Here is an 88348-nt window from a genome sequence, read left to right on the forward strand (position 1 = left end):
AGGGCGACCGCAATGGCCTCCTGCCAAGGCGGTCTGTCCGGACGTGGATCAAACGCGTGCGTCAGGCGCGGATATAGGCCCAGCCCTTGCGCTGGCCCTCGGCCAGGGTGAGTACCGCTGCCTCGACGATGGCCAGTCCCCGGGTGTCGACGATGCCCTGGGCGTCGAGACTGTTGCGACACAGTCTTAACCACACGTCGGTGTCGTCCGGGGTGGCGACGGCGGCGGCCACACCGCCGGCGTTGGTGATGATCAGCACCTCGGCGTCGGGGCTGGCGGCCTTGAGGTTGCGGGCATTGCGCCTGGCGCGGGCAAGGCTCTCGGCGCAGGGAGCGTGAAGCATCACCTTCAAGCGTGAATCACCCGCTTCGCGGGGGGGCAGGTCGGTATCGCTCATGACGCCTCCGGGGCGGCGCCGATCAATGTTTCCAGATGATGGACCTGGGCGCCGAAGTCGGCATGCTCACGGCGATTGTCGGCGGGCAGCGTGATCTCGAGGGTATCGATGACCCGCGCCGGGGCCCCGCCCTGATGTCCACCGAGCACCATCACCCGGTCGGCCAGCAGTACAGCCTCTTCGATGTCGTGGGTAACGAAGACGATGGCGGCCTCGGTGCGCTGGCGCAGGTCGATCAACTCGTTCTGCAGGCGACGGCGAGTGATCGCATCCAGCGCCGAGAAGGGCTCGTCCATGAACAGCACCCGGGGCTTTACCGCCAGCGCCCGGGCAATGCCGACACGCTGTTGCTGGCCGCCGGACAGGGTGGAAGGAAAGCGCTCGGCCATGTCGCCCAGGCCGACCAGCTCCAGCGGCGCAAGGGCGCGGCGCTGGCGCTCCTCCCGGGACAACCCCAGTCCCTCGAGCCCGAGCGCCACATTGGCGCGGATGCGTCGCCAGGGAAACAGCCGTGGCGCCTGGAAGACCATCGACCAGGGCCGCGCTCCATCACGTGGGCTCTCGTCCAGCCAGCGCTCGCCTGCCACCGCCGGCAGCAGGCCGCAGAGTGCCCGCAGCAGTGTCGACTTGCCGACCCCGGAGGCACCGACGATGGCGATGAACTCCCGTGGAGCCAGGCTCAGGTCGACATGTTCGAGCACACGCTGGCCGCCGAAGCCCAGGGCCAGGTCATGGGCCTTGAGCACGCAGGCGTCGGCGTTGCGTTCGGCTGTCAGGGTGTCCATATCAGCAGCCTTTTTTGCAGATGCAGGAAGCCCAGGTCGAACAGGGCGTAGAGCGCCGCAATGGTCAGCATGTAGACCACCACGATATCGGTGGCCAGCAGGCCCGAGGCCTCCATCATGCGCTGGCCGATGCCGGGAATGCCGAACAGTTCGGCCGCGACCACGGTCATCCAGCCCTGGCCGAGGCCGGCGCGCAGGCCACCGAGGATGCCGGGGGCCGCCGCTGGCAGGCTGACCTTGGTCAGGCGGGCCAGCAGCGAACCCTGGCCGAAGGCCCTGGCTACCTCGTCATAGCCGGGGTCCACCGCACGCACCGAGCTGTAGCTGGCGAAGTAGTTGATCCAGAACACCCCGATACTGATGATGAAGGCCGCCGCCGATGGCGTGATCCCGAACCAGATGATGGCGAAAGGGATCCAGGCCAGTGGCGGGATCGGGCGCAGCAGGCGCGCCAGCCAGGCGTGCAGGGCGTCGAACACCGGCAGCAGGGCCGCCGCTACGCCCATGGCGATGCCTGCCAGCGAGCCGATAGCCACCCCTACGCTGTAGTGAGACAGGCTCGAGCTGACGACTTCCCACCAGATGCCGTCGACCACCTCGCCCCAGAAGACCGTCGGGATCGCAGAGGGCAGCGGAACCAGATTGCCGGGCAGCAGCCCCAGGCGCAGTGAGATCTCCCAGAGTGCCACAAAGGCGACGAGCCCCAGCGCACCGAGGCCGGTGCGCCGGCTACGAGATACCGACTTCATGGGCTCGTGTCGCCTTCTTCGGCGTCTGCGTCAGCGCTTGCGGTCAGGTCGTCGTACCAGCGGGTGTCGAACAGAGTGTCGATGTCGAGGCCCTGCTTGAGGGTGCCGTTGGCCAGCTGGAAGTCATGCATGGTGCGGGTGCCCTCGACGATCGCGTGGGGATCGGCGCCGTAGTTGGCGAAGGGCGAGGACAGTGCAGCCTCTACGGTTTCCAGCGGCACCAGACGCTTGCCGACGAACTCGCGCACCGAGGGGGCGACCTGCTGTGGCGTATCGACCAGGGCGTGGGTCGCTCGCAGGTGAAGTTCGAGCAAGGTGCTGACGGCATCGGGGCGCTGTTCGAGCAGGCTTTCGCGTGCTGCCAGCACCGCGCCGGGTTGACCCGGCAACATGTCCGAGGCGTGGGCCACGATCTGGGCGTCGTCGAGGCGTTCGGTCACGGTGGAGAGTATCGGCTCCAGGGTCGAGGCGGCGTCCACTGCACCGGCCAGCAGCGCCTGCTGGACACGATCGGCGCCCATGGCGACGATCTCGACGGCGTCACTGCCGATGCCCAGGCGTTCGTCCAGCCAGTAGCGCAATACCGTGTCGGGTACCGAGCCCTTGGGGAAGGTGGCGATCTTGGGCCGACGGCCTTCGCGCTCGGTAAAGTCGGCGATGGCCTGGGCCGGGTCGGCGTCGGCCATCAGGCTGGCCAGTTCGCCGCGGGCGACCAGGCCGATCTGCTCCTGGATGGCGGCCGCCAGTACCTTGATCGGTACCCCGTTGGCGCGAGCCACCATGGCCGGGCCGATACCGAAGTACATGACGTCGAGATCACCCGAGGCCAGCGCCTGGACCATCGCCGGCCCGCTGGAAAAGCGTGTCAGCTCAAGTTCCAGGCCGGCCTCTTCGGTCCAGCCTTCGCCCTCCATCACGAATAGCTGAGCCACCGGCAGGATCGGCATATAACCAACCTCCAGCGGACCTTCGTCGGCGGCGATGGCGGTACCAGGCAGAAGCAGGGCGGCGGCGGTCAGCCAGCGGTAAAGGAGCTGGGGCATGGAGCCCTCCCGGAGCAATGAAGTTAATGATCAGCATGATAACGATCGGGGGACGAGGGCGACACGCAGGCGTGCGATCAATCCGTTATATGCTTATTAGGCGCAGGAAGACGCCGACACGACGATGGCCGCCCGGGGGCGGCCATCGCTGAGGGGACAGGCTGTCTGACGTAGCGGTAGATAGAGAGGGGGCGCTGCTCGTCCCTCCCTCGGACACTTCTGTCCTTACGTCTTGCCTGCTCCGTCCTTACTTCTTGCCGGGCTGTTTGACAAAACGCAGGTACGGACGCTGTTCGTCCCAGCCCTCAGGGAACAGGGTCTTGGCCTCGTCGTTGGAGACGGCGGGCACGATGATGCAACGGTCGCCATGGTTCCAGTTCACCGGGGTCGCCACCTTGTAGCCGTCGGTCAGCTGCAGGCTGTCCAGCACCCTCAGGATCTCGTCGAAGTTGCGTCCGGTGCTGGCCGGGTAGGTCAGCGTCAGGCGCACCTTCTTGGCCGGATCGATGATGAATACGCTTCGCACCGTCAGGGTGTCGTTGGCGTTGGGGTGGATCATGTCGTAGAGGTCACTGACCTTGCGATCGGCGTCGGCGAGCAGCGGGAAGTTGAGCCCGTGGCCCTGGGTGTCCTCGATATCGCCGGCCCAGGCGTGGTGATCCTCGATGGGATCCACCGACAGGCCGATGGCCTTGGCGTTGCGTTTGTCGAACTCACCCTTGAGGCGCGACACTTCCCCGAGTTCGGTGGTGCACACCGGGGTGAAGTCCTTGGGGTGAGAGAACAGGATGACCCAGCTGTCACCGGCCCACTCATGAAAGTGAATGGTGCCGGCGGTGCTTTCCTGTGTGAAGTCCGGTGCGGTATCACCCAGTCGTAGCGTCATGGTCGTCTCCTTGGCGGTTGATGGCGACGGGCCCAGGCGGACCCGTCGGGTCGATCGGTGAGACCGGGGCGCGGCCTCGTGACAGCGAGCGTCAGGGCGCTGGCGCGGCCGCCCCGACGAAGCGATCCTGCCAATAGTCTATGGACAGCGAGGTGGTGGTGACCGTTCGCCCGCGTCCGGGCGCGTGGATCATCACATCGTCGCCGGCGTAGATGCCGACATGGCTGACCCCGGGACCCTTGCCGGTAGCGAAGAACAGAAGATCACCCGGCCGTGCCTCGTCGATGGGCGGCAGGCGCCGGTATTGCTCCCGGGATGAGCGCGGCAAGGGGATACCCGCCCGGGAATACGTCATCTGGGCCAGGCCGGAACAGTCCAGCCCGCGCGGATCGTTGCCGCCGAACCGGTAGGGGGTGCCGACGGCGCTGCGCGCCTCGGACAGGATCAGGGCACGTTCCATGGACAGTCCCTGGCCGCCGTCATCGGTGCTCAGCGGGGCCGAGGCACAGCCCCCCAGAAGTACCAGCAGCAGTGCCATCAGGGCTGTCCAAGAGGACCTGGTGTACCACGGCATCGAAGTGGTCATTGCGGCTTTCCCTGCACAGACGAGGCGCCCTCTACGGTACTCTGCCCTACCAGGCAGGCCAAGGGGGCCGAGGCGTAATGTGTCGCTGGCGCCGCAGGCGTAGCGACAACGACAAGGCGACCAGGCGACCAGGCGCGGACGCGACCGACAGGCCGATGCCCCCTGACGACAGGAGATACGTGCCCCCTAACGAAAGGAGATGCGTGTGCCGTTGGCCAGCATCTCGTCGGGGGTCATGGCCTTGCCCTCCACGCCGATCATCTCGTCACCGCACTGGTCGGTCCAGGTCAGGACGCCATGGGTCAGGCCGACGCCGCCGAGTAACTCGCGGATCTCGCCGGTGCCGAGAAAGGTGCGGGTTCGCCCCTTGTCGTCGGCAAGCTCCGTGGTGCCGTTGGCGTGATGAAAGCGCACCGTGTAGATGCCATCCATCGACTCCACCTCGACGATGGGCGAAAACCCGCGGGACAAGGCCTTGGCGAGTGCCTTGAGGGTAATCTGGCGCTCCAGGGTGTAGTCGATGTCAGCCATCTTGGTGTTTCCTCCGGCGAAACGGGCCTCTTAAGACTGGTCCAGCAAAGGACTTCTGGCAAACAGGTAAGTGCGGTGCCGTGACCCTGTCGTTGAAGGCGCGTTCTTGAGGCGGTGTGCCGAGCCGGTATGGTTGAAGGCTTCTACAGCTATCGACAGGTGAACCATGCGACACCATTCCATGCCCTTGGCCCTGGCGGCCTCGATCGCGCTCGCGGCTTCCTTCGGCGCCCACGCTCAGGACCAGGAAGATGCCCAGGTTCGTTTTTCCGTGCCCGCCTGGCCCGGTGTAACGGTCAAGACGGCCCTGGCATCCACCCTGCTCGAGACCCTGGGCTATGAGCCGGTTCAGGAAGAGCTGGGCTCCACCATCACCTATCAGGCCCTGCGCCAGGGAGAGCTCGACGCCTTTCTGGCGGCCTGGCTGCCGGCCCAGCAGGGCATGTACGACGCCAGCTTCGAGGATGGCGAGTCCAAGCTCGAGGACCTTGGCAACAACGTCGACGGTGCGCGCCTCGGCTTTGCCGTACCCACCTACGTCTACGAAGCCGGCGTGAAAACGGCGGAGGATCTGGACAAGGAAGAGTTTGCCGACAAGCTGGACCGCACCATCTATTCCATCGAGGTGGGCTCCGGCATGAGCGACTCGCTCAACAGCGCGGTGGATGAGGACACCTACGGTCTGGGCGACTGGAACCTGTCCGAGACCTCGACGCCAGGCATGCTGAGCGCCGTGGACGCGGCGATCGATCGTGAAGAGTGGATCGTGTTCGCCGCCTGGACCCCGCACTGGATGAACATCGAGTTCGACGTGCGTTATCTGGATGACCCCGAGGACATGTGGGGACCGGAAGGCGGCCGCAGCGACGTGCGCACCCTGGTGCGCAGCGAGTTCGCCGAGAGCCACCCCAATGCCACCCGTCTGCTCGATCAGCTGGTGTTTACCGCCGATGACCAGAGCGCCATGATCCGTGGCTTCAGCTATGAAGAGCGCGAGCCGGAGGCGGTCGCCGTCGATTGGCTGCGTGAACACCCCGAGGAGACCAAGGGCTTCCTCGAGGGGGTCACCACGCGCGACGGCGAGGAGGCCTGGCCCGTGGTGCGCGATGCACTGGAGATCCCCGAAGCCTGATGTCGGTTGCCTCAAGCGTCGACTGAAGACCGCCGTTTGGAGCGAAAGACGAAAGGACCGCCCCAGGGCGGTCCTTTGTTTTCTGCAGGTCGACAGGACGACGTGTGGCGTCCACTCGAGCTGTCGAGCGAGTGGGTCGTGATGGCAGGATCAGTGGTCGTGGTCGTGGTCGTGGTCGTGGCCATCGTGGCTATCGTCATGACCCTCGGCATCGACCAACCCCTGATGCAGCACCTCGGCATTGTGCAGGATCATTCCCAGGTAGTGAGACGTCATCCCTTCTTCGGACAGGGCGCCGTTGTAGAGTGAGCCGGCGATGGGCACGCCGGTCTCCTCGGACAGTTGTTCCATCAGCGCCGGGCTGGACATGTTCTCGACAAACAGCGCCGGAATCTGGCGTTCACGGATGACGTCCACCATGCGCGCGATATCTGCCGCTGACGGTTCCGCTTCGGTGGACAGACCGACCGGCGACAGGAAGTCGATGCCGTAGGCCCGAGAGAAGTGGCCGAAAGCGTCGTGGCCGACGATGACCTGGGCGTGTTCCGGCAGGTCGTCGAGCAGCGCGAGCACCTGATCGTGGGCCGCCTGGATATCCTCCATGTAGCTGTCGGCCCTGGACGCGTAGTGCTCGCTGTTGTCAGGGTCGACGGCGATCAGTCCGTCGCGGATATTGGCGACATAGATCAGTCCTGCCGACAGGTCGAGCCAGGCATGGGGGTCGTACTCGCCATGGTCGTGGCTGTCGTGATCATCGTGGCCGTCGTGACCATCGTGGCTGTCGTGCTCTTCATGGCCGTCATGGCCGTCGTGCTCTTCATGGCTGCCATGATCGTGGCCGTCGTGCTCTTCATGGCTGTCATGGTCGTGGCCGTCGTGCTCTTCATGGTCGTGTTCGGCCCCTTCCTCTTTCTGGCGATGCAGCGATTGGCCGCCATAGGCCAGCAGCGGCACTCCGTCCGTGGCGACAACGGTCTTGCCCTGATAGCCGCTGGCGTCGAGCAGGCGCGTCATCCAGCCCTCGAACTGCAGGCCGTTGAGCACCACCAGGTCTGCCTCGGCCAGGGCCCTGGCGTCGGTCGGGCGAGGGGAGTAGACGTGGGGGTCGCTGTCGGGGCCGACCAGTGAGGTGACCTCGACCCTGTCGCCGCCGACGTTGCGTACCATGTCGGCCAATACACTGAAGCTGGCGACCACCTGGGTGGGCTCGTCTGCCACGGCCTGGGGGCCAAGGGCGAGTCCCGTCAGGGCAATCCAGGCGTGGCGTTTGACGAAGGCATGAGGCAGTGACAGTGGCATGGACGTTGATCTCCGGTTGGTCAGGGGAAGGCGGGGCGCGTCAGGCGTGGTCGTCGGCGCGCAGCGGTGTGGCGCGACGACGAAGGCGAGCAGAAAGACTGTGCTGGCGGCCAAACAGCGCCGACAGCAGATAGGCCACACCGGCCAGCAGGATGATGGCCGGTCCAGAGGGGAGGCTCAGGTGGTAGGAAATCAGCAGGCCACCGAGGCTGGCGCCCAGCGCGATCATCACCGACAGCACTATCAGGCCCTCGAGGCGCGTGCTCCAGAAGCGAGCGGTGGTGGCCGGCAGCATCATCAGACCGACCGCCATCAGCGTGCCCAGGGTCTGAAACCCGGCGGTAAGGTTGAGCACGACGAGTCCCAGGAAGACACCGTGGACCAGACCGCTTCTGGTGCCTTGGCTGCGCAGAAACAGCGGGTCGAGGCATTCCACCACCAGGGCGCGGAAGATCACCGCCAGGGTGATGACGATCAGGCTACTGATGCCGGTGATCAGCACCAGGGCGGTGGTGTCCACCGCCAGGATGGAGCCGAACAGTACATGGGTCAGATCGACACTGCTGCCGCCCAGGGCGACCAGCATTACCCCGGCCGCCAGCGAGATCAGGAAGAAGCTCGCCATGGCCGAGTCTTCCCGGTGGCCGGTGAGCTGGGACACGCTGCCGGCCAACAGCGCGATCAATAGCCCTGACAGCATGCCGCCAAGGCTCATGATGGGCAGCGAGAAACCGGCCATCAGAAAACCCAGCGCAACACCGGGCAGGATGGCGTGGGACATGGCGTCGCCGATCAGGCTCATGCCGCGCAGCATCAGGAAGACCCCCAGCGGCGGCGCCGCCAGCGACAGCGCCAGGCTGGCCAGCAGGGCGCGGCTCATGAAGGCATAGTCGAAAGGGGCGATCAGCCACAGGTACAGGGTGGAAAGCAGCGAGTCGAGCATTCAGACAGATCCAGGAAAGGTCAGCGGCAGTCGAGGTGGGCGGGTCAATTGACCGGTGTGACGCTCCACCAGCGCATCCGGCGTGGCCCAGCGGCCGTGGCCCTGGGACAGGATCAGGACGTCATCGGCCAGGCGTGCCAGTTGCTCCATGTCGTGCAGCACGATGATCAGGGTCGCCCCCTGTTCGGCCATCTCGCGCAGCACGTCCATCAGCATCTCGACGGTATCGACGTCGACGTTGGCAAAGGGTTCATCGAGCAGCAGCAGTTCGGCTTCCTGCATCAGCGTCCGGCCGATCAGGGCTCGCTGGCGCTGGCCTCCGGACAGCTCGCCCAGCGGGCGGTGGGCCAGCCGCGAGATGCCCAGACGTTCCATGATCTCGCGCCCACGGCGATAGTGAGCGGCGCAGTAACCCTTGAAGGCACCGTGGCTCGGCCAGGTGCCGGTCATGATCAGTTCCTCGACGCTCATCGGGAAGCTCAGGTCCAGCGCCAACTGCTGCGGCAGCCAGGCGCGGCGCGCCGCCGGAACGGCACATTCGACGCGGCCCGCGACCGGCGTCAAGTTGCCCATGATGGCCTGGATCAGGGTGCTCTTGCCGGCGCCGTTGGCGCCGATGAGCGCGGTGATGGCGCCATCCTGAAAGCGCCCCTCGAGATGTTCGAGCACGGTGCGCCCGCCGCGTGCCAACTGCAGATCATGCAAGACGAGGCGTGACATCAGTGCCACCATCCGGCGGACCAGGACACCGCCAGCCACAGTGGCAGCAGGGGAATCAGCACCAGTATCAGTCGGCGCCGCACGGACAGGGACATCAGCGAGAAGTGGCAAGGCCCTTCGGGGCGGTGACGATGGGTCATGCAGGATAGCTCCGGGGCGAATCGGTCGAGCAAAATGGTTGAAGGTTATAACATAACAATAGCTGGGATTCCACGACTTCCCTCCCTCGGGCCATCCACTTGAGGTAGCCGCCAGAGCGTTCGAGGCAGGCGTGGAACTTTCCTACAATCGGTACTGCAAAGAATGTCTTCCCACGATAGACTGAAATAAAGTGTCAGGTGTGCCTGGTCTCGCACAACAGGACAACGTTTCTACGGAGTTTTCAGGATGTCACGGATATTGCGGCGGATGGCGCTGGTCGGGGCCGCCCTTGGGCTGGCCCTGTTGACGTCGACCCACTGCGTGGCGGGCGGCAGTACCGGCTTGTACGTCGGTGTCGGCGCCGGCCAGATGCAGGGCGATGACGACTTTGACGACGAGGCGTCGGCGGCCAAGGTCTTTGCCGGCTACAACTTCGGCTGGCTGCCCTTCCTCGACCTGGGGGCGGAGCTGTCCTACCTCAACGGCGGTGAGCTCGACGGTGAGGTCGACGGCACCTCGGCACGGCTCGAGGTGGAGAGCCTGCAGGCCATGGGCATCGCCGGCTTCAGCTTTGGCCCCTTCGGCGTCTACGGCAAGGCCGGCATGGCGGACTGGGACGCCGACCGCAGCGGCAATGGCCTGAACAAGGACTATTCCGGCACCGACCCGGTATTCGGGCTGGGCGCCCGGGTGCAGCTGTTCGATGTGACCGGGCGTCTGGAGGTCGAGCGCATCGATGCCGACGAGATCGGGCACGTCGATAGCCTGACCGGCAGCGTGGTCTATACCTTCTAGCCTGGCTGATGCGACTCAGGTACCGGTTTCCATCTGGTGCGTTCTACTCCGCAGGGCCGACGCAAAAGCGTCGGCCCTGCGCTGTTTTGGCGTCACGTATCGGCCGTTGGTACTAGTCGATTGACGATTTTTCGTCGGTTCAGAGGACGGATTGCGCAAAACGTGATGTAGGTCATGCTGATTGTGTTGTAAGTGATTACGCACACAAAGGTCAGTCAAAGGGGGTAGGGGAGGAGCAGTATAGAGTATGAATATCTTCCTGCTCGGTGCTCCCCATGCTCACGCTGCCCCACCGGTTCCCACCGATGCCCGCCCTGTCGACGGAACCTCGCCGCATTTGTCGATGGATGGCGCTTCTCGTGCTGGCCCTGCTGGCGCTGGTCAGCTTGGTGCCCCATGGCGTGCCCGGCGACCTGGCGATCTGGGCCGGGGTACTCAATGCCATGCTGTTGCCGAGCATGGATCTGGTGCTGGGCGTATTGCTCGAGGGGCTTCGCCCGCTGCTGACCTCCCTTGAGCGTCCGTGGACGCGCCTCCTGCTTGTCGTCTTGGTTGCCGCCGCGATGTGGTGCTTCGCCATCTTTCTGCTGCCGCTGGCGCTGGCCTGCCGTCATCTGCGCGGCCATGGAGCAGCGCAAGACTACTGAGATGGCCGTCAGACCGTTACCATGATGGCAACGCATCGACGCCATCGAGGAATCCCATGACGACAACGCCCTTCGACCAGGCCCAGGCAAGGCTCGACGCCCTGCATGCCGAGGACCCTCGCCGCGTGGAGGTGGGCGGGGCGTCACAGCCCCAGGAGCTGTGGCACGCCGGGCGCATGAGCGCCTGGCTCGAGCGTCTCGATCCCGACGCAGCGGAGCTGGTGCAGCTTGCCGTGCACAACCAGCACCTGAAGCGCTGGGAGGTGCCGCGCAGTGACTATGAAGAGGGCCGCATCGGATATTTAACCTGGCGACGTGACCAGGGAAAGCGCGCCGGCCAACTGGCGGCGGAGGTGATGCGCGCCTGCGGCTACAGCGACGCCGACGCCGACGAGGTGGCGCGGATGATCCGCAAGCAGGGACTGGGACGCGACCCCGGCACCCAGGCGGTGGAAGACTGCGCTTGCCTGGTGTTCCTCGAGAACTACTTCGCCGACTTCTCGCGTCAGGTCGATCACGACCACCTGATCCGCATCGTCCAGATGACCTGGAAGAAGATGTCCCCTGCCGCCCACCAGCTCGCATTGGGCCTGCCCATGAGCGACGAGGCCCGCGCCATCGTCGAGGAAGCGCTGGGGTAGGCAGGGTTGCAAGTGGGCTGCTCAAGCAGCCGGGGGGCGCGAAAGCCTGGGAAGGGCGCCAGTACCAGGGGCTTACCGATTGAATGGGCGCCTGGCTGTCTGGAGGCCGCGACTCTGTTGATATGGCTGATGTATTGTCGCCAGAATCCACGAGGCGAGAGGTGGCCGAGGGCTCTGTGAGCGTGAAGGAAGGTCGGGGGCTAGCGGTATCGCCAGCGAATCAGTAGCAGGCTCACGCCGAAAACGACGGCGGGCATGAGCCCCAGGACAACGATGGCGGCATTGCGACTCATGAGCTGCCTCCTTTGACGGCATCTTCGGCCGCGCGTAGATGGCCGAGGTAAGTAGCAATCCCAGCCAGGGTCACTGTGGCCAGGCCTATAGCCAATAGTAACAGGCCCACCGGGGCGTGCCTGTTGATATCACCAGAATCAAGGGGTGTCGGTCGAGTTACGGATGCCTGCGCAGGTCCTGAAGGCGCATGATCAGCATGCCGACCAGATAGACCAGTGCAGGCGACAGGCCGATGGCGGCGCCAAGCAGGAGTTCGTTGAGTGTCATGCCTTACCCTCCTCTGTCGCGTCCTCATTGGCTCGAAGGGAGCCTAGCCGGTACGCGATCAGTGCCATCAGCAGCATGCCAAGCCCAATGGCGACCAGGGAAGTGGCCATCTGGGCCCTGGGGTTGATCAGGGCGCCAATGGTAGAGCCAATGATGACCCCTGTGGTGACTTTTTCAGATGCCTCCAGCAGCGCCTTCTCCCGATGATGTCTGACATTCACTGTAGCTCCATGGGGGCCTGGTCTCCACGAGGGGCCGTCGGCCCGCAGGAGTCGCCTGAGGACGCAAGCGCCGAACACAATATGGTTGAGCGTAGCAGCCATGGTGCCAGTCCTCAGGTTCTCTGCTGGATGTTGCCTAGACACCATCTCTCCTAATCGGCCACAAACATCACATCAGGCGGTTTGTAGCCGATTCTTGCCTTGTCTAACCATCGATCGTCGATTTTTTGTATGAAGCCTAGAACCCCTTGGCCTGCCCTCTGGGCCTCGCCGGGGTGGGCTTGTCGCAGCGCAGGAACTGGCCGTCACCGGCTTGGCCGCAGGGCTTGCCATCGCGGGCGACGACCTGGCCTCGGCACAGCGCCATGACCACCCGCCCGGTCAGCTCCAGGCCCTCGTAGGGGGTGTAGTCCACCGCGTGGTGCAGATCGTCGTTGCGCACCGTGACCCGGGCCTCCGGGTCCCATAGGGTCAGGTCGGCGTCGCTGCCCACGGCGATGGTGCCCTTGCGCGGGTATAGCCCGTAGATCTTGGCCGGGTTGGTGGCGGTCAGCGCGACGAAGCGGGTGGCGTCGATGCGCTGCTTGACCACGCCCTCCGAGAACAGGATCGCCAGGCGCGTCTCGAGCCCCGGAATACCGTTGGGGATGCAGGAAAAACTCGCCTCCTCGCCATGCAGCTTCTTGCCCTTGTCGTCCTCGTAGCGGAAGGGCGCATGGTCCGACGAGAACACCTGGAAAACACCGCTTTCCAGCGCCTCCCACACCGCCTGCTGGGCTGCTGGGTCCCGGGGCGGTGGGCTGCACACGCACTTGGCGCCTTCGAAGCCGTCCTGATCCAGGTCATCGGCGGTCAGCATCAGGTACTGGGGGCAGGTTTCGCCGTAGACCCGCAGGCCACGGCTCTGGGCCCAGCGGATCTGCTCGATCGCCTGGGGGCCGGAAACGTGGACGATCAGCAGCGGTACGTCGATCAGCTCGGCCAGCGAGATCGCGCGGTGGGTGGCCTCGCGTTCGGCGATGGAGGAGTGGGCCTCGGCGTGGTAGCGCGGGGCGGTGTGGCCCTGGGCTTCCAGCAGTTCGGTCAGGTAGGCGATGCAGTCGGCGTTTTCGGCGTGGACCATGACCATGGCGCCCTCGCGGCGGGCCAGCGCCAGGACCTCGAGCACCTCGCGGTCGTTGAGCTTCAGGTCGTCGTAGGTCAGGTAGATCTTGAACGAGCTGTAACCCTCCTCGATCAGCGCCGGCAGCTCCTCGCGCAGCACCGTCTGGTTGGGGTCGGTGACGATCATGTGAAAGGCGTAGTCGATCATCGCCTTGCCGTCGCTCTCGCGGTGGTAGTCCTCCACCGCCGCGCGCAGCGACTGTCCCTTGAACTGGGCGGCGAAGGGAATCACCGTGGTGGTGCCACCGGCCGCCGCCGAGCGGGTACCGCTGGCGAAGTCATCGGCCATCACCGCGCCGTCACCCAGCGGCTGGGCCAGGTGGCAGTGGGCGTCGATGCCGCCGGGCATCACCCACAGGCCGCTGGCGTCGATGGTCTCGCCGACTGGGCCTGCACCCTCGGCGAGTCCTTCACCGAGGGCGACGATACGCCCGTCGCGAATGCCGATATCGGCGACAAAGCGGTCGGCGGCGGTGATCACGGTGGCGTTGGTGATCAGAGTATCGAGGCGTTGCATCTTGCTCTCCAGAGACCGGCTCGCGCCGGAGTTATTCATTGTTGTTCAGGTGCTTGGTGCCAAGGCGTGGCGGATATCGCCGATCATCCCATCACCCCCGGCAGCCACAGCACGATGGCCGGCCATGCGGTGATCAGGGCGACGAAGGCGAGCATCACCGCGAGGAAGGGCAGGCTGCCGATCATCACGTCGACGATCGAGCCGCGTCCGCGCACCCCCTGCACCACGTAGAGGTTCATGCCGATGGGCGGGGTGATCAACGAGATCTCCATCATGATCACCAGAAATACGCCGAACCACACCGGATCGAAGCCGAACTGCACCACCATGGGCACCACGATGGGTACGGTGGCGATCATCATCGACAGGGTCTCGAGAAAGCAGCCCAGCACCAGGTAGAACACCACCAGTGCCAAGATCAGCCCCAGCGGCGACAGTCCCAGTTCCGAGACCCACTGGGTCAGGGCGAAGGGGATGCCGAGGATGCCGACGATATAGTTGAGAAAGAACGCCGCAGAGATGATCAGCATGATCATGGCGGTGGTGCGTGCCATGGACAGAAAGCACTCGTGAAGCATGGCGATGGTCAGCTTGCGGTTGAGCGCCGCGAGCAGTAGTGCTGCCACCACCCCCAGGGCGGCGGCCTCGGTGGGGGTCGCCCAGCCGCTGTAGATGCTGCCGATGACGATGGCGAAGACGAACGCCGGTGGCAGCAGATCGACCAGCGAGCGCAGACGTTGGGCCAGCGGCACCCGCGGCTCGCGCTCGCCGGCGACCCCGGGGCGCAGCAGGCTCATGCCCATGATGACCAGCATGAAGGTGGCCGCCAGGGCAAGCCCGGGTACGATACCGGCGATAAACAGGGCGCCGATGGAGGTGTTGGTGATCGCCCCGTAGATGATCATGTTGATGCTGGGCGGAATCAGGATGCCGAGCGTCGCCCCGGCGGCCAGGGTGCCCAGCGCCAGGCGCTCGCTGTAGCCGCGCTCGGCGAAGGCCGGCAGGGCCACGGTGCCGATGGTGGCGGCGGTGGCCACCGACGAGCCGGACATGGCGGCGAACACCGATGAGGCGCCGATGTTGGTGTGCAGCAGACCGCCCGGCAGGCGGTTGAGCCACACCGACAGCGCCGAGTACATGCGCTCGGTGATGCCGGCCCGCAGCAGCAGCTCGCCGAGCAGGATAAACAGCGGAATGGCGGTCAGGATGAAGTCGTTGAGGGTGCCCCACAACAGGTCGCCGAAGGAGAACAGCAGCGGGGTACCCAGGTAGAGCATGGCGCCGAGGGCGGCGGTGGTGAAGATGGCCACCGCCACATGGATGCCCAGCGCCATCATGGAAATCATCAGGCCAAAGCCCAGCAGTACCTCGGTGACGGAGATCATGGTGTCTTCTCCCGGCCGGCTATCTGGCCATCCGCCGAATGGCCAGGCGAGCCACTCTTCGCGCCAACATAGTGGCGACGCGCTTCGTCGAGCTCGTCATCGGCGCTGAGCGGGTCGCAGCCGGCGTTGAGCGCGCCGATCTGGCCGCGCGTTAGCTGGACTCCGGCCCGGACGGCGGCTCGCAGGGTGACGATGGCGAACACCGAAAGCCCGATCAGCCACAGCGACTGGGGGATCCACAGCGGGGTCTGCAGTGGGGTGCTGGCCAGGCTGGAGAACTCCAGGGTCTCGCCCAGGGTCGCGCCCGCCCGCCACAGCATAAACAGCGAAAACACGCACAACAGCACCAGCGCCACCAGGTTGAGCAGGGCGCGCAGCCGGGGCGGCAGTCGCGTCAGCAGGACGTCAACCCGGGTATGGGCGCGCTGGGTCAGGGCGAAGGCGAAGCTGAAGGCGACACCGATGGCCAGCACATAGCCACCGATTTCGTCGACCCCCTGTAGCGAGAAGGCGAAGAACTTGCGCGCCAGCACCTCGAAGGTGATCAGCGCAGACAGCAACAGCGCGCCGTAGCCGGCGGCCAGAGCGGCACCGCGGGACAGACGGGTAAGTCCCCGGTCGAGCCGGGAGTCCGGTGATACAGCCATCGAGGCGGCACCGGATGCAGCGCCGGGCGATCTGGCGTCGGGTGGCGGATGCGCACCGGAGGGACGGGAATCGGACATCGGGATGCTCCTGGGGGCGGGGCCGCCGCATGGGCGGCCCCTGGTCGTGGGCGACAGGTCGATCAGCCGCCGCTCAGGGCGCGCTGGCGCTCAGGCCGGTGACCTCGCCGACGCTTGCGTTCCACAGCGCCGTACACTCGGGGTAGCGGGCGTCGCAGGTCTCCGCCCACACCGGCAGCACCGCCTCGGAGGTGATCTGCTCGATGCGCGCGCGGGAGTCCTCGTCGATGTCCACCAGGGTCATGTCGTAGGCGGTGTGGTTCTCGCAGCTCGGCTGACCGGTATTGCAGGCGATGGCGTCGTCGTTGACGGTGTAGGCCAGGTCCCACATCTGGTCCTCGAGGCGGGCGAAGGCTTCGCTCAGCGACGCCTGCTGCTCGGCGTCGAAGCCGTTCCAGGTGTCCAGGTTCATGAAGTGGCCCTGCACCGAGTAGGACAGCGGCAGCGGTACGAAGTGATCGGTCACTTCCGGCCACTTGCCGTTGCTGCCGGCCGACGGTGCGGTCACTCCGCAGTCGGCGACGCCGCGCTGCAGCGCCAGGTAGACCTCGCTGAACTGCAGCGTCACCGGCACCGCGCCGAGTCCTTCCACCAGCCGTGACATCGACGGCGTGAACACCCGCACCTTCTTGCCAGCCAGGTCGTCGGCACCGTTGATGTCACCGTTGCAGAACATCATCTGCGGGCCGAATGGCCACAGCGTCATCAGCTTGGCGTTGAAGCGTTCCTGCAGGCGGGCGTCGAAGTCGGCACGGAAGGCGTCCACCGCCTCGCGCTGCTGGTCCAGGTCGGCGGTGACCCCGGCCAGGTCGATGCCCTCGAAGAACGGCTCATCGCGGGAGGCCATACCGATCTGCACCGACATCACGTCGAAGGCACCGGAGCGTATGTTGCGCAGGGCGTCCGCGGCTTCCACGCCGATGGCGTCCATCGGGTTGTAGCTCACCGCCAGGTCGTCACGGGCATCGAGCTCGGCGAAGAAGGGCCGCTCCACGTTGTCCACGTGCAGCTTGTTGCCGGAGAAATTGCCGGCTACTCGCAGCAGGGTTTCGGCCTGGGCCTGGCTGGTGGCCACCAGCAGGGGGGCGGCGATCAGGGCGCCGAGGGTAAGCCGGCGGGTCGCCGTCACGAGGGTGGGAGTTTGCATGGGAGAACCTCATCTTGTTGTTGGTGGTTGTTGCAGGTGCTGATGTTGCTATTGCTGTTGCTGTCGAGAGGGGCAGGGGGTGTCAGCCGAGCCGAGGGTCGTGAAACAGCTGGCCCCAGCCGTTGATGGCGCTGGGGTCCTTGCCTGCCAGCAGCAGGCTCTTCCACACGGTGACGCTGACCGAGTCGTAGATGGGGATGCCGAGCTCTCGCTCCAGCTCCTCGACGATGCCGGCCCCGCGCAGGTTGGTGCACAGGATGGTGATCGCCTCCGGCTCTGCTCGGGCGACCTCGCGGACCATCTCGGCCAGGGTCTGCTCATCGTATTCGGAGAACGAGAAATTGCCGCGGTCGTTGAGGTGGCGCTCGGCCACCACCTCGACTCCTTCACGCCGGTAGTTGTCGACGATGGCGGCCTGGATGTCGTCAAGGTATGGGGTGACCAGCCCTAGACGCTTGACCCCGGTGCGCTCGAGCACCTCGTTGAGCGCCAGTACGCTGCTGGTCGCCGGTATGCCGGTGGCTTCGGTGATGGCGGCGCACAGGCGGCGGTCGGCGTCGAACCCGAGCCAGCTCGAGGAGGTGCCATTCCAGGCGATCACGTCCATGTGGGCATCGCTGAGCAGGCGGGCGGCGTCAAGCTGTGGTGCGGGGTCAAACTGGGCCAGGGCCGACTCGCTCAGCGAGATTTCCTTGACCGTGAAGCGCTGAAAGTGGGCACTGACCGCTGGCATGAGGTCCCGCAGGATGGCGCTGGTGTAGGGCTCCAGCACGGTGTTCGACGAGGGGGTCAGCATTCCGAGAAGGGTGCGTTGCATGGGCGTGGCGATCCTGTGCAAGGTCGTGTTGTTGTTGTGTGTGGCGCGCCCCGGAGGTGGATCGGCGGTGGCCGGTCTTGCCTGTGGCGCGCTACACTGGATCTTGAAAGAAATTCGGAATTCCAAATTTCTACGACCTTTTCAGCATTGCATAACGTCGAGTTTTTGCAAGTACACTGCATCAATCGCCGTGAGATATTGCTGTGAAGGCGGCAGTGAACACCTGGCGACCGTCGTGGAATCCGTGCCTTGGGATCTTCGATGGAGTGTGGAAACAACTTTGATTTCAGCGCTTTGTTGAGTGCTGGTGGTCGATGGTCGGCGTGCTGAGCAGTGGGTGCCCGCTCCAGGGCGCTGTGGGCTGAAGCGACGCCCCAGTCCTCCGCAAGCAGCCAGCATGAGCACCCAGGAGCACCGAGGAGCAAAAGGAGCCGCCATGAACGAGTCCCTGGATCAGGACGTGCTGTCATCGCCTCGCCCGGCGCCGCTCAAGCGCTCGAGCCTTTATGAGGCGGTGGCCGAGCGCCTGCGCGAAATGGTACTGGAAGGAGAGCTGGCCCCCGGCAGCCGGATCGCGGAAAAACCGCTGTGCGAGGCCTTTGGGGTGTCGCCGACGCCACTGCGTCAGGCGCTCAAGGTGCTGGCCAGCGAAGGCCTGGTCGAGATGCTGCCCCATCGTGGGGCCCGGGTGACCAGAGTGGATCGTGACGAGGTACGTGATCTGTTCGAGGTCATGGCGGCACTGGAATCGCTGGCGGGCAACCTGCTGGCGGTGCGCGCCTCTGATGCCGACATCGCCGAGATCCGCCGACTCCATGACGAGATGATGGGCTATTTCGCGGACAATCAGCGCAAGCGCTACTTTGCCCTCAATCAACGCATTCACCAGCGTCTGGCGGACCTGTCAGGCAATCGGGTGCTGAAGGACCTGGAGCAATCGCTGACGTTGCGTATCACCCGGGCGCGTTACATGGCCAACCTGGACGCCAGTCGCTGGGAGGAGTCCGCTCGCGAGCACAGCTACTTCGTCGAGGCGCTTGAGGCGCGGGACGCCCAGGCGCTGTCCGAGGCCCTGAGCCTGCATATGCGCAAGACCGGCCAGGCCGTGCTGCAGGGGCTGCCCGACAACGCTGGCGACGACTGACCGCGAGCGTTGCCTGGCGAGGGGCCGCAGGTGCTGGCCGCGCCGTCCCCCTAACCCTTTCTGCCGAACCTTTTCTCCCGAACGCTTTCTCCCAAACCTTTGCCCTCGAGCCCCTTTTCCCAGGGCTCTTTTCCCTTCGAGCCTCCCCTCAAGCCCTGCATCAAGGGGCTTGGTCTCTCTGCTCCTTGCTACCGGACACTCCCCGCCGTGCACGGCTTGCCACCCATGGTTCGCCACCCACGGCTCGGCGCCCGGTAGATCTCCTGCCGCATGGCCTCCGCATGTCATGAGTCGCTTCTTGCTGGATTTTAAAACAACAACTATCTGATAAATAAAGTGTTTAAAAAAAATAGTATTCAGGATTTGGAATTCTTGAGTGTGTTCGACTAAGGTCAAAGCAGGTGGGCTCGCTTGAGCGTTCCATCACCGATTCCTTACCCAATACCAACAACAAGGATTGCGACATGACGACTCCCTCCCGTCTTTCCCTGCTGGGTGCCGGCGCGCTGGCCCTGGGTCTTTGCACACCGCTGCTGGCCCAGGCAGAAGACCTGCGCTTTGGCGGCAACTTCACCGATGATCACTCCAGCAGTCGCGCCATGGCGCGCTTCGCCGAGACCCTGGCGGAGCAGAGCGATGGCGATCTGACAGCCCAGCTGTTCCCCAACATGCAGCTTGGCGGTGCCGGCGAGAATCTCGATCAGGTCAGTTCCGGCGCCATCATGGGCAGCTGGATCGGCATTTCCTACCTGTCGCGTACCGTGCCGGAACTCGAGGCGCTGAGCCTGCCGTTCGCCTTCGACAGCCGCGAGGACGCCTTTGCGCTGATCGACGGCGAGGTCGGCGAGCTGCTCGACGAGAAACTGGCCGAGGCCGGGTTCGTGGCGCTGGGCTACATGGAACTCGGCTTCCGCCACGTCACCAACGCCGAGCGGCCGCTTGAGTCGATCGAGGACTTTCAGGACCTGAAGATCCGTCTGCAGCCCAACCAGACCCACCTGGACACCTTCCGCGCCATCGGTGCCAATCCGGTGTCGATGGACATCAAGGAGGTCTACGGTGCGTTGCAGCAGGGGGTGCTCGATGGCCAGGAGAACCCCTACAGCATCATCGAGACCAAGCGTCTGGACGAGGTGCAGCCGTACCTGTCCGATACCGGCCACTTCTACGACTACATCGTGGTGGTCGCCAATCGCGACAAGTTCGAGGACCTGAGCGACGACCAGCGTGCCACCCTGATGGCGGCCATGGACGAGGCGGTGGCCTGGCAGCGCGAGACCGCAGCGGCCGAGGATACCCAGGCCCGCGATACCCTGATCGAGCGCGGTATGCAGTTCACCCCGATCAGCGACGAGACCCGCGCGGCCCTGCGTGAGGCCAGCCAGAGCGTAGTGGATGATCTGCGCGAAAAGCTCGGCGCTGAGCTGGTCGACAAGGTGCTCGAGGAGCTGGGGGCATGACACGGGCCTGGCAACGCCTGGAGGCCCACGCGGGCCATCCGGTTCGGCGCCATTTCCTGCATCTGCTGGCGTGGCTGGACCGTGGCTCCTACTACGCCATCCTGCTGGCCATGGGCCTGATGACGGTGCTGGTGTGCGCCCAGGTGGTGGCACGCTACCTGCTCGGCACCAGCATCGACTCCGCCGATGAGCTGTCCCGGTTGTGCTTTGTGTGGGCGATCTTTCTGGCCATTCCCCACGGTATCAAGAGTGGCATCCACGTCGGTATCGATGCCCTGGTCAGCCACCTGCCCGCCGGCGCCCAGCGCCGGCTGGCCCAGCTGATGGCGGCGTTGGGGGTGGTACTGATGGTGATCCTGGGGGTGGTGGGAACCGGTGCGGTGATCGACAAGTGGCCGCAGCTGATGCCAACCATGCCGATCACCGCGGCGGTGTTCTATATCGCGGTGCTGCTCTCGGCGATCCACTGTGCGCTGCATCTGATCGCCCAGTGCCTGGAGCTTGAGCCGCTGCCTTCCGCCCCGGCTGGACCCGACTCAGGCCATGACCGCGGTGAGGAGGTGCGCCCATGACCCTGGCGATTATTCTGAGCTTTGCGGTACTGGCGCTTCTTCGTATGCCGCTGGCCTTTGCCCTGGGCCTTGCCTCGCTGGTGGGGCTGGTCGTTGGCGGCATGGACCTGGCGGTGCTGCCCCAGCGCATGATGCACTCGGTGGACAGCTTTCCACTGATGGCGATTCCGCTGTTCATGCTGGCCGGCGAGTTGATGGTGGCGGCAGGGATCCTTCAGCGCCTGGTCGACTTCGCCAACTCGCTGATCGGCCGCGTCCACGGCGGGCTCGCCCACGTGGCGATCGTCGCCGGGATGGTGCTGGCGGCGGTCAGCGGGGCGGCGGTGGCCAGTGCCAGCGCCCTGGGCAGTTCGCTGGTGCCGTCCATGCGTCAGCAGTACGACACCGGCTACAGCAGCGCGGTGGTTGCCTCGGCGGCCAACCTGGGGGCGATCATCCCGCCCAGCAACGCGATGATCGTCTACGCCTTGATGGCCGGCTCCAGCGTCTCGGTAGGCGGGCTGTTCATGGCGGGTATCGTGCCGGGACTGGTGCTGGCGCTGGGCTTCATGGGCCTGGCCAGCTTCCTGTCGATGCGCCGTGGCTATCCGCTGGCCGGCGGAGTCATCGGGCTGCGCCACGTGCTGGTGCAGACCTGGCGGGCGCTGCCCATTCTGCTGATGCCGATCGTCGTGGTCGGCGGCATCGTCGCTGGTGCCTTCACCCCGACGGAGGGGGCCGGCATTGCCGTGCTCTACGCGCTGGTGATCGGCTTCTTCGTCACCCGCCAGCTACGCCTGTCGCACCTGCCGCGGGCGATGTTCAACGCCGCGGTCACCGCCGCCATGGTGGGGGCGCTGATCGCCTTCGCCTCGACCATGACCTTTGCCTTCACCATCGATCTGGTGCCGATGCGTCTGACCAGCGCCCTGCAGGGGCTGACCAGCGACCCGCTGATGTTCCTGCTGCTGGTGATGGGGCTGTTGATCCTGGTCGGCATGTTCGTCGAGTCCAACGCCGCCTACATCATGCTGGTGCCTCTGCTGGCGCCGATCGCGCTGTCCTACGGCATCGATCCGCTGCTGTTCGGCTTTCTGTTCGTGATGAACCTGGTGGTGGGCATGATGACGCCGCCGGTGGGGGTGCTGCTGTTCGTGATGTGCGGCATCTCCAATATCAGCCTGAACGAGCTGATGAAGAGCGCCTGGCCCTTCATCGTCTTCCAGTATGTGGTGCTGGTGGCGTGTATCGCCTTCCCCTCGCTGGTCACCTGGCTGCCGCGGGCACTGGGGTACTGAATGATCGAGGTACTGACGACTGAAGTACGGCATCGACCGAACGACAAGCTACGAAAAGGCCGAGGTGTCGCATCCGGCGCCTCGGACCGGCCCACTACAAAGAGACTGCCATGAAGCTTCTGGTCATCAATCCCAATATTTCAGACGACGTCAGCGCGCTGATCGAGCGTGAAGCACGGGCAAGCCTGCGCCCCGGCAGCGAACTGAGCGTCGCCACCGCGCCCTTCGGCGTGGCCTATATCGAGACCCGCGCCGAGGCGCTGATCGGCGGCTATGCGACCCTGGGTCTCGCCGCCGAGCGCTACCCCGGCCACGACGCTGTGGTGGTGGCCGCCTTCGGCGATCCCGGTCTGCCCGCGTTGCGCGAGGCCCTGCCGATCCCGGTGGTGGGGCTGACCGAAGCGGCGCTGATGAGCGCCTGTCAGTACGGCGGGCGTTTCTCGATCATCGCCATCTCCCAGCGCATCCAGGCCTGGTACCGCGAAACCGTGGACAGCTACGGCCTGGGCTCGCGGCTGGCCAGTATCCGCGCCCTGGATGAACCTCTGGCGGCCATCGGTAGCGTGCAGCAGGACCAGGGCGGGCGCCTGATCGAGCTGGCCGAACAGGCGGTCAGAGAGGACGGCGCCGATGTGCTGATCCTGGCCGGGGCCCCGTTGGCGGGGTTGGCCCGCCAGGTCGCCGCCGAGCTGCCGGTGCCGGCGCTGGACGGCGTGACCTGCGCCATCACCCAGGCCCAGGCGCTGGTCGATCTCGGTCGCGCCAAGGCCACCGTCGGCAGCTACGCCGCACCCCCCGACAAGCCGCACAAGGGCTTGAGCAGGGAGCTGGCAACGCTGATCGGCCGGCGTTGACCTCTCGTCTCCGGGCCAGCTCCGTCGCTATACTTGGACGCTGGCCCTATCCTTGTTCCTTTCCCTCACCGGTCGCTGGATCCTGCCCATGACGTCGACAACCGACGACGCCACCGTCGCTTCACCCTCCGATAGAGGCGCGCGTCAGCGAGCGCCTCACCGCCGCCGCATCCAGGCGCCGTCTCTGGCCGATGAAGCCTACGACCTGCTCAAGGGGCTGATCGTCCACGGTGAGCTGGCCCCTGGGGAGCGTCTGCTGGAGCCGGCTCTGTGTCGGCGTCTGGGCATCTCGCGCACGCCCCTGCGCGATGCCTTGAACCAGCTGGCGGGCGAAGGCCTGGTGACCCTGCGGCGCAATCGCAACGCCCTGGTCACCCTGCTTGATGGTGACGAGCTGCGTCATCTGTTCGAGGTCGAGGCCGGGCTCGAGGCCATGGCGGTGGAACTGGCGGCCGGGCGCATGACAGAGACCGAGCTCAAGCGGCTGGCCTCACTGCAGACTCGCCTGGAAAAGCAGCACGCCAAGGGCGATCGCGACGGCTACTTCGCCACCAATACCCGTATCCACGCGCTGCTGGTCGAGGCGGCGCGCAATCCGGTGCTGGTGGAAACCCACCAGCGCCTGCTGGGTCGGTTGGAGCGGGCGCGTTATCTGGCGCTGAATCGCCTCGGCCGCTGGCAGGAGTCCACCGATGAGCATCGCGCCATCCTCGATGCCTTGATCGCCAGGGACGCCGACCTTGCCCGCCGCCACATGCACGAACACGTCATGCACACCGGTGTCGCCATCAGCGCCTTGCTGACACGCTGAGTCCTGCGACAGACACGGCGACGGTCGCCTGCTTGTTCTGGTCGCTGAACAGCGATGATCAGGACGAGCCTTGACAGGCCATCCAAACACGACCATATTGCAAACGTTAATGATTCTCATTGTTTTGGGCTATCAGCGTCTGCAGGAGGTCGTCATGTCCTATCGCATCAAGACCGCGCTTCACGGAGCCAACCCGACCCTCGAGATCTTCGACGTCAGCTCGGGCTCCATGCGCATGGCCTGGGAGTACCCGAAGGAGGTGGGCAGCGAAGAGAAGGATCCCGAGCTTGCCTCGCTGCGCCGAGAGGAGGCGATCCACGAGCTGTTTCGGCGGCTGTTTCTGCTGACCACTGAACAGTACCTGAAAGGCGAACTCGGCAGGGACGGAAGCGAGGCGTCAGGGTCACACGGCGGTGGGCACAAGGCGCATTGAATGGGTGGTCTGGCAGGGCTTGCCGTGGCGTAGCCACAGCACCTTGTCGGTCAGGTCCATGACCACGCTGAACAGCGTTTCCATCCGCTCGGCTTCAGCGACGCTCGGGTCGAAGTGACGACACAGGCTGTCCTCGCCGGGGGTATGATCACCGAGCAGATCGAACAACCGCTCGGCGTCGAGGGTGGCGCTCTCGTTGGGGGCTGTGCTCGCTGTACCCCGTTCTGTCCCCCTTTCATCCGCACACGAGCCATCCATGCCCAGGTCGTCGAGCAGTTGCTCGACCAGCGCGTCGAGGCGACTCAAGCGGGACCAGGAGTCCGGCTTGGGGAAGTCCTCGACCCAGTGGGTGGCGGTGTCACTGACCAGGTGATTGGTATGGGTGACGACCCCGCGAGCCGGTGCGATGGTTCCCGGTTGCCCGGGGTGAACCTCGAGCCCTTCCGCCTGGCCGCTGCCGTCGGCCAGCAGGAAGTGGGCGGGCGCGCAGACACCGTCGTGGGCGATTTGTCGGGCGGCGTCGAGGGTCTCGCACTCGAGCATGGCGCGCAGGGCGATATGGATCGGCAGACCCTCGCCGCAGGTCGCCGAGCGGATGGCATTGAGTCCGACTCCGACACCATTGGCGTTGAGTCCGATCTTGCCGACCATGCCGGCCTCGCCCACGCTGATCAACGGCGGCGCGCCGGGAGCCTGGATCTCGAGGATCACCAGATGGTCGAGTTGGTCGGCGCGCCAGTCCCAGTTCTGGGCGAGCCACTGGCGGCCGGCGTGATAGAGCGAAAAGGCCGAGCAGCCACCGCCGGCGCGGGTCAGCGACACCTCGCTGCGACAGTTGAGGGTAAGCACGTCGGCCAGATCACCGCCGATGCCCTGGGCGATGCCGTCGAGCTCCTCGAGAATGGCCGGGTAGCGCCGCTCGATCATCGGCAGGAAGCGTTCGGCGTCGCGTCGCGCCTCGTGCCAGCGCAGGCCCGCCAGGTCATGAAACAGTCGGTCGTAGACGTCGATGCTGGCAAGGATCGCCCCACGGTGCTGGCTGCCGTGGGCACGGCCGATGTCGAGGCGGCTGCCGGAGAGCCTGGTGGGTGTCAACGACGAGCAGGAGGGGGTGGGAGAGGACGTGGAGGGGGTCATGAAGTGCTCCCTGCGATCGAAGCGGCTGGCGCCGGGTCGCTGACATGGGTGGATATCCCCTCAGCGTAGCAGTTCTGCGCTTGGCATGGCGTCGTAGAGGTGGCCGTCGAGGTGTCTTGGATGAATTTTAATATATTGATATCGTTCAGTTTTTACACGATTCGCTACCCTTCTCGACAATTCCTGGCGAGACTCCCACAGAGCGTTTCACTTTATTAGTCTGCGAAGTTGTATGCTGCCAGAGAGCCTTACCGGCCATCTCAGGAGACACAACATGAAGACCAGAAACGCGCTGCTCGTATTGGCCCTCTTGGCCCTGCCGTTGTCCGCTCAGGCAGGTGTTGTCGACGGCAAGATCGCCAAGCTGGCTGAGCCGCTGGCCCCTGCAGAAGGGCCCTGCGCCAATCATCACACCACTTACTGCGCGGCTGAACACGCTGGTGCCACGCAGGATGCCGACTTCGACGCCCGCGAGACGGCAAGCCAGGAGCAACAGGGCCACAGCTGAAAGCGATGATGCTGGCGGAACCCTGAACGACGATGCCCCGGCCAACTGGCCGGGGCATCGTCGTCTGGCAGGGGCTCGGGGGGCTGGTCAGGTCTTGTTGGCGGCGTTGTAGATGTTCTCGTCGAGTTCGCCTTCGCTCTTGCCGACCAGGGTGGTGACCATCAGGTCTCCGGCCACGTTGACGCTGGTACGGGCCATGTCGAGGATGCGATCGACGCCGGCGACCACCGCCAGGGCTTCCAGCGGCAGGCCGATCTGGGCCATGACGATGGACAGCATCACCAGGCCGGCGCCCGGGACACCGGCGGTGCCGATGGAAGCCAGGGTGCCGGTGACGATGATCATGCCGTAGTCGGCCAGGCTCAGGTCGACGCCGATCAACTGGGCGATGAATACCGCCACCACCCCCTGATAGATGGCGGTGCCGTCCATGTTGATGGTGGCGCCCACCGGCAGCACGAAGCCGGCGACCCCCTCGGACACGCCGAGGTTCTTCGTCGCGCAGCGCAGCGAGACCGGCAGGGTGCCGGACGAGGACGCCGACGAATAGGCCACCACCAGGGCATCGAGGATGCCCTGCAGGTAGCGCACCGGATTGAGACGACCGAGCAGCGACAGCAGACCGGAGTAGACCACCAGCACGTGGACGACGCTGGCCAGGTAGGCCACGCCGATCACCTTGACCAGGGGCAGCAGCACCTCGGCGCCGTAGCTGCCTGCGACGTGGGCGATCAGACCGAACACGCCGAAGGGCGCCAGCGCCATCACCAGGCTGGTCAGCTTGACCATGGCCTCGGCGAAGCTCTCGAACACCTTGACCACCGGCTCGCCCTTCTCGCCGATCAGGGTCAGCGAGACACCGAGGCCAATGGCGAACACGATGATCTGCAGGATATTGCCGCTGGCCAGGGCGTCCACCGGGTTCTGGGGCACCAGGCCGACCACGATCTGCACTAGGCTTGGGGCTTCCTTGGCCGCGTCTGGGTTGGCCTCGAAGGTCATGTCGAGGCCAACGCCAGGCTGAAACAGCCAGGAGGCGGCCAGGCCGATGGCGATGGCGAAGGCGGTGGTGACCAGATACAGCGCGATGGTCCGCGCGCCGATGCGGCCCATCTTCTGGGGGTCACGCATGGCGGTGATACCGACCACCAGGGTAGAGAACACCAGCGGCACGATCAGCATCTTGATGGCGCTGATGAAGATGTCACCGATGGGTTTGAACACGCTGGCGCTTTCGCCCATCAGGGTGCCGACGAGGACACCCAGGGCGAGGCCGACCAGGATCTTCTGCCATAGCGGGATACGACGCCACAGGCCGGGGGAACGATCGGGGGTGGACATGGGGAGGCTCCAGAAGGACAGGGTGGATGGCCTGCCGTGCAAGGTGGGAAGACGCGACACCCATCGATAGTCAGCAAAATGTTCTCGTTGACTGCTATCGAATGGGCGATCGGCACGATGGAGGCGGATTCTACCGAATAATCTGCCTCGGTGTTTTCATCCGTTGCACACCTTCTGGTGCTCAGAGGCCACCTGGGAGCGGCTTCCAGGTGGCCGGACTGTTGACGACGCTAGCGGTTCAGCCCTGATCCTGCTGTTCCAGGGTGCGCCGCAGCAGCTGGTGGAAGGCCGCCCAGGAGGCCTGGTCGGCCCGAGCCTGGTAGCGATCGCTGCCGAACACCGTGAAGGCGTGGGGAGCACCGGAGTAGACCTGGATCTCATAGGGGGCGCCAGCCGCCTCCAGCTCCTCGGACAGCGCCGCCACCTGGTCCATGCCGATGGAGGCGTCGGCCCCACCGTGGGCGACCAGGATCGGTGGCGTATCGGCGGAGTAGCCCTGGCCTTCCGGTGTGTCGAGGCCGCCGTGGAAGGTAGCGAAACCACGCACACCTTCGTCGGCGTTGGCGCGGGCCATCTCCAGCACCACGGCGCCACCGAAGCAGTAGCCCATCACCACGGTGTCTTCGCCGGCGCCCTGTTCACGGGCCTGGGTCAGCCCCGCCAGGGTCAGCCGGCGCATGCGTTCACGGTCATCGTAGAGCACCGCCATCTCGGCCTTGCGCGCGTCGATCTCCTCGGGGCGGTTGCCGGCGCCGTAGAGGTCCACGGCGAAGGCGTCGTAGCCCGCCTCGGCGAGCATGTCGGCACGCTTTCTTTCATAGTCGGTGAGGCCATCCCAGTCGTGGATGATCAGCACGCTGCCCTTGGAAGAGGACGTGGCGGGGGCGAAATAGCCCTGGAAGGCTTCACCGTCCACCTGGTAGTCAACGTTTTGTCCGGCCATGGCGCCGGCGCTGGCGAGAACAGAGCCGAGACCGATCAGGGCAGGGGCGAGCAGGGCGCAACGAGACATGGTGTGCTCCTTGGCGAGTGAGGGGCGTTGGCCCCGCCAGATGGCAGGGCCTGTGCTGAGTATAGAAGCCTGGCCACAGACGCCAGTCCTGAACCCCATCTTGTTGCATCCAGCCGGCCTAGCGTTGGCGGCGGGGACTTGAGTTTTCCCCGGCGGCCTTCCAGATTGGGGGTATGAAGATCGAGTGGGCGAGCCGCGGCTGACCGCGCTCGTCTCGGCTTCATCTCAGGACAACCAGAGCGAGACCAACAATCATGAAAAAGCGCGTACTGGCGACCGCCGTGGCTGCAACCACCCTGGCGGTCGGCTCCATGGCCCACGCAGAGGTCAAGATCGGATTTCTCGGCGGCTTCACCGGGGGGATCGAGAGCCTGACGCCGCCGATCTACGACGGCGCCCAGCTGGCGGTTGACCATATCAACAACCAGGGTGGCATCCTCGATGGCCAGGACGTGGTGATGCCGACCGGCGACACGACCTGCGGCGACGCTTCGGCGGCGTCCAACGCGGCTGACCGCATGGTCAACACCGAGCAGGTTACCGCCATCGTTGGCGCGCTGTGTACCGGTGCCACCATCGCCGCGGCCAACAACGCGGCGATTCCGGGTGGCGTGACCATGGTGTCTCCGGCCTCCACGGCGCCGGCGGTCACCGATCTCGACGACAATGACCTGGTGTTCCGCACCGTGCCCTCCGATGCCTTCCAGGGCGAGATGCTGGCCAAGTTGCTGATCGACAAGGGCATCGAGGAAGTCGCCGTCACCTACGTCAACAACGACTACGGACGCGGCCTGTCCGACGCCTTCAGCTCGGCCTTCGAGGACGGCGGCGGCAGCGTGCTGGAAAACCTCGCCCACGAGGACAACCGCGCCGACTACCGCAGCGAACTCGGCACCCTGTCGGCCACCGGCGCCCAGACCCTGGTGGTACTCGCCTACGCCGACACCTCCGGCCAGACGGTGGTGCGCCAGGCCTACGAGAGCGGCATGTTCACCCAGTACGTGGGGGCCGACGGCATGGTCGGCGACAGCCTGGTCGAGGCCATCGGCGCCGACGTGCTCGACGGCATGATCGCCACCCGTCCGGGCAGCCCGGACCTTCCCGGCACCGAGATCTTCACTGAACTTGCCAACAACGCCGACATCGACCCCACCGCCGTATTCGCGGCCCAGGCCTACGATGCGGCCTTCCTGCTGGGGCTGGCCATCCAGCAGAACGGCAGTGCCGAGCGCGAGGGTGTGTCTGAGGCGCTGCGCAGCGTGTCCTCTCCCCCCGGTGAGGTCATCCTGCCCGGTGAGTGGGAGAAGGCGGTGGAGCTGATCGCGGCGGGGACCGAGATCAACTATGAAGGCGCTTCCGGTACCCAGGACTTCGACGACAACGGCGATGTGCCTGGTGTGGTACAGGAAATGGCCGTGGAAAACGGCACTTTTACCGGCAAGGGCTTTGTTGAATAGCCGCCATGACGTAAAGTAAGGCGAGTCGTCGACGGACGACAACGCATCCGGGCGGTCGCCTCCGCCCAATGACCGCGCCAATGCTCGCAACAGAGGCGCTCAAGGAAAGCCCCCGGCCATCTGGCTGGGGGCTTTATCGTTGGTAGGGGCCTGTCATTGGCGTCGAGCTGGCGATGTCGTGCGATATGGCCAGTGATGGGGCAAGAGGCGTGAGAGGCGGGCCCTGGCGACCCTGGGCCGCCAGGATGAGACCATCAGTGACGACGACCGGCGTCAGGCACTGTCCGCAGAAGCGGTGTCGACGGACACGCCTCAGTCATGGTGCTTGACCTTCTCCGGCAGCAGCCCTTTGGGGGCGACGCGCAGCACCACCGTGATCAACAGCCCGATGACGAATACCCTGGCCTGCAGGGCTCGGCTTTCCAGGTTGCTGGGTAGCTCCCAGCCGAAGCTGGCCTGGCCGAAGTGGGCGATCAACTCCATCACGTAGAGCGCCAGCGGCTCTGACATGATCCAGATGATGTACACCGCCACCGCGCCGAACAGGGTACCGAGGTTGTTGCCCGGCCCACCCAGGATGACCATCACCAGAACCAGGAAGGTGTGGTTGAGCGGCAGGTAGCCGTTGGGGTCGAAGATGCTGTTGAAGCTTCCGAGTGCCGCGCCGCCGAGGCCCATCAGCACGCAGCCCAGCACGAAGATCTCGAGCCGGCGGCGATTGATGTCCTTGCCCATGGCGGCAGATGACACCTCGTTGTCGCGAATCGCCCGGATCATGCGGCCCCAGGGGGCGTTGTAGGCTCGGTTGAGCAAAAAGAAGATGCCCAGGATCATCACCGCCGTCACCGACAGATAGAGCGCCCGCGCCAGGGTAAAGCCGACCTCGCCGGGATCGGGTACCGGCCACGGCAGCGGCGACACGGTGGCGGTGCCTCGGGTCAGCCAGTCGGAGTTCTTGAGAAAGGCCTTGATGATCTCGGCGATGCCCAGGGTGGCGATGGCCAGATAGTCGCTGCGAAGCCCCAGGCAGACGTGGCCGATAAAGTAGCCGATACCGCCGGCCAGCGCTCCGCCGACCACCCAGCCGACCCACACCGGCAGGCCGAACCCGCCGATGAAGCCCATCTGGCTTTCGATGGCGTCGGTGACCTCGCGCAGTTCACTGATCACCACCATGTAGACGACGAGGCCGATCACCACGGTGATCAGGGTGCGCAGCCAGGACGGCACGCCCAGGCGAGTCATGCGCGACAGCGCGAATACCAGCGCGATACCGACGGCCAGATACCCCAGTACCTTGGCCAGCTCACCGGGCAGCGGGCTATCCCAGAAGGCCGGATTGACCGGCACGCTGAAGGTCATGGCGCAGAAGCCGCCGAGGGCGACGAAGCCCATGACGCCTGCGTTGAACTGGCCGGCGTAGCCCCACTGGATGGTCAGGCCCAGGGCCAGGATGGCGTAGCAGCTGGCTTCCACCAGCATGCGTGTCGAATAGGCCGAACCCATGGCCATGTAGACCGCGCCGACGGCGACGGCGAGGACCACCAGGAGGCTGAGTTCGCGCACCGGAAAGCGGCTCTGGGGCGTGGTGTTGGCGTCGTCGCGGCGATGGAAGTTGTTGGTCGTCATCAGATCACCTTGCCCTTGAAGATGCCGGTGGGGCGCCACACCAAGATGGCGACGAGGATGAAGAAGGGCACCACGATCTTGTACTCGGTGCCGACGAAGGCCAGGTTACTGGGCAGCTCGAGCCACTCGGGCAGGCTGTCGCTGAAGGGCCGCAGCAGCACCCGCCAGTTGAACACCGCCAGGGTCTCGGCGAAGCCCACCACGAAGCCGCCGGCGATGGCGCCGAAGGGGTGGCCGACACCGCCGACGATGGCGGCGGCGAAGATCGGCAGCAGCAGGTGGAAGCTCAAGTCCGGCTTGAACGTCACGTCCATCGACAGCAGGGTGCCAGCGATGGCGGCTAGGCCACCGACGATCACCCAGGTCACGGCGACGATGGTGTTGGTGTTGATGCCCGATGCCCGGGCCAGGTCCGGGTTGTCGGACATGGCGCGCATGGCCTTGCCGAGCCGGGTACGCGACAGAAACAGCTGCAGCCCGATCACCGCCACCAGGGTCAGCACGAACAGATAGATCTGCGGCTCGGTGATCACCACCGGCACCCGGGCGCCCTCGAAGGGCAGCGCCAGGCGGAAGATCTCCTTGCGGTCATCGACGTACAGGCTCTGGCCGCCGGTGCCCGAGAACAGCCGGATCAGGCCCTGCAGCATCAGGGTCACGCCGAGGGAGCCGATGACCATGACGATCGGCTTGACGCCGTGGGCACGCAGCGGCTTGTAGAAGGCCTTGTCGATGCCCACCGCCAGCGCCGCCGTCAGCACCATGGCCAGCGGCAGCATGACGATGGCGGTGGGCACACCGATGACGTCGCCGGCGTGGGGGAACAGCGTCGCCAGCAGCAGTACCATGAAGGCGCCGAAGGTCATCATGTCGGCGTGGGCGAAGTGGGCAAAGCGCATGATGCTGAAGACCAGCGTCACGCCCACCGCGCCGATGGCGTAGATCGACCCGGTGACGCTGCCGGCGATCAACACGTTGTTGATGAAGAACACGAATTCGTTCAAGGCGATATCTCCGCGCTAGGACTCGGCGTCAGCCGCCGAGGAAGCTCTTGGCCACGTCAGGATCGGCAAGCAGCGCCTGCCCCGTGTCGGTGAAGCGGTTCTGGCCGGCGGCCAGCACGAAGCCCTTGTCGGCGATGGCCAGGGCCTGCTTGGCGTTCTGCTCCACCATCAGGATGCCGACGCCGGCGGCGTTGACCTCCTTGACCCGGTCGAAGATCTCGTACATGTACTTGGGCGACAGCCCTGCAGTCGGCTCGTCGAGCAGCAGTAGTTCGGGCTCGGCCATCAGCGCCCGGCCCATGGCCACCATCTGGCGCTGGCCACCGGACAGCTCGCCGGCGGGCTGATGACGCTTTTCGTGAAGGGGCGGGAAGAATTCGTAGACCTTGGACAGCATGCGTTTCACGTTTCCCGGCTTGAGGAAGGCCCCCATCTCGAGGTTTTCCTTGACCGTCAGGCTGGGAAAGACGTTGTGCTCCTGGGGCACGAAGCCCATGCCCAGTTCTACCAGGCGGTTGGTGGGCAGGTTCTGGATCGGTTCACCGCGCAGCAGGATATCGCCCTGGGTCACGTTCAACTGGCCGAAGATGGCCTTGAGCATGGTCGACTTGCCGGCGCCGTTGGGGCCGACGATGACGCCGATCTGGTCGGCCTCGATGGCCATGTCCACCCCGTTGAGGATGTTCATGCCGCCATAGCCGCCGTGCACCTCGCGTGCATCGAGTAGAGGCATAGTCCTGTTCTCTGCATAAGAGCGCCTGTCGCGCCCTGGTTGTTGTTATCGCCGCGCCTGCAACGGGAGGGTGCCCCGGGTGGCGCGGTGTCTGTTGCCGGGCCGCTGTCAGGCCGCGCCGGCGCCGAAATAGGCTTCGATGACCTCGGGGTTGTTCTGGATCTCCTCGATGGAGCCCTCGACCATCACCGAGCCCTGGGCCAGCACGATCACCGGATCGCACAGTCTGGCGATCATGTCCATGTCGTGCTCGATGACCAGGAAGGTGTAGCCGAACTCGCGGTTCATCCGTTCGATATTGCCGATCAGGTCCCCCAGCAGGGTGCGGTTGACCCCGGCGGCGATCTCGTCGAGCAGCACCACCCGAGCGTCGGTCATCATGGTGCGGCCGAGCTCCAGAAGCTTCTTCTGGCCACCGGAGAGGTTGCCTGCCAGCTCGTTGCGCACATGATTGAGGCCGATGAACTCGATCACCTCCTGGGCCCGGCGCTTGACCTCGGCCTCCTGTGCTCGCACCGCCTTCGGCGCGAACCAGGCCTTGGCCAGGGACTCGCCGGGCTGGTCCGGCGGCACCATCATCAGGTTTTCCAGGGCGGTGAGCTGGGAGAACTCGTGGGCGATCTGGAAGGTGCGCAACAGGCCCTTGTGAAACAGCTCGTTGGCCGGACGATTGGTGATGTCCTCGCCGTCCAGCAGGATCTGCCCGGAATCCAGCGGCAGGGCGCCTGCGATGATGTTGAACAGGGTCGACTTGCCCGCACCGTTGGGGCCGATCAGACCGGTGACGGAGCCTTCCTCGACCTGAATCGAACAGTCGTTGATGACGTGAAGGCCGCCGAAGGCCTTGTTGACGTGTCGTACATCGATGATGGCTGACATCTTGGGTCCCGCCGTGTTGTCTATTGTCGTTGTTGCGTTGTTGCGTTGTTGCGTTGTTGCGTTGGTGTTGTTTGGTGTCGTTGCGGTCTTGATTGTCGGGCTTCCCGACGTCCCTCAGCCGCTGGCGGCGTGCTGCTCGGCCATCAGCCGGTAGGCGGCGAAGGCGCCTACCAGTACGCAGGCACCGATGGTCGGCAGCCAGTAGCCCTGGACATAGGGCAGGGCACGCAGAAAGACGAAGGCGACCCCGGTCGGCGCGATGAAGCGCACCAGAAACCGCCAAAGCCTGAGCCAGCTGGAGCGGGTGTGCATTTCCTTCATCGATTCGGACTGGGTCAGCGACCAGCCGGCGAACAGCGCCACCAGCAGGCCGCACAGGGGCAGCGTGATGTGGGTCACCAGTTCCAGCACGGCGAAGGCGCTGCGACCGAACACGTCATGCACGGGGCTGGCCTCGGCCCAGACGTTGAAACTCGCCACCGTGGCGAGCCCCAGCCCCCAGGCCAGCACCGACACCAGGGCTACCGCCAGTACGCGACTGAGGTCGAAGCGCTCGACCAGATAGGCCGCGACCGGCTCGATCAGCGAGATCGCCGAGCTGATCGCGGCCCCCAGTACCAGTACGAAGAAGATTGCGCCGACCAGCGAGCCTGAAGGCATCACCGAGAATGCCAGCGGAAGTGACACGAACATCAGCCCCGGCCCTTCGTCGGCGGCAAGTCCTGCGCCGAACACCAGAGCGAAGATCGCCAGCCCCGCGATTACCGCCACCAGGGTGTCGATCAGGGCGATGGCGAAGGCGGTCAGGGTCAGCGAGGTCTCGCTGGGCATGTAGGCGCCATAGGCCATGATCGCGCCCATCCCCAGACTCAGCGTGAAGAACGACTGCCCCATCGCCTCGAGCCAGCCTTCCAGGCTCAACTCGGACAGCGAGAAGGACAGCATGAAGCGACTGGCTGCCGCCATGTCGCCGCTGGTCGCGGCGTAGAACAGCACCACCAGCAGAATGACCAGCAGGGTCGGCATCAGGATGCGCAGGGCACTCTCCAGTCCACGATGGACACCCCGGGCGACGATGTAGGCGCAGATGGCGAGAAACAGCGTGTGGTAGAGCGTCAGCTTCAGCGGCGATGCGATCAAGTTGGCAAAGTTGTCGGCCAGCATGGCGGCGTCGGCGTCGCGCAGTGACCCGGTCAGCATCTCGCCAAGATAGTGCAGCGCCCAGCCGCTGATCACCGAGTAGAAGCTCAGGATCAGCAGCGCGGACAGGCCACCGAGCCAGCCGATGGTCTCCCAGGCGCGGGAGGTGCGATGACAACGGGTGAGAAAGCGCATGCCCATGATCGGACAGCGCCGGCTGTTGCGCCCAAGCATGATCTCGGCGATCAAAATCGGTATGCCGACGGCAAAGACGCACAGCACGTAGACCAGCAGAAAGGCGCCACCACCGTGCTCGCCGGCCAGGTAGGGAAAGCGCCAGAGGTTGCCCAGGCCCACCGCCGAGCCGACCGCGGCCAGCAGGAAGGTGCCTTTGTGGGTCCAGATGTTATCGCTGCTCATGGGGCTTCCGTCGACATGTCGGCGTCGAGACGCGGTAATGGCTGACCGGGCCGAGGCCCGGTCTGACATGTCAACTTTGCGATACAACCATGGCGCCTGACTAGGGGCGATGCGTTTAGCAGGCGTTGGCGGGACGGGTTTCCGTCACTGGCGGGTTCTGGAACTCGTCGTCAGCTGCTGGTATGGGGAGCCAGGGCGCGGTGATCGTCGCCAAGACGCACGGTATCGCCGATCGACAGGTCGCCGATATTCTTGGTGCGCTCGCCTGTGCGCACGGAGATCAGGGCGACCACGTCGCCGATGCTGGCGGTGTCGTCGTCGACCCTGGCTTCCACCCTGACCCTGACCGAATAGCCATGGTAGCGGCCGGCGATGATACTGCCGACGTGGGCGGTGGGGTATTCGTCGGGCTTGTCGGCGAAGTAGCGCTGAACGCTGTCAGCGCCGGGATCATCCCATTCGACGTGCTTGTGCATTCGCGTATCTCCTTGTTCGCGAAGGATGACGGTGCCCCATTAGCATAGACTGCAACTAGGGCGGTCGCCGTCTTCACCCCTAACGGTTATCAGTCTGCATCAATTGTGGCAGCGCTCGGCCCGGAAAGTTCCTGGATCAGACGGGTGGTGAGATACAGTCGCGGCACAATGCTGTCGAGTTCAATGAATTCCTCGTCGCTGTGGTAGCGCCCCCCGACCAGACCGAGGGATTCAAGCACCGCGGGTTGGCCGGTTTCGGGGTCGTAGGCGTAGCCAGCATCGGTGCCCCCACCGATCTCGGCCAGGGCGAGCGTCTGGTCGAGTTCCTGGCGGTAGATAGATTGGGCGAGGGCCGCCAGTTGCTCGGTGGCCGGGTTCGGCGGCAGCGGCGGGCGCCCGCGCTCGAGCCGAAACGCTACCTGGGTGTCCGTGACTCGCTGCTCGGCAATAATCGACTGGGCTTCGGCCATGACGCGCTCGTACTCGGTATGGTCGAAGTAGCGCATGTCCCCTTCGGCCCTGGCCGAGTCCGGGATGATATTGCGCTTTGTGCCACCCTCGACAATGGTCCAGTTGAGGGTGGTGCCCTTGTCGCTGTCGCCAAGGTCATCGAGCTGGAGCAACTGGTGGGCCAGCTCCATCACCGCATTGCGGCCTTCCTCGGGGGCGCCGCCGGCGTGGGAGGCACGTCCCTCGACCTCGAGAAAGGCGTAGTTGATGCCCTTGGTCACGGTGGTGACCGCTGACTCGCCGGGCTTGCCCAGGGTGGGCTCGAAGGACAGGACCGCGTCCTGTTCGCTGGCCAGTTCGGCGATCAGCTCACGGGATCCAAAGGAGCCTTTTTCCTCGTCGGGGTTGAACACCACGGTCAGGGTTCCCCAGGGCGAGAGCTCGAGGTCATCGAGCAGGCCCAGGCTATGCAGGATGACCGCGATGCCGCCCTTGGCGTCGCCGACGCCGGGACCATAGGCCCTGGAGGCGTCGCTGGAAAAGGGGCGCTTTGCCACGGTGCCTGAGGAAAAGACGGTGTCGTAGTGGATCATCAGCATGAGATCGGCGTCGCCGCTGCCCTGGTGTCGAGCCACCAGCGTGTTGCCGCCGAAGGCCTCGGCCGGGTGCTGTTCGACCTCGAAGCCGAGTTCGACGAGACGTTCCTGCAATAGCGCCTCGACGCGAGCGAGGTCGTCGACATCGCCGGTACCGGAGTCGAGGTTGACCAGCGACTCCAGGGTCTCGAGAAAGGCCGAGCGCTCCTGCTCGGCGTTGGCGAGCAGGGTGTCATCGGTGGATGGCGAGGCCAGGGCAAATGCTGGCAGCAGGGACAGTAAGGCGATGAAGCGTCGGGCGGCCATGGTGAGCCTCCTTGCTGGGTGGTCACCAAAGGATAGTTCAGTCCGGCCAGGGTGCCGTCCTCACCCCAGATGCTGATGTCTCCACGTGCAGACGACACTGGTCGCCATCGGGCGCCGGGCATCGATATTGTCTATTCCGCAAAACGACGACGCCCGCCATTGAGAGCCGGGCATCGATATTGTCGATACCGCAAAACGACAATGCCCGCCATTGAGAGTCGGGCATCGATATTGTCTATATGAGCATTGCCGCAAACAACGATGCCCGCCATGAAGAGCCGGGCATCGATATTGTCTATTCCGCAAAACAACGATGCCCGCCAGGAGGCGGGCATCGATGAAGCGAGAAACGCAGCGCTTACTTCTTGGTGGCGCGCTTGCGCTCGTTCTCGGTCAGGAACTTCTTGCGCAGACGGATATGGTTCGGGGTGATCTCGACCAGCTCGTCGTCATCGAGGAACTCGATGGCCTGTTCCAGAGTGAAGCGCACCGGCGGGGTCAGCACGATGTTCTCGTCGTTGCCGGAGGCGCGCATGTTGTCGAGCTTCTTGCCCTTGGTGGGGTTGACCACCATGTCGTTGGCGCGGTTGTTGATGCCGACCAGCATGCCTTCGTAGACCTCGGTGCCGTGGTCGATGATCAGCTTGCCGCGCTCCTGCAGGGCGTACAGGGCGTAGGCCAGGGCCTTGCCCGGAACCATCGACACCAGCACGCCGTTGCGACGCTCGATGGAGGCGTCGGGCTTGAGCGGGCCGTAGTGGTCGAAGCGGCTGGTCAGGATGCCGGTACCAGAGGTCAGGGTCAGGAACTGACCACGGAAGCCGATCAGGCCGCGCGCCGGGATGATGAAGTCCAGGCGGACCCGGCCCTTGCCGTCCGGGTTCATGTTCTTGAGCTCGCCCTTGCGGTAGCCGAGCTCTTCCATGATGGCGCCCTGGTGCTGCTCTTCGCAGTCGATGATGACTTCTTCGTAGGGCTCCTGCTTCTCGCCGTCGATCTCACGGATGATGACCTCGGGACGACCCACGGCCAGCTCGAAGCCTTCACGACGCATGCTCTCGATCAGCACCGACAGGTGCAGCTCGCCGCGGCCGGAGACGATGAACTTCTCCGGGGACTCGCCCTGCTCGACACGCAGCGCCACGTTGTGGATCAGCTCCTGGTCGAGACGATCGCGAATGTTGCGGCTGGTGACGAACTTGCCGTCCTTGCCGGCAAACGGTGAGTCGTTGACCTGGAAGGTCATGGACACGGTGGGCTCGTCGACGGTCAGTGCCGGCAGCGCCTCGACGGCGGCCGGATCACAGATGGTGTCGGAGATCGCCAGGTCGTCGATGCCGGTGATGCAGACGATGTCCCCGGCGGTGGCCTGCTCGGTCTGTACCCGCTCGAGACCCAGGTGGGTCATGACCTGGCCGACCTTGCCCTTGCGGGTCTGGCCTTCCTTGTTGATGACCACCACCTGCTGGTTGGGCGAGATGGCGCCGCGGGTGATGCGGCCTAGGCCAATGACACCGACGTAGCTGGAGTAGTCGAGTGCCGAGATCTGCATCTGCAGCGGTCCGTCGAGTTCCACCTTGGGCGGCTCGACGATGTCGACGATGGACTGGAACATCGGCGTCATGTCGTCGGACAGTTGGTCAGGCTCGGGACCGGCGATGCCGTTGAGGGCGGAGCAGTAGATGATCGGAAAGTCGAGCTGCTCGTCGCTGGCGCCGAGGTTGTCGAACAGATCGAAGATCTGGTCGATGACCCAGTCCGGGCGTGCGCCGGGGCGATCGATCTTGTTGACCACCACGATCGGCTTGAGGCCCTGATCGAAGGCCTTCTGGGTGACGAAGCGGGTCTGCGGCATGGGGCCGTCGACGGCGTCGACCAGCAGCAGTACCGAGTCCACCATCGACATCACGCGCTCGACCTCGCCGCCGAAGTCGGCGTGTCCAGGGGTGTCGACGATGTTGATGTGGTAGTCCTGTCCCTCGGGGGAATTCCAGCGGATCGCCGTGTTCTTCGCCAGGATGGTGATACCGCGTTCCTTCTCCTGGTCATTGGAGTCCATGATGCGCTCCTGACCCTCGGCCTTGCGGTCCAGAGTGCCAGACTGACTCAACAGCTTGTCGACCAGGGTGGTTTTGCCGTGGTCGACGTGAGCGATGATGGCGATGTTGCGAAGATTCTCGATCACGACGGGATCCTGCTGGAAAAAGTGGGGCAGCATTATAGGGCCTGGGCGATGACAACGACCAGCCTTGTTGGCGCCAATCTCGGCATCGATCCTCAAGATGCTGAACTATCAAGCACCTGCGAGGCGAAAAAAGTAGGCGAAATCGACAGAAAGGACGATCTGACGCTCAGGCGCGCTGCACGACCATCTTGGCGCGACAGGCCTTGAGGCGAGTGGCGAGGTCCTCTACCGCGCTCAAGTCCAGCGACGGGTCGAAGCCTCCCAGCCGATCGAACCAGGTACGTTCGACGCCCAGGGCCCGGGTCGGAGTACGTCGCAGCAGGCTGAGCAGCGATAGCGGACAGGGGCGAGCAGGACGCACCACCGGGCGCGAATCATCGCAGGCGGCTGCCATCATTCGCTCGACCCAGTGGGTGTCCAGAGGGCCGAGGCAGAAGCCGAGCATGCGTCCATTGCTGTGGGAGGCGGCCAGGTTGAGGCGCCGCCCCATGGGCGCGGGCCGGCTGCGCACCTGGCGATAGCCGACGACGGCGTGTTCGCCCGGTTCGCCCAGTAGTGGTGGCGCCATATCGCCATCGTCGATGACGAGGATCTCGCCTCTTCCCTGGAAGAGGGCGACCTGCTGGCGTGCTTCCGCGAGCCGGCGAGGCAGTTCCTTGCCGGTAAGTCGGGCATCAATGATCAAGCTGATTTTCACGACGACACTCCGAGGAGGGTGACGCCGGCCGGCAGGGGAGGCGGTCGGAGTCGAACGTAATAAAGTGTATCTTTGCGTTGCGAAAGGTTCCAGCGCCCACTGACACCTCGCGATCGGCCCGGCAGAGTTTATAGATCCTGTCACAAAGGTCCAAAGTGGTGCGTCGCAGTCTTTATTGCACTTTTGTGGTGCATTGGTCGGCAGGTCCTGAAGGTGGTGGGCCTTTGTGCCCTAAGCTGGCGCAAAGGGCCTGTTTGGATAAAAAAGATTTGAAACAATGGGTTGGGATTTTTTTGGTCGATGCTGGTGCAATGCTGGCACGCAATCTGCATTGTGGTTGGCAGTGTCATCGTGTCGCGCACGTTGCCATGGGCAGTGTCCCGGGAGCGTGCTACAAAGGATCCCGGTACCCCTTTTGTTCCCTGGATCATCCCCCGTTTCAAACCGGTGACATGGGATTGGCGCCGTTGCGCAACGCTCGAGTCACGAGACAAGTTCCACTCTGGAGGACCACATGTCAGACAAGACCCTCGCCCTGATCAACGAACATGATGTGAAGTGGGTTGACCTGCGCTTCACCGATACCCGCGGTAAAGAGCAGCACGTCACCATTCCGGCCGCCGAGGTCGACGAAGAGTTCTTCGAGAATGGCCAGATGTTCGATGGTTCCTCCATCAACGGCTGGAAGGGCATCAACGAGTCCGACATGATCCTGCGTCCGGAGGACGGCACCGGCTTCCTCGACCCCTTCACTGAAGACGCGACCCTGATCCTGCGTTGCGACATCATCGAGCCGGCCACCATGCAGGGCTACGAGCGTGATCCGCGCTCCATCGCCAAGCGCGCCGAGGCCTACCTGCAGTCCTCTGGCCTGGGCGACACCGCCTTCTTCGGCCCCGAGCCCGAGTTCTTCATCTTCGACGAGGTGCACTGGAAGGCCGATATCGAAGGCGCCATGTACAAGATCAGCTCCGAAGAGGGTGCCTGGTCCACCGACCGCGCCGTCGAAGGTGGCAACCTCGGTCACCGTCCGCGGGTCAAGGGCGGCTACTTCCCGGTTCCGCCGGTGGACAGCTTCCATGACATGCGCGGTGCCATGTGCAACACCCTCGAGGCCATCGGCCAGAAGGTCGAGGTGCACCACCACGAGGTGTCCAACGCCGGCCAGAACGAGATCGGTGTTGCCTTCAACACCCTGGTCAAGAAGGCCGACGAAGTTCAGGAAATGAAGTACGTGATCCACAATGTGGCTCACGCCTACGGCAAGACCGCCACCTTCATGCCCAAGCCGCTGGTCGGCGACAACGGCAGCGGCATGCACGTCCACCAGTCTTTCTGGAAGGACGGCCAGAACCAGTTTGCCGGTGACGAGTACGCCGGTCTGTCTGAAATGGCGCTTTACTACATCGGCGGTATCATCAAGCACGCCCGCGCCCTGAACGCCTTCACCAACGCTTCTACCAACTCCTACAAGCGTCTGGTGCCGGGCTTCGAAGCGCCGGTCATGCTGGCCTACAGCGCCCGTAACCGTTCTGCTTCCATCCGTATCCCGTACACCGCAAGCCCGAAGGGCAAGCGTGTCGAGGCGCGTTTCCCCGACCCGACCGCCAACCCCTACCTGTGCTTCGCGGCGATGCTGATGGCCGGTATCGACGGCATCAAGAACAAGATCCACCCCGGCGACGCCATGGACAAGAACCTCTATGACCTGCCGCCGGAAGAAGGCAAGGCCATCCCGACCGTGGCCGAGAGCCTCGACCAGGCGCTGGCAGCCCTCGACGAGGACCGCAGCTTCCTGACCGAAGGTGGCGTCTTCACCGACGACATGATCGACGCTTACATCGAGCTCAAGAACGAGGACGTCGAGCGTCTGCGCATGGCGACCCACCCGATCGAGTTCGACATGTACTACAGCTGCTGATCGGCATAGCGCCTCGTGCGTTCCGTCGGCCCCGCGATGATCGCGGGGCCGATTTTTTTGCGCGGGCCTTGCGCCTGGGCAAGGGATCCCCTTGGCGCGGGTCGTGGCTGCCGTCATCCTCGTCAGGGGAAGGTCGGCGAGGGCAATCACGATGATGCAGCGGTGGACGCGCAGGGCAGGCCGGGAGAGGGGCGAGAGCGCTCCCTCGTCGCCGAGTCGACCGTCACTGATGGCCATTGCCTTGCTGGCAGCGTCCGGGCTGGCGTTGCCGGTGGCAGAAACCGTGCCGGCGAGCACCATCTATCGCAGTATCGGTGCCGACGGCGTCGTGCGCTACAGCGATACCCCCTCGGCCGGCGCCCGCGCGCTGGCACCGCCGCCGTTGTCCAGCGCCCCTGCGCTGGATGTGGCGGCGCCCTCCAGGCCGACGGCGCCTTCAGTACCAGGCCCGGATAGCGACGCCGATATCTTCCAGCCCCACGATGTCCTGGCCATCGCCTCCCCGGCGGATGGCAGCGTGTTGCCAACGGGGTCCGGGGGAAGATTGAAGGTGCTGGCCGCGATCAGCCCGCCTACGGCGACGGGGGATCGCCTCGGCCTGGAGGTCGACGGTGTGCTCGCCACCAGCGTCACCGGCATCGGCCCACTGTGGCTCACCAATCTGGAGCGTGGCGAGCATCGCCTGGGCCTGGTGGTGCTGGCCCCGTCGGGAGAGGTGCGTCAACGCAGTGCCGATATCGTCATCCACGTACAGCGCGCCAGCCGCCTGCTTCCCGCCAACCCCATTCGTCCTGCGCCGCCTTGACCCGCGATCTGCGGGCCTTGTGCGGACAGTGATCCAGGCGAGACTCCCCTGCACCAGGTTGGTGCACTAAAATGGTGCGTAGGTGCGCCGACGGTGACCCGCCTCCTCGACAAAAGCACCGTCCTGGCGCCTGCGCGGCGGGAGTGCGCTACTGGTACCAAGGCTGGCCCGCTTCTTGCTTTGAATGTTGTTGTCTGACGCCTGCTCGAGGCCGAGACCTGGACCGCCACCATGGCATGCCGGCTTGGCGCCGTGGCGGCCTCTATCGAGCGGGCGCTTTGCCCCATCAGGATGGACCCATGACGCCTGGCATCATCGAACACCTCACAACTGCGGTCATGCTGCTCGACGGCGAGCTGCGACCGACCTGGATGAACCCGGCGGCCGAGACCCTGCTGGCGGTCAGCGCCAGTCGGGTTGCCGGCGTGGCGCTGACCGACTGGCTCAGCGGCGAGGATGATATCGCCGAGGTGCTGATACGGGCCCGGGATGGACAGCATCCCTATACCCAACGGGAGGCGCGGCTGGTCCTCGCCGGTGGAGACCCCCTGACGGTGGACTACACCGTGACGCCGCTGTCGCCTGACGAGCTGCTGCTGGAAATGGAGCCACGGGATCGGCTGTTGCGAATTTCCCGCGAGGAAGCGCTGCAGTCGCGCCAGGAAACCATGAAGGTGCTGGCACGGGGGCTGGCCCACGAGGTCAAGAACCCCCTGGGGGGGATTCGTGGCGCGGCGCAATTGCTCGAGCGTGACCTGGAGCAGACGCCGGCGCTCAAGGAGTACACCCGGATCATCATCGAAGAGGTGGATCGGCTCCGGGATCTGGTCGATTCCATGCTCGGGCCCAACCGGGTGAGTCGGCGAGAGCCGCTGAACATCCACCGGGTGCTGGAGCGGGTACGCGCGCTGCTGCTGGTCGAACAGCCGCGGGTGAGTATCGAGCGCGACTATGATCCCAGCCTGCCGGAGTTGACCGGCGATGAAGCCCAGTTGATCCAGGCGGTGCTCAATGTGGCCCGCAACGCCGTCCAGGCGCTGGTCGAGTCCGAGACACCGAACCCGGTGATGACCCTGAGGACCCGCGCGCGCCGCCAGTTCACCCTGGGCGCCCAGCGCCATCGTCTGGTCTGCGACGTCAGCGTGATCGACAACGGCCCGGGCGTCCCCGAGACGCTGCGCGAGACCCTGTTCTATCCGATGGTGTCCGGTCGTGCCGAGGGCAGCGGCCTGGGGCTGTCGATCGCCCAGTCGGTGCTGCACCAGCACGAAGGGCTGATCGAGTGCGAGTCCGAGCCCGGACGCACCGAATTCCGTCTGTTGATTCCCCTGGAGATGAGTCATGACTGATACCGCTCGTGTAATGATCGTCGACGACGACCGGGCCATACGCTGGGTGCTTGAGCGCGCCCTGGCGCAGCCGGACCTTGAGGTCGAGGCGGTCGAGCGGGCCGACGGTATCCTCGATCGACTGCTGGCCGAGCCGCCCGACGTGCTGGTCACCGATATCCGCATGCCAGGTATCGACGGACTCGATCTGATGGCCAAGGTGCGCCAGGTGCACCCGGACCTGCCGGTCATCGTGATGACCGCCCATTCCGACCTGGACAGTGCGGTGGCTTCCTATCAGGGCGGGGCCTTCGAGTACCTGCCCAAGCCGTTCGACGTGGACGAGGCGCTGGCCTTGGTGCGACGCGCGGTGGCCCACGTGCGCGAGCGCCAGCGGCCGGTCAGCGTGCCCGAAGGACTCGACGCCGAGATCATCGGTGAGGCGCCGGCGATGCAGGAGGTATTCCGGGCCATCGGGCGCCTGGCGCACTCGCATATCACGGTGTTGATCAACGGCGAGTCCGGGACCGGCAAGGAGCGCGTGGCGCGTGCGCTTCATCAGCACAGTCCCCGCGCCGCCAATCCCTTTATTGCCCTCAATATGGCGGCGATCCCCCGGGATCTGATCGAGTCGGAGCTGTTTGGCCACGAGAAGGGCGCCTTCACCGGCGCCAGCGCCAGTCGCCAGGGGCGCTTCGAGCAGGCCAACGGCGGCACCCTGTTCCTCGACGAGATCGGTGACATGCCGTCGGAGACCCAGACCCGGCTGTTGCGGGTGCTGGCCGACGGCGAGTTCTATCGGGTCGGTGGTCATACGCCGGTCAAGGTGGACGTGCGCATCATCGCCGCGACCCACCAGGACCTCGAGACGCTGGTCGCCGATGGCCGCTTTCGTGAGGATCTGTTCCATCGCCTCAACGTCATCCGCGTGCACCTGCCAAGGCTGTCCCAGCGGCGCGAGGATATTCCCCGGCTGGCGCGGCACTTCCTGGTCGAGGCTGCCAAGGAGCTGTCCACCGACGTCAAGGTGCTGACCCGCGAAGCCGAGGAGTTCCTGACCCGGGTGGACTGGCCCGGCAACGTGCGTCAGCTCGAGAACACCTGTCGCTGGCTGACGGTGATGGCCTCCGGGCGCGAGATCCTGGTCGAGGACCTGCCGCCGGAGCTGCGCGGCGGCGATGACAGCGCCGCAGGCGGGGACTGGCGTGAAGCCTTCCGCGCCTGGGCCGACAGCGCCCTGGCCTCGGGCCACACCCACCTGCTCGAGGAGGCGGTGCCGGACTTCGAGCGCATCCTTATCGAGACCGCGCTCAAGCACACCGCCGGGCGCAAGGGTGAGGCTGCCGAGCTGCTGGGCTGGGGGCGCAATACCTTGACCCGCAAGCTGAAGGTGCTGCTGCCGTCGCTGGCGGAAGACCAGGAGGTCTGAGCGGGCCGGGGCGGCGAGTCCGGGGGGGCACCGGTTTAACCAGCCTGCCCGGACCGGCCTACCCCAAGGGGCATATCATCAGCCTGTTATCGGTGGCCTAGAGTGGTGGCGACGTTGCACCGCTACTCTCGGCGTCGGGGGTAGCGTCACGATTCTGAGGCCTACCCCCATGAACCTTTCACGCTCTCGTCGGCTTGGCCTGGTGGCCATGTCGCTGGTTTTCATCTCGAGCCTCTCGCTTGCCCAGGAGCGGTCCTCGCCACGCACCGTACCGGCCAACAGCGAGCCCGCTGCCAGCAGCGAGGATCTTGCTGCCATCGCCAAGGAAACCACCAACCCGGTGGGATCGGCCTGGATGCTGTGGATGCAGAACGACTATACCCACCTGGACGGCGACGACTTCGACGGTCGCTGGTCCAATTCCTTCAAGTTCCAGCCGGTCATGTCCTTCCCCTTCGAGATGGCAGACGACAACTGGAACCTGGTGGTGCGCCCGGTGTTCCAGTACAACTCGAGCCCGATGGACGAGAGCTTCGGTACCCTGGCCCGGGGCGGCAGCCCGCTGGACATCGATCCCGACGAGTGGAGCCGCAATGCCCCCCATCGCGGGCGTACCGAGGGTCTGGGTGACACCGCCCTGGTGACCCTGGCTGGTCCGGCCCGCGCCGACGGCGTCATCTGGGGCCTGGGGCTGACCCAGATCTTCCCCACCGCCGAGCATGACGTGCTGGGCCAGGGCAAGTTCCAGGCCGGCCCGGCGGCCCTGATCGCGCGCCTGGCGCCCAATCCCGGCGGCTGGAACATGGGCCTGCTGGCTCAGCACTGGTGGTCCTACGCCGGCGAAGATGACCGCGAACACACCAGTCAGACCGATCTGCAGTACTTCCTCAACTACCGGCTCAGCGGCACCGAACTGGTGGGCATGACGCCCAACGTGCGCATCAACTGGGAGGCCGACAGCGGCGAGAAGGTCAACTTCCCGATCGGCCTGGGCTATTCCAACGTGGTCCGCATGGGCAGCACCCCGGTGCGCCTGGCCGCCGAGATCCAGCACAGCGTGATCCGCGGTGATGAGTGGGATGCGGACTGGAACTTCCGCTTGATGTTCATCCCGGTGGTCAAGAACCCGTTCATGTAACGGCGCTGGCAGCCTACGCAAAGGGGCCCCGCCATGGCGGGGCCCCTTTGCATCTGCGGCCGACCAGCAGGCCCGCTATCAGGCAAGCGTCAGCGGTTCGGTGCGGGCTTCGAGCCAGGCCAGCGCCTGGCCGTCGAGCCTCGGCGCCAGCCGGCGGCGGACCTCGTCGTGGTAGGCGTTGAGCCAGTCGATCTCGGCCTGATCCAGGGTGAACAGGTTCAGGCAGCGGGTGTCGATGGGACACAGGGTCAGGGTCTCGAACTCGAGGAAGTCGCCGAAGTCGCTGGGGGCCGCGGCGCGGTTGGCCACCAGGTTCTCGATGCGCACCCCCCACTGGCCGGGACGGTACACCCCAGGCTCGTTGGAGGTGATCATGCCTTCGCGCATGGCGGTATGTTCGGCGACGGAAGCGCCCGAGCTGATCACCTGGGGGCCTTCGTGGACGTTGAGGAAGTAGCCCACGCCGTGGCCGGTACCGTGACCGTAGTCGCGGCCGGTGGCCCACAGCGGCGCCCGCGCCAGAGCGTCCAGCCGCGAGGCGGCGATGCCCTCGGGGAAGCGCGCCCGCGACAGTGCGATCATGCCCTTGAGCACCAGGGTGCAGTCTTCGCGCTGAGCCTCACTGACGGTGCCGACCGGGACCATGCGGGTGATATCGGTGGTGCCACCGCGGTACTGGCCGCCGGAGTCGATCAGCAACAGGCCGTCGCCCTCGATCACCGAATGGGCCTCCTGGGTCGCGCGGTAGTGGGGCAGGGCACCGTTGGCGTTGAAGGCGGCGATGGTATTGAAGCTCTCGCAGACGAAGTCCTCGTCCTTGGCGCGTTCCTCGTACAGGCGGGCTTCGACGTCCAGCTCGGTGACCCGTTCGCCGGCGGCGAAGGCGGCCTCCAGCCAGGCGAAGAAGCGACACAGGGCCGCGCCGTCGGCTTCCATGGCCTGACGCACGAAGCCGAGCTCGTGGGCTGTCTTGATGCCCTTGGCCAGGGTGCTGGGCTGGAAGGCTTCGACCACGGTCATCTCGTCCGGCAGGGCCTGGCGGGTCCCCAGCGTCAGCCGGGCCGGATCGATCAGTACCCGTTCGTCCCGCGGCAGGGCGGACAGCCGCGCCGCCCAGTCGGCGTAGTCGGCCACCTCGACGCCATCGGCCTTGAGCGCATCGACCAGTTCGGGAGCGAGCTTGCCAGGTGCCACGAACAGGGTGGCGGTGGCGCGACCGATCAGCAGGTGGGACAGGAACACCGGATTGAAGCCCACGTCGGCACCGCGCAGGGTGGTCAGCCAGGCGATGTCGTCCAGCGTCGACACCAGATGCCAGTCGGCGTGGTGCTCGGCCATGGCCGTGCGTACCCGGTCCAGACGCTGGCGCCGGGTCTCGTCCAGATAGCGGCCGGCGTGGGGTTCGATGGCCCCGCTCGGCAGGCTCGGGCGATCGCGCCAGATCTCGTCGAGCAGGTCGCTGTCGCCGCGCAGGACGACGCCCCGTTCACCCAGGATGTCCTCGAACTGGCGGCCGTGGGCCAGGGACACCACCTGGGCGTCGTAGCCCAGGGTGTCGCCGGCCTCGAGACGCTCGGCCAGCCACTGCATCGGTGCGCTGGCCTGGCCCTGGGTCAGCTTCATCATGCTGATGCCGGTGCCGGCGAGTTGTGCCTCGGCCTGCACGAAGTAGCGGCTGTCGACCCACAGGCCGGCCTCGTCCTGGGTCACCACCAGGGTACCCACCGAGCCGTCGAAGCCGGACAGCCACTCGCGACCGGCCCAGTGCTCGGGCAGGTATTCGCTGTTGTGCGGATCGCTGGACGGTAACCACCAGGCATCGATGGCGTGGCGGCGCATCGCCTCGCGCAGATCGCTCAAGCGTTGGCGAGCGGTATCGGCACTGGCTGAGGTCATGCTCAGACTCCTGTTCTGACAATGGCTTCGGCGTCCGCGCGGTGGGCGGCCGCCGGATCGATAAGACGGTGATGCTTCAGCATGCGCTTGAACACCGGCACGAGCAACAGCAGCACCCCGGCGAAGATCACCAGAGCGATGGCCGACCGCCCGAACAGTTCCGGCAACTGCTGAAGCTCCTCGGCGTTGACGTGACCGCCGATCAAGCCAGCCACCAGGTTGCCGAGGGCGGCGCCGGTGAACCACAGGCCCATCAACTGGCCCTGGGTGCGACGCGGCGACAGCCCCGACATGGTGGACAGCCCCACCGGCGACAGGCACAGCTCGCCCAGGGTCAACAGCAGCATGCTGCCGACGATCCACCAGGGTGACACCAGCCCTGTGCCTGTCAGTACCTGTTGCGCCGCCAGCACCATCAGGCCAAAGCCGCAGGCTGCGAGCAGCAGGCCGAGGACGAACTTCATCGGGCTGCCCGGTTCCAGTCGGCGACGACCGAGCGCCGGCCACAGCCAGCCGAACAGCGGACCCAGCAGCACGATGAATACCGGGTTCAACGACTGGAACCACAGGGTGGGGACCTCCCAGCCCATCACGTTGCGGTCGGTGTAGTTGGCCGCGAACAGGTTATAGGAGGTGGGCTGCTGCTCGAAGGCGGCCCAGAAGAAGGCGGCGGCGACGATCAGCACAAAGCAGATGGTGACGCGAATACGCTCGTCACCGCTGAGTCCAGAGAACAGCATCAGGTAGGCAAAGAAGCCCAGCGAGGCGACGATCAGCACGCTGGTCATGGCCTCGGCCACCGCGCGCGCGTCGATGGTCACCACGCCGGTGGCGACCAGCGCCACCAGGGCGGCGATCAGCGCCAGGCACAGCGACACGACGGGGCCGACGTGACGACGGCGCTGGGCCGGGGCGTCCCAGGTGGAGGCGCGGCCGCGCTCGGCGTCGGCGCGCTGCATGGCGGGCACCGCCCACAGGCGAAACAGCAGCAGTGCGATCAGCATGCCAAGGCCGCCCATGGCGAAGCCCCAGTGCCAGCCCAACGAGTCCATCAATAGCCCGGTGAACAACGGCGCGAACAGGCTGCCGATGTTGATGCCCATGTAGAAGATGGCGAAGCCGCCGTCGCGGCGCACGTCGCTTTCGTCATACAGGCTGCCGACCATCACCGAGATGCAGGTCTTGAACAGCCCGGTGCCGAGCACGATGAAGATCAGCCCGACAAAGAAGGCGACGGCACCGAGCAGGGCCGACAGCGCGATGGACAGATGACCGAAGGCGATCAGGATGGAGCCGTACCACACCGCCCGGCGCTGGCCGAGCCAGTTGTCGGCGAGCCAGCCGCCGGGCAGCGCGGCCAGGTAGATGGCGCCACCGTAGATGCCGACGATGGCAGCGGCGGTCTTGGGGTCGAAGCCGAGCCCGCCGTCGAACAGTGAGGCGGCGATGAACAGCACCAGCATGGGGCGAATGCCGTAGAACGAAAAGCGCTCCCACATCTCGGTGAAGAACAGTGGCCCCAGGGCGCGGGGGTGACCAAAGAAGCCCTTGTCGGCGGCCGAGCCGTCGGAGGAAGTGGATTGCATGAAACCAGGCCTTTTCAGGGTGGGAAGGCGAACGTCGACGCCTCTACATCAAGCGCCCCGGGACGGAGGCGGCATGCGAACAGAAAAACGTGTGAAGAACACGATAATGTGCGAGTCCGCAACAAAAATTGCTGTGGATCACGATTTGGGCGGTGAATTTTATGGAAATCACCGGTCAAGGGGAATACCTCTGCGGTCTGGCACCGTCAGCGTACGGACGTCTCAGCGAAAAGGCGTATGTCCAACATGAGCCAATAGCCTCTATATTGGTGAAATATCGACTTTTAGGGACTTCTTCGCCATGACGTCATCGCCGCCCCAGCGAGCACCTGCCAGAATCGAACTGACCGAAGTGGGGCTTCGTGATGGCCTGCAGAACGAGGCGCGGGTGCTGTCCACCGAGCACAAGCTCGAACTGCTGCACGGGCTTCACCGGGCCGGACTCAGGCGCTTCGAGCTGACGTCTTTCGTCAGTCCCCGGGCGGTACCGGCGCTGGCCGACGCCGCGGAACTGGTGGCCGCCGCCAAGGGGTTGGCGGATGCCCGCTTCAGCGCCCTGGTGCCCAACCTGCGCGGTGCCGAGCGCGCACTGGAGGTGGGCATCGATCGGGTGGTGCTGTTCGTGTCCGCTTCCGAGACCCACAACGCGCGTAACGTCAATCGCTCGATCGACGCCTCCCTGGCCGGTTTCGCCGATATCGTCGAGCGTCTGTCCGGCAGCGGTATCGAGGTACAGGGCGCCATCGCCACGGCCTTCGGCTGTCCCTTCGAGGGTGACCTGCCGGCCGGGCGCATCGGTGAGCTGGCGCGTCGCCTCGGCGAACTGGGTATCGATGACCTCACCCTTGGCGATACCACCGGCATGGCCACGCCCGCCGTGGTCTCGCGGGTGGTGGGTGAGATCGCCGAACAGGCCCCAGCGGCGCGGCCGATCCTGCACTTTCACAATACCCGGGGCCTGGCGTTGGCCAACGTCATGCAGGGGCTGTCGCTTGGCGTCACGCGCTACGAAAGTGCGGTCGGTGGTCTTGGCGGCTGTCCCTTCGCCCCAGGCGCCAGCGGCAATCTGGCCACCGAGGAGCTGATCTACCTGCTCGAGGAGCTGGGATATGACACCGGCATATCGCTGGAGTCCTTGATCGAGGTGGCGGGGCTTGCCGCGCGGCGACTGGAACGTGCGCCGGGCTCCCAGCTGGCCCGGGCCGGCACTCGGCTCAGGCTGCATCGGCCCGATGCGGTGCCCACCGCGAAGGGCTGAGTCAGATCCCTGAACCTGGCAAGACCAGACGACACCACCACAGACATACCGACGGATACGCAAACCTATGGATGCTAGCCCCGGCAGGGATGACAGCGACGACCCGCGGCCATCGACCCAGGACGCCACCGGCCTTGCCCCGGGCAGCCTGGCCGGCATACGTGTGATCGATTTGACCCGGGTGATCTCCGGCCCCTTCGCCAGCCAGATGCTGGGGGATCACGGCGCCGAGGTGATCAAGATCGAGACCCCGGGGGAGGGCGACGTGGTGCGCCGCCAGGGCAATATGGTCAACGGCTTCAGCGCCTATTTTGCCCAGTTCAACCGCAACAAGCGCTCGATCACCCTCAATCTGCGCGAGCCCGAGGGACGCCAGATCCTGAACCGCCTGCTCGAGGACGCCGACGTGCTGGTGGAGAACTTCCGCCCCGGGGTGCTGGCCAAGATGGGGCTCGACGACGACACCCTGAGGCAGCGCTTCCCGCGCCTGGTGGTGGGGCGGATCAACGGCTTCGGATCCACCGGGCCCTACCGCGACCGACCCGCCTACGATTTTGTCGCCCAGGCCATGAGCGGCTTCATGGGCGTCAACGGGGTCGAGGGGGGCGAGCCGATGCGCGCCGCGCCACCGATCAGCGACATGGTGGCGAGCCTCAACCTGGCCTTCGGGGTCAGCGCGGCACTGGTGCGCCGCGAGCGTACCGGCCAGGGCGAGATTCTCGAGACCGCCCTGACCAACGGTCTGGTGGCGATGCTGGGCTATCTGGCGGCGGAGTACTTCGCCACCGGCGAGGTCCCCCGACGTACCGGCAATGACCATCCCATGCTCTACCCCTACGGCCTGTTCGAGGCCAGCGATGGCGAGGTCGCCATCGCCCCCAGCAGCGAGACCATGGTGCGTCGTCTGCTGGAGGCGCTGGGTCGTGTCGATCTGCTCGAGCAGCCGCGCTTCGCCGACAACGCCCAGCGCATGGCGCACCGCGAGGCGCTGCGCGAGATCCTCAACGAGGTGACGCGCCGGCGCAGTGTGGACGACTGGATCGAACACCTGAACACCGCCGGCGTGCCCTGTGGCCGAGTGCAGGATCTGCGCGAGACCTTCGATGACCCCCAGATCATCGACCAGCGCATGCGCCTGACCCTGGATCAGGGCGAGGCCGGACAGATCGCCACCACCGGCTTTCCGGTGAAGATGCGCGAGGCCCCGGCGATGATCCAGCGACCGGCGCCACAGCTTGGCGAGCATACCGACGAGGTACTGGCCGAACTCGGCTTCGGTGCCGACGAGTGTCGGGCGTTGCGCCAGCGCGGGATCGTCTAGGCTGGGTGGCGGTCCCCGCCGGACAACGCCAGGCGAGTGGCCGCGCAAGATGGCGACTCGACAACCGCCAGGCAATCCGCCGGATGGCCGGTGCCGGCTGGTGACAACGATGCAGGACCGCAGGACCGCAACACCCACAACGAAAACGCCAACAACGAAAAACAAGGAGCCTTCCATGCCCTCGACTCTGACCACTCGCCTTGGCCTGCCGCTGCTCGCGCTCGGCCTCGGTGTCTCGACCTCGGCCAGCGCCCTGCCCATCGACGAGTGCATCGCCCCGGCCGACCCCGGTGGCGGCTGGGACTTCACCTGCCGCAGCGTCGGCAAGCTGCTCACCGACCTGGAACTGACCGACGGCTCGGTGCAGGTCACCAACATGCCCGGCGGTGTCGGTGCGGTGGCCTTCTCCAACGTGGCCTCCAAGCGTGCCGATGACAGCAACCTGATCGTCGCCACCAGCACCGTGGGCATGACCCAGATTGCCCAGGGTCGCTATCCCGGGGGTGCCGAGACCATGCGCTGGCTGGGCATGCTCGGTACCGACGTCGGCGTCATCCTGGTCGACGACGAGAGCGAGTACGAGTCCCTCGAGCAACTGCTGGAGGCCATCGTCGCCGATCCGACCTCGGTGGCCATGGCCGGCTCCAGCGGTGCCGGTGGCTGGGATCACATTCGGGCATTGATGCTGGCCAAGGCCGCGGGCCTGCCCGGCGACCAGGTCGGCGCCCTGCGCTGGGTGCAGTTCGACGGCGGCGGCCCCGCGGTAACCCAGATGATGGGCAACCACGTGGACGTGGTTTCCACCGACCTGGGCGAGGTCGCCGGCTTCATCGAGTCCGGTGACGTGCGGGTGCTGGCGGTGATGTCGGATGATCCGCTGCCCGAGCCCTTCGACGAGCTGCCCACCGCGGTCAGCCAGGGCTATGACGTCACCGGCTACAACTGGCGCGGCTTCTATACCGGCGGCGAGGTCTCCGACGAGGACTACGCCAGCATGGTCGAAGACCTCGAGAACCTTTACGCCAGCGACGAGTGGAAGGACGTGGCAGCCCAGAATGGCCTGGTGCCGCTGTGGCGTGGCGGTGACGACTTCTCGAGCTTCGTCGAGGAATCCATCCAGCGCGTCGAGGCCATCTCGCGCGAGATCGGGGTTATTCAATGAGTCAGATGAGCGACCTCGACGCTCACCAGAATCGCCGGCCGGCCCAGGTCGGCGATCGCCTGGCCGGCGCGGTGCTGCTGGTGCTGGCGCTGGGGGCCTGGTGGCATTCTCATAGCTTCGTCACCGGCTTCATGCAGCCGGTGGGGCCGGGGGCTTTCCCCCGGCTGGTCAGCCTGCCGCTGGCGGCGCTGTCGGCCTACCTGATCCTGCGCCCGGGCTTCAACGAGCGCTGGCCGGATCGTGCCGGCCTGGCCCGGCAGCTAGCGGTGCTGCTGCTGCTGGCGGCCTATGCTGGCCTGCTCGAGCCGCTGGGGTTTGTTCCCGCCACCCTGGCCTGCGCCATTGTCCTGACGCGGCTGTTCGGCGCGGCCTGGGGCCAGGCGCTGATCGCCGGCACAGGACTGGCGCTGGGGCTGTACGCACTGTTCGAGTTTGCCCTCGGCATGCCCTTGCCGGACGTGCCCTGGTGGGGAGGGGGACACTGATCATGGAAACGCTTGCCTTTCTTGCCCAGGGCTTCGCCGTGGCGACCCAGCCGGAATTTCTACTGCTGGCGCTGATCGGCTGCGCCGTGGGAACCCTGATCGGGGCGCTGCCAGGGCTCGGCCCGGTCAACGGGGTGGCGCTGATGATCCCGCTGGCCTTCAACTTCGGCCTGGATCCCACCGCCGCGCTGATCCTGCTGGTCAGCGTCTACTATGGCTGCATGTACGGTGGGCGGATCAGTTCCATCGTGCTCAATATCCCTGGCGACGAGCCGGCGATGATGACCACTCTGGACGGCTACCCGATGGCGCTCAAGGGGCGCGGAGGCGAGGCCCTGGGGCTGTCGGCGGTGGCTTCCTTCGTCGGCGCCACCATCGCCACCATCGGGCTTACGCTGTTCGCGCCGCTGTTGGTGGACCTGGCGATCAAGTTCGGTCCGGCCGAGTACTTCGCGCTGTTCCTGCTGGCCTTTGCCACCATCGGCGGGGTGACCAGCGGCAGCTTTACCAAGAGTTTCATCGCCGCCTGTCTGGGCCTGCTGCTGGGGACCGTGGGCATCGACCCGGTGTCCAGCGTCGCGCGCTACACCTTCGGTACCTTCGAGCTCTATGACGGCATCGACTTTATCGTGGCCCTGGTGGGCCTGTTCGCCATCTCCGAATGCCTGGTGTTTCTCGAACAGCGCCATGACGCCGACAAGCCGCATATCAAGCTGGGCTCGGCCTGGCCGGGGATGAAGGCGTCGCTGTCGTGCAAGGGCACCATCGGTCGTGGCTCGCTGATCGGCTTCGTCTCCGGGGTGCTGCCCGGCGCCGGCGCCTCGCTCGGCAGCTTCCTGTCCTACATGCTCGAGAAGCGCTGGCTGGGAGCCAAGGGGGACTTCGGCAAGGGCGACCCGCGCGGTGTGGCCGCGCCCGAGGCAGGCAACAACGCCGCCGCCGGTGGCGCGCTGATTCCGATGCTGTCGCTGGGCATTCCCGGCAGCGGCACCACCGCGATTCTGCTGGCCCTGCTGCTGTCGATGAACATCACCCCGGGGCCGCTTTTGTTCGCCCAGCAGCCCGAGATGGTGTGGGGGCTGGTGGCAGCGCTGTTTATCGGCAACATCATGCTGCTGGTGCTCAACGTACCGCTGGTGGGACTGTTCGCCCGGGTGCTGCAGGCCCCGAGCTGGCTGCTGATGCCGATGGTGGTTCTGATCGCCTTTGTCGGGGTCTATTCGCTCAATAACAGCCCCTTCGATCTGTACATGATGCTGGCCTTCGGGGTGCTCGGCTATGTGCTCAGAAAGCTCGAGATTCCCACCGTGCCGGTGGTGCTCGGCCTGCTGCTGGGCGGGCAGATGGAGTTCAACCTGCGCCGGGCGATGTCGATCAGCGGTGGTGACTGGAGCATCCTGGTCAACAGCGGGATCTCGATCGGGATCTACGCCTTCGCCGCCACCCTGATCGTGGCCGGAGCGGTCTACGCCATGATGCTCAAGCGTCGGCTGGCGTAGAGAAGCGTCGCTAAAGCGTCGCTAAAGAAAGAGGGCCCGGTGGAGGTGTATCCACCGGGCCTTTCCATCGACTTTCCATCGATGCGCCTAGGGCCTGTCATGAGGGTCCTGGCGACCTCGCGGTCGTGGCCTTGCAGGTGTCGTCCCGGGTGTCAGAATGGAGGGCCACAAGGAGGGGCCATCGATGAAGACCATGAACTGGGAACGACTGCTCGATCCGGGCCGACTGCACGATCCGCGTGGCGGGACTCGTGACGAGGTGGGACGCAGTCCCTTCCACAAGGATCACGATCGCATCGTCTTCGCCGGCTCCTTTCGTCGCCTGGGACGCAAGACCCAGGTGCATCCCCTCACCGACAACGACCATATCCACACCCGCCTGACCCACTCGCTTGAAGTGGGCTGCGTCGGCCGCTCCCTGGGCATGAGCGTGGGCGAGCTGCTGCGTGACCGCCTGCCCGACTGGATCACTCCGGCGGATCTGGGGGTAATCATCCAGGCGGCCTGTCTGGGGCACGACATCGGCAACCCACCTTTTGGCCATGCCGGTGAATACGCCATCCGCGACTGGTTCAAGTGCGCCGAGGTCAACGGCAGCGGGCTGCTCGATGGACTGTCGCCGCTGGAGCGCGAGGACCTGCTGACCTACGAAGGCAACGCCCAGGGCTTTCGTATCGTCACCCAGATCGAGTACAACCAGTTTCGCGGCGGCATGCGCCTGACCGCAGCGACCCTCGGTACCCTGCTCAAGTATCCGTGGACGGTGACCCACGGTGGCAAGGCCGGCAAGTTCGGCTGCTATCAGAGCGAACTCGGTGCACTTGAGCAGGTGGCCGACCATCTGGGACTGATTCCCCAGGGCGAGCACCGCTGGTGTCGCCATCCGCTGGCCTGGCTGGTGGAGGCCGCCGATGACATCTGCTACGCCCTGCTTGACCTCGAGGACGGGGTGGAGATGGATATCCTGGCCTTCGACGAGGTGGCCGAGATCCTGACCCAGATCGCCGGTGGCGAGCCGTCGGACTACGCCGAGATGAACCGAGCCGGTGTGTCTCAACGCCGGCGTATCGCGGCGCTGCGAGGGGCGGCCATGGAGCGAGCGGTCACCGACGTGGGCCAGGTGTTCGTCGAGCATGAGCAGGAGCTGCTTTCCGGGACGCTTCAGGATGACCTGCTGGAGCTGTGCCACCCGGATCTGGACTGGGGGGTCAAGCTGGCCAAGCAGCTGGCGCGCAAGCGCATCTTCCGCAATACCCGCAAGGCCAAGCTGGAGATCGGTGCCTACACCACCCTCGGCATTCTGCTCGAGGCCTTTATCGGCGCGGCCCACGAGTTGCACCACACCGGCCATTCGAGCTTCAAGCACCAACGGGTGCTGGCGCTGATCGGCGAGAACACCCCGCTGCCGTCCTGGTCCCTGTACGACAGCTATCGACGCATGCTCGACTTTATCGGTGGGATGACGGACCACTACGCGGTCGACCTGGCGCAAGAGATGGGCGGAAAGCTACGCGGTGATTGAACGGTTGTAGGCGAGCCGCTCGAGCGCGATTCTCAAGCGGTCGACCTGGCCCAGGAGGTGGGCGGCAAACTATGTGGTGATTGAACCAGGGCGTTCCGGCCAAGGGAGTCCAGCGGCGGACGATAGGGCGTTTGTCGCTGCGCGGCTTAAGTCAATGGATGACGTTTGATGCAGCAAGACTGCGTATACTGGGGAAAACGATAACAAGGTATGGCCCGTGAAAAGGAAATCCTCCCCCGCCTCTTCCGATCAAGGCTTTGATGCGATCGACAAGCCCACCTTCTTCGGTTCGCTGTTTCTCCTCCTTGCTGTCACTCTGCCTCTGGTGGTGTTCCCCGAACAGGGGGCAACCTGGGTCATCGCGGCCAAGAACTTCATTACCAATGAGCTCGGTGTGCTGTATCTGGCCCTGGGGCTCGGGGCCAGCGGCTTCATGCTGTTCATCGTGTTCAGCGATATCGGCCAGATCAAGCTGGGTGACCCTGAGGAGCAGCCGGAGTTCTCGACCCTGTCCTGGGCGGCGATGCTGTTCTGCGCCGGTATCGGCGCCTCGATCCTCTACTGGTCGATGATCGAGTGGATCTACTACTACCAGGCGCCACCCTTCCATGTGGAACCTCAGTCGCCGGATGCGGCACGCTGGGCGGCGGCCTACGGTATCTTCCACTGGGGGCCGGTGGCCTGGTCGATCTATCTGATCCCGGCGATTCCCATTGCCTACTTCTACTACGTGCGCAATCACAGCGTGCTCAAGATCAGCGAGGCGCTGATGCCGGTGCTGGGCGAGAGCCGAGCCCACCGCTGGCCGGGCAAGCTGATCGACGTGCTGTTCGTGTTCGGTATGCTGGGCGGCGGTGCCACCACCCTGGGACTGGCGGCGCCCTTGATCAACGAGGGGCTGCATGAGCTGTTCGGTTTTCCGAAGACCCTGGCGACGCGCATCTTCGTGCTGATGCTGTGTACCGTTGTCTTCGGCTACAGCGCCTTCGTCGGCCTCAAGAAGGGCATCAAGGTGCTGTCGGACATCAACTTCTGGCTAGCGGTATCGCTGCTGACCTTCGTCTTCATCGTCGGGCCGACCCAGTTCATGGCCAGCACCGGCCTGGATGCCCTTGGCAGGGTGCTCAGCAATCTGGTGCACATGGGCACCTGGACCGAGCCCTTCGCCCGCTTCGAGAATTTCCAGGACACCCACTTCCCTCAGGACTGGACCATCTTCTACTGGGCCTGGTGGCTGGTGTTCGCCCCCAGCGTCGGCCTGTTCATCGCGCGCATCTCCCGCGGCCGCACCATCCGCTCCATGGTCGCGGGCTCGATCTTCTTCGGTACCCTGGGATGCGCCCTTTTCTTCATCATCCTCGGCAACTACGGTCTCTACCTGCAGCTGTCCGGCACCCTGGATCTGGTCACCATCCTTAATGAGCAGAGCCCCACGGCGGCGATCTTCGCGACCCTGTCGACCCTGCCGCTGAGCTACCTGGTGATCTTCGCCTTCACCCTGCTGGCGCTGATCTTCACCGCCACCACTTTCGACTCCATCTCCTACATCCTGGCGGCGGTGGTACAGAAGGAGGTCGACGAGGAACCGATGCGCTGGAATCGACTGTTCTGGGCCTTTGCGCTGTCGTTCATGCCGGCGGTGCTGATGTTCATCGGTGGACTCGAGACCCTGCAGACGGCCTCGGTGGTAGGGGGGGTGCCCTTGCTGCTGGTGGCGCTGTTGTTGTGCATCTCGACCGTGCGGGCGGCCCACTACGATCTGCGCTATCAGCCCGACTACACCGACAAGGAAATCTATATCGAGGAATTCCCCGAGGATGATCCCTGGACCGAGGAAGGCACCTGGGAGTTGCCGGAAGGGGAGCACCACGGTGTCGCTCATGACGACAAGCCCCACCAGGAGGGCGACCCGGCGAGCCATCCTTCACGGCTGTAATCAGCGCTCAACGCCGACTGCCCGGGCCACCGTCATTGCGACGGTGGCCCGTTTTCTTGTGGTCGATCTTGTGAAGGGGGATAGCTCCGAGAGCGGCGACCAGCAAGGCTCAAGGATCAGGCCGCCTGGCGCCAGCTATCCTGCTCGAGGTGTTCGATGATCGCCTCTCCCACGCTGGTCTCGGGGGAGTCGATGCCCTGGTTGCCGAACAGCCGGTTGAACTCCAGCACCATCGGGGCGTCGTCGACCATGGCGATGTCGAAGCCGGCATGATCGATGCCCAGGCGCTGGGCCAGGGTGGTGGCAAGCTCGATGGCGGAGGCCGGTACCGGGTCGTGGCGGATCTCGCCGCCGCGTGCCACATTGGTGCGAAAGTCGCCCAGCGGGCTCTCGCGCCAGTAGGCGGCCAGCACCCTGCGCCCGACCACCACGATGCGCAGGTCGCGTTCGATGGGCAGGTAGCGCTGGGCGTAGAGCAGATTCTCGCTGGACAGGTGATCGATCAGCGCCTCGCGGGAGCGAATCAGGCGCACGCCTTCGCCCATGGAGCTGCGCACCCGCTTGACCACGAACGGGTAGCCGAAGCGCGCCTCCACCTGGTGGATGGCGTCTGAATTGACCCCGAGGATGGCGGTATCGGGCGTTGCCTCGGGGCAGCAGGCCTGGAAGGCGCGGGTCTGTTCGATCTTGTCGTGACCCAGGTGATAGCTGGGTAGACTGGGAAAGACGCGCGGATTGAGGCCGTAGGCCAGGGCATTGATCTGCCAGTATTCGGGGAACAGCAGGGCGTCGGCATCGGCCAGGGCCTGGCGATGGTCATTCATGTGCTCAGGCTTGATGTATCGCGCCCCCGGGACCCCCAGACTCCGTAACGGATCGAAGGTGATCAGGTTCATGAGACAGTCATCCGAGAAAGACGAAAGAGGATTGAAGCGAGGCGGCGCACCTTGCCAACTGTGGTCGCCGATTGCAAGGCGGCAGGGCGGCCGGGGAGCCCGTCGACGGCAACCATGGCGCGCGCTGGCTGCGGTGCTGCTGGCCCTCACCATGGTCGCTGGCGCCCAGGCCCACGAGCCGCAGGAGCAGCGTGAGGCACTGGAGGATCTCGAGCGAGAGCACTTCGATCATTATGTGCTGGCGCTGACCTGGCATCCCGGGTTCTGCGCCAGCCGTCGTCAGCCGCCACGAGAGTGCCGGGATCCGTCGCTGATGGTCGGGGCCGACGATGGCTTCGTGATCCACGGGCTGTGGCCGTCACGCCCCGTCAGGCTGATCTCACAGGGCGTCAGTGTCAGCGAGTGGCGCCGCCAGGGCTGCTTTCTTGAACGCCCGAGGCCAGCGGGCGATTTCTGCCAGGCAGGGCCTGCCATCGATATCGGCTCATCGCTTGAACAGGAGCTCGACGACGCCATGCCCGGCAGGGCCAGCTGCCTCGACCGTTACGAGTACGCCAAGCACGGTGCCTGCCTGTCGATCAGCGATGATGACTTCTTCGACGGTGCCCTGGCGCTGACCGAGATCGTCAACGCCGGGGCCCTGGGGGACTTCATGCGGGACAATCGAGGCTCGACGGTCAGGCGCAATGCGCTGATCGCGGCCTTCGAGGAGGCTTTCGGCCGGGGTACCGGCAGCTCCCTGTCGCTGCAGTGCGGGGGCTCGGGCAACCGACTGCTCACCGAGGTGCGCATCGGCCTGGAGGCGGAGCATATCGATGACTTTCCGGCCAGAAAGAGTTTCGCTCCGGTGGATCATGGACGCTGCCCCAGCCGGATCGAGCTGCGCCGCTTCTAGGGCTCGTCCGAAAAGTGCCTGCGCTCGGTAATACTGCGTTAAAAATCGTCTGGTGCGCCAGCCCGGTCAAAATGCTCATTTACACCCCGTAAACTGCGCTTTCTCACCGATTTTTGCCTTGTCTAACCTTCGCTCGTCGACTTTTCGGACAGAGCCTAGATGGACGGGCCTTCCAGGTGGCCAAGTTCCCGCGTCAGTGTTCGCCGGTTCAAGGCCTCGATGACCCGGTCGTGCAGCGTCGGATCCATCGGCGCGATACCAGGGCAGGCGTCGGTCAGATGGGCGGCCAGGCCTTCGCCGCTGACCACGGCAAGATCGTCGTCGGGGACCTCACGTTCGATCTTCCAGCCGGGCAGGGCAAGGATGCCCTTGACCGGCACCGGCTGCCCCAGTTCGCGACATAGCCAGGAAGCGACCCAGCGGGTGGCCTGGCGGGCCTTGCGCTGGGGGCGTCGCTCCATCCAGCCGGGAAAGCGCAGGCGCTCGTGCTCGACCACCACGGTGTCCTCGGTCTCGCCGGCGGGACTGATGGCCGGGGTGCGGGCACGGGTCTCGATGACGAAGACGGCGTGGGGGGTGATCGCCACGTGGTCGATCACGAAGGTGTCGGCGGGTACGTCGTGGAACACGAAGTAGGGGTGGGCCTCGGGGCGAATCAGGCGTTCGAGTTCCTGGCCCACGGCCAGTTCGCAGGCGAGCCCCAGCTTCAGTCGACGGATACGCTGGTAGTCACGCATCAGTCGGAAGCTGACCACGATCGCCAGCAGTGTGCACAGCACACCGTAGAGCGCCCATTCGATCCAGTTCTGGTGGCGCGAGAACAGCATCCTGCCCATGCCGTAGACCAGTGGGGTCAGCACCAGTACGGGGCCGAGGGCGGCGTTGAGGAACAGGGTGGCGAAGGCGCGATCCAGCCGATCGCGCAGGGCCTGCCCAGGCTCACGCAGTGGATGGGCGTCGAACGGCGAGCGTACTCGCGCGTCGTGCAGGCTTCGGAGTGCCACCACCACCGTGGCGGCCGCCGCGAGGGGGAACAGAAAGAACAGCGGCAGCAGGTAGTCCAGCCAGGCCATCGGCACTCCTTGCCCGTGAAGAATCCCGTCCATTGTAGACAACGACGTGCCTGTTGGGCCATGGCGCCCTTGGTCTTATCGATCGCCCGGGGGTAGTCTTGGCCATGGGGGCAGGGCCGGCGGGCCTGTCCCGGGTGCTGGTGCGCGGTCACAAGGGGAGGAGCAATGACGAATGTCGGCGGCGGTAGCGAGGCTCGAACTTGCGTCAACCGAGAAGCGTCAGCGTCGGCGATGGATGCGCTGTACGCTCTCGTCTGTCGTCACCGGCGCATCGCCGTGCTCAGTGGCGCCGGCATCAGCACCGCCAGCGGTATCCCCGACTATCGCGACGCCCAGGGCGAGTGGAAGCGCTCGCCGCCGATCGATCATCGCGACTTCATGTCTCGCCACGCCTCGCGTCAGCGCTACTGGGCGCGGGCGATGATCGGCTTTCGGGTGCTCAATGAGGCCAGTCCCAACGCGGCGCACCGGGCCATCGCCGAGCTTGAGCTGCGCGGCAAGGTCTCCGGGGTGATCACCCAGAACGTCGATGGACTGCACCAGCGCGCGGGCTCCCGGCGGGTCATCGATCTGCACGGCAGGGCGGATCTGGTGGTGTGCATGAGCTGCGGTGCGCGCCAGATGCGCCATGCCCTGCACGATGAGCTGGCACGCTGCAATCCGCAGTGGGTGGCGCAAACGTCGCCGGTGCGGCCTGCGCCGGACGGCGATGCGGATCTGGAGGCGGACTTCTCGAGCTTTCGGGTGCCCTCCTGTGGCCGCTGTGGCGACGGTATCTGGAAGCCCGATGTGGTGTTCTTCGGCGACAACGTGCCAGCGGCGACGCTGGCCAGCGCCCGAGGGCTGCTCGAGGACAGCGACGCCCTGCTGGTGGTCGGCAGTTCGCTGATGGTCTATTCCGGCTTTCGCTTCGTGCGCGAAAGCGTGAAGGCGGGACGCCCGGTGGCCTGCATCAATCTGGGGCGCACCCGCGCCGATGAACTGTTCGACGTCAAGCTCGAGGCCCCGGCCGATCAGGCGCTGGAAGCGCTGGTCCGGGACCTGGGCTAGGCGCCGGCCCAGCCAGTTTTCAGACGAGCCAGAGCTCAGCCTCCGGCCAGCTTGACCCTGTAGCCTTTCTTCTCCAGGGCGTCTTTCAACACCTGGCGATGGTCGCCCTGGATCTCGATGACGCCGTCCTTCAGCGCGCCACCGGTGCCGCAGCGCTTCTTCAGCTCCTTGGCCAGGGCCTTCAACTCCTTGTCGGCAAGCGGCACGCCGTCGATGGTGGTGACACCCTTGCCCTTGCGCCCGCTGGTTTCCCGGCGGATTCGCACCACCCCATCCAGGCTGGCCAGGCGCGCCTGGTCCTGGATCTCGTCGCAGCGGCAGGCGTCCTTCGGTTCACGGCAGTCCGGGCAGATGTCGCCGTGTTCGGTGGAGTAGACCAGCGAGCCGAGTTGTTCCTTCAGCGATGCCATGGTGGTGCGCTCCTGTCGGGGTGCGGTCGAATCAGGCCAGCTGGACCGGGATGGCGTTGCTGGTGTGGCTGATCTCGTTGCCTTCCTGGAGGTAGACCAGGGAGGGCTTGTGCTGGTCGAGTTCGCTGTCGCTGTAGTGGGCGTAGCTGCAGATGATCACGCGCTGGCCTTCGCTCGCCAGGTGGGCCGCGGCGCCGTTGACCGAAATCACCTTGGAGCCTTCCTCGGCACGGATGGCATAGGTGGTGAAGCGCTGGCCGTTCTCGACGTTGTAGATCTGGATCTGTTCGTTTTCGCGGATACCGGCGAGGTCGAGCAGTTCACCGTCGATGGCGCAGGAGCCTTCGTAGTTGAGCACGGCGTGGGTCACGCGAGCCATGTGCAGCTTGGCCTTGAGCATGATGGTGTACATCTAGGGGGCTCCTATCGAGGTAGCGTCACAGTGAGGTTGTCGATCAGTCGCGTGGCGCCGAGACGGGCGGCCACCAGCAGGATGGCGTCACGGGTGGTGGCGGTCACCGTGCCGAGGTCGCGGGCGCGCAGCTCCAGATAGTCGGGAGCAAAGCCGTGGGAGGCCAGACGCGCGCGGCCCTCTGTCAGGCTGGCGTCGATGTCGGCGCCGGCCTCGAGGCTGCGCGCAAGCATTGCCAGGGTGGCCTGCAGTTCGGCGGCGGTGGCGTGCTCGGCCTCGCTCAGGTAGCCGTTGCGCGACGATAGCGCCAGTCCCGAGGCCTCGCGCACCGTGGGCACCCCGACGATCTCGATCGGCATGTGCATGTCGCGGACCATGCGGCGAATGACCGCCAGTTGCTGGTAGTCCTTTTCGCCGAAGCAGGCGAGGTCAGGCTGGACGATATGGAACAGCATGCTGACCACGGTCGAGACGCCGTCGAAGTGGCCGGGGCGGGCGCCGCCACACAGGCCTTCGCTGACCTCGGGCACCCGCACCAGGGTCTGGCCGTCGAGGCCGTCGGGGTACATGGTCGCCGGGGTCGGGGTGAAGACCATGTCGCAGCCGGCGGCCTCGAGCTTGGCCAGGTCGGCCTCTAGGGTGCGCGGATAGTTGTCCAGGTCTTCGCTGGGGCCGAACTGCAGCGGATTGACAAAGATCGAGGCGACCACCAGGTCGCAGCGCTCGCGGGCCGCTTCCACCAGCGCCAGGTGGCCCTGGTGAAGGTTGCCCATGGTCGGCACCAGGCCGATGCGGGCACCACTGCGGCGGTGAGGCGCGAGCGCTTCGCGAAGCTTGGCGATGGCGGAATGGACGTGCATCGCAGACCTCCTAGAAGCAGTGCTCGGCAGCCGGGAACTCCCGCGCCAGCACCGCTTCGTGGTAGCGACGGAAGGCGCCTTCGATGTCCTCGGCTTCGGCCAGGAAGTTCTTGACGAAGCGCGGGGTCCGCCCGTGGGTCACGCCGAGCACGTCGTGCATCACCAGGATCTGGCCGTCGGTGTCGGGGCCGGCGCCGATACCGATCACCGGCACTTCCAGAGCTTCACTGACGGCACGACCGAGACTCGCCGGCACGCACTCCAGCAGGATCACCGAGGCGCCGGCCTCGACCAGCGCCCGGGCGTCCTCGAGGATACGGCTGGCGGCTTCGGCCTCGCGTCCCTGGACCTTATAGCCACCGAGCTGATGCACGGTCTGGGGGGTCAGCCCCAGATGGGCGCAGACGGGCACCCCGCGACGGGTGAGTTCACGGATGTCATCGGCCATCCAGCCCTCACCCTCGACCTTGACCAGCTCGGCGCCGGCCCGCATCAGCGCGGCGGCGTTGTCCAGCAGGCGCTCGCGACTGGGATTGCCCATGAATGGCAGATCGACCATCAACAGGCTGTCGCCCTTGCCGCGTGCCACGCAGCGGGTGTGGTAGAGGATGTCGTCCATGGTGACCGGCAGGGTGCTGTCGTGCCCCTGCAGGACCATGCCAAGGGAATCCCCGACCAGCAGCACGTCGATGCCGGCGCGCCCGGCGGCGGCGGCAAAGGAGGCGTCATAGGCGGTCAGGCAGCTGAAGGGTTCACCGGCGCGCTTGCGAGCCTTCAGCGAGCTCAGGGTGACGGAAGTCATGGCGTGTTCTCGTGTTGGCGGTGGGGCGACTTCTATGACCGCCCCAGAGTGATCACCGCGGATTGTTACCGATGGGTGAATCTGTGTCGATAGGTAACGTTGACCAAGGCAGAGCAGGGTTCAAGGTAACAGCGACCAAAGTGGTAGAGGTCGATCGGCGTCTAGTGAGTGCCTGGAGGCTTCGGGCCACCTGGGCTCCAGGTGCTCAGCGAACGGCCTCGGTGGCGTTCAATGGGGATAGATCACCCGAGGTGAGGGCGCCGTTCCAGCGCTCGGCCAGCGATGCCAGGGTCTGACCGTCGGGCAATCTGAGGTCTGTGGCGATCTCGGCCAGCGGCAGTACCACGAAGGCGCGGTTTACCAATTCCGGGTGTGGCAGCGTGAGGCGCGGGTGGCGCCACTCGGCGTTGCCCATCCACAACAGGTCGAGATCCAGGGTGCGGGGCCCCCAGTGGCGCTGGCGTACGCGTCGATGACGTTGCTCCAGCGCCTGCAGTTGGTCGAGCAGGGCCAGCGGCGACAGCCGGGTGTGGAGTTCGGCCACGGCGTTGACGTAGTCGGGCTGGTCCTGGGGACCGACCGGGCGGCTGGCGTACAGCCGAGAGGCCGCGACTCGACGCGTCAACGGCAGCCGGTCGAGCTCCTCGAGAGCCTGCTCGACCTGACGACGGGGGGCGTCGAGATTGCTGCCGAGGCCGATAAAGGCCTGGGTATGGCGCCCCACCTGGTTCACTCGTCCGACTGCGGCGGTTGTTGCGGGCGCGGCTTGCGCCGCCGGCGACGGCGCTTGCGCGGGGCGGCGGTGCCGGCAGGGTCGGCGCCTACCTTGCCCAGCAGACGGCGCTGTTCGTGCTCGTCGGCTTCCTGAAAGGCGGTCCACCAGTCACCCAGTCCCGGTTCGAGTTCGCCGGCGGCCTCGCGCAGCAGCAGGAAGTCGTAGGCGGCACGGAAGCGCGGATGGTCACGGGTCTGGAAGGCACGCTTGCCACGACGTAGCGGCAGACGCTGCTGCAGGTCCCAGATGTCTCGCATCGGCATGCTGAAGCGCTTGGGCAGTGATACGTGCTGCAGCTCGCGGCTGATGACCTGCTGGGCGGCGGTCTGCAGGGCCGGAACGGGAGGCATGCCGTCGGCCTCGAGATCACGCTGGCGCAGCTGCACCGGCCCCCACATGAAGGCGGCCAGCAGGAAGGCGGGCGTGACCGGGCGATCCTCGCGAATGCGACGGTCGGTGCTTTCCAGTGCCTGCTCGATCAGCGGCTCGGCCCAGGGTAGCTCGGCCATGCACTCGTCGGCTTCGGGGAACAGCATCGCGAACAGGCCATAGTCCCGCAGCAGACGGAAGGTGGTCAGACCCTCGCCGGACAGGAACAGCTTGAGGATCTCGTCGAATAGCCGCGCCGGAGGAATCTGCAACAGCAGCGGCGCCATCTCGGCGATCGGCGCCTCGGTATCCGGGGCGATATCGAAGTCGAGCTTGGCGGCGAAGCGGATGGCCCTGAGCATGCGCACCGGGTCCTCGCGGTAGCGGGTCTCCGGGTCGCCGATCAGGCGCAGGGTACGCGACTCGATGTCGTCGACCCCGCCGGCGAAGTCATGCAGGCTGAAGTCGGCAATGCTGTAGTACAGGGCGTTGACGGTGAAGTCGCGACGCAGCGCGTCTTCCTCGATATTGCCCCAGACGTTGTCGCGCAGCAGCAGGCCGTCATCGGACTGGGAGGCGACATGCTCGCCGTGGTCGTCACGGGGCTTGCCACGGAAGGTGGTGACCTCGATGACCTCGCGGCCGAAACGCACGTGCACGATACGGAAGCGACGGCCGATGATGCGTGAATTGCGAAACAGCTGCTTGACCTGCTCCGGCGTGGCGTCGGTGGCCACGTCGAAATCCTTGGGAGCGATCCCGAGCAGGGAGTCACGCAGGCAGCCTCCGACCAGATAGGCTTCGTAGCCGGCGTTGTGCAGGCGGTAGAGCACCTTGAGGGAGGCTTCGCTGAACTGGCGACGGGACACGGGGTGTTCGTCGCGTGTGAGTACGCGGGGCATCGGCGGTCCTGCGGCGGCTTCCTGAGCGCCGAACAGCGACTTCAAGTGCTCGCCTGGGCTCTGTAGAAAGCGGGTAAATCCTTTGATCATGCGGCGATTTGGACTCGCGGGGTACGGAAAGGTGATGAGTGTAGCGGACGCTCCCGGCCTTGCAAAGCGCAGTGGACAAAGCCGCTCGGGTGTCAAGGACGACAGTCGGCGCAGTGTTCGTGCTGCGAAGAGGCGCAAAAGGTCCGGTTGCCCATGGCGATTGAGCCCTTGGGGGCTGTCTCGTCTGGCGGGGCAACGACTGGCTTGACGCTCGGAGGCCAGACAGCAGAAGGGGAGGCCAAGGGCCTCCCCATCAAAGCAGGATGCAGCGTCCGTGCTGCTAATTTTTCTTCGTGATGGCGCATCGCCTTGAATACGCACCACAGTCACCAAGGAGTTTCAGGCAAGCAATGATGTTGTTGTTATTGGCGCTCCTGACGGCGACCGTCTCGTATTCAAAACAATAGTCCAACCACGACGGCATGGGATCATGCCTCCTCCCGGATTATTGGCATTGTTGCCGGGAGTGCGCTCTGACGACCCTGTTGTTCTTGTTGGTCGGTCATCGTTGGCGCGTCGCGTCCTGGTACTCCGGGCCTCGTCGTCTTGTTGTTGTTCGACGAGTGATAGCTCCGCAGGTCCGTATTGTTGTTGTCAAGGCTGCGGTGCCTAGTGCCCAATCCGCCTGCTTCACCTGGAAGCGTTGTTGTTGTTGTTGGGGCGGCGGATTCGATCGTGGCGGTGCAGGTTATTGTTGTTGGCTGCCCACGATCGCCGGAATTTGTTGTTCTTGCCCAGACTTACTGCAGTTGTCGTGCCTACTTTGATTTTTTTCTTTTTTATCAGCCGCTTGCTTCATTGTCGTTGGTTCGAAGCAAGCCGCCGGGTCATTTGTGTTACCTCGGGCTACCCATTTTGGCGCACTCCCCTGTGTGGGATGGTAACAACCGGTGCATCAAGAGGTAGCTGGCGTGCAGGGCCTACAATGCCTGTATTGATCGCTACAGACACTTGCACCATGGTCGAATGAACCAAAGCAGGGGGCATGGCAGGAAGCGGCAGGCAAGGGCGAGCCGAGGGGTGAGTCGAGGGGTGAGTCGAAGGGAGGGCAAGGTGAGCGGCCCAAGGGAGGCCGGGGCGAAGCGCGGGGCGAGGGCCCCAGGGTGTTGAGCCTGTGGTCTCGCGTCAGTGGCGCCGCGCCGCCTTCTTGCGCGGGATGCCCAGACGCTGGCGGCGCTCCCACAGGCACTTGCGTGAAATTCCCAGCTTGTTGGCCAGCTCCGTCTCGCTCATCTGGTCCTGATGTTCGAGTACGAAGTGCTGGAAGTAGTCTTCCAGCGACAGGTCGTCCTCGGTAGCCGTGTCGGATCTTTCGGAGGCGGGCGCCTCCAGTGACGTGGCTGCCTCCTTGGGGGGACTGGGCGGGCGCGTTACCGGCACCGTTGCCAGGCCCAGGTCGTCCGGATGGATCAACTGGCCTTCAGCGAGGATCACGCCACGCTCCAGGGCATTTTCCAGCTCCCTGACGTTGCCTGGCCAGGGGTAGTCGGCGATGTCCCGCCGTGCGGCGCGAGACAGGTGCAGACCGTCGCGGGCGTGGCGCTTGCAGGCCTTGGCCAGCAGCACGTCGGCAATCTCGAGAATGTCGTCCTCGCGCTCGCGCAGCGGAGGCAGGTCGATCTGCATGACGTTCAAGCGGTAGTAGAGATCGAGACGGAAGTCTCCGCTGCGTGACAGGGCGCGCAGGTCACGGTGGGTGGCAGCGATCAGCCGAACGTCGACGTGGCGCGTCTCCACCGAACCGATGCGGCGTATCTCGCCTTCCTGCAGCACCCGCAGCAATCGGGCCTGGGCGTCCAGCGGCAATTCGCCGATCTCGTCGAGGAACAGGGTGCCGCCGTCGGCGGCCTCGACCAGTCCGGTACGCATGGCGCTGGCCCCGGTAAAGGCGCCCTTCTCATGACCGAACAGCTCAGATTCGATCAGCGTCTCGGGGATGGCTGCACAGTTGACGCAGACCAGCGGCGCCTCGGCACGGCGGCTCTGCTGGTGCAGGGCCTTGGCCACCAGCTCCTTGCCGGTACCGGATTCACCCTGAATCAGTACCGTCACGTCTGCCGGGGCGGTCTTGCGGATACGGGTGTAGACCGCCTGCATCGCCGGGCAGTTGCCGATCATGGTGTGGCGCCGTCCACCCTCGTCGGCGATGGCGGGCGGCGTGCTGCGCTGACTCGCCTGGCGGTGCAGTACTCGAGCCACGGTTTCCAGCAGTTCATCATGATCAAACGGCTTGGCGACGTAGTCCACCGCGCCGAGTTTCAGCGCATCCACCGCCGAGCGCATGCTGGCGTAGCTGGTCATGATCAGTACCGGGCAGGGGGCGGCGGCCTTGATCAGGTCGGTGCCGGGTGCACCGGGCAGGCGCAGGTCGCTGATGATCAGGTCGTACTCGCCAAAGCCCTGCCCGCATGCCTGCTCCACCGACTCGCATTCGCACACGCGGTGGTCGTGGCGTTCGAGCAGGCGGCGCAGGGCGCTGCGGATGATGGCTTCGTCTTCAACGATCAGGATTCGGCTCATGGATCGGCATATCCCCGGCAGGTCGATGGACATCGGGAGAAGGTAACCATACCTGAATTCTGGTGCCACCGGCCTGCCCCGGCAGGGGCGACTCCACCTCGACCTTGCCCTGGTGCTCGGCCACGATGCTTACCACCAGGGCGAGACCAAGACCGGTACCTTGGCTTGGCGGCTTGGTGGTGGTGAAGGGCTCGAACAGGTTTTCGCGCACGCTGGGATCGATGCCGGGCCCCTGGTCGGTGACCGACAGCCAGTGACGCTCACCTTCCTCGCCGGCGTCGATGACCACTAGGCCGTTGGCCGGGCTGGCGTCACGAGCATTGCTCAGCAGGTTGATCAATACCTGCAGCAGGCGCTGCTCGTCTCCCGTGATGTCGAGCCGCGCCGGACAGCGATTGTCGTAGCGAACATCGTCGCTCTTGCGGGCCAGCTTGAGCAAGTGCAGCGCCTGGTCGGCCAGATGCCTGGCCGATACCGGCGCGAAGTCGCTGCCGGTGACGTGGCGACCGCCGTGGGCAAAGCCCACCAGTGAGCCAACGATACGCGACACGCGCTTGGTCAGTGTCTGGATCTGTTCGGCGGTCTCGAGCACGTGGGGATCCGTGGTGTCATAGCGCAGGTTCTGGGCCAGCGATGAGATGCCGGTGATGGGGTTGCCAATCTCGTGGGCCACGCCGGCGGACATCTGGCCGATGGAGGCGAGGCGAGCCGCGTGGATGAGTTCGTTCTCCAGCCATTTCATCTCGCTGTGGTCCTCGACCAGGATGACCGTGCCACCAGCGGCGTCTGCCGCCGGCTCGTCCACCAGGCTGGCCTTGAGCAGGCTGACGTAACGCAACCCCCGGGGCAGCTCCACAGCTTCCTGGTAAAGCCGGTCCTTGTCGCTTTCCAGAATGGTCCCGAGCAGCTCGGCCCAGGGCGCGGGCAGGGCCTGGCGATGGGCGCCAATGATCTCCTCGCCGGAAATCTCGCTGAGCTCGGCCAGGGCGTCGTTCCACATCAGTACCTCGCCGTCGTCACCGAAGGCACACAGCCCGACAGGCAGTCGCGTCAGCATGCGGCGATGGTGACGTCGCAGCTCATCGAGTTCCCGCGCGAGGCCAGTGAGGCGAGATCGGTAGGCCTCCAGGCGGCTTTCGACGAAGTGGATATCTTCCTTCGGCACTCGCCCATCGCGCCGATAGGGCAGGTAGTGATCGACGATGTCCTGGGCGACCGATGGGCCCATCAGGCCGGACAGGTTGGCCTGGATACGGTCGCGCAGACGTCGCAGCGCGTAGGGCCTGGCATCCTTGGCAGATTGATGGAGGCTTGCCAGCGCCCGGGTCACTTCGCGCTCGGCGACCTCGTCGCCCAGCGCCATGGCCAGGCGCCGCCTGACGTCATCACTGTCGGCCAGATTCAGCGGCAGGCGCTTGGGGCGGATGACCGCATCCACCGAGCAGGCCTCGGCGGCCGCTCGTTCTCCGGCGGAGGTGGGGGTGATCAGCGACACCAGAATCAGGCTCAGGCCGTTGACGCCAAGCGATACCAGGGCGACCGGGTACCAGGCGGGCGAGTCGGTGACAGCCTCGTCGCCGAGAAGCCCGAGCAAGGCGTCCAGCGGCGCAAGCAGCGGCGGCAGGTCGCTGAGCAGCGGCAGCCACAGGCCGGCACACCAGATCGCCACACCCAGGCCGAGGCCGGTCATCACCCCCTTGCGGTTGGCACCGGGCCAGTACAGCAGGGCCAGCAGACCCGGCAGACACTGAGCCATGCCAACCACCGCCACCAGCCCCAGTCGGGTCAGCTCGGTATTGGCGTCGACGGCCTGGGCGAACAGCCAGCCGGCGAGAATGATGGCGCCGATCAGGCCGCGCCGTAGCCAGCGTAGCCAGCGATAGAGGTCGGGGTGCTCCACCGGGGGATGGGCGACCAGCACCAGATGGTTCAGCACCATTCCGGCGAGCGCCAGCGCGCTCAGGATCAGGGTGCCGCAGGTGGCGGCCAGTACCGCGACAAAGGCCAGGGCGGTGACGGCGGGGCTATCGGACAGCGCGAAGATGACGTAGGCGGCCCCCTGGATATCATCGGCCACCCCCATGCGCTGACCGGCCCACAGCACCAGCGGCACCGGCAGTGCCATCAGCAGCAGCACCAGCGGCAGCCCCCAGCCCGCGCTGAGCAGGGTTCGGCGACTGAGCGGGCGGGCGAAGGTCACGTGAAACATGTGGGGCATCAGTAGCGCAGCGGCGAAGAACAGCAGCAGCAGGGTTCTCCATTGGGCGGCATCGAACTGGCTCGCCTGTGCCTGGTGGACGCGGCCGGGCCCGTCCAGCCAGTGCTGCAGGTCGCCGGGGCCGTCGAAGATGGCGTAGAGCGCAAAGGCGCCCAGCCCGAGAAAGGCGACCAGCTTGATCAGCGACTCCAGGCCGATGGCGGCGGTCAAGCCGTCGTAGCGCCGATGGACGTGGGTATGACGGGCGCCGAACAGTATCGCGAACAGTGCGATCAAGGCACACAGCATCAGCGACAGCAGGCCTGGAGAGGCAGCGTCGGTGTAGCGATGGATGGCATGCCTCATGGCCTCCACCTGCATCGCCAGCAGCGGCATGACCGCTACCAGGCTCAGCAGGGTGACGCAGGTGCCGACCCAGCGGGAGCGAAAACGAAAGGCGAACAGGTCCGCCAGAGAAGACAGCTGGTGGGTTCGCGTCATGCGCTGCAACGGCAGCAGCAGGACCGGTGCCAGCACAAAGGCGCCGGCGGCACCCAGGTAGTAGGCGAGATAACCAAATCCCCGCTGGTGGGCCACGCCAAGACTGCCGATCACCGCCCAGGCGTTGGCGTAGACGCCCAGGGCCAGGATGCCGATCAGTGGGTGGTGGACCAGCCGCCGCGGAATCCAGCCGCGCTCCACCGCGCTGGCGGTAGCGAACAGTGCCGACAGGTAGCCAAGCCCCAGCAGTACAAGGGAGACGAGCTCAGCGCTCATCCAGCGCTCGCTTCTGCTCGAGCCACAGCGTCAGGGCGATCAGTGCCCCCCAGATCAGGAACGGGCGGTACCAGGCGTTGCCGGGCTGGCCCCAGCCGGTCATCAGCAGCGGCGAGAGCAGATACCCGCAAAACACAAGCAGCAGCATGATGCGGTAGACGTACATGGCAGGCTCACTCGTTGGTGTCAGCGTCGTCGCCGTCCACTTGCAGCCCCTGCGAGGCGATGTCTGCGCGGGGGATCTGTCGAGGACGCCAGCGGCGGCAGGCGGCCTCGAGCTGCTCGGCCACCGGCGCCTCGCTCGCCGCCGGGTCGGGGGACTGCCCCAGCAGTGCCAGGGTGGCATGCAGCAGCCGGCGTACGTCACGGGGATCTTCGGGCAGTGGTCGGGCCAGGTTCTGCTTGGACAGCTTCTGCCCATCCTGCCCTATCACCAGCGGCAGGTGAAGGTAGCGCGGCGGCTCGGCACCGAGGGCTTCGAGCAGCTGCAGCTGCCAGGGGGTGTTGTCGAGAAGATCGGCGCCGCGCACCACGTCGGTGATGTTCTGGTCGATATCATCCACCACCACCGCCAGCTGGTAGGCCCAGAGGCCGTCCTTGCGCTTGAGCACGACGTCACCCAGGGCGGCAGGGTCGAAGCGCTGCAGACCCTGCAGCCGATCGTGCCAGCTGACCGGGCGCTGCCCCAGGTCGCTGCGCAGGCGCCAGGCCTGCGGGGCCTCGGGCTGGCATACGCCGTCGCGGCACCAGCCTGGATAGATGCCGTGGTCCCGCCACTGCTTGCGCGAGCAGCTGCAGGGGTAGGCCATGCCCTGCTCGGTCAGCCGCGCAAGGGCACGTGCATAGGCGTCATGGCGATGACTCTGGTAGCGCACCTCGCCGTCCCAGGCGAGGCCAAAGGTCTCGAGCTGGCGCAGGATGGTATCGACGCTGCCAGGAGGGCAGCGGGGGGGATCGACATCCTCGATGCGCAGGCTCCAGCGGCCTTGCTGGCTACGCGCATCCAGATAGCTCGCCACCGCGGCCACCAGCGAGCCGGCGTGAAGCGGTCCTGAGGGGGTGGGGGCAAAGCGACCATGGACGTGGTGCATGGGGGCTCCAGCGCTATCGGGAACAGGCAACCCTCGTGAACAGGCAGCCGCGGGGCAGGTGATCACGCAAACGGGCACCCTGAGGTGCCCGTTGTCGAAGGTCCGGCGAGGGGGGGGATCAGCCGCCGAGCTGCTTTTCCTTCAGTTCGGCCAGGGTCTTGCAGTCGACACAGAGGGTGGCGGTGGGACGCGCTTCCAGGCGACGGATGCCGATCTCCACGCCGCAGGCATCGCAGAAGCCGTAGTCGTCCTCATCGATCATCTCGAGGGTCTCGTTGATCTTCTTGAGCAATTTGCGCTCGCGATCGCGGGTCCGCAGCTCCAGGCTGAAGCCCTCTTCCTGGGTGGCACGGTCAGCCGGGTCGGCGTAGTTGTTGGCCTCTTCCTGCAGATGGCGAACAGTACGGTCGACTTCTTCCATCAGCTCCTGCTTCCAGCCAAGCAGGATCTGGCGGAAGTGCTCGAGCTGCTTCTCGTTCATGTATTCTTCACCCGCCGCCGGCTCGTACGGGATGAACTTCTTGGGCGCTTCCGGTTTTTTCTGTGCAACTGGCATGGGATTGCCTCATTACTTTAGTGACTGCTGATCAATACCCCACGCTAGGCTAAGGTATCTCACGCCAAAGGGAAGGTTGTTTAGCGGATATTTGGCCGTAGTGCAATACTTTTGCGCGATAACTACCAGTTTTCTCCCCGAAAGTCGTAGCCCGCATCGTCCGGATCAATGATTGGCGTCCTGGACGGTGACGGACGGCGACCAGGTTCCATGTTTCAATACCTCCATTGGACCATCAAGCAGGGCTCGGGTTCGCTGCGGGCCGCGATCAAGAGAGGAAGCCATGAGCTTTAACGCCAGGGTCGAAGGGGTCGCCCCTTTCCGTGTGATGCATCTGCTGGAACTTGCTCAGCAGCGCGAGGCGGCCGGCGAGGACGTGATCCATCTGGAGGTCGGCGAGCCGGACTTCTCGACCCCACCTGCGGTGCGCGAGGCCGGCCACCGTGCCCTGGACGAGGGACGCACCCGCTATACCCCTGCCACCGGTATTCCTGCGCTTCGCGAGGCGATTGCCGGCCACTATCGTGAGCACTTCGATGCCGAGGTGGCGCCGGAGCGGATTATCGTCACCCCCGGTGCGTCCGGGGCGCTGCTGCTGGCGAGTCAATTGCTGGCGGGGCCCGGAGACGGCGTGCTGATGGCCGACCCGAACTACCCCTGCAATCGCCACTTCATGGCGCTGGCCGGCGCCCGGGTAGACGCGGTGCCGGTAGGGCTTGATAGCGGCTGGCAGCTGAACGCCGAGCTGATCGAGCGGCATTGGCGCGACGATACGCGCCTGGCGATGCTGGCCTCGCCGTCCAACCCCACCGGCCATGTGCTCGAGCGCGCGGCGCTCGGCGCGGTGGTGGACGCGGTGGCCGAGCGTGGTGGTGAACTCTTGGTGGACGAGATCTACCAGGGGCTCAACTACGGCATGGCGCCGCTGTCGGTGGCGTCACTCAGTGACCGGGCCTTTATCGTCAACAGCTTCTCGAAGTACTTCGGCATGACCGGCTGGCGCCTGGGCTGGCTGGTGGCGCCCGAGGACGCCGTGGAGCCGCTAACACGGCTGGCTCAGAACGTCTTCCTGGCCGCCTCCACGCCGGCCCAGCACGCGGCGCTGGCCGCTTTCAGCCCTGAGTGTCAGGCGTTGTTCGAGGAGCGCCGGCGAGAGCTCCAGACACGCCGGGACGCCTTGCTGGAAGGGCTGTCGCGGCTCGGCCTGGCACCGTCGCTGCCGCCCCAGGGAGCCTTCTATCTTTGGCTCGACATCTCCGCCTACAGCAACGACAGCCAGGCGTTCTGCCTGCGCCTGCTCGAAGAGGAGAACGTGGCGATTACCCCGGGGACCGACTTTGCCCTGCAGGGCGGCGAGCACCACGTGCGCATCGCCTTCACCACCGAGGTGCCGCGTCTGCAGGACGCCCTGGCGCGTCTGGAACGTTTTCTGGCACGGCAGGGCTCATGAACTACCCCACCCTGGTCGGCGGCGTATTGCTGCGCCGCTACAAGCGATTTCTGGCCGATGTGCGCCTCGACGACGGGCGCGAAGTGGTCGCCCACTGCCCCAACACCGGCTCGATGCGCGCGGTCAATGTTCCCGGCGCCCGGGTCTGGCTGTCCCCCAGCGACAATCCGGCGCGCAAGCTGGCCTGGACCTGGGAACTGATCGAACTGCCGTCTGGCGACGCCCAGGCCGGTGCTGCGTCGGCGTTGGCCTCGGTGCATACCGGGCGAGCCAACCGGATCGTCGAGGAGGCCCTGCGCTCGGGGACGGTGGCCGAACTCAGGGATTATTCGGCGATCAAGCGCGAGGCCAAGGTGGCCAACGCCCGGCTGGACTTTCGCCTGGATGATGACGAGCGCCCGAGCTGCTTCGTCGAGGTCAAGCAGGTCACCCTCAAGGAAAGCGATGGCCACGGTTACTTTCCCGACGCGGTCAGTGAACGTGGGCGCAAGCACCTGGAAAGCCTGGCGCAGCTGGTGGCCGAGGGGAAGCGAGCGGTGTTGCTGTTCCTGGTCGCCCACGAGGGCATCGACGATGTCGCCCCGGCGATGCACCTGGATCCGGGGTACGGCGATACCCTGAGACGGGTGATGGCCGAGGGCGTCGAGGTGCTGGCCTACCGCATCCGCGCCCGGCGAGACGACCAGGGCAGGCCACTGGCGCTGACCCTGGATGCATCCTTGCCGGTGCGGCCGATGGCGCAGTTCGTCGAGGCCTGAATCGGCGCTTCTGTGAGGGGCGGGTTCAGTCTGCTGCAGACGGGCGGCAGTCGGGCAGGGCCGCGAGGACGCGCTGCATGGCGGTGTCGCCCTTGGCTCCCTCGCTGACCTGTTCCCACCACTGACGATGGATGCCGCGGACGCGCACCTCGACCCGTGGTATGCCGATCACCTGGGCCATGGCCATGCGGTGCAGCCCCTTGTTGATCTTGACCAGCTCGCCGTGCCGATCCACCGCCGCGCCCAGACGGTCCTTTCCGAGGCCATTGTCGAATCCGAAACAGGCCATGGCCTCCATGTACAAGAGGTAACGGCGCAGATAGGCGAGGACGCGTTCGGGACGATCCAGCACCATGCCGTCGGAGTGCGAGGCCACCGGCTTGCCTCTGGCCAGGCGTTCGGCCAGCTGGTGGTAGCTGCGGCTCTGGCTTGGGTCGCGACGGTGTGCCCAGATGTCGGCGATGAAGTGCATGCGACGGCTCGACAGGGCGTGGGTCGTCGACAGATCCCAGTCGCCGTCCCATAACAGGCGATCGCTGATCCGGTGACGCTCGCGCCGATCCGGGAAGGAGCGTGGATAGTGGATCTGCTTGAGCAGCCGACGCGGGTCGACGCTGACGTCCAGGGCCTCGCCGTAGCGTGATTCGATGCCGCGTCGGGGCAGGCCGCGGGCCTCGAGGGGCCGGCTGCCCGGGGCCTCGGACAGCCACAGGCGCAGGGCCAGGTGCTCCAGCGGCAGTGTCAGCGAGCGATTGATCAGTCCCTTGGCCCGCTGGGCCAGTCGTGACAGGCTCATGCGCGGGCCCAGACTGGGATCGTACAGGCTGGGGTCGGCGGGTTCGCCGCCGGGCGTCAGCGGCATGTCGCGGCTGGCATCCAGCAGGCTGATGGCACAGCACAGTCGTGCCTTCAGGGCATCATCCACCGACGCCGGAGGCAACTGCTGGTACAGCGCCATCAAGGCGTCCAGCGTCGGGCGCTGGGCATCCGTCAGCGGAGGCGGCAGAACGACGCGGTCGACATCGAGCCGCCAGGGCGTGGCATCGGCCGGCGTGGCCAACGCCAGGCGCTGGCTCGCCAGGCGCGAGGCGAACACCTGCATCAGCCACGCATGGGGGGACTCGGCGGCGGGGTCGAAGCGCCAGACGTTGTGCCATGCCAGCACCAGGGTGTCGTGGATCACGTCCTCGACATCCCTTGGCGCGTCGAGAAAGTGGCGGGCGATGGCGGTCAGGTGAGGCACCGTCAGCCTGGCAAGGGTCTCGAGGCCGCCGGTGGCGCCCTGAGCGCACTCTTTCAGGGCGTCGCCGACCGCCGAGGTGACGGGTAGCGCGGAAGAGAAAAGGGTATCACTGGTCACGATAGAACCGTTTCAAGAAGCTGACTGCCTCGGGGGAAGCGTTGCGGTCAAGCTGCAGCGAGAGCCGAAAGCGCATCGGCGCACTGGTGTCGATGGCGAAGGTGGCGTAGCGCGAGATGCCATCGCCTTCCCGCAGAGTGCGAAAGGCCAGAGGTGTCTCGCCGGGCTTGCCCACCACCGAGACGCTGCCTTCGGTGGCGACGTTGAGGGCCTGGCCATCGGCGTCGCGAACGCTGAGGCTGACCAGGCCCTGGTGCGGGCTGCGCTGGATATCCAGACGGCGGGCCATCTCCTCGGGGAGAAAGTCGGTGGTGATGGCGCTGTAGTGCGCTTCGATATCGCCGAAGCGCTCGAACTGCTGGGCCTGGGCTGGCGCCGTCGGCAATGCCTGCAGCGCCAGCAGCACCAGCAGAGACAAGGCGAGCGCGTATCGTCGGTGGCTGGCTCGATTGACGTTCATCTCATCCTCCTTGGCAGCAGGCCTGCCTGCTGACGTCCGACCCATTACGGCCTTGACCCTCGGCCCATCCTGTCGCGCCGAGGCCTGTGGCGCGCCCGCGCCAGGTGTCAGCCGTCGCGGCTCACGCGAAAGATCGCGATCTCGCCAAACAGGTTGGGCCACAGCCGTGACAGCCGTCTACCTTCGTGGTCCTTGATGCCCACCGCGCGGTCGACGATGGTCACCCCCTTGTCACGACACAGCGCCTCGAAGTCATTGAACGTCGACAGGTGGATGTTGGGGGTGTCGTACCAGGCGTGGGGCAGCGACTTGGACACCGGCATGTAGCCGCGTAGCCCAAGATGGACCCGGTGGCGCCAGTAGGCGAAGTTGGGGAAGGTGATGATGCATTCCCGGGCCACCCGCAGCATTTCGTCGAGCATGCGGTCGGGGCGGCGCAGCGCCTGCAACGCCTGGGTCATGATCACCAGATCGCAGGCATCATCCTCGAAGTTGGCGAGTCCTTCGTCGAGGTTCTGCTCGATGACGCTGACGCCCTTCTCGATGCAGGCGGTAATGCCGTCAGGATCGATTTCCAGACCGTAACCGGTGACGCCCTTGTCGCGCGCCAGAGCGTGCAGCAGGGTGCCGTCACCGCAGGCCAGGTCGAGCACATGAGCACCCTCGGGAATCCAGCCGTGAATCAGGGTGAGGTCAGAGCGCATGGTCGGCCTCCTGGCGTGACGGCAGCTTGAGGTCATCGGCGACGCGTCTCATGAAGCCGGCGAAGATCGCTTGATAGCGCGGCTCCGGCATCAGGAAGGCGTCATGGCCGTGGGGCGAGTCGATATTGGCGTAGCTGACCGACTTGCCGGCACGAATCAAGGCGTTGACCAGCTCCTTGGAGCGTGACGGCGGGAAGCGCCAGTCGGTGCTGAAGCTGACCACCAGGAACGGACACTCAGCCGGGGCCAGGGCCTTGGCCAGGTCGCCCTGGTGGGACGAGGCCGGGTCGAAGTAGTCCAGCGCCTTGGTCATCAGCAGATAGGTGTTGGCGTCGAAGGAGGTGGAAAAGGCGTCGCCCTGGTAGCGCAGGTAGGACTCCACCTGGAACTCCACGTCGAAGCCGAAGTTGAGGTCTTCGCTGCGCAGATCGCGGCCGAACTTCGAGCCCATGGCGTCTTCGGACAGATAGGTAATGTGGCCGACCATGCGCGCCAGCTTCAGTCCGCGACGGGGCAGGGTCTCGTGATCGGCGTAGTGGCCGTCGTGGAAGTCGGTGTCCGAGCGAATGGCCTGACGCGCGACCTCGTTGAAGGCGATGTTCTGCGCCGACAGCTTGGGCGTGGCGGCGATGACCACCGCGTTGGCGATGCGTTCCGGATAGGCCAGTGACCACTGCAGCACCTGCATGCCGCCCAGGCTGCCGCCGACGACGGCGGCGAAGCGGCTGATGCCCAGCCGATCGGCCAGGCGAACCTGGCTGTCGACCCAGTCGCAGACGGTGACCATGGGGAAGTCCGGCCCCCAGCGGCGGCCGGTGTCCGGGTTGATGCTGGAAGGCCCGGTGGAGCCGTGGCAGCCGCCGAGGTTATTCAGCGAGATGACGAAGAAACGATCGGTGTCGATGGACTTGCCGGGACCGATGTGGGCGTCCCACCAGCCTGGCTTGCGATCGGCCTCGTCGTGATAGCCCGCGGCGTGGTGGTGGCCGGACAGGGCATGGCAGATGAGGACCGCATTGCTGCGGTCCTGATTGAGGGTGCCGTAGGTCTCGTAGACCAGGTCGTAGGCCGGCAGCGTCTTGCCGCAGACCAGGGGCAGAGGGTCGTCGAAGTGCGCCACCTGCGGCGTCACCAGTCCGACCGAATCGCGAGTCGTCTCGGGCATCAGTCGTGTGTGTCCAGTGAAAGTTGGTGTTGTCGTGGCCGTGTACGCGAGCGTTGGTTGAGCCTAGAGCCCGACCAGCATCCCGGAGATACCGGCGGCCCGGACCAGCGAACCCACCACGATGCCATCGATCAGGTTGATGCCGATGAACACCACGATGGGTGACAGGTCGAGCATTCCCAGCGGCGGAATCACCCGGCGTACCGGCGCCATGATCGGCTCCACCAGTTGCATCACCAGCAGCGCGCCGGGATGGCTGGCGTTGGGGGCGACCCAGCTGAGGATGATCATCACGATCAGCGCAAAGAAGTAGATCTTCAGGATCGCGCTGGCCAGGGCCGCGACGCCGGCGATGGCCAGGCCATCGAGCCTCGGCATGCCGACACCGGCCAGCTGCAGCAGGATGATGATGCTGATCACCTTGACCAGAAAGCCCGCGGCCAGGGTGGCCAGGTCAAAGCGGCCCATCACCGGGCCAAGCACGCTCTGGAAGGGACGCACCACCGGCTGGGTAATCTTGACCACCGACTGGCTCAAGGGGTTGTAGTAGTCCGCCTTCGAGGCCTGCAGCAGAAAGCGCAGCATCAGCAGGAACAAGAAGATGTTGATCAGGGTGTTGACCAGCAGCAGGCCAGCGTTTCCCAGTTGACTGCCCATGTGGGCTCCTCCGTCTTTGATTAACCCTTGCCGAGTTCGGCAGACATTTCCTGGGCACGCTTGGCACAGGCTTGCATGGCGCCGTCGAGCGCCTGCCGCAGTCCTGCCTGCTCCAGATATTCGATGGCCCTCTCGGTGGTACCCCCCGGGGACATCACATTGCGTTTCAGTTCACCGGGATCACGGTCGCTCTGCATCGCCATCGAGGCGGCCCCGTAGGCGGTCTGCATCGCCAGTCGGCGAGCGCTTTCTGCGCTTAGCCCGAGTTTGACGGCGGCCTCCTCCATGGCCTCGAACATCAGGAAGAAGTAGGCCGGTGCACTACCCGAGACGGCGGTGACCGCTTCCAGCAGGGCTTCGTCTTCGACCCATTCGATGATGCCGACGGACGTCATCAGCTCGCCGACCAGGGCGCGCTGCTCGTCGCTGACGCGCGGGTTGGCATACAGCCCGGAGGCACCGGCACCGACCAGCGACGGAGTGTTGGGCATGCAGCGGACCACCGCCAGGCCGCCACCCAGCCATTGTTCCAAGGTCTCGGCGCTGAGGCCAGCCGCCACCGACACGATCAGCGGCCGACGCTTTTGCACCGACTCCCGTAGAGTCTCGCACACCTGGCGCATGATCTGTGGCTTGACCGACAGTACGACCACGTCGGCGTGCTCGATCGCCGCCAGATTGTCGGTGGTGGTATGGATGCCCAGGCGCTCGGCGAGCGGCGCCAGGGTGGCGTCACGGGTGGCGGTGGCGGTGATGGCATCGGCAGGGTAGCCGCTGTGCACCATGCCGCCGAAGATGGCGCTGGCCATGTTGCCGGCGCCGATAAAGGTCACGTTGCTGGCCATGCGGGGCTCCTTGAAGGGTAGGGCATTGGATATTCGGACAAACAGGGTAGCGTCACCAGGCCTGTCGTGGCGACGGGCTCACTGGCGCGAGCCAAAGATCGCGGTGCCCAGGCGCACGATGGTGGCGCCCTCGGCGACGGCGGCCTCGAGGTCGGCACTCATGCCCATGGACAAGGTGTCCAGCGGTGCGTCCGGCAGCTCTCGACGCAGCGATGACAAGGCCTCGGCCAGTAGCCGGAAGGGCTCGCGCTGCGCTTCTGGGTCTTCGCTGGGGGCCGGGATGGCCATCAATCCGCGCAGACGCACGCGAGGCAGCGCCGCCGCCAGGCTCGCCAGCTCAGGCAGCTCCTCCAGGCTGACGCCTGATTTGGTTGCTTCGCCGCTGACGTTGACCTGCAGACAGATATTCAGTGCGGGAAGGCCATCCGGGCGCTGATCGCTCAGGCGCTGAGCGATCTTGGCACGATCGACACCATGGACCCAGTCGAAATGGCTGGCCACGTCACGTGTCTTGTTGGATTGCAGCGGTCCGATGAAGTGCCAGTGTATGCCAGGGCAGTCGCCCAGTTGGGCCTGTTTATCCAGCGCTTCCTGTAGATAGTTCTCGCCGAAGTCGCGCTGGCCCAAGGCATAGGCATCCCGGATCATGTCGGCTGGCTTGGTCTTGCTGACCGCCAGCAGCAGGGCCGCGTCGGGCGCTCTTCCCGCCGTTGCAAGTGCCTGAATCAGGCGTGTTCGGGCTTGGGTCAAGGATTCGGCAATCGTCGTGGTCATCGGCCTGGGTCTGTCCTATCGTGGGGCTCCCTGCCCCCGAGTCGGGGGTTCAAGCCTGGTAAGCCCATGGATATTACCGAACTGCTGGCACTCTCGGCAAAGCAGGGCGCCTCGGATCTGCACCTGTCGGCGGGACTGCCACCGGTGATGCGCGTCAATGGTGAACTGGAGCGTCTGCCTGGCCCGCCGATGGCCGACAGTCAGGTCAGATTGTTGCTCGAGTCGTTGATGGACGAGGAGCTGCGCGAGCAGTATTCGCGCACCCACGAGGCCGACTTTTCCCACCAGATACCGGGTCTGTCGCGTTATCGCGTCAATGCTTTCGTCCAGCAGCGCGGGGCGGCGGCGGTCCTGCGTACCATCCCCGATCGCATCCCGACGCTTTCAGAGCTGGGGATGGGCGAGATCTTCGAACGTCTTGTCGCCCTGCCGCGGGGCCTGGTGCTGGTGACCGGGCCCACCGGGTCCGGCAAGAGCACAACGCTTGCGGCGATGATCGACCATATCAACCGCCACCGTCGCGACCATATCCTCACCATCGAGGATCCCATCGAGTTCATCCACCACAGCCAGCAGGCGCTGGTGTCCCAGCGTGAGGTACACCGCCACACCGAGGGCTTTGCCGTCGCCCTGCGCAGCGCCCTGCGCGAGGATCCCGACGTCATTCTGGTCGGAGAGATTCGCGACCTGGAAACGGCCCGCCTGGCCATGACCGCGGCCGAGACCGGGCATCTGGTATTTGCCACCCTGCATACCGCCTCCGCGGTCAAGACCATCGATCGGATCATCGATGCCTTCCCGGGTGATGAAAAGAATGCGGTGCGGACCATGCTGTCGGAGTCGTTGCAGGCGGTCGTCTCCCAGGCGCTGCTGCCCAGCAGCCGGGGCGGGCGAGTGGCGGCACGCGAGATCCTCTTGATCAATCAGGCGATCCGTCATCTGATCCGCGAGGACAAGTTGGCCCAGATCTACTCATCGATGCAGACCGGCGGCCAGGCCGGCATGCAGACCCTTGACGCCGACTTGGCGAGACTGGTGGCGTGTGGCGAGGTGGCGCCGGAGGATGCCCGGCGCCTGACGCGTGAATCTCTGGTCGATAGCGCGCCGAGCGCCGGCTGGAGCGGCGGGCAGAACGAGGGCTGGGTGAGCCCCCAGGGCGAAGGCTGGGGGTGAGGCGGTGGTTCAGAGCCAGTCGTGACCCTTTAGCGGGCGTAGAGCCCGCCGAGCACGCGCTCTGCGCTGGCGCCGGTGACCGACGGCAGGTTGCCGGGTTGCAGATTCAGTCGGGCATGGGCCAGCCAGGCAAAGGCGGCGGCTTCCAGCCAGTCGGCCGGCCAGCCCAGGGATTCGCTGTCCAGTAGAGTGGCCTCCGGCAGCTGGCGCGCAAGGCGTGCCAGCAGGTCCAGGTTGCGTGAACCGCCGCCGCAGGGCACCAGGTCGAGGGAGGCAGGGGCGGTAAAGTGCTCCCGCGCCATCTCGATGCCCAGGGCGACGCTGGTGGCGGTCAGTTCCGCCAGGGTGGCCTGGACGTCCTGTGGTGACTCTGAACCGTTCAACTTCGCCTCTGCCCAGTCGAGAGAGAACAGCTCACGCCCGGTGCTGCGAGGCGGTGGGCGGTGAAAGTAGGGCTCTGCCAGCCAACGTTCTAGCAGTGCGGTATCCACCTGGCCGCCGGCAGCCCAATCGCCGTTGGCGTCGAAGGGGGTGCCGCGATGGCGTTGGTGCCAGGCGTCGAGCAGGGCATTGGCAGGCCCGGTGTCGAAGCCCAGCGGGGCACGCGGGTCCGAGGTCGGCGGCAGCAGCGTCAGGTTGGCGATGCCGCCAAGGTTCAGCACCAGCCGCCAGCGTTCGGGGTGGCGAAATACCTGCTGGTGGAAGATCGGTGCCAGTGGTGCGGCCTGACCACCGGCGGCCAGGTCGCGGCGGCGGAAGTCGGCGACCACGGCACAGCGAGTCAGCTCGGCCAGCCGGCTGGGATTGTCCAGTTGCAATGTATAGGGGGGCGAGCCTGGCTGGTGGCCGTAGGGGGCATGCTCGATGGTCTGCCCATGGCTGCCGATGGCAGCGATGTCCTCGGGTTCAAGTCCCTGTTGCTCGAGCAATCGCTGGACTGCCTCGGCCTGGCACTGGCAGAAAGCCTCCTCGGCCCAGGCCAGGTCAGCAAAGCTGACCTGATCGGCGTGGGCCAGTTGCCACAGCCGCTCACGCAGAGCCTGCGGCATGGGAATGCCGACGCTGGCCTCCAGAGCTGCCGTGCCTGTGGCGTCAAAGCGCACCAGGGCGGCGTCGATCCCGTCCATGCTGGTGCCCGACATCAGTCCAATGAAGCGTTGCATGGGCCTTGTCATCTCAACCGGTGGAAAGGTTCATGGTAACATCCCCGCCACTGTCTATACCTGGCGCCGGCGCCGTGACGACGTGCCCCTGCTGACGGGGGCGTCGATGTCCGCGCAAGGGCCGATTGACCAAGCCAAGCCGAGCTGGAAAGCCGAATTGATAAGTGGAGTGAATACCATGAGCGATGTGGACGAGGCCCTTGCGCTGATTCAGCGCGGCACGCACGAGATTCTGCTGGAGGATGAGCTGAAGAAAAAGCTCGCTTCCGGGCGCAAGCTGAGAATCAAGGCGGGCTTCGATCCGACCGCGCCGGACCTGCACCTGGGCCACAGCGTACTGTTGACCAAGATGCGCCAGTTTCAGGATCTCGGCCACGAGGTCATCTTTCTGATCGGCGATTTCACCGGACGCATCGGTGACCCCACCGGCAAGAACGTCACCCGCAAGCCGCTGACCGAGGCCGAGGTCAAGGCCAACGCCCAGACCTACAAGGAGCAGGTGTTCAAGATCCTCGATCCCGACAAGACCGAGGTTCGCTTCAACGCCGAGTGGTTCTCCGAAATGAGCGCCGCTGACATGATCGAACTCGCCGGTCAGACCACCGTGGCGCGGATGCTCGAGCGCGATGACTTCGAAAAGCGCTACAAGGGTGGCCAGGCCATCTCGGTACACGAGTTCCTCTACCCGCTGGTGCAGGGCTATGACTCCGTCGCCTTGAAGGCTGACATCGAGCTGGGTGGAACCGACCAGAAGTTCAACCTTCTGATGGGCCGCGAGGTGCAGAAGCACTTCGGTCTCGAGCCCCAGGTCGTCATTACCATGCCGCTGCTGGAAGGCCTCGACGGCGTGCAGAAGATGTCCAAGTCGCTGGGCAACTATGTCGGCGTCGACGAAGCGCCGGGGGCGATGTTCAACAAGCTGGTATCGATGCCCGACAGCCTGATGTGGCGCTATTTCGAACTCTTGTCGCTCAAGGACAATGCCGCCATCGAGGATCTGCGCGCGCGGATCGAGCGCGGTGACAACCCTCGTGACATCAAGATGGAGCTGGCGCGCGAGCTGATTGCCCGCTATCACGGTGATGAAGCGGCGGCGAACGCACACCGAAGCGCCGGTAACCAGTTGGCGGAAGGTGAGCTGCCCGAAGACCTGCCCGAGGTCGAGGTGGTCTTTGAAGGCAGCGATCAGGCGCCGATTGCGGCAGTGCTCAATCGCTCGGGACTTGCCAACAACAGCGCCCAGGCCAAGGACATGCTGGGTAATGGACGTGTGCGCGTCGATGGCGAAGTGGTGGCCAAGGATCTGATGCTGGCGCTCGGCCAGAGCTATGTCATCCAGGCCGGCAAGAAGCGTTACGCCAGAGTGACGCTGCGCGGCTGATCCGCCGGTGTGACCATCGCTTCCGGGACGCTCGCCACTGGCGGGCGTCCTTCGTTTTGCCACCCGCCTGCCTGCGACCTGTCCACAGGCGGGTGCGAGAAGATGGCTGTGGGTAACATGAAGGCGCGAGTCGTGGGGCAGGCGAAGGCCAGGGCCAAGGCTGGCGCAGCAAGGAAAGCTGGCGCAGCAAGGAAGGTGCATCAAGCAAGGTGCAGCAGGCAAGGTGCATCAAGCACGGCGCAGCAAGGAAGAGACGCAGCAAGGGTGGCTTGGTAACGACAGGTGCGGCTCCCGGGGGCTCAGCGGGAAGTGAAAGGACAGGCCGGCTCGCTGCACCAATCAGCTATTGAGCAATGGTGTGGAATAGCGCAGTAGAAATAGCGCAGTAGAGACGTGAAGTAGGGGGTGGGTGTTGGAGGCTTCTGACCCATGACAATGTGATGACGCCGGCGTGAAATTTTTTTACACGAAGTGCTTGCCAAGGCCGGCCCCGATCCGTAAAGTACGCATCCGCTGCCGGCGACGAGCAAACGTCACAGGCGGTGAGGGGTGGTAAAAGTGATTGTTTTGAAAAGGCTTTTTCAAGTCTTCGAGAAATTCTCCGCTTGACGGGCAACGAGAAATCGGTAGAATGCTCGCCACTCGATCGGAGTCGCCAAGACGGCATCGCAGGATGCGCGTCAGGCTCGCTTCGCTTTCTCTTGGGTCCTGCAGGCATCGCTTGCACGGCGAAAAAAGAAAGCCTTGACGAAACACTTCGATTCTGTAGAATGCGCCTTCCTCGCAGGGCGCTGCGCCAACAGGCGCTGCAAAGCGAGACGCTCTTCCGGCCAGGTGCCGCAAGAGCAGCTCTTTAAGCTCTCTATAGAGCCCAGAGCACGCTCTTTAATAATTTGATCAGGTAATTCATGTGGGCGCTTGCCGATGAGTCAGTGACACTGTCACTGAAATATCAAGGCAAGCGACTCGTCAAACGAGACGTTTGAACCTTGAGCCAAGTTTGGTCCGCTTAACGGACTATCAGACTTTAAACTGAAGAGTTTGATCATGGCTCAGATTGAACGCTGGCGGCAGGCCTAACACATGCAAGTCGAGCGGAAACGATCCTAGCTTGCTAGGAGGCGTCGAGCGGCGGACGGGTGAG

83 protein-coding genes and 1 rRNA gene are annotated in these 88348 nt (G+C 65.4%); 32 read left to right on the forward strand and 52 right to left on the reverse strand.

Going from position 1 to position 88348, the window contains the following annotated elements; genetic code table 11:
• Positions 1 to 61: 61 nt before the first annotated feature.
• The 7 genes from C9F12_RS09160 to C9F12_RS09190 form a co-directional block, all read right to left on the reverse strand.
• Complete coding sequence (locus C9F12_RS09160; RefSeq protein WP_108448665.1) at positions 62 to 397, reverse strand: hypothetical protein; 336 nt, start codon at positions 395 to 397, stop codon at positions 62 to 64.
• Positions 394 to 1182: an ABC transporter ATP-binding protein gene (locus C9F12_RS09165; protein WP_108448666.1), complete on the reverse strand. Its 789-nt coding sequence runs from the start codon at positions 1180 to 1182 to the stop codon at positions 394 to 396. The genes C9F12_RS09160 and C9F12_RS09165 overlap by 4 nt, the downstream gene beginning before the upstream one ends.
• Positions 1170 to 1931, reverse strand: a complete 762-nt coding sequence (locus C9F12_RS09170; RefSeq protein ID WP_108448667.1) for an ABC transporter permease — start codon at positions 1929 to 1931, stop codon at positions 1170 to 1172. Before C9F12_RS09170 ends, C9F12_RS09165 begins: the two co-directional genes overlap by 13 nt.
• Positions 1928 to 2974 carry an ABC transporter substrate-binding protein gene (locus C9F12_RS09175; protein ID WP_045993498.1) on the reverse strand — a complete coding sequence of 349 codons (1047 nt, stop codon included), beginning with the start codon at positions 2972 to 2974 and terminating at the stop codon, positions 1928 to 1930. The genes C9F12_RS09170 and C9F12_RS09175 overlap by 4 nt, the downstream gene beginning before the upstream one ends.
• A 247-nt stretch (positions 2975 to 3221) precedes the next feature.
• Positions 3222 to 3860 carry a peroxiredoxin gene (locus C9F12_RS09180; RefSeq protein ID WP_108132145.1) on the reverse strand — a complete coding sequence of 213 codons (639 nt, stop codon included), beginning with the start codon at positions 3858 to 3860 and terminating at the stop codon, positions 3222 to 3224.
• A 91-nt stretch (positions 3861 to 3951) separates the two neighbouring features.
• A complete protein-coding gene (locus C9F12_RS09185; protein WP_240184218.1) occupies positions 3952 to 4398 on the reverse strand; it encodes a C40 family peptidase in 447 nt (148 codons plus the stop codon).
• Positions 4399 to 4632: 234 nt separating this feature from the next.
• On the reverse strand, positions 4633 to 4977 hold the full coding sequence (locus C9F12_RS09190; protein ID WP_045993496.1) for a hypothetical protein: 345 nt from the start codon (positions 4975 to 4977) through the stop codon (positions 4633 to 4635).
• 166 nt (positions 4978 to 5143) lie between these two features.
• Between C9F12_RS09190 and C9F12_RS09195 the strand changes: the two genes are divergently transcribed.
• Positions 5144 to 6109, forward strand: coding sequence for an ABC transporter substrate-binding protein (locus C9F12_RS09195; RefSeq protein WP_108132146.1), 966 nt, complete (start codon positions 5144 to 5146; stop codon positions 6107 to 6109).
• Positions 6110 to 6259: 150 nt separating this feature from the next.
• Here the strand turns inward: C9F12_RS09195 and C9F12_RS09200 are convergent, their stop codons facing one another.
• The 4 genes from C9F12_RS09200 to C9F12_RS22805 are packed head-to-tail and all read right to left on the reverse strand — an operon-like array spanning position 6260 to position 9211.
• Positions 6260 to 7408, reverse strand: coding sequence for a zinc ABC transporter substrate-binding protein (locus tag C9F12_RS09200; RefSeq protein ID WP_108448668.1), 1149 nt, complete (start codon positions 7406 to 7408; stop codon positions 6260 to 6262).
• Between the two features lie 40 nt (positions 7409 to 7448).
• Positions 7449 to 8351 (reverse strand): metal ABC transporter permease, encoded by a 903-nt coding sequence (locus C9F12_RS09205; protein WP_108448669.1) that lies wholly within the window; start codon positions 8349 to 8351, stop codon positions 7449 to 7451.
• A complete protein-coding gene (locus C9F12_RS09210; RefSeq protein ID WP_045993493.1) occupies positions 8352 to 9071 on the reverse strand; it encodes an ATP-binding cassette domain-containing protein in 720 nt (239 codons plus the stop codon).
• Positions 9071 to 9211: a hypothetical protein gene (locus tag C9F12_RS22805; RefSeq protein WP_205254655.1), complete on the reverse strand. Its 141-nt coding sequence runs from the start codon at positions 9209 to 9211 to the stop codon at positions 9071 to 9073. Before C9F12_RS22805 ends, C9F12_RS09210 begins: the two co-directional genes overlap by 1 nt.
• Positions 9212 to 9458: 247 nt before the next feature.
• Here C9F12_RS22805 and C9F12_RS09215 point away from each other — a divergent pair, with 247 nt between their 5' ends.
• The 3 genes from C9F12_RS09215 to C9F12_RS09225 all read left to right on the forward strand — a co-directional run bounded on the left by C9F12_RS09215 (position 9459) and on the right by C9F12_RS09225 (position 11295).
• Positions 9459 to 10007, forward strand: a complete 549-nt coding sequence (locus C9F12_RS09215) for an outer membrane beta-barrel protein (protein ID WP_052704403.1) — start codon at positions 9459 to 9461, stop codon at positions 10005 to 10007.
• Positions 10008 to 10366: 359 nt separating this feature from the next.
• Complete coding sequence (locus C9F12_RS09220; RefSeq protein ID WP_162816425.1) at positions 10367 to 10654, forward strand: hypothetical protein; 288 nt, start codon at positions 10367 to 10369, stop codon at positions 10652 to 10654.
• A gap of 56 nt (positions 10655 to 10710) precedes the next feature.
• Complete coding sequence (locus tag C9F12_RS09225; protein ID WP_108448671.1) at positions 10711 to 11295, forward strand: DUF4202 domain-containing protein; 585 nt, start codon at positions 10711 to 10713, stop codon at positions 11293 to 11295.
• Positions 11296 to 11852: 557 nt separating this feature from the next.
• Here C9F12_RS09225 and C9F12_RS09230 read toward each other — a convergent pair.
• The 6 genes from C9F12_RS09230 to C9F12_RS09255 all read right to left on the reverse strand — a co-directional run bounded on the left by C9F12_RS09230 (position 11853) and on the right by C9F12_RS09255 (position 17832).
• Complete coding sequence (locus C9F12_RS09230; RefSeq protein WP_108132150.1) at positions 11853 to 12077, reverse strand: hypothetical protein; 225 nt, start codon at positions 12075 to 12077, stop codon at positions 11853 to 11855.
• 238 nt (positions 12078 to 12315) lie between these two features.
• Positions 12316 to 13797: a dihydropyrimidinase gene (gene hydA / locus C9F12_RS09235; RefSeq protein ID WP_083970361.1), complete on the reverse strand. Its 1482-nt coding sequence runs from the start codon at positions 13795 to 13797 to the stop codon at positions 12316 to 12318.
• Positions 13798 to 13841: 44 nt separating this feature from the next.
• Positions 13842 to 15143 (reverse strand): TRAP transporter large permease, encoded by a 1302-nt coding sequence (locus tag C9F12_RS09240; protein WP_108132151.1) that lies wholly within the window; start codon positions 15141 to 15143, stop codon positions 13842 to 13844.
• A complete protein-coding gene (locus C9F12_RS09245; RefSeq protein WP_108448672.1) occupies positions 15140 to 15868 on the reverse strand; it encodes a TRAP transporter small permease in 729 nt (242 codons plus the stop codon). Before C9F12_RS09245 ends, C9F12_RS09240 begins: the two co-directional genes overlap by 4 nt.
• 73 nt (positions 15869 to 15941) lie before the next feature.
• A complete protein-coding gene (locus C9F12_RS09250) occupies positions 15942 to 17015 on the reverse strand; it encodes a TRAP transporter substrate-binding protein (RefSeq protein WP_108448673.1) in 1074 nt (357 codons plus the stop codon).
• 82 nt (positions 17016 to 17097) lie between these two features.
• Positions 17098 to 17832, reverse strand: coding sequence for an aspartate/glutamate racemase family protein (locus C9F12_RS09255; protein ID WP_108448674.1), 735 nt, complete (start codon positions 17830 to 17832; stop codon positions 17098 to 17100).
• Between the two features lie 436 nt (positions 17833 to 18268).
• On the opposite strand from C9F12_RS09255, the gene C9F12_RS09260 reads away from it, so the two are divergent.
• The 7 genes from C9F12_RS09260 to C9F12_RS09290 all read left to right on the forward strand — a co-directional run bounded on the left by C9F12_RS09260 (position 18269) and on the right by C9F12_RS09290 (position 24383).
• Positions 18269 to 18976, forward strand: coding sequence for a GntR family transcriptional regulator (locus tag C9F12_RS09260; RefSeq protein WP_162816426.1), 708 nt, complete (start codon positions 18269 to 18271; stop codon positions 18974 to 18976).
• Positions 18977 to 19440: 464 nt separating this feature from the next.
• Complete coding sequence (locus C9F12_RS09265) at positions 19441 to 20436, forward strand: TRAP transporter substrate-binding protein (RefSeq protein ID WP_052704323.1); 996 nt, start codon at positions 19441 to 19443, stop codon at positions 20434 to 20436.
• Positions 20433 to 21008, forward strand: coding sequence for a TRAP transporter small permease (locus C9F12_RS09270; RefSeq protein ID WP_108448676.1), 576 nt, complete (start codon positions 20433 to 20435; stop codon positions 21006 to 21008). Before C9F12_RS09265 ends, C9F12_RS09270 begins: the two co-directional genes overlap by 4 nt.
• On the forward strand, positions 21005 to 22285 hold the full coding sequence (locus C9F12_RS09275) for a TRAP transporter large permease (protein WP_108132155.1): 1281 nt from the start codon (positions 21005 to 21007) through the stop codon (positions 22283 to 22285). The genes C9F12_RS09270 and C9F12_RS09275 overlap by 4 nt, the downstream gene beginning before the upstream one ends.
• A gap of 110 nt (positions 22286 to 22395) precedes the next feature.
• Positions 22396 to 23139, forward strand: a complete 744-nt coding sequence (locus tag C9F12_RS09280; protein WP_108448677.1) for an aspartate/glutamate racemase family protein — start codon at positions 22396 to 22398, stop codon at positions 23137 to 23139.
• Between the two features lie 88 nt (positions 23140 to 23227).
• On the forward strand, positions 23228 to 23950 hold the full coding sequence (locus C9F12_RS09285) for a GntR family transcriptional regulator (protein ID WP_108132156.1): 723 nt from the start codon (positions 23228 to 23230) through the stop codon (positions 23948 to 23950).
• Between the two features lie 154 nt (positions 23951 to 24104).
• A complete protein-coding gene (locus C9F12_RS09290) occupies positions 24105 to 24383 on the forward strand; it encodes a hypothetical protein (protein WP_045992400.1) in 279 nt (92 codons plus the stop codon).
• On the opposite strand, the gene C9F12_RS09295 is transcribed toward C9F12_RS09290, so the two are convergent.
• Positions 24354 to 25520 (reverse strand): C45 family peptidase, encoded by a 1167-nt coding sequence (locus C9F12_RS09295; RefSeq protein ID WP_108448678.1) that lies wholly within the window; start codon positions 25518 to 25520, stop codon positions 24354 to 24356. The genes C9F12_RS09290 and C9F12_RS09295 overlap by 30 nt on opposite strands.
• A gap of 274 nt (positions 25521 to 25794) precedes the next feature.
• Between C9F12_RS09295 and C9F12_RS09300 the strand changes: the two genes are divergently transcribed.
• A complete protein-coding gene (locus tag C9F12_RS09300; protein ID WP_045992398.1) occupies positions 25795 to 26028 on the forward strand; it encodes a hypothetical protein in 234 nt (77 codons plus the stop codon).
• An 87-nt stretch (positions 26029 to 26115) separates the two neighbouring features.
• On the opposite strand, the gene C9F12_RS09305 is transcribed toward C9F12_RS09300, so the two are convergent.
• Together C9F12_RS09305 and C9F12_RS09310 are read right to left on the reverse strand one after the other, a co-directional pair.
• Entirely contained in the window at positions 26116 to 27369 is a 1254-nt protein-coding gene (locus C9F12_RS09305) for a dicarboxylate/amino acid:cation symporter (RefSeq protein WP_108448679.1), read from the reverse strand.
• A 238-nt stretch (positions 27370 to 27607) separates the two neighbouring features.
• Positions 27608 to 28381 (reverse strand): dienelactone hydrolase family protein, encoded by a 774-nt coding sequence (locus C9F12_RS09310; RefSeq protein WP_108448680.1) that lies wholly within the window; start codon positions 28379 to 28381, stop codon positions 27608 to 27610.
• A gap of 251 nt (positions 28382 to 28632) precedes the next feature.
• On the opposite strand from C9F12_RS09310, the gene C9F12_RS09315 reads away from it, so the two are divergent.
• Positions 28633 to 29838, forward strand: coding sequence for an ABC transporter substrate-binding protein (locus C9F12_RS09315; protein WP_045992395.1), 1206 nt, complete (start codon positions 28633 to 28635; stop codon positions 29836 to 29838).
• Between the two features lie 312 nt (positions 29839 to 30150).
• On the opposite strand, the gene C9F12_RS09320 is transcribed toward C9F12_RS09315, so the two are convergent.
• The 9 genes from C9F12_RS09320 to C9F12_RS09360 all read right to left on the reverse strand — a co-directional run bounded on the left by C9F12_RS09320 (position 30151) and on the right by C9F12_RS09360 (position 40353).
• Positions 30151 to 31467, reverse strand: coding sequence for a branched-chain amino acid ABC transporter permease (locus C9F12_RS09320; RefSeq protein WP_108448681.1), 1317 nt, complete (start codon positions 31465 to 31467; stop codon positions 30151 to 30153).
• Positions 31467 to 32471 (reverse strand): branched-chain amino acid ABC transporter permease, encoded by a 1005-nt coding sequence (locus C9F12_RS09325; protein ID WP_045992393.1) that lies wholly within the window; start codon positions 32469 to 32471, stop codon positions 31467 to 31469. Before C9F12_RS09325 ends, C9F12_RS09320 begins: the two co-directional genes overlap by 1 nt.
• Before the next feature lie 28 nt (positions 32472 to 32499).
• On the reverse strand, positions 32500 to 33204 hold the full coding sequence (locus tag C9F12_RS09330; protein WP_045992392.1) for an ABC transporter ATP-binding protein: 705 nt from the start codon (positions 33202 to 33204) through the stop codon (positions 32500 to 32502).
• A 108-nt stretch (positions 33205 to 33312) separates the two neighbouring features.
• Positions 33313 to 34083: an ABC transporter ATP-binding protein gene (locus tag C9F12_RS09335; RefSeq protein ID WP_045992391.1), complete on the reverse strand. Its 771-nt coding sequence runs from the start codon at positions 34081 to 34083 to the stop codon at positions 33313 to 33315.
• 114 nt (positions 34084 to 34197) lie between these two features.
• Entirely contained in the window at positions 34198 to 35643 is a 1446-nt protein-coding gene (locus C9F12_RS09340; protein ID WP_045992390.1) for a sodium-dependent transporter, read from the reverse strand.
• A 170-nt stretch (positions 35644 to 35813) separates the two neighbouring features.
• Positions 35814 to 36119, reverse strand: a complete 306-nt coding sequence (locus tag C9F12_RS09345) for a hypothetical protein (protein ID WP_108132161.1) — start codon at positions 36117 to 36119, stop codon at positions 35814 to 35816.
• Positions 36120 to 36208: 89 nt separating this feature from the next.
• Positions 36209 to 37471 carry a glutamate carboxypeptidase gene (locus tag C9F12_RS09350; RefSeq protein ID WP_108448682.1) on the reverse strand — a complete coding sequence of 421 codons (1263 nt, stop codon included), beginning with the start codon at positions 37469 to 37471 and terminating at the stop codon, positions 36209 to 36211.
• A gap of 358 nt (positions 37472 to 37829) precedes the next feature.
• Positions 37830 to 39656 (reverse strand): translational GTPase TypA, encoded by a 1827-nt coding sequence (gene typA / locus C9F12_RS09355; RefSeq protein ID WP_197037093.1) that lies wholly within the window; start codon positions 39654 to 39656, stop codon positions 37830 to 37832.
• 166 nt (positions 39657 to 39822) lie between these two features.
• Positions 39823 to 40353, reverse strand: coding sequence for a glycosyltransferase family A protein (locus tag C9F12_RS09360; protein ID WP_108448683.1), 531 nt, complete (start codon positions 40351 to 40353; stop codon positions 39823 to 39825).
• Positions 40354 to 40867: 514 nt separating this feature from the next.
• Here C9F12_RS09360 and glnA point away from each other — a divergent pair.
• The 5 genes from glnA (at position 40868) to C9F12_RS09385 (ending at position 46974) form a co-directional block, all read left to right on the forward strand.
• Entirely contained in the window at positions 40868 to 42274 is a 1407-nt protein-coding gene (gene glnA / locus C9F12_RS09365; RefSeq protein ID WP_108448684.1) for a glutamate--ammonia ligase, read from the forward strand.
• 229 nt (positions 42275 to 42503) lie between these two features.
• Positions 42504 to 43079, forward strand: a complete 576-nt coding sequence (locus tag C9F12_RS09370) for a DUF4124 domain-containing protein (RefSeq protein ID WP_162816427.1) — start codon at positions 42504 to 42506, stop codon at positions 43077 to 43079.
• A gap of 299 nt (positions 43080 to 43378) precedes the next feature.
• Entirely contained in the window at positions 43379 to 44428 is a 1050-nt protein-coding gene (gene glnL, locus C9F12_RS09375) for a nitrogen regulation protein NR(II) (protein WP_045992384.1), read from the forward strand.
• Entirely contained in the window at positions 44421 to 45836 is a 1416-nt protein-coding gene (ntrC, locus tag C9F12_RS09380; RefSeq protein ID WP_045992383.1) for a nitrogen regulation protein NR(I), read from the forward strand. The genes glnL and ntrC overlap by 8 nt, the downstream gene beginning before the upstream one ends.
• 169 nt (positions 45837 to 46005) lie before the next feature.
• A complete protein-coding gene (locus C9F12_RS09385) occupies positions 46006 to 46974 on the forward strand; it encodes a hypothetical protein (RefSeq protein ID WP_052704321.1) in 969 nt (322 codons plus the stop codon).
• A gap of 78 nt (positions 46975 to 47052) precedes the next feature.
• Here C9F12_RS09385 and C9F12_RS09390 read toward each other — a convergent pair whose 3' ends face one another.
• Together C9F12_RS09390 and C9F12_RS09395 are read right to left on the reverse strand one after the other, a co-directional pair.
• Positions 47053 to 48870 (reverse strand): aminopeptidase P family protein, encoded by a 1818-nt coding sequence (locus C9F12_RS09390; RefSeq protein WP_108132164.1) that lies wholly within the window; start codon positions 48868 to 48870, stop codon positions 47053 to 47055.
• 2 nt (positions 48871 to 48872) lie between these two features.
• Positions 48873 to 50456 carry a peptide MFS transporter gene (locus tag C9F12_RS09395; RefSeq protein WP_045992381.1) on the reverse strand — a complete coding sequence of 528 codons (1584 nt, stop codon included), beginning with the start codon at positions 50454 to 50456 and terminating at the stop codon, positions 48873 to 48875.
• Between the two features lie 301 nt (positions 50457 to 50757).
• Here C9F12_RS09395 and C9F12_RS09400 point away from each other — a divergent pair, with 301 nt between their 5' ends.
• The 7 genes from C9F12_RS09400 to C9F12_RS09430 all read left to right on the forward strand — a co-directional run bounded on the left by C9F12_RS09400 (position 50758) and on the right by C9F12_RS09430 (position 59639).
• Positions 50758 to 51714, forward strand: coding sequence for a hydroxymethylglutaryl-CoA lyase (locus C9F12_RS09400; RefSeq protein WP_108448686.1), 957 nt, complete (start codon positions 50758 to 50760; stop codon positions 51712 to 51714).
• A gap of 67 nt (positions 51715 to 51781) precedes the next feature.
• On the forward strand, positions 51782 to 53035 hold the full coding sequence (locus tag C9F12_RS09405; RefSeq protein ID WP_108448687.1) for a CoA transferase: 1254 nt from the start codon (positions 51782 to 51784) through the stop codon (positions 53033 to 53035).
• 175 nt (positions 53036 to 53210) lie between these two features.
• Positions 53211 to 54197, forward strand: a complete 987-nt coding sequence (locus C9F12_RS09410; protein WP_108448688.1) for a tripartite tricarboxylate transporter substrate-binding protein — start codon at positions 53211 to 53213, stop codon at positions 54195 to 54197.
• 5 nt (positions 54198 to 54202) lie between these two features.
• Positions 54203 to 54682, forward strand: a complete 480-nt coding sequence (locus C9F12_RS09415; RefSeq protein WP_162816428.1) for a tripartite tricarboxylate transporter TctB family protein — start codon at positions 54203 to 54205, stop codon at positions 54680 to 54682.
• Positions 54683 to 54684: 2 nt separating this feature from the next.
• The gene (locus tag C9F12_RS09420; RefSeq protein ID WP_108448690.1) at positions 54685 to 56181 is read left to right on the forward strand and encodes a tripartite tricarboxylate transporter permease; all 1497 of its coding nucleotides are present in this window, start codon (positions 54685 to 54687) and stop codon (positions 56179 to 56181) included.
• Between the two features lie 184 nt (positions 56182 to 56365).
• Positions 56366 to 57703 carry a deoxyguanosinetriphosphate triphosphohydrolase gene (locus tag C9F12_RS09425; RefSeq protein ID WP_045992376.1) on the forward strand — a complete coding sequence of 446 codons (1338 nt, stop codon included), beginning with the start codon at positions 56366 to 56368 and terminating at the stop codon, positions 57701 to 57703.
• Positions 57704 to 57920: 217 nt separating this feature from the next.
• Positions 57921 to 59639: a BCCT family transporter gene (locus C9F12_RS09430; protein WP_108448691.1), complete on the forward strand. Its 1719-nt coding sequence runs from the start codon at positions 57921 to 57923 to the stop codon at positions 59637 to 59639.
• Between the two features lie 116 nt (positions 59640 to 59755).
• Here C9F12_RS09430 and C9F12_RS09435 read toward each other — a convergent pair whose 3' ends face one another.
• Positions 59756 to 60535 (reverse strand): hypothetical protein, encoded by a 780-nt coding sequence (locus tag C9F12_RS09435; RefSeq protein ID WP_108448692.1) that lies wholly within the window; start codon positions 60533 to 60535, stop codon positions 59756 to 59758.
• A 133-nt stretch (positions 60536 to 60668) separates the two neighbouring features.
• Here C9F12_RS09435 and C9F12_RS09440 point away from each other — a divergent pair, with 133 nt between their 5' ends.
• A complete protein-coding gene (locus C9F12_RS09440) occupies positions 60669 to 61430 on the forward strand; it encodes a ribonuclease I (protein WP_239452533.1) in 762 nt (253 codons plus the stop codon).
• Positions 61431 to 61585: 155 nt separating this feature from the next.
• On the opposite strand, the gene C9F12_RS09445 is transcribed toward C9F12_RS09440, so the two are convergent.
• Positions 61586 to 62503, reverse strand: coding sequence for a nuclease-related domain-containing protein (locus C9F12_RS09445; protein WP_045993302.1), 918 nt, complete (start codon positions 62501 to 62503; stop codon positions 61586 to 61588).
• Positions 62504 to 62668: 165 nt separating this feature from the next.
• Here C9F12_RS09445 and C9F12_RS09450 point away from each other — a divergent pair, with 165 nt between their 5' ends.
• Positions 62669 to 63553 (forward strand): NAD-dependent protein deacetylase, encoded by an 885-nt coding sequence (locus C9F12_RS09450; RefSeq protein WP_108448693.1) that lies wholly within the window; start codon positions 62669 to 62671, stop codon positions 63551 to 63553.
• Between the two features lie 35 nt (positions 63554 to 63588).
• On the opposite strand, the gene C9F12_RS09455 is transcribed toward C9F12_RS09450, so the two are convergent.
• The 11 genes from C9F12_RS09455 to dksA all read right to left on the reverse strand — a co-directional run bounded on the left by C9F12_RS09455 (position 63589) and on the right by dksA (position 75314).
• Entirely contained in the window at positions 63589 to 63963 is a 375-nt protein-coding gene (locus C9F12_RS09455; RefSeq protein ID WP_045993300.1) for a translation initiation factor Sui1, read from the reverse strand.
• Positions 63964 to 63994: 31 nt separating this feature from the next.
• Entirely contained in the window at positions 63995 to 64375 is a 381-nt protein-coding gene (panD, locus tag C9F12_RS09460; RefSeq protein WP_045993299.1) for an aspartate 1-decarboxylase, read from the reverse strand.
• A gap of 11 nt (positions 64376 to 64386) precedes the next feature.
• Complete coding sequence (gene panC / locus C9F12_RS09465; protein WP_108448694.1) at positions 64387 to 65235, reverse strand: pantoate--beta-alanine ligase; 849 nt, start codon at positions 65233 to 65235, stop codon at positions 64387 to 64389.
• A 10-nt stretch (positions 65236 to 65245) separates the two neighbouring features.
• On the reverse strand, positions 65246 to 66037 hold the full coding sequence (gene panB / locus C9F12_RS09470; protein WP_045993297.1) for a 3-methyl-2-oxobutanoate hydroxymethyltransferase: 792 nt from the start codon (positions 66035 to 66037) through the stop codon (positions 65246 to 65248).
• A 205-nt stretch (positions 66038 to 66242) separates the two neighbouring features.
• Positions 66243 to 66761, reverse strand: a complete 519-nt coding sequence (folK, locus tag C9F12_RS09475) for a 2-amino-4-hydroxy-6-hydroxymethyldihydropteridine diphosphokinase (RefSeq protein ID WP_045993296.1) — start codon at positions 66759 to 66761, stop codon at positions 66243 to 66245.
• 5 nt (positions 66762 to 66766) lie between these two features.
• Positions 66767 to 68173 (reverse strand): polynucleotide adenylyltransferase PcnB, encoded by a 1407-nt coding sequence (gene pcnB / locus C9F12_RS09480; RefSeq protein WP_045993295.1) that lies wholly within the window; start codon positions 68171 to 68173, stop codon positions 66767 to 66769.
• A 1125-nt stretch (positions 68174 to 69298) separates the two neighbouring features.
• Entirely contained in the window at positions 69299 to 70693 is a 1395-nt protein-coding gene (locus C9F12_RS09485; protein WP_108448695.1) for a sigma-54 dependent transcriptional regulator, read from the reverse strand.
• Positions 70671 to 73667, reverse strand: coding sequence for an ATP-binding protein (locus C9F12_RS09490; RefSeq protein WP_108448696.1), 2997 nt, complete (start codon positions 73665 to 73667; stop codon positions 70671 to 70673). Before C9F12_RS09490 ends, C9F12_RS09485 begins: the two co-directional genes overlap by 23 nt.
• A complete protein-coding gene (locus tag C9F12_RS22810; protein ID WP_045993292.1) occupies positions 73657 to 73833 on the reverse strand; it encodes a hypothetical protein in 177 nt (58 codons plus the stop codon). Before C9F12_RS22810 ends, C9F12_RS09490 begins: the two co-directional genes overlap by 11 nt.
• Before the next feature lie 7 nt (positions 73834 to 73840).
• Positions 73841 to 74758, reverse strand: a complete 918-nt coding sequence (gluQRS, locus tag C9F12_RS09495; protein ID WP_108448697.1) for a tRNA glutamyl-Q(34) synthetase GluQRS — start codon at positions 74756 to 74758, stop codon at positions 73841 to 73843.
• Positions 74759 to 74876: 118 nt separating this feature from the next.
• Complete coding sequence (gene dksA / locus C9F12_RS09500; RefSeq protein ID WP_045993290.1) at positions 74877 to 75314, reverse strand: RNA polymerase-binding protein DksA; 438 nt, start codon at positions 75312 to 75314, stop codon at positions 74877 to 74879.
• A 283-nt stretch (positions 75315 to 75597) separates the two neighbouring features.
• On the opposite strand from dksA, the gene C9F12_RS09505 reads away from it, so the two are divergent.
• Complete coding sequence (locus C9F12_RS09505; RefSeq protein ID WP_108448698.1) at positions 75598 to 76764, forward strand: aminotransferase class I/II-fold pyridoxal phosphate-dependent enzyme; 1167 nt, start codon at positions 75598 to 75600, stop codon at positions 76762 to 76764.
• Positions 76761 to 77522, forward strand: a complete 762-nt coding sequence (gene sfsA / locus C9F12_RS09510) for a DNA/RNA nuclease SfsA (protein WP_108448699.1) — start codon at positions 76761 to 76763, stop codon at positions 77520 to 77522. The genes C9F12_RS09505 and sfsA overlap by 4 nt, the downstream gene beginning before the upstream one ends.
• Before the next feature lie 25 nt (positions 77523 to 77547).
• Here the strand turns inward: sfsA and C9F12_RS09515 are convergent, their stop codons facing one another.
• The 7 genes from C9F12_RS09515 to C9F12_RS09545 all read right to left on the reverse strand — a co-directional run bounded on the left by C9F12_RS09515 (position 77548) and on the right by C9F12_RS09545 (position 83487).
• The gene (locus tag C9F12_RS09515; protein ID WP_162816429.1) at positions 77548 to 78882 is read right to left on the reverse strand and encodes a sigma factor; all 1335 of its coding nucleotides are present in this window, start codon (positions 78880 to 78882) and stop codon (positions 77548 to 77550) included.
• The gene (locus C9F12_RS09520; protein WP_162816430.1) at positions 78872 to 79342 is read right to left on the reverse strand and encodes a DUF4426 domain-containing protein; all 471 of its coding nucleotides are present in this window, start codon (positions 79340 to 79342) and stop codon (positions 78872 to 78874) included. The genes C9F12_RS09515 and C9F12_RS09520 overlap by 11 nt, the downstream gene beginning before the upstream one ends.
• Before the next feature lie 107 nt (positions 79343 to 79449).
• Positions 79450 to 80046 (reverse strand): methionine biosynthesis protein MetW, encoded by a 597-nt coding sequence (gene metW / locus C9F12_RS09525; protein ID WP_045993286.1) that lies wholly within the window; start codon positions 80044 to 80046, stop codon positions 79450 to 79452.
• Positions 80036 to 81211, reverse strand: coding sequence for a homoserine O-acetyltransferase (locus tag C9F12_RS09530; protein ID WP_045993285.1), 1176 nt, complete (start codon positions 81209 to 81211; stop codon positions 80036 to 80038). The genes metW and C9F12_RS09530 overlap by 11 nt, the downstream gene beginning before the upstream one ends.
• Positions 81212 to 81274: 63 nt before the next feature.
• Entirely contained in the window at positions 81275 to 81868 is a 594-nt protein-coding gene (locus tag C9F12_RS09535) for a YggT family protein (RefSeq protein WP_045993284.1), read from the reverse strand.
• Between the two features lie 20 nt (positions 81869 to 81888).
• A complete protein-coding gene (gene proC / locus C9F12_RS09540) occupies positions 81889 to 82713 on the reverse strand; it encodes a pyrroline-5-carboxylate reductase (RefSeq protein WP_045993283.1) in 825 nt (274 codons plus the stop codon).
• Between the two features lie 78 nt (positions 82714 to 82791).
• On the reverse strand, positions 82792 to 83487 hold the full coding sequence (locus tag C9F12_RS09545; RefSeq protein WP_108448702.1) for a YggS family pyridoxal phosphate-dependent enzyme: 696 nt from the start codon (positions 83485 to 83487) through the stop codon (positions 82792 to 82794).
• Positions 83488 to 83553: 66 nt separating this feature from the next.
• On the opposite strand from C9F12_RS09545, the gene C9F12_RS09550 reads away from it, so the two are divergent.
• Positions 83554 to 84660: a type IV pilus twitching motility protein PilT gene (locus C9F12_RS09550; RefSeq protein ID WP_108448703.1), complete on the forward strand. Its 1107-nt coding sequence runs from the start codon at positions 83554 to 83556 to the stop codon at positions 84658 to 84660.
• Positions 84661 to 84689: 29 nt separating this feature from the next.
• On the opposite strand, the gene C9F12_RS09555 is transcribed toward C9F12_RS09550, so the two are convergent.
• The gene (locus C9F12_RS09555; RefSeq protein ID WP_108448704.1) at positions 84690 to 85823 is read right to left on the reverse strand and encodes an anhydro-N-acetylmuramic acid kinase; all 1134 of its coding nucleotides are present in this window, start codon (positions 85821 to 85823) and stop codon (positions 84690 to 84692) included.
• A gap of 178 nt (positions 85824 to 86001) precedes the next feature.
• On the opposite strand from C9F12_RS09555, the gene tyrS reads away from it, so the two are divergent.
• Together tyrS and C9F12_RS09565 are read left to right on the forward strand one after the other, a co-directional pair.
• Positions 86002 to 87204, forward strand: coding sequence for a tyrosine--tRNA ligase (gene tyrS, locus C9F12_RS09560; protein ID WP_045993280.1), 1203 nt, complete (start codon positions 86002 to 86004; stop codon positions 87202 to 87204).
• 1029 nt (positions 87205 to 88233) lie between these two features.
• Positions 88234 to 88348, forward strand: a 16S ribosomal RNA gene (locus C9F12_RS09565); the annotation flags it as partial.

It is taken from the genome of Halomonas sp. BN3-1 (assembly GCF_003056325.1).
GTDB lineage: Bacteria > Pseudomonadota > Gammaproteobacteria > Pseudomonadales > Halomonadaceae > Halomonas > Halomonas litopenaei.

Coding starts and splice junctions, on each gene's coding strand:
- C9F12_RS09160 (WP_108448665.1), bottom strand. CDS start 397: ATGAGCGATACCGACCTGCCCCCCCGCGAAGCGGGTGATTCACGCTTG.
- C9F12_RS09165 (WP_108448666.1), bottom strand. CDS start 1,182: ATGGACACCCTGACAGCCGAACGCAACGCCGACGCCTGCGTGCTCAAG.
- C9F12_RS09170 (WP_108448667.1), bottom strand. CDS start 1,931: ATGAAGTCGGTATCTCGTAGCCGGCGCACCGGCCTCGGTGCGCTGGGG.
- C9F12_RS09175 (WP_045993498.1), bottom strand. CDS start 2,974: ATGCCCCAGCTCCTTTACCGCTGGCTGACCGCCGCCGCCCTGCTTCTG.
- C9F12_RS09180 (WP_108132145.1), bottom strand. CDS start 3,860: ATGACGCTACGACTGGGTGATACCGCACCGGACTTCACACAGGAAAGC.
- C9F12_RS09185 (WP_240184218.1), bottom strand. CDS start 4,398: ATGGCACTGCTGCTGGTACTTCTGGGGGGCTGTGCCTCGGCCCCGCTG.
- C9F12_RS09190 (WP_045993496.1), bottom strand. CDS start 4,977: ATGGCTGACATCGACTACACCCTGGAGCGCCAGATTACCCTCAAGGCA.
- C9F12_RS09195 (WP_108132146.1), top strand. CDS start 5,144: ATGCGACACCATTCCATGCCCTTGGCCCTGGCGGCCTCGATCGCGCTC.
- C9F12_RS09200 (WP_108448668.1), bottom strand. CDS start 7,408: ATGCCACTGTCACTGCCTCATGCCTTCGTCAAACGCCACGCCTGGATT.
- C9F12_RS09205 (WP_108448669.1), bottom strand. CDS start 8,351: ATGCTCGACTCGCTGCTTTCCACCCTGTACCTGTGGCTGATCGCCCCT.
- C9F12_RS09210 (WP_045993493.1), bottom strand. CDS start 9,071: ATGTCACGCCTCGTCTTGCATGATCTGCAGTTGGCACGCGGCGGGCGC.
- C9F12_RS22805 (WP_205254655.1), bottom strand. CDS start 9,211: ATGACCCATCGTCACCGCCCCGAAGGGCCTTGCCACTTCTCGCTGATG.
- C9F12_RS09215 (WP_052704403.1), top strand. CDS start 9,459: ATGTCACGGATATTGCGGCGGATGGCGCTGGTCGGGGCCGCCCTTGGG.
- C9F12_RS09225 (WP_108448671.1), top strand. CDS start 10,711: ATGACGACAACGCCCTTCGACCAGGCCCAGGCAAGGCTCGACGCCCTG.
- hydA (WP_083970361.1), bottom strand. CDS start 13,797: ATGAATAACTCCGGCGCGAGCCGGTCTCTGGAGAGCAAGATGCAACGC.
- C9F12_RS09240 (WP_108132151.1), bottom strand. CDS start 15,143: ATGATCTCCGTCACCGAGGTACTGCTGGGCTTTGGCCTGATGATTTCC.
- C9F12_RS09245 (WP_108448672.1), bottom strand. CDS start 15,868: ATGTCCGATTCCCGTCCCTCCGGTGCGCATCCGCCACCCGACGCCAGA.
- C9F12_RS09250 (WP_108448673.1), bottom strand. CDS start 17,015: ATGCAAACTCCCACCCTCGTGACGGCGACCCGCCGGCTTACCCTCGGC.
- C9F12_RS09255 (WP_108448674.1), bottom strand. CDS start 17,832: ATGCAACGCACCCTTCTCGGAATGCTGACCCCCTCGTCGAACACCGTG.
- C9F12_RS09260 (WP_162816426.1), top strand. CDS start 18,269: ATGAACGAGTCCCTGGATCAGGACGTGCTGTCATCGCCTCGCCCGGCG.
- C9F12_RS09265 (WP_052704323.1), top strand. CDS start 19,441: ATGACGACTCCCTCCCGTCTTTCCCTGCTGGGTGCCGGCGCGCTGGCC.
- C9F12_RS09270 (WP_108448676.1), top strand. CDS start 20,433: ATGACACGGGCCTGGCAACGCCTGGAGGCCCACGCGGGCCATCCGGTT.
- C9F12_RS09275 (WP_108132155.1), top strand. CDS start 21,005: ATGACCCTGGCGATTATTCTGAGCTTTGCGGTACTGGCGCTTCTTCGT.
- C9F12_RS09280 (WP_108448677.1), top strand. CDS start 22,396: ATGAAGCTTCTGGTCATCAATCCCAATATTTCAGACGACGTCAGCGCG.
- C9F12_RS09285 (WP_108132156.1), top strand. CDS start 23,228: ATGACGTCGACAACCGACGACGCCACCGTCGCTTCACCCTCCGATAGA.
- C9F12_RS09290 (WP_045992400.1), top strand. CDS start 24,105: ATGTCCTATCGCATCAAGACCGCGCTTCACGGAGCCAACCCGACCCTC.
- C9F12_RS09295 (WP_108448678.1), bottom strand. CDS start 25,520: ATGACCCCCTCCACGTCCTCTCCCACCCCCTCCTGCTCGTCGTTGACA.
- C9F12_RS09300 (WP_045992398.1), top strand. CDS start 25,795: ATGAAGACCAGAAACGCGCTGCTCGTATTGGCCCTCTTGGCCCTGCCG.
- C9F12_RS09305 (WP_108448679.1), bottom strand. CDS start 27,369: ATGTCCACCCCCGATCGTTCCCCCGGCCTGTGGCGTCGTATCCCGCTA.
- C9F12_RS09310 (WP_108448680.1), bottom strand. CDS start 28,381: ATGTCTCGTTGCGCCCTGCTCGCCCCTGCCCTGATCGGTCTCGGCTCT.
- C9F12_RS09320 (WP_108448681.1), bottom strand. CDS start 31,467: ATGACGACCAACAACTTCCATCGCCGCGACGACGCCAACACCACGCCC.
- C9F12_RS09330 (WP_045992392.1), bottom strand. CDS start 33,204: ATGCCTCTACTCGATGCACGCGAGGTGCACGGCGGCTATGGCGGCATG.
- C9F12_RS09335 (WP_045992391.1), bottom strand. CDS start 34,083: ATGTCAGCCATCATCGATGTACGACACGTCAACAAGGCCTTCGGCGGC.
- C9F12_RS09340 (WP_045992390.1), bottom strand. CDS start 35,643: ATGAGCAGCGATAACATCTGGACCCACAAAGGCACCTTCCTGCTGGCC.
- C9F12_RS09345 (WP_108132161.1), bottom strand. CDS start 36,119: ATGCACAAGCACGTCGAATGGGATGATCCCGGCGCTGACAGCGTTCAG.
- C9F12_RS09350 (WP_108448682.1), bottom strand. CDS start 37,471: ATGGCCGCCCGACGCTTCATCGCCTTACTGTCCCTGCTGCCAGCATTT.
- glnA (WP_108448684.1), top strand. CDS start 40,868: ATGTCAGACAAGACCCTCGCCCTGATCAACGAACATGATGTGAAGTGG.
- C9F12_RS09370 (WP_162816427.1), top strand. CDS start 42,504: ATGGCCATTGCCTTGCTGGCAGCGTCCGGGCTGGCGTTGCCGGTGGCA.
- glnL (WP_045992384.1), top strand. CDS start 43,379: ATGACGCCTGGCATCATCGAACACCTCACAACTGCGGTCATGCTGCTC.
- ntrC (WP_045992383.1), top strand. CDS start 44,421: ATGACTGATACCGCTCGTGTAATGATCGTCGACGACGACCGGGCCATA.
- C9F12_RS09385 (WP_052704321.1), top strand. CDS start 46,006: ATGAACCTTTCACGCTCTCGTCGGCTTGGCCTGGTGGCCATGTCGCTG.
- C9F12_RS09390 (WP_108132164.1), bottom strand. CDS start 48,870: ATGACCTCAGCCAGTGCCGATACCGCTCGCCAACGCTTGAGCGATCTG.
- C9F12_RS09395 (WP_045992381.1), bottom strand. CDS start 50,456: ATGCAATCCACTTCCTCCGACGGCTCGGCCGCCGACAAGGGCTTCTTT.
- C9F12_RS09400 (WP_108448686.1), top strand. CDS start 50,758: ATGACGTCATCGCCGCCCCAGCGAGCACCTGCCAGAATCGAACTGACC.
- C9F12_RS09405 (WP_108448687.1), top strand. CDS start 51,782: ATGGATGCTAGCCCCGGCAGGGATGACAGCGACGACCCGCGGCCATCG.
- C9F12_RS09410 (WP_108448688.1), top strand. CDS start 53,211: ATGCCCTCGACTCTGACCACTCGCCTTGGCCTGCCGCTGCTCGCGCTC.
- C9F12_RS09415 (WP_162816428.1), top strand. CDS start 54,203: ATGAGCGACCTCGACGCTCACCAGAATCGCCGGCCGGCCCAGGTCGGC.
- C9F12_RS09420 (WP_108448690.1), top strand. CDS start 54,685: ATGGAAACGCTTGCCTTTCTTGCCCAGGGCTTCGCCGTGGCGACCCAG.
- C9F12_RS09425 (WP_045992376.1), top strand. CDS start 56,366: ATGAAGACCATGAACTGGGAACGACTGCTCGATCCGGGCCGACTGCAC.
- C9F12_RS09435 (WP_108448692.1), bottom strand. CDS start 60,535: ATGAACCTGATCACCTTCGATCCGTTACGGAGTCTGGGGGTCCCGGGG.
- C9F12_RS09445 (WP_045993302.1), bottom strand. CDS start 62,503: ATGGCCTGGCTGGACTACCTGCTGCCGCTGTTCTTTCTGTTCCCCCTC.
- C9F12_RS09450 (WP_108448693.1), top strand. CDS start 62,669: ATGACGAATGTCGGCGGCGGTAGCGAGGCTCGAACTTGCGTCAACCGA.
- C9F12_RS09455 (WP_045993300.1), bottom strand. CDS start 63,963: ATGGCATCGCTGAAGGAACAACTCGGCTCGCTGGTCTACTCCACCGAA.
- panD (WP_045993299.1), bottom strand. CDS start 64,375: ATGTACACCATCATGCTCAAGGCCAAGCTGCACATGGCTCGCGTGACC.
- panC (WP_108448694.1), bottom strand. CDS start 65,235: ATGCACGTCCATTCCGCCATCGCCAAGCTTCGCGAAGCGCTCGCGCCT.
- panB (WP_045993297.1), bottom strand. CDS start 66,037: ATGACTTCCGTCACCCTGAGCTCGCTGAAGGCTCGCAAGCGCGCCGGT.
- pcnB (WP_045993295.1), bottom strand. CDS start 68,173: ATGATCAAAGGATTTACCCGCTTTCTACAGAGCCCAGGCGAGCACTTG.
- C9F12_RS09485 (WP_108448695.1), bottom strand. CDS start 70,693: ATGAGCCGAATCCTGATCGTTGAAGACGAAGCCATCATCCGCAGCGCC.
- C9F12_RS09490 (WP_108448696.1), bottom strand. CDS start 73,667: ATGAGCGCTGAGCTCGTCTCCCTTGTACTGCTGGGGCTTGGCTACCTG.
- C9F12_RS22810 (WP_045993292.1), bottom strand. CDS start 73,833: ATGTACGTCTACCGCATCATGCTGCTGCTTGTGTTTTGCGGGTATCTG.
- gluQRS (WP_108448697.1), bottom strand. CDS start 74,758: ATGCACCACGTCCATGGTCGCTTTGCCCCCACCCCCTCAGGACCGCTT.
- dksA (WP_045993290.1), bottom strand. CDS start 75,314: ATGCCAGTTGCACAGAAAAAACCGGAAGCGCCCAAGAAGTTCATCCCG.
- C9F12_RS09505 (WP_108448698.1), top strand. CDS start 75,598: ATGAGCTTTAACGCCAGGGTCGAAGGGGTCGCCCCTTTCCGTGTGATG.
- sfsA (WP_108448699.1), top strand. CDS start 76,761: ATGAACTACCCCACCCTGGTCGGCGGCGTATTGCTGCGCCGCTACAAG.
- C9F12_RS09520 (WP_162816430.1), bottom strand. CDS start 79,342: ATGAACGTCAATCGAGCCAGCCACCGACGATACGCGCTCGCCTTGTCT.
- metW (WP_045993286.1), bottom strand. CDS start 80,046: ATGCGCTCTGACCTCACCCTGATTCACGGCTGGATTCCCGAGGGTGCT.
- C9F12_RS09530 (WP_045993285.1), bottom strand. CDS start 81,211: ATGCCCGAGACGACTCGCGATTCGGTCGGACTGGTGACGCCGCAGGTG.
- C9F12_RS09535 (WP_045993284.1), bottom strand. CDS start 81,868: ATGGGCAGTCAACTGGGAAACGCTGGCCTGCTGCTGGTCAACACCCTG.
- proC (WP_045993283.1), bottom strand. CDS start 82,713: ATGGCCAGCAACGTGACCTTTATCGGCGCCGGCAACATGGCCAGCGCC.
- C9F12_RS09545 (WP_108448702.1), bottom strand. CDS start 83,487: ATGACCACGACGATTGCCGAATCCTTGACCCAAGCCCGAACACGCCTG.
- C9F12_RS09550 (WP_108448703.1), top strand. CDS start 83,554: ATGGATATTACCGAACTGCTGGCACTCTCGGCAAAGCAGGGCGCCTCG.
- C9F12_RS09555 (WP_108448704.1), bottom strand. CDS start 85,823: ATGCAACGCTTCATTGGACTGATGTCGGGCACCAGCATGGACGGGATC.
- tyrS (WP_045993280.1), top strand. CDS start 86,002: ATGAGCGATGTGGACGAGGCCCTTGCGCTGATTCAGCGCGGCACGCAC.